Below are 94,013 nucleotides of genomic sequence, written 5' to 3' on the forward strand. Positions count from 1 at the left end.
CGACGTCGGCCAGGGCTTCAATGTCGATGATATTGCCCGCCGGGTTGCCGATGCTTTCGCAGTACACCAGCTTGGTGTTGTCGTCGATCAGTTCGGCGATGGCGGCGGCGGAGTCGTCCCGGGCGAAACGCACATCCACGCCAAAGCTCGGCAGCAGGTGGGCGAACAGGGTGTAGGTGCCGCCGTAGAGTTGCGGAGTGGTGACGATATTGTCGCCCGCACGGGTCAAGGTCTGGATGGCGTAGTGGATCGCGGCGCTGCCGGCCGAGACGGCCAGGGCGGCGATACCGCCTTCGAGTGCGGCGATGCGCTGCTCCAGCACATCGTTGGTGGGATTCATGATCCGCGTGTAGATATTGCCGGGTACGTCCAGGTTAAACAGGTCGGCGCCGTGTTGAGCGTTATCGAATTCGAAGGCAACGTTCTGGTAGATCGGCACGGCGACGGCCTTGGTGGTCGGGTCCGACTTGAAACCGTGGTGCAGCGCGATGGTGGCGTCTTTCATGATTGTTATTGACCTCCCTGGAGTAGTGGATGGCCACAATAAATCCGCCTCGCCGTCGACATTTAGATTTTTTTCAACGGGCTGCCTGCGTTTGCGGCATAAGCGCCGCCCGGCATGCGGCCCTGCACCTTTGCGCCCGTAGAAGGTAAACTTCGCCCCCTGCGCAGGAGCAACCATGAATTATCGTCACGCCTTTCACGCCGGCAACCATGCCGATGTCTTCAAACACCTGACCTTGACCCGCCTCATCGCCCTGATGTCGCGCAAGGAGCAGCCGTTTGCCTATCTCGACACTCACGCTGGGATTGGTCTGTACGACCTGCAAGGTGATCAGGCCAACCGCACGGGTGAGTACCTGGAAGGTATCGCGCGCTTGTGGGGCGCCGCCGACCTGCCGGCGCTGACCGCCGACTACATGCGCGTGCTGCATGAGATGAACCCCGATGGCGAGTTGCGCTACTACCCGGGCTCGCCGGAGCTTGCGCGCCGCCTCACGCGCCCGCAGGACCGCGTGTTGCTCAATGAGAAGCATCCGGAAGACGGCGTGCTGCTCAAGGACAACATGAAGGGTGATCGTCGGGTCAAGGTTCACCTGGGCGAAGGCTGGCATGTGCCGCGCGCGCTGTTACCGGTGCCGGAAAAGCGTGCGTTGATGCTGATCGACCCACCGTTTGAAAAGCTCGACGAGATGCAGCGCTGTGCGGCGTCACTCAAGGAAGCCGTCAGCCGCATGCGCCAGACCGTCGCGGCGATCTGGTACCCGGTGAAAGACCAACGCATGCTGCGCCGCTTCTACCAGGACCTGGCCGGCACCGGTGCGCCGAAGTTACTGCGCGTCGAGTTGCTGGTGCATCCGCTGGACACGCCCAACACCCTGACCGGCTCGGGCCTGGCGATTGCCAACCCGCCGTGGGGCCTGGAAGAGGAATTGCGGGACCTGCTGCCATGGCTGTCCAAGCAGCTTGGGCAGACCCAGGGTGGGTGGCAGATGGATTGGCTTATTGCCGAGTAACCAAGTCTGGTGCAAAACCAATGTGGGAGGGGGCTTGCCCACTCCCACATTTTGATTTGCGTCGGCTTTAGATCGGGCAAGTCACGCCGGTGCCGCCGATCCCACAGTAGCCCTGTGGATTCTTCGCCAGGTACTGCTGGTGATACGCCTCGGCGAAGTACACCGTTGGCGCCTCGTCGATCTCGGTGGTAATCACACCCAGGCCTGCTTTGGTCAGTTCAGCCTGATACGCCTCGGCGCTGGCCTGTGCCGCCGCCAGTTGCTCAGGCGTGGTGGCATAGATCACCGAGCGGTACTGGCTGCCGATGTCATTGCCCTGGCGCATGCCTTGGGTCGGGTTGTGCAGTTCCCAGAACATTTTCAGCAAGTCTTCGTATTTCACCTTGGCCTGGTCATACACCACCAGCACCACTTCGCTGTGGCCGGTCAGGCCCGAGCAGACTTCTTCATAAGTCGGGTTCGGCGTGAAACCGCCGGCGTAGCCAACCACGGTGCTGACCACGCCATCGCGCTGCCAGAACTTGCGCTCGGCGCCCCAGAAGCAGCCCAGGCCGAAGATCGCGAAGCCGACGTCGTCGACGAACGGGCCCAGCAGCGGGTTGCCGTTGACGAAGTGCGTCTCGGGCAGGTTCATCGGGGTTTCACGGCCAGGCAAAGCTTGTTCTGCAGTAGGAAGCACGTTTTTGTTCACCAGAATTTCCGAGCGCAAGACCATGATCAGTCCTCTCAGTCAGATTGAGTAAGGTAAGAAATCAGACCGCCAGTGTGCCCGAGTGTTACCGCGCTGTCAGGCGATTGGCCCGCGCGGGTAGCGTTTAAGCTTCTCAAGCAGCTCTGCGCCGGGGATCGGCCGGTCGAACAGGTAGCCCTGGCCAACATCGCAACGATGCCTGCGCAGGAACGCCAGTTGCTCGGAGGTCTCGATGCCTTCGGCAACCACCTTGAGCTTGAGGTTGTGGGCCATGGCGATTACTGCGGAGGTGATTTCCATGTCGTCCTGGTTGTCCGGGATTTCATGGATAAAGCTGCGATCGATCTTGATGATGTCGATGGGGAATTTTTTCAGGTAGCTCAGCGACGAGTAACCGGTGCCGAAGTCGTCCATGGCCAGGGTCAGGCCGAAGCTCTTCAGTTGGTCCAGTTGCAGGCGGGTGTCTTCGGTCGCTTCCAGCAGCAGGCCTTCGGTCAGCTCCAGTTCCAGCAGGTTGGCCGGCAGTTGTTCTTCCTTGAGGATCGTGGCGATCGAGGCGACCAGGTCCGGGTCGGAGAACTGCTTGGGCGACAGGTTGATCGCCACCTGCAGGTTGCCCATGCCGGCGGCGCTCAGTTGCTTGCTCATGCGGCAGGCCTGGCGCGCGATCCATTTGCCGATCGGGATGATCAAGCCGGTTTCTTCGGCGACGCTGATGAACTGATCAGGGCGGATCATGCCTTTTTCCGGATGGTTCCAGCGTAGCAGCGCTTCCATGCCCAGCAAGCGGCCGCTGCGCAGGCACAGCTTGGGCTGGTAGAACACATCCAGTTCGTTTTGGGTCAGTGCGCGGCGCAGGTTGTTCTCCACAAACAACTTGTAGCTGGCCTCGGCGTTCAAGGCTTCGGTAAACACTTGCACCTGGTGCTTGCCGTTGGCCTTGGCCTTGTGCAGGGCCAGGCCGGCGTTGCGCATCAAGGTCTGCGGGTCGCGGCCATGCAGCGGTGCACAGGCCAGGCCCACGGAGCCGGTGACGCTGATCAATTGGTTGTCGACGAACATCGGTTTGTCGAGCGTTGCCAGTAACTGACTGGCGACCTGCTGGCCGCTTTCCAGGTCGGTGTCGTCCAGCAGCACCGCGAATTCGTTACTGGCAAAGCGCGCCAGGCTGCCGCCGGCACTGAGGCTGTTGCGCAGGCGTCGGGCCAGGCTGATCAGCAGCTTGTCGCCGGTCTGATGGCCGAGGCTGTCGTTGATGCGCTTGAAGTTGTCGATGTCGACCAGCAACAGGCTGATCGGGCTGTCGCTGTCGCGGGCAAAGCGTTCGTCGAGATTGCGGATAAACGCCGGACGGTTGCCCAGGTTGGTCAGGTTGTCGGTGTAGGCCAGGCGCTCGATGCGCTGCTGGGCCAGCTTGGTCTGGGTGATGTCTTCGTAGATGCCGATGTAGTGGGTCAGCTCACGGTTGTCGCCATACACCTTGGAAATCGACAGCTGGCCCCAGTAGGGTTCGAGGTTTTTGCGCCGGCTCTTGAACTCGCCCTGCCAGCTGTTGCTCTTGGCCAGGCTCGACGGTGCGTCGAACAGCAATTCGCTGAGGTTTTCCAGCGCCGGCAATTGCGCCAGGCGGTGGCCGTGGACTTCTTCGGCGCTGTACTGGGTGATTGCAGTAAAGCTTGGGTTGACGTATTCCACGATGCCGTCGCAGTTGACCAGCAGAAAGGCGTTGGCGCTTTGCTCGACCGCGCGCTGGAACAGGTGCAGGGCGCTGGTGGCGGTACGGCGGTTGTGGTTGTTGATCACTTGCGCGAATTGGTCGGCCAGCTCGCCGGCAAAGGCAATTTCATCGGCCTGCCAGTCACGCGGGCTGCCGGCCTGTTCCAGGCACAGCACGCCGACCACTTGGCCGTCGACGCGAATGCTGGCGTCGAGCATGGCGTGGATGTCTTTGGCGCGCAGGTTTTCGGCCATTTCGCGGGTGCGCGGGTCGCGCAGGGCGTGGGTGGCGTCGATGGCGCGGCTGGTGTGCAAGGCTTCCAGGTAGTCCGGGAAGCAGCTGGCGTCGATCGGCTCGGGCAGATGGTGCTGTTGGTCGTCGCGGTGGTAGGCCGAGATCGGCACCAGGCGCTGGCCTTCGAGGTTCCAGATGCTGGCGCAGTCAATCTGGTAGATATCGCAAGCGCTGCGGGTAATCAGCTCAGCGGCTTCCTGCAGCGAATTGTTGGCGGTGTAGCGCTGGCGTGCCAGCAACAGGATCAGTTCCTGCTGGGCGCGTACCCTTTCCAGGTGCTGCAGTTGCTCCTGCTGGGCGCGCTGGTTCAGCTCCAGGGCGATTTGCAGGCGGCTGTTCTGGCTCTCCAGGTCCGCTGTGGGTGCGGTCATGGGGATTTCGCTGAACAGGCCGTCGACCACCATCAGGTAGCCACGCAGCAGATGACGATTGTGTTGTTTATAGGCCTCGCCCATTTCCAGCAGGCTCAGCGGGCCGTCGCTGGTGTGCAGGGTGTAGCGCACCAGGTAGTGAGGGGTCTGGGTCAGTTGTTGCTGGATGGTATCGTGTAATTCATAGCGCGCCTGGGGTTCCATCAGGCTGGCATAGGGGGTGCCGAGCAGGGCGCACAGTTCGACCGCCGACAGGCCGAATTGGCGTTCGCAGTTAGGGTCGAGGTACAGAAGTGCCCAGCTTGCCTCATTAAGCCGCTCGAAACGCAGCATACCGAGGCGCGAAGGCACCGGTAACTGCGTGACTACCTCGGCCGCCATACGGGCGACATCGGGTTGGCTTTTCATGGGGGGAACTCACTTCAAATAACGCGCACGGCGCCGGGCTCACGCCCTCTTTACTGTTGCCTGCGGCAAGGTTGCATCATGCGGCGCGGACTGACAAGAGAGGATGAAGGCTAAGTGCTATAAGGGGGTTATCGGCCGGGTGAGGGAATTCTTCAGTCCGGATGACAGAAGGTGTACAACCCTGTCCTGTCTGTAGAGAAAAGCAAAAAAAAGCCCCGCCAAATTGACGGGGTTGAGGTACGAGCGTGGCGCTCGGAAATCAGTGCAACCAAGCCTCCCCCGGTGCAGGGGAGGCTTGTACAGGGTTACAGCAAGATCGTGCGGATGTCGTTCAGCAGTTGGCTCAGACGCTGGGTAAAGCGTGCAGCCGCCGCGCCGTTGATCACACGGTGATCGTAGGACAGCGACAGTGGCAGCATCAGCTTCGGCTGGAACGCTTTACCGTCCCAGACTGGCTGGATGGTGGCCTTGGAAACACCCAGGATCGCCACTTCCGGCGCGTTGACGATTGGCGTGAAGCCCGTACCGCCAATGTGACCGAGGCTGGAGATGGTGAAGCAAGCGCCTTGCATGTCGTCTGCGGTGAGCTTCTTGTCGCGGGCCTTGGCAGCCAGCGCAGCCGCTTCGGCAGCGAGTTGCAGCAGGCTCTTCTGGTCGACGTTCTTGATGACCGGTACCAACAGGCCATCTGGGGTGTCGACAGCAAAACCGACGTGCACGTACTTCTTGCGAATGATCGCCTTGCCGCTTGGCGCCAGCGAACTGTTGAAGTCCGGCAGTTCCTTGAGCAGGTGTGCACAAGCCTTGAGCAGCAGTGGCAGCACGGTCAGTTTCACGCCGGCCTTCTCGGCCACGGCTTTCTGCGCAACGCGGAAAGCTTCCAGGTCGGTGATATCGGCCTGGTCGAACTGAGTGACGTGCGGGATGTTCAGCCAGCTGCGGTGCAGGCTCGACGCGCCGATCTGCATCAGGCGGGTCATCGGCACTTCTTCGGTCTCGCCGAAGCGGCTGAAGTCCACGACTGGAATCGGTGGAATCCCCGCGCCGCCAGTAGCAGCGCCGGCAGCCGGAGCTTCCTTGGCTTTCTGCATCATGGCTTTGACGTAGACCTGCACGTCTTCCTTCAGCACGCGACCGTGAGGGCCGCTGGCCGACACAGCGTTCAGCTCGACGCCGAATTCGCGCGCCAGTTGGCGAACTGCCGGGCCTGCATGAACCTTGGCACCGCTTGGCGCCGGTGCGGCAGCTGCCGGGGCCGGAGCGGCCTCGGCTTTTGCAGCAGGGGCAGGGGCGGCAGCGGCTGGAGCCGCTTCAGCCTTGGCCGCCGGAGCCGCCGCTGGTGCTGGAGCAGCAGCAGGCGCAGCGCCTTGTACTTTCAGCTTGAGGATGAAGTCGCCAGTGCCGACTTCGTCTTCCAGCTTGACCGCGATGCTTTCCACCACGCCGGCAGCCGGCGATGGGATTTCCATGGAGGCCTTGTCGGACTCCAGGGTGATCAGCGACTGGTCGGCTTCGACGGTGTCGCCGACCTTGACCAGCAACTCGATGATCTTGGCCTTGCCCGACGAACCGATGTCCGGAACATGAATGTCCTGGACGCTGGCAGCAGCAGGTGCAGCAGCCGGGGCCGCTGGGGCCTCGGCAGCAGCGGCAGGTTTTTCAGCAGCAGGCGCCGGTGCAGCAGCGGCAGCAGGAGCCGCCGCAGGGGCCGCATCAGCGGCACCTTCGATTTCCAGCTCCAGCAGTTCGTCGCCTTCTTTCAGGCGGTCGCCCAGCTTCACTTTCAGGCTCTTGACCACGCCGGCCTTGGGAGCAGGGATTTCCATGCTCGCCTTGTCCGACTCCAGGGTCAGGATGCTCTGGTCGGCTTCGACGGTGTCGCCGACCTTCACAAACAGCTCGATTACTTCACCTTCACCGCTGCCGATGTCAGGTACGCGAATGAGTTCGCTCACAAAAAGTCTCCTCAGCAGTCCAGTGGGTTGCGTTTTTCCGGGTTGATCCCGAACTTGACGATGGCGTCAGCCACCACCTTAGGTTCGATCTCACCACGGTCAGCCAAGGCTTCCAGGGCTGCCAACACCACGAAGTGACGGTCGACTTCGAAGAAGTGACGCAGCTTCTTGCGGCTGTCACTGCGGCCGAAACCGTCGGTGCCCAGGACTTTGAATTCCTTGGACGGGACCCACTGGCGAATTTGTTCAGCGAACAGTTTCATGTAGTCGGTAGAGGCGATGACTGGACCTTTACGGCCGGCCAGGCACTCTTCGACGTAGCTCTTGGCTGGCTTCTGGCCAGGGTGCAGGCGGTTGCTGCGCTCTACGGCCAGGCCGTCGCGACGCAGTTCGTTGAAGCTGGTAACGCTCCACACGTCGGCACCGACGTTGAACTCGTCACGCAGGATCTTCGCCGCTTCACGCACTTCACGCAGGATGGTGCCGGAGCCCATCAGCTGCACGTGGTGCGCTGCTTCCTTGGTGTCTTCTTCGAGCAGGTACATGCCCTTGATGATGCCTTCCTCGACACCGGCCGGCATGGCTGGCTGCTGGTAGGACTCGTTCATCACGGTGATGTAGTAGAAAACGTCCTGCTGCTCTTCGGTCATCTTCTTCATGCCGTCCTGGATGATCACCGCCAGCTCATAGCCGTAGGTTGGATCAAAGGTGCGGCAGTTCGGGATGGTGGCAGCCAGGATGTGGCTGTGACCGTCTTCGTGTTGCAGGCCTTCGCCGTTCAGCGTGGTCCGGCCGGCGGTACCGCCGATCAGGAAACCACGGGTACGGCTGTCGCCCGCTGCCCAAGCCAGGTCGCCGATACGCTGGAAACCGAACATCGAGTAGAAGATGTAGAACGGCAGCATCGGCTGGTTGTGGCTGGAGTACGAAGTACCGGCAGCGATGAAGGAGCTCATGGCGCCCGCTTCGTTGATGCCTTCTTCGAGGATCTGGCCCTTCTTGTCTTCCTTGTAGAACATCACCTGGTCTTTATCGACTGGCTCGTAGAGCTGGCCGACGGAGGAGTAGATGCCCAACTGGCGGAACATGCCTTCCATACCGAAGGTACGGGCTTCGTCCGGGATGATCGGCACGATGCGCGAGCCGATTTCCTTGTCCTTGACCAACTGCGCGAGGATCCGCACGAAGGCCATGGTGGTGGAGATTTCACGGTCGCCCGAGCCGTCCAGGATCGCCTTGAGGGTATCCAGTGGCGGGGTCGGAATGCTCACGCTCTTGGCGCGGCGCTGTGGCACGAAACCGCCCAGTGCAGTGCGGCGCTCGCTGAGGTAGCGGGCTTCGGCGCTGTTTGGCTCAGGCTTGAAGAACGGCAGGTTCTCCAGCTCTTCGTCCTTGACCGGAATGTCGAAGCGGTCGCGGAACAACTTCAGGCTGTCGACATCGACTTTCTTGGTGTTGTGCGCGGTGTTCTTCGCTTCGCCGGCACCGGTGCCATAACCCTTGATGGTCTTGGCCAGGATGACGGTGGGTTGTTCTTTGTGGTTGACCGCTTCGTGGTACGCCGCGTAGACCTTGTACGGGTCGTGGCCGCCACGGTTGAGCTTCCAGATCTCGTCGTCGGACAGGTCGGCAACCATGGCCTTGAGTTCAGGCGTGTTGAAGAAGTGTTCACGCACGAACGCGCCGTCTTTGGCCTTGTAGTTCTGGTACTCGCCGTCGATGACTTCGTCCATGCGACGTTGCAGGATGCCGTCGACGTCCTTGGCCAGCAGTGGGTCCCAGAAACGGCCCCAGATGACCTTGGTCACGTTCCACTGAGCACCGCGGAACACGCCTTCGAGTTCCTGGATGATCTTGCCGTTGCCGCGAACCGGGCCGTCGAGGCGCTGCAGGTTGCAGTTGATGACGAAGATCAGGTTGTCCAGCTTCTCGCGGCCGGCCAGGGAGATGGCGCCCAGGGATTCCGGCTCGTCGCACTCGCCGTCGCCCAGGAAGCACCAGACTTTCTGCTTGCCTTCCGGGATGAAGCCACGGGCTTCCAGGTACTTCATGAAACGTGCCTGGTAGATCGCCTGGATCGGGCCAAGGCCCATGGATACCGTCGGGAACTGCCAGAAATCAGGCATCAGCCAAGGGTGCGGGTAGGACGACAGGCCCTGACCGTCGACTTCCTGGCGGAAGTTGTTCATTTGTTCTTCGCTGATGCGACCTTCCATGAACGCACGGGCGTAGACGCCTGGCGAGGTGTGGCCCTGGAAGTAGATCAGGTCGCCACCGTGTTCGTCGGTCGGGGCCTGGAAGAAGTAGTTGAAACCGATGTCATACAGGGTTGCGCTGGAAGCGAAGCTGGAGATGTGACCGCCCAGGTCAGAATCTTTCAAGTTCGTGCGCATTACCATCGCCATGGCGTTCCAACGTACCAGCGAGCGAATGCGGCGTTCCATGAACAGGTCGCCAGGCATGCGTGCTTCGTGGGTAACGGGGATGGTGTTGCGGTATGGCGTGGTGATGGCGTAGGGCAGTTGCGAGCCGCTGCGGGTCGCGAGTTCGCCCATACGGGTCATCAGGTAGTGAGCACGGTCTTCGCCTTCTTTGTCGAGAACCGATTCCAGGGCGTCCAGCCATTCCTGGGTTTCGACGGGATCGAGGTCTTGCATGGCTTGCTCCAGGGCGGAAAGGCTACCAGAATCGGTTGCCTGAAGTTTGCGACTGGCCTTGTGGGCAGACGACATAAATTCTTGGATGGCCGAAGGTTGCTTCGGCGTCCTGTAGTTTTACTACAAATCGTCGGCCATTTCAGCCTTTCGAATGTATATACGAGTAGTAAAACTACACAAGACTGAGCGGATTGCTCGGTCTGGCTGGTGAGCATAATCGTTATTGTTGATCTTTTGCGAACAAGAAAAGGTAGAAGTTTAATGTTGCCTGCCAAAAATTATAATTTTTCAGCTATTTATCACCTTTGTTCGACAGTCCTTCATCGAGCGTGGTGCTTGCGCTCACAGCCACAAGCCATTTACGCGCCGATCAAGGATAGACCATGAGCCTTCCAATGCTGGTCGAACTGCCAGCCATTCTCCTGCCGATGGCCAAGCGGGCCGAGCAGTCATTTCGTGACGCCGTGGCCGCGCTGGACGACGATCATGGCCTTTCTGCGTGGACGCCGCAACGGTGGGCCGACTTCGCCCGTGTGTGCGCCGCCAGTGATTTCGTCATTGAACAGAGTGTTCGTGACCCTTTGATGTTGCTGGAACTGGCCGCCTGGGGCGAGTTGGACCGTGGTTTCGCGCCCGACGAGCTATGTGGGCAGATTGCCGGTGCCGTGCAGCAGGCCGAAACCGAAGATGAGCTCGGCCGTGTGCTGCGCCGCCAACGTACGCGCCAGCAAGTGCGCATCATCTGGCGCGACCTGACCCGCCAGGCCGACCTGGTGCAAACCTGCCGCGACCTCTCCGACATGGCCGACGCCAGCATCGACCAGGCCTATCAATGGCTGTACCAGCGCCACTGCGTGCAGTTCGGCACACCGACCGGCCGGCGCAGTGGCGAGCCGCAGCACATGGTCATCCTCGGCATGGGCAAGCTCGGTGCGGTGGAGCTGAACCTGTCGTCGGATATCGACCTGATCTTCGCCTACCCCGAGGGCGGCGAAACGCTGGGCGTAAAGCGCTCCCTGGATAATCAGGAATTCTTTATTCGCCTTGGGCAAAAATTGATCAAGGCCCTTGATCCAATGACCGTCGACGGCTTTGTGTTCCGAGTCGACATGCGCCTGCGCCCCTACGGTTCGGCCGGTGCGCTGGTGCTCAGCTTCAACGCGCTGGAGCAGTACTACCAGGACCAGGGCCGCGACTGGGAACGCTACGCCATGATCAAGGCGCGCGTGGTCGCCGGTGACCAGGTGGCCGGTGCGCAGTTGCTCGACATGCTCAGGCCATTCGTCTATCGCCGCTACCTGGACTTTTCCGCCATCGAAGCGCTGCGCACCATGAAGCAGCTGATCCAGCAGGAAGTCCGGCGCAAAGGCATGGCCGACAATATCAAGCTGGGCTCTGGCGGCATCCGCGAAGTGGAATTCATCGCCCAGGCGTTTCAACTGATCCATGGCGGCCGCGACCTCAGCCTGCAGCAACGGCCGCTGCTCAAGGTGCTGGGCACCCTGGAAGGCCAGGGCTATTTGCCGCCGGCGGTGATCGCCGAGTTGCGCAATGGCTATGAATTCCTGCGCTACACCGAACATGCGATCCAGGCGATTGCCGATCGCCAGACCCAAATGCTTCCGGACAGCCCTGAAGACCAGGCGCGCATTGCCTTTATGCTCGGGTTTGCCGACTGGGCGGCGTTCCACGAGCGCCTGATGTACTGGCGTGGTCGCGTGGACTGGCACTTCCGCCAGGTGATTGCTGACCCTGACGAGGAAGAAGGCGAAGAGAGCGAGTTGGTCGTAGGGGGCGAGTGGTTGCCCTTGTGGGAAGAGTCCCAAGATGAGGACGCAGCCTGCCGCCAACTGGGGGAGGGCGGTTTCACCGATGCGCCCAAGGCCCTCAAGGCCCTGGCCAGCTTGCGCAGCAGTCCGCAACTGCGCGCCATGCAGCGGCTGGGCCGCGAACGCCTGGATGCATTTATCCCGCGCTTGCTCGCCCAAGCCGTCGAGCACGCCAACCCGGACCTGGTGCTGGAGCGCGTACTGCCGCTGGTGGAGGCCGTTGCCCGGCGTTCCGCCTACCTGGTGCTGCTGACGGAAAACCCCGACGCCCTGCGCCGCTTGCTGACCCTGTGCGCCGCCAGCCCGTGGATCGCCGAACAGATCACGCGCTTCCCACTGCTGCTGGATGAGTTGCTCAACGAAGGCCGCCTGTTCAAGCCACCGCTGGCGCCGGAACTCGCCGCCGAGTTGCGTGAACGCCTCACGCGCATCCCCGAGGATGACCTGGAGCAGCAGATGGAAGCCCTGCGGCACTTCAAGCTGGCTCACCGCCTGCGCGTGGCCGCTTCCGAAATCGCCGGCAGCCTGCCGTTGATGAAAGTCAGCGACTACCTGACCTGGCTCGCCGAAGCCATCCTCGAACAAGTGCTGGCCCTGGCCTGGCGCCAGACGGTCGCGCGGCACGGCTCGCCGCAGCGGTTGGACGGCACCCTGTGCGATCCTGGGTTCATCATTGTCGGTTATGGGAAAGTCGGCGGCATCGAATTGGGGCATGGTTCTGACCTGGACCTGGTGTTTATCCACGATGGCGACCCGCAGGCCGAGACCGACGGGGCCAAGCCGATCGACGGCGCGCAGTTCTTCACGCGCCTGGGCCAGCGGATCATTCATCTGCTGACCACCCAGACCAACTCCGGCCAGTTGTATGAAGTGGACATGCGCCTGCGACCTTCCGGCGCGTCCGGGCTGTTGGTCAGTTCCCTCGGGGCGTTTGACCGCTATCAACAAAATGAAGCCTGGACCTGGGAACATCAGGCTCTGATCCGCGCGCGGGTGCTGGTGGGCAGCCAGGATGTAGGTCGTGCGTTTGAGCAGGTACGGGCTAAAGTGCTGGGGCGTGAACGGGACTTGGTGAAGCTGCGCCAGGAGGTCAGCGAGATGCGCGCGAAGATGCGTGACAACCTGGGCACCAAGGCCACGGTGGCCGGCACCGGCGCCAATGCCTTCGAAGCCACGGCGCTGTTCGACCTCAAGCAGGACGCCGGAGGTATCGTCGATATTGAATTTATGGTGCAATACGCGGCTTTGGCGTGGTCTGCGCAACATCCATCGTTGCTGCGCTATACCGACAATATCCGCATTCTGGAAGGCCTGGAGCAGGTGGGGTTGATGCCCGCCGCCGATGCCCATCTGCTGCGCGAGGTGTATAAGGCCTACCGTTCCGCCGCGCATCGCCAGGCCTTGCAAAACGAGGCCGGTACAGTGCCCGGTGATCAGTTCGCTGACGAACGGCGCCAGGTGATGCGAATCTGGCAGGCGCTGGGGTTGAGTTGAAACACTATTAGGGCGGGGAGGCATAAGCCTCCCCGCATCGTTTGTGGAAACTACATGAATATTCTGATCGTTGGGCCCAGTTGGGTCGGTGACATGGTGATGGCGCAGACACTGTTCCAGAGCCTGCGCGTGCGCTATCCGGACTGCCAGATCGATGTGCTCGCCCCTGAGTGGAGCCGGCCGATCCTTGAGCGCATGCCCGAAGTGCGCAAGGCCTTGAGCTTTCCGCTCGGCCACGGCGTCCTGGAACTGGCGACCCGCCGTCGCATCGGTAAATCCCTGGCGGGCCAGTACGACCAGGCGATCCTGTTGCCCAACTCGCTGAAGTCGGCGCTGGTGCCCTATTTTGCCGGCATCCCCAAGCGCACCGGCTGGCGCGGTGAGTTTCGCTACGTCTTGCTCAACGACGTGCGCACGCTGGACAAGGCGCGCTACCCGCTGATGATCGAGCGCTTCATGGCCCTGGCCTATGCGCCGGGCGCCGAGTTGCCCAAGCCGTACCCGCGCCCCAGCCTGCAAATCGACCCGGTGACCCGCGATGCGGCCCTGGCCAAGTTCGGCCTGAGCCTGGATCGGCCGGTATTGGCCCTGTGCCCCGGTGCGGAGTTCGGCGAGTCCAAGCGCTGGCCGTCGGAGCACTACGCCAAGGTGGCCGAAACCAAGATCCGTGAAGGCTGGCAGGTATGGTTGTTCGGCTCGAAGAAGGATCACCCCGTCGGTGAAGATATTCGCCAGCGTCTGATTCCCGGCCTGCGTGAAGAGGCGGTGAACCTCAGTGGCGACACGTCCCTGGCTGAGGCCATCGACCTGTTGTCCTGCGCCGATTCTGTGGTGTCCAACGACTCCGGCCTGATGCACGTCGCCGCAGCGCTGAACCGCCCGTTGGTGGCGGTGTACGGTTCCACCTCGCCGGGTTTTACCCCGCCGTTGGCCGACCAGGTCGAAGTGGTGCGCCTGGGGCTGGAGTGCAGCCCGTGTTTTGAGCGCACCTGCCGTTTCGGCCATTACAACTGCATGCGCCAATTGCTGCCGCAGCCGGTAACCGATGCCTTGCAGCGATTGCAGGGCGACGTGGTCGAGGTTCACTGAGTTGCGGGTACTGGTAATCAAGACCTCATCCCTGGGCGACGTCATCCACGCCTTGCCGGCACTGACCGACGCGGCCCGGGCGATCCCCGGCATTCGCTTTGACTGGGTGGTGGAAGAAGGCTTCGCCGAAATCCCCACCTGGCACCCGGCCGTCGACAAGGTAATCCCGGTGGCGATCCGCCGCTGGCGCAAGAACCTCTGGCAAACCGTCAAGAGCGGCGAGTGGCGGCGCTTCAAGCAGCAAGTCCAGTCGACCAAATACGACCTGGTGATCGATGCCCAGGGTCTGTTCAAAAGCGCCTGGCTGACCCGCTACGTGCGCGCTCCGGTGGCCGGATTCGACCAACACTCGGCCCGTGAGCCGATTGCCGCGCGCTTCTACTCGCGGCGCCTGGCCGTGGCCCGTGGGCAGCATGCGGTGGAGCGTTTACGCCAACTGTTCGCCGTGGCCCTCGGCTATGACTTACCCAAAGGCTTGGGCGACTACGGCCTGAGCACTGAAAAACTGCTCGGCCTGCCGCCGAAAAAGCCCTTCGTCCTGCTGCTGCACGGCACCACCTGGGACACCAAGCATTGGCCCGAAGCCTACTGGCGCGAGTTGGCCGAACGCATGGGCCGCCTGGGGGTGGACGTGAAGTTGCCTTGGGGCAACGCTGCCGAAAAGGCCCGGGCTGAACGCCTGGCCCAAGGCCTGAACAACGCCGAAGTGCTGCCCAAGCTGAACCTGGCCGGTGTGGCCCGTGTATTGGCCGGCGCCCGCGCCTGTGTGGCGGTGGACACGGGGCTGGGGCATTTGGCGGCAGCGCTGGATGTGCCGACCATTTCCCTGTTCGGCCCCACCAACCCCGGCCTGACCGGCGCGTACGGCAAGGGCCAGATTCACCTGGCCAGCGACTTTGCCTGTGCGCCGTGCCTGCAAAAACAATGTACCTATCAACCGACGGCCGACGACCAGCGTCGGTTCGACATCAAGCGCGAGTCGCCCCTGTGTTTCACGCGCCTGAACCCTGAGCGTGTGGCAACCCGGCTGAGCACGTTGTTATTGGCTGAGGAGCTGCACTGATGCAACTGGCTTTTGTTCTGTACAAATATTTCCCCTTCGGCGGCCTGCAGCGCGACTTCATGCGCATCGCCCTGGAGTGCCAGCAGCGCGGTCATCAGATTCGTGTCTACACGCTGATCTGGGAAGGTGACATTCCGCCCGGTTTCGAAGTGCTGGTGGCGCCGGTCAAGGCGTTCTTCAACCATCGGCGCAACGAGAAGCTCAGCGCCTGGATGGAGGCGGACCTGGCCAAGCGCCCGGTGGACCGCCTGATCGGCTTCAACAAGATGCCCGGCCTGGACGTGTACTACGCCGCCGACGGCTGCTTTGAAGACAAGGCACAAAACCTGCGCCATTCGCTGTACCGCAGTTTTGGCCGCTATCGCCACTTTGCCGAGTACGAGCGCGCGGTGTTTGCCAAGGACGCCAAGACCGAAGTCTTGATGATTTCCGAAGTGCAGCAGCCGCTGTTCATCAAGCATTACGACACGCCGCTGGAACGCTTCCACCTGCTGCCACCGGGCATTGCCCAGGACCGCCGCGCACCGCCGAATGCGGCCGAGATTCGTGAGGGTTTCCGCAAGGAATTCAACCTGGGCGATGACGACCTGCTGCTGGTGCAAATCGGCTCCGGCTTCAAGACCAAGGGCGTCGACCGCAGCCTGAAAGCGCTGGCCGCATTGCCGGCTGAGCTGAAAAAACGTACGCGGCTGTTTGTAATCGGCCAGGACGACCCCAAGGTATTCCAACTGCAAAGCGCCACCCTCGGGCTGGGCGATAACGTGCAGTTCCTCAAGGGGCGCAGCGATATCCCGCGTTTCCTGCTGGGCGCCGACCTGTTGATCCACCCGGCGTACAACGAAAACACCGGCACCGTGTTGCTCGAAGCCCTGGTGGCCGGGTTGCCGGTGCTGGTCTCGGCCGTGTGTGGTTATGCCCATTACATCGCCGAAGCCGACAGCGGCCTGGTGCTGGACGAGCCGTTTGAACAGGCTCAGTTGAACCAGTACCTGACGCAGATGTTGACCGATTCTGCACAGCGCGCGGCCTGGGGCCGCAATGGGTTGGCCTTCGCCGAGACGGCCGACCTCTACAGCATGCCGCAGCACGCTGCGGATGTGATTCTGGCGGAGCCAAAACGATGAAATTGATTCTTGCCGAACCGTTCAAGACGTTATGGGCCGGGCGTGATGCCTTTGCCGAAGTCGAGCAACTGCAAGGCCAGGTATTCCGTGAACTGGCGGCGCGACGCACGCTGCGCACCGAGGTGGATGGCCGCCCGTATTTCGTCAAAATCCACCGCGGCATCGGCTGGGCGGAAATCTTCAAGAACCTGATCACCGCCAAGCTGCCGGTGCTCGGCGCCGGCCTGGAATGGGATGCCATTCACCGCTTGCAGGAACTCGGTGTGCCGACCATGACCGGCGTGGCCTTCGGCGAAAAAGGCAGCAACCCGGCGGACCAGCACTCGTTCATCATCACCGAAGAGTTGGCGCCGACCATCAGCCTTGAAGACCTGAGCGTCAACTGGGTCGCCGAGCCGCCCGCGCCCGCGTTGCGCCATGCGCTCACGGCCGAGTTGGCGCGCATGGTTGGCGACATGCACCGTGGCGGCGTGAATCACCGCGACTGCTACCTGTGCCACTTCCTGCTGGACACGTCCAAACCGATCGACCCACGCAACATCAAGCTCTCGGTGATCGACCTGCACCGGGCGCAAATGCGTGCGCATCTGCCCCTGCGCTGGCGCGACAAGGACCTCTCCGCGCTGTACTACTCGGCGCTGGACATCGGCCTGACCCGTCGCGATACATTTCGCTTCCTCAAGGGCTACTTCCGCCAGCCGCTGCGCCAGATCCTGGGCGAGCAATCGGCGTCCCTGAGCCTGATGCAGCGCAAAGCCGACAAGCTGTATGCGCGCAAGCAACGTTACGGGGATGCGATCTGATGGCGGGTTGGAACCTGGAACCTGCCTACGCCGCCCTGGCGGATGATTTTGGAAGCCTCGAAGCGGTGTTTGCCCTGCAAGGCGAGCGGCTGACCCGCGATCCGTTGTCGGAGGTGATCCGGGTGGAGCGTGGCGGGGTCAACTATTACGTCAAGCGCTACACCGGCGCCGGCAAGGGCCTGCGGCGTTACCTGGGCAAGCCGCGGGTCAAGTCCGAATGGCAGAACCTCAAGCGTTTCGCCAAGTGGGGCATCCCCACTGCCGACGTGGTCGCCTGGGGCCTGGAGCGCAGCGGCCTGGCCTACGATCGTGGCGCGATGATCACCCGCGAGTTGCCGAGGACCGAAGACCTTTCGGTACTGGCTGAACGTAAAGATGCGCGCCTGCGCGATCCCAAGTGGGTCAGCGCGGTCAGCCGCCAGCTCGCCGAATACACACGCACCATGCACGATCATCGCTTTACCCATAACGACTTGAAGTGGCGCAACCTGCTGATCGACGACCAGGCCACCCTGTACCTGATCGATTGCCCCAACGGCGATTTCTGGCGCGGTTTCTGGCTCAAGTACCGCATTACCAAGGACCTGGCCTGCCTGGACAAGGTGGCCAAGTATCACTTGTCGGCCACCCAGCGCCTGCGCTTTTACATGCAGTACCGTGAGTGTCGACACCTGAGTGAGTCGGACAAACGGCGGATTCGCCACGTAGTGAAGTTTTTCGAGGGACGTGAATGAGTGATTTCCTGGCGGCTGAAGATCGCGCCCTGCTGGAGCGCCACGGCCTTGCGACCTTCGACGCCCTGTGGGCCAAGCAACTGGACGCGGTGGACGAGCCCAACACCAGCCGTGGCGGCTGGAGCAGCGTGTTTCGCCTGGAGCTCGACGGCCACGGTTATTACCTCAAGCGCCAGAGCAACTACCTTACGCGCAGCTTGCACCGGCCGTTGGGCGAGCCCAGTTTCTCCCGCGAGTTCCGCAACATCAGCCGTTACCGCAAGCTCGGGATCCCGGCGTTGCAGGCGGCGTTCTACGGCGAGCGCAAAGTCGCCGGTGAACACCGCGCGATGCTGCTGACCCGCGCGCTGGATGGCTGGAACGACCTGGATTCGTTGCTGGAACAATGGACGCAACTGAGCGACGCCCAGCACTCTGCGATCCTGTTGGCCTGCGGCCTGCTGGCGCGCCGGCTGCACAGCGTTGGCCAGGTGCATGGCTGCTTTTACCCCAAGCATATTTTCCTGCAGGCCACCGGTGACGGCTACGCCGCGCAGTTGATCGACCTGGAGAAAACCCGTCCGCTGCTGTTCGGCTGGCGGGACCGGGTCAAGGACCTGGAGCCGTTGTTGCGTCGTGCGCCGCAGTGGTCGGACGCACAGGTGCGTCAACTGCTGGCGGCTTACCTCGATCAGCCTGAAGACAGCGCACTGGTCGCCACCTGGCTGCAACGCCTGACAAAGCGGCGCAGCCATAAGGAGAACCGCTGATGCGTCTGTCCGAGTTGAAAAATGCCGGCCGCGCACCGCGCCTGCCCCTCACCATCGACCTGGCGGATGCCGCCGGCCCTGGCCAACTGCAACTGCTGAGCCTGTTGCGGGTGTTGCCGGGTGAGCGTTACGTGGGCGCGGCGGTATGGCGCGGGCGTCCGGTGCTGGCCAAATTATTGGTGGGTGGCAAGGCGGCGCGGCATTTCCAGCGTGAACTCAGCGGCGTACGCCTGCTGGCCGAGCAAGGCCTGACCACCCCGTTGTTGCTTGCCGATGGCTTGCAGGAAGGCGAGGGCGGCTGGCTGCTGTTCGAGTTTATCGAAGGTGCCGAGAGCCTGGCCGATGCCTGGCACGCCGTCGAAGCGCTGCCGCCCCTGGCCGACGAGCAAACCGCGGTGCTGGCCGAGGCGCTGGGCGCGATCGGGCAGATGCATACCAAGGGCCTGTGGCAGGAAGACCTGCACCTGGACAACCTGCTGCGCCAGGACGGCAAGCTGTACTTGATCGACGGTGCAGGCATTCGCGTGGAGGAGGCGGGCAAGCCACTGTCGCGTAACCGCGTGCTGGAAAACCTCGGGGTGTTTTTCGCCCAGTTGCCGAAAAATCTTGCGCCGTTTACCGAAGAATTACTGGTGTACTACCTGCTGAGCAACGGCGAGCACGCCTTGCCCCTCGAAGCCCTGGAAAAACAGGTGCGTAAGGTCAGTGCCTGGCGTTTGAAGGACTTGTTGAACAAGGTGGGCCGCGACTGCACGCTGTTCAGCGTGGTGCGTGGCGCGTTTGCCCTGCGCGCGATTCGTCGCGAGGAAGAACCCGCGATGCTGCCGGTGCTGGAACAGGCGGATGCGTTGCTCGACCAGGGCCACCTGTACAAGACTGGTGGTGCAGCCAGCGTGGCCAAGGTCGAAGTGGCCGGCCGTCCGCTGGTGATCAAACGCTACAACATCAAGGGCTTCGCCCACTGGCTCAAGCGCTTCTGGCGCCCGAGCCGCGCCTGGCATTCCTGGCGCGAAGGCAATCGCCTGGCCTTCCTCGGCATCGCCACGCCCAAGCCGCTGGCCGTCTTGGAAAAGCGTTTTTTCTGGCTGCGCAGCCGCGCGTACCTGGTCACCGAGTACCTGCCGGGCCCGGACATCATCGAGCGTTTCGCCCCCTATATCGAACACGGTGATGCGCCGGAAAACGAACTGCTGGCGCTGGACCATTTGTTCGCCGAGCTGATTCGCGAGCGCATCAGCCATGGCGATTTCAAGGGCCATAACCTGTTCTGGGATAAGGATCGCTGGTCGCTGATCGACCTCGACGCGATGTGCCAACACAGCTCTGCCGCCAGCTTCGCCCCGGCGTATGCCAGGGACCGTGCGCGGTTTATGCGGAACTGGCCTGAGACGAGTGCGTTGTATCAGATGATTGATCAGCGGCTGCCGAAAGGGGTTCAGACTGGTGGCCCTCTGTAGCAGAGCTTCGGGGCAATATGAATGTAGGTGGGCGACCTAGAAAGCACTTGAAACCCCAGGATTAAATATCCAATGGCAGATGAAAAACCAACCTCTGCGCAGTTTCTGCTTTTTGAAAGTGAAAGTGAGGCTGAGCGCGCTGCAGAAGTTGTAGCCGCGACGCCGCCAAAAGGGGAGTTCAGCGACTTCATCGTCTATGTGGACGAAAGTGGCGATCACGGGATGCAGACACTTGATGTCAACTACCCTATGTTTGTTTTAGCTTTCTGTGTTTTCCATAAGAGGCACTATTGCGAAAAGGTCATCCCCGCCCTTCAAAAGTTCAAGTTCAATCATATGGGGCATGACCTTGTTGGCTTGCATGAGCTGGAGATCCGTAAGGAAAAAGGGGCGTTCTCAAGTATGTTTGTCTCTCGCCAGCACAAGCATATTTTCCTGGAGGAGCTGACTGGCATCATTGAATCGAGCAATTTCGTCTTGATCAGTTGTGTGGTCGACAAAGCCACTCTGCGGGAGCAGCAAGGCCCAATACACAATCCCTACCATCTTGCTTTGGGCTTCTGTCTCGAAACCCTTCACGAATTTCTACATGAGAAAAATCAGCAAGGCGCGCTGACGCATGTGATTTTCGAGCGTCGAGGTCGTAAAGAGGATAACGAGCTTGAGTTGGAGTTTCGTCGGATGTGCGATGGAGCCAATCGTCTAGGTATCCGCTTGCCGTTTGATATCGTGTTTGCGACTAAGCAGGTCAACTCGACGGGGTTGCAGCTTGCGGATCTTGTTGCACGCCCCATCGGCATGAGCGTTTTACGACCGTGCCAGGAAAATCGTGCCTTTGACGTGCTCAAGCGCAAGTTTTATTGCAGTGGAGGGCGGAGCAAGGCCGGGGAGGGTTTTGAAAATTGGGGGCTGAAAATTTTCCCTGCTGCAGAAAGCGAAAAGCCCCGGTGAAACTCACCGAGGCTATAACGCCGACCGGGATCCCCCAGTCCATTTGTCGCAAATTCTATGCCCGCGATTTTAGAGTGTCAACGCGCAGCACCCGAGTAGCCGATGGTCGTGGTCGTTCCGAGCTTCCTGACGCGCTCAATAGTAAGAGCTGTTGCCTGAGCAACAGTTATCAGACAGTTGTTGACCCAGAACGACAGCCCGCCTTAACCCGAAAACGTTATCCCCTTGATTTGATGTGATAAAAATCCTGGCACGGGCTCTGCAATGCCTCCTGGTGAACCCTTTCACCGGTCGCAGCGGAGCCCTGTATGCCTTCCAGCCTTTCCTCGCTTTCCCGTTTGATCTGCCTTGGCGCCGTGCTGTTGCTGGGCCATGTCGTCAGTGTCCAGGCCGCCGAGGGCGATGAGGCCGTGCCGTCCCTGGCCGGCAAGCGCATTGCAGTGAGCATGACCGGCACCAGTCACTATTTTGATATCAAGGCGTTCCAGGCCCAGGTCGATGAGATCAAGCGCCTGGGCGGCACGCCGATCACCCTCGATGCCGGGCGTAATGACAAGAACTTGGTGACCCAGCTGCAAACCGTGGTCACCCAGAAACCCGACGCCGTGATCCAGACCCTGGGCACCCTCAGCGTGATCGATCCCTGGCTCAAGCGCATCAGCAAGGCTGGCATCCCGCTCTTCACCATCGATGCACCGTCCCAGTACAGCCTCAACAACACCACCTCCGACAACGTCGCCACCGGCAAGGCGTTGGCCGATCAATTGATCAAGGACGCTGGCGGCAAAGGCAAGATCCTGGTGTTCAACGGCTTCTACGGCGTGCCGGTGTGTGCCATCCGTTATGACCAGTTGAAGCTGGCACTCAAGGATTACCCGCAGCTGGAAATCATCCAGCCGGAGCTTCGCGACGTGATCCCCAACACCGTGCAGGATGCTTATTCCCAAGTGTCGGCGCTGCTCAACAAATACCCGGCGGGTAGCGTCTCGGCGATCTGGTCGGCGTGGGATATTCCGCAGTTGGGCGCGAGCAAGGCGCTGATCGATGCCAAGCGCACCGAGATCAAGACTTACGGCGTCGACGGTACGCCGGAAGTGCTGGCGCTGCTCGGCCAGGCGAATTCGCCGGTGGGGGCGGTCGTGGCGCAGCAACCGGCGTTGATCGGCAAGACCGCTGTGCAGAACGTGGCGCGCTACCTGGCCGGGCAACGTGACCTGCCCAAGGAAACCCATGTGGCCACCCTGCTGACCACTGCCGGCAACCTGGCGCAGGTTCAGCAACTGCGGGGTGACTGATGCCGGCATTGCACCTGCAACACCTGCATAAACGCTTTGGCGCCACCCTGGCGCTGGATGACGCAAGCCTTAAAGTCGAACGCGGCAGCATCCACGGCCTGGTCGGGGAGAACGGTGCGGGCAAGTCGACCTTGATCAAGATCCTGGCCGGTATCCACAAAGCGGACGCGGGGCAGGTGAGCATCGACGGCCAGTCGTACGGCGCTTTGTCACCGCGCCAGGTGGACGCGCTGGGTGTGCAGTTCATCCATCAGGAGCGTCTGTTGCCCGCCAGTTTTACCGTGGGCGAGGCGCTGTTTTTCGGGCATGAATTGCGGCGCGGGCCCTTTGTGGATCGACGCCGGCAGCAACGTGAAGCCGAGCGCTTGCTGGCGGAATATTTTGATCTGCGATTGCCCGCCGGCGCGCTGGTGAGTGAGCTGAGCAGTGCCGAGCGCCAGGTGCTGCAAATCACCCGTGCGTTGATTCGCCAGCCCAAGATCCTGGTGTTCGACGAACCCAGCGTGGCGTTGGTCAAGCGCGAGGTCGACCAGTTGCTGCGCATCGTCAAGCGCCTGCGCGACCAGGGTTTATCCATCTTGTACATCTCCCATTACCTGCAGGAAATCGACAGCCTCTGCGATGAAGTCACGGTGCTGCGCAATGGCCGGGACGTGGCGGTGGTGCAGCCCCGGCATACGTCCAGCGCCGAGATTGCGCGGCTGATGGTTAACCGCGAAGTGCAGGAGATGTACCCCAAGGCCAAGGTTGCACTGGGAGCGCCGCTGTTGCAGGTGCGCGGGTTGAGCCTGGCGCGGCGCTATCGGCAGATCGACCTGGACGTGCGGCGCGGAGAAATCGTCGGCCTGACCGGGCTGGTCGGCTCGGGAGCCAAGGAGTTGTTCAAGACACTTTTCGGTGTCGAGCGCGCCGACAGCGGCAGTGTGCATCTGGACGGGCGTTTACTGCGCCTGCGTTCGCCGGGCCAGGCGATTGCCGAGGGCCTTGCGCTGGTGCCGGAAGAGCGGCGCAGCCAGGGGATTTCGCCAGTGCTTTCGGTGCTGGAAAACCTGACGCTGGCGGGGCTCGGGCGCTTCAGTCGCTGGGGGTTGTTAAGCCGCCGCAAGGAGCAGGCGGAAAGCCTGCGGCTGATCGACGAATTGGCAATCAAGGCGCCGGGGCCCCAAGCGGCCGTCAGCCAGCTCAGTGGTGGCAACCAGCAGAAGGTCGCCCTGGGAAAATGGCTGAGCCGCCGCTCGGCGGTGTACCTGTTGGATGAGCCCTGCGTGGGGGTGGATGTGGGGGCCAAGGTGGAGATCTACCGCTTGATCGGGCGCTTGGTGGAAGAGGGCGCGGCGGTGCTGGTGTTGTCTTCGGATTTGCCGGAGTTGTTGGGGATCAGTGACCGAATCCTGGTGCTGCATCGGGGTGAGGTCGCCGGTGAGTTCCGCGCGGGGGAAGCGGACAGCGATCAGTTGCTGGCCTGTGCGACGGGGGCCGTGGTTGCGGCGGCTTTAAGCGCTCGAGAGGTGGAACATGCTTGAAGCGGCGGCGCCTGGGTTATCGCAACGGCTATGGGTGCTGGTGCTGCGCCGTGGTTCGGTGGGGGTGTTTGTGGCGATCCTGCTGGGGTTTGCCGTGGCTGCGCCGAACTTTCTGTCGGTGGGCAATCTGGCCAACGTGTTCAGCCAGTCGGCGATTCTCGGCGTGCTGGCCTTCGGGCTCACCTGCGTGATTATCGGCGGCGGTTCTAACGTGGTGGCTGGAGGACTGGACCTGTCGCTGGCGGCCAACCTGGGATTGTGCGCGGCGGTGTTCAGCCGCCTCAATAATACCGGCGTGGATCTCTGGTTGACCTTGCTGCTGACCCTGGGCTGCGGTTTGGCGGTCGGCTTGCTGAACGGGCTGGCCGTGGTGGTGCTGCGTTTGCCGCCGTTGCTGGCGACCCTGGCGAGCATGAATGTACTGGCCGGGCTGGAGTTGGTACTGACGGAAAACACGGTGGTCTCCACGGACTCGCCGTTACTGGACCTGCTCAGTGGTGGCACCTGGTTGGGCGTACCGGCCCTGGCCTGGGTGCTGCTGGTGATGGCGGGCGCGCTGACGCTGCTGATTCAGCACTCGGCCTATGGGCTACGTCTGCATGCGGTGGGCGAATACCCCCAGGCGGCTGAAGCGGCGGGCATTGGTGTGCCCGTCTACGTGTTGTCGAGCTATGTGCTGTCCGGTCTGTGCGCCGCCGTGGCAGCGCTGTGTTCGGCTGCGTTCTTCAGCGGCAGCACCACCGGCTCCGGCGACATGCTGCTGTCGGTGGTGGCGATCGCCTTTCTCGGCGTGGTGTTTTCCCGCCGGTTGGTGGCGAGCATTCCTGGGACGTTGCTGGCGGCGCTGTTGATTGGTTTTCTGATCAATGGCTTTCAACTGCTTAACCTCTCCAGCTTCTGGGTCAATGGTGTGCAGGGCGCGTTGATCTTGCTGGTCGTCGCGGCGTCCAGTGCATTGAACCGAGGGGCGACGGCATGAACGCACGGGCATTATTGCCGCTGACATTGCCACTGGTATTCACGTTGATTGTCGTGGTGTTTGCGCTGCAAGCGCCGGGCTTCCTCAGTGCAGGCAACCTGCAAAGCCTGGTGCTGAACAACTTCGTGTTGCTGGCGATTGTCGCTATCGGCATGACCTACGCGGTGGCGGCCGGTGGTATCGACCTGTCGGTGGGTACGGCGCTGGACTTCGCTAGTTTCAGCTTTGTGGTGCTGCTCAATGGCGGCCATGGCTGGGCGGTGGCGGCCACCGGCGCGCTGTCGGCGGCGCTGCTGGTGGGGCTGGTCAATGCCGGCCTGATTGCCGGGCTGCGGATCAGTCCGTTCCTGGCCACCCTGGGCACCTTGTTCATCGGCACCAGCGCCCAGCAACTGCTCTCGGACGGCGGCCAGCCGATCTATATCAGCCAAGGCTTGAAGCCTGAGCTCACGGGGCTGACACCGCTGCTGATCGTATTGGGGCTGGCGCTGTTCTACGGCCTGGCCTTGGCGCGCGGACGCCTGGGCCGCGAGTTGCTGGCCCAGGGCACCCAGCCGCTGCTGGCGTATTACTCGGGGTTGTCGGTGCGTCGCATCGTCACCGTCGTGGCCCTGGCTACCGCCCTGGCCTGTGGGGTGGCGGGCGTGTTGCTCAGCGCCACAGTCAGCGCCTATGTGCCGCTGTCGGGTAACGCGTTTTTGCTCAATGCGATTGGCGCGGTGTTTATCGGCACCACCTTGAGTCGACAGGGCCGGGCAAATATTCCCGGGACCCTGCTGGGCGTGTTGTTTATCAACGTGATCGCCAACGGGCTGCTGCTGATCGGCTGGAATTTCTACTGGCAGCAGGTGGCGACTGGAGTGCTGATCTTTATCGTGCTGAGCTTCAGTTTTGCCAGCCGGCGGATGCTGGAGCGCGTCTAGTGTTTCACCCCGAAAGCTGGACTCCATCCGATGCTTGGGGGCAAGCCCATTCGCCACAGGGGGGCCGGTTTGCTGCGCGACAGCGCTACGTCGAAGAGGTAGCGGGGCCTTCCACATTTAATGTGTGGTGCGTTCAGAATTGATACTCGGCACCCGCCCCGGCATACCAGGAGCGCCCGGGTGCCGCTTCGTAGTAGCGGCCATTGCCGTCGCCGACGATCACCGACCCGACGTAATGGCGATCCAGCAGATTATCCAGGCGCAGGGTCTGGTGGAAGGTCCAATGTTCGACCTTCTGCTCAAAACGTGCGCGCCAGTTGAACACGCTGTAGCCCGGTGCGGCGTGTTGGCTGTTGGTGTCTTCGACGTAGACCTTGCTGCGGTACATGCCTTCGATGGCGGTGCTGACCCAGTCCCGGGGTTTCCAGTTCAGCTCGGCGAACAGCGTAGTTTGCGGCACGCCGGGGAGATAGTTGCCTTTGTCGACGGGTTTTGCGCCGCCGACGAAGTCGCTGTCGTAGGTGGCTTGCAGGCGCGTGTAGGCGAGGTTGGTGCTCCACTGTTCGCTGAGTTGGCTTTCGATGCCCAGTTCGAAGCCCCGGCGCAGGGTGCGGCCGGCGTTTTGGTAGCTGGTGCGGCCGTCGAGTGACTGGTCGACCACCAGTTCATTCTCGGTGGTGATCTGGAACACAGCGGCGTTGATCCGGGTGTCGTTCACCTGGGCCTTCAAGCCCACTTCGTATTGGGTGCTTTCGGACGGTTTCAGGCCGAAATTGAAGCCCTCGACAGTGCCTGGCGCGTAGGCCAATTCAGCCTGGGTCGGGGTTTCGAAGCCTTTGCCTGCGCTGACGTAGCCGTGCAACTCGGGCGTGAATGCATACATCACGCTCATCGATGGGGTGTTTTTCTGATAGGTCTTGCTGCCGCTGGCGTCGCCGTTGCTCAGGAATTGATCATCGACATCCATCTGCATGGTGCTGTGACGTACGCCCGCTTGCAGGGTCCAGCGGTCGAGGGCCCAGTTGGCCTGGATGTAGGGGTCAAGGCTGCGCGCCGTGTCGATTTCATCGCGGCGTAGCTGGCCTTTTACGGCAAGGGTATTGCCGCTGTAGTTCTGATAGCCATGGCGGCTGTCTTCGCTCTGGTCGAAATCCAGCCCGGTGATGATCATCAAGTCGCCCGGTGCGCTTTCGACGGGCTGCATCCAGCGTACGCTGCCGCCGTAGAACTTGCGGTCAAATTGCACCACGCCACCGCCACGTTCGTTGGCGGGTGTGCCTTTGGGTATCGACAGATACTGAATCACACTCCGCCGCCCGGTATACCCGTTCACCTGCAGCGTCGCATCGCCGAAATATCGCTCATAATTCAGACCCAATTGCTGGTGATCGATACTTTTGCGCGTGTTGTACGTCAGCGCATTGCTGCTCACCGAACGCGGGTCGGCCTTGTACGCCGCCCAGGTCTGACCTAATGGATCCTGGGTGCCGTTCTGCTCCAGGCTGCTGTAGATCAGCGCCAGCTTGCTGTCGTCATCCGGTTGGAAGTTGAGCTTGGCGAAGGTCTGGTCGCGACGGGCGCTGCTGTGGTCGCGGTAGCCGTTGGTGTCCATGCGCGAGGCATCCAGTACGAAGCCTGCGCCATTGGCCGCGCCTTCGGCGCTCAGGTGGTTCTTGTTCAGGCCGTCGCTGCCCACCAGGGTCTCGGCGCCGATGCGCGGCGGGCCTTCGCCATCGCGGGAAAACATCTGGATCACGCCGCCGGCATTGCTGCCATACAGGGTGGCGGCCGGGCCGCGCAGGACTTCGATGCGTTCGGCGGTGTCGAGGTTGAAGGTGGCGGCCTGGCCCTGGCCATCCGGGGTGCTGGCGGGGATGCCGTCGGCGATCAGCTTGATGCCACGCACACCGAACGCCGAGCGGGCGCCGAAGCCGCGAGAGGAAATCTGCAGGTCCTGAGCATAGTTCTGGCGGTTCTGCACCACCAGGCCGGGTACGCGGGACAGGGCTTCGGAGGCGTTGATGCCCAATTGGCCGTCGCTGATCTGCGCGCGGCTGATGCCGTCCACCGAGTACGGCAGGTCGAATGTCGGGCTGGCGCTGCGCGAGCCGGTGACGACGCTGGGGTCGAGGGTCAGCGGCGAATTGTCGCCCAGTGCGGGGCTGCACAGGCCGAGCATGCCGGCGATCAGACTGAGTTGAGCGGGGACAGCGATCTTCATCAGGTAACCAGGTCAGGTGTGGCAAACGCCGGAGTCTAGCGATTCTGCCAGTGTTTAACGAATCCTCCGGCTGCCACTTTAGAACCCGCCGACCGCACTTCGGACCCATTCCCCTTGCCTGCGCCCATCACCTTGGCGCTCGCCGCTAACAGCTTCCCACTGCTTTTAAGCTATAATCCCGCCCTTTAGCTGTTTCCTGCCCAGTCGGGAAGCACACTTTTTTCAGGCGCAACCCGCCTGCATGCAGACTAAAAGAGGCTAGACCCCTGTGGCATTGACGATTCTTGGCCTGTCCGGCGCCCTTAGCCATGATCCTTCCGCAGCCTTGTATATCGACGGCAAGCTGATCGCGGCCGCCGAAGAAGAGCGCTTCGTGCGCGACAAACATGCAAAGAACCGCATGCCCTACGAGTCGGCGAAGTTCTGCCTGGAACAGGCCGGCATCAAGCCTTCCGACGTTGATGTGGTGGCGATCCCGTTCGCCCCGATCAGCCTGTTCGGCGAGGCGCGCTGGCACTACGCTAAGCGTTACTGGTACGCCCCGGACCGCGCACTCGACGCGATCCTGATGGGCAACCGTCGCTACAAGCGCTACCGCAACAAGATCGTCTGGTGCCTGGAACAGCTGGGCTTCGATCCGAAGAAAATCAAGATCGAACCGGTTGAACACCACCTGGCCCATGCTTCCAGCGCCTACCACTGCTCCGGCTTCCAAGAGAAGACCGCGATCCTCGGGATCGACGGCAAGGGTGAGTACGCCACCACGTTCTTCGGCTACGGCGAGAACGGCAAGATCCACAAGATCAAGGAATTCTACGATCCGGACTCCCTTGGCGGCCTGTACGGCGCGATCACCGAGTTCCTCGGTTTCGAGATGCTCGACGGTGAGTTCAAGGTCATGGGCATGGCGCCGTACGGCGATGCCAGCAAGTACGATTTCTCGCGCCTGGCCTCGTTTGAAAACGGCGAGCTGGTGATCAACACCGACTACGCCAACGTCATCGGCCTGCGCCGTTATAAAGAGAAGGGCAAGGGTTTCTACTTCTCGCCGAAACTGATCGAGTGGCTGGGTCCCAAGCGCGAAGGCGACATCGCCGACGAGCCCTACATCCACTACGCCGCCAGCATGCAGGCGCTGTTCGAAAAACTGGCCCTGCAGATGATCGACCACTACCTGGGCGACATCCTCAAGGACACCGGCAAGCTGGCCTTCGCCGGCGGCTGTGCACTGAACGTCAAGCTGAACCAGAAGATCATTGCCCGTGACGACGTGAAAGAGCTGTTCGTGCAGCCGGCGTCCGGCGATGCCGGTACCGCTGTCGGTGCTGCCGCTTACGTGTCCCACGCCCGTGGTGTACCGGTTGAGAAGATGGAACACGTCTACCTCGGCCCGTCCTACAGCAACGAAGACGTGATTGCCGCGTGCGCCAAGCACGAGAGCAAGCCGAACTGGCGCAAGATCGAGAACATGCCTGCGCGCATCGCCAAGATCATGGTCGACGGCAACCCGGTGGCCTGGTTCCAGGGCCGCATGGAGTTTGGCCCGCGCGCCCTGGGCGGTCGTTCGATCATCGGTTGCCCAAGTGCGACCGGCGTGGCTGACCGCATCAACCATCAGATCAAGTTCCGCGAGCGCTGGAGGCCTTTCTGCCCGTCGATGCTCGACACCGTGGCCCCGCAGATGATCAAGGTCGATCACCCGGCGCCGTTCATGACCTTCACTTTTGAAGTGTCGGAAGAGTGGAAGACCCGCGTGCCGGAAGTGGTCCATGAAGATGGCACCTCCCGCGCCCAGGTGCTCAAGCGCGAATACAACCCGCGCTATTACGACATGATGAAAGAGCTGGAAGTACTGACCGGCAACGGCGTGTCCCTGAACACCTCGCTCAACCGTCGTGGCGAAGCGATGATCTGCTCGCCGACCGACGCGCTGAACATGTTCTTCGGCTCCGACCTGCAGTACCTGATCATGGAAGACATCCTGGTCGTCAAAGACGGCGTGGACCCTTATGACGCGCTCGGCTGAACGCCACGTCCTGCAGTTCTGCCATGGCTATGACGGGCCGTTCCTGGACTGCGCGCGGCAGTACGCCAGTTTGTTCGCAGGCTCCGGCTACAAGGTGACCACGGTGTTTCTCACCGGGGTCGCCGACCCTGAGGTCGCCGCCGGTTGCGCGTCCGATGAAGTGTTGTTCATGGAGTTCAGCTCAAAGGCCATTCGTGGCCTGAAGCTGGGCGCCATCCGTGAGCTGCGCAAGATCGTCGCGTCGCGCAACTTCAATTTTTGTATCGCCCACCGTTTCAAACCGATCTATATCGCCTTGCTCGGCACACGGTTGCCGGTGATCGGCGTGCATCACGCCTTTGGTGATTACCAGCGCCGCAGCCGCAAGCTGTTTGCCGGGTTTTTCCGCAAACGCTTGAGCCTGCTGGGCGTTTCCGATGCGGTGCGCGATGACATGCGCCGCTGCCTGCCGGCCTGGCCCGCCGCCCGTATCCAGACGCTGTATAACCGCATCGACGTCGATGCCTTGCAACGCATTCAGGTGCCTGCACATGAGGCGCGCGATGCATTGGGTTTGTCGCCGGATGAATGGGTGGTCGGCAATGTCGGTCGCCTGCACCCGGACAAGGACCAGGCCACGCTGCTCAAGGGCTTTGCCCTGGCGCAGGCGCATCTGCCGGCCGAAAGCCGTCTGGCGATCCTCGGCAGCGGGCGCCTGGAGCAAGACCTCAAGGCACTCGCACGGGAGCTGGGCATTGCCGACAAGGTGCTGTTCCTCGGCCAGGTGCCGGATGCGCGCCGGTACTTCCAGGCATTCGATGTGTTTGCCCTGAGCTCCGATCACGAACCCTTTGGCATGGTGCTGCTGGAAGCCATGGCGGCCGGCGTACCGCTGCTGGCCACGGCCTGTGGCGGCGCGAAGGAAGTGGTCGAGGGCGTGGGGATCCTGTTTCCCTTCGGCGATGTCGAACACCTCGCCCAGGGGCTGCGGCACCTGGCAGCGATGGATCAACACCAGCAACGGCAGTGCGCCGAGATGATGCTGGCGCGCCTGCGCGAGCGTTTCTCGGATCAGGCGGTACGCGATACCTTCTGGCAATTGCCGCACGTTATTGAACTGACCGCGGGGGCTTGATGCTCAATCGATTCCAAGGCTGGCGCGAGCGTGGCTGGTCCGTCGTCGACGCGCCCGTCTACAGCGATGCCTGGCAGCGTTTTGGCGGCAGTGTCGCGACCCACCCGCAAGTGATCGAGCGTTTGGCCGGGCTGGCCGATATCCCGGTGCGCTACCTGGCCTGGGAGCAGGGCGGCGAGCTTCAGGCGTGCATCGCGACCTGGGGGCGGGACCTGGCCTTGTCCAAGGATGTGCTCAAGCAACGCGGCAAAAAAGGCCTGTTCGACCTGGGTAACGCCGAGTTGATCCTGCCCGCCGCGCCTCAAGCCCAAGCGCCCTTGCGGCACCGCGCCCGCTACCTGTCGGCCCTGAATGAAGGCCGTTTCAGCGGCCTAAAGCCCCAGGCCGAGCAATTGGCCATGGCCCGCACACCGGAAGAACTGTCGAAGAAGTTCCGCTACAACCAGCGTCGCGAACTGCGCTTGCTGGAAGAAGCCGGTGGTGTGGTGCGGCCGGTGAGCGAGTTTTCCAGCGAGGAATTGGCCGCGATCTACTGCGATCTGTTCCTGCGTCGCTGGGGCTTTGTCGCCACGGGCGCCGAGCGAATGGCCGAGGTGATCGAGCTGTTGCGCGAATGGCTGATCGGCTCGGTGATTTTCCTCAATGACGCGCCCATCGCTATCCAGTTGGTGTACCGGGTCGAGTCGCCGGAGTGGATCAGCGTGGAGTACGTCAACGGTGGTGTCGACCCTGAAACCCGTGCATTCAGTCCGGGCAGTGTCTTGAGTTTCCTCAATACCCAGAGCGCCTGGGAACAGGCGCGTGAAGTTGGCAAGCCGCTGCGGTTCTCCTTCGGGCGTGCCGACCGCGAGTACAAGGACCGTTGGTGCAACCCTGTGCCGGTGCTGACCGTATGAGCCGCAAACAGCAGTTACTCAAGCGCCATCGGCGCAATAAACGGGTCGGCTTGCTGATCGGCCTGCTGTTGCTGGTGGTGATTGGCATCTGGGTGGCCTGGTGGTTACCGTTGGTGCTCGGTGTGCTGGCCTGGGTCGCCCATGAGGCATGGTTTGCCGACCATCTGTTTTATGCGCCTAACGAAGATTATCAATACCGTTTTTCGGTGGATGCCGAGGTGGCCGGGGTTCGCTTCGACGGTGGCCGGCTGCGCATGGATACGCCGCTGCAAGCCAATGCGACGTTGGTGTTGGCTATCAAGGTCAAGAGCAATTGGCTGGGACGTTTTCTCGACCCTGTGGTGGAGATTTCGGCTGGCGACAACACAGACCGGCAGGCTTTCGAGCGCGGTGTAAATGGAGTCCGTTATCTGAACCTCAGTGGCTGGGCGTCGGCCCTGATGTCCGGTGAGCTGCGTTTGCGCGGGCGTTTTTGCAGCGTGCAGGGCGTCCCTCGGCTGTGGGCCTGGGGCACGCCGGATTATTCGGCGCAGCGGGTGATGGTGATCGCGCCGCACGCCGACGATGCCGAATTGGCTGCCTTCGGCCTTTACAGCGAGGCCGACAAGCCGTGGATCGTGACCCTCACCGCCGGTGAAATCGAAGCCGAGCACTATCAGCACATGGGCCTGGACCCGGTTGAAGCCTCGCGGATCAAAGGGCGCCTGCGCGCCTGGGACAGCATTGCCGTGCCGCTTTGGGCCGGGGTGCCACAGGCGCACTGTGTACAGCTGGGGTACTTCTGCCTGCAACTGCCGGCGATGCGGGCTGCGCCTGATCAGCCTGTGGCGTCACGCGAAGCTGAGCTGTCGGACATTCGCCTGTTTCGCCAATTCAACCCCTTCCCGTTGCCGGCCGACCACGATGGCCTGCCGACCTGGAACAACCTGCTCGCTGACTTGCGCCAAGTGCTGTTGACGGCACGCCCTGAAGTGATCGTGTTGCCTCATCCGATCCTGGATCCCCATCCAGACCATATCTGCGCGCAGCAAGCGGTGATCGAAGCCCTGCAAGGCTTGGAATGGCAACCGACCACCGTGCTCGGTTACGCCAACCACCTGCATGACAACGACCGCTGGCCCATGGGCGATGCGGGCGCCGGTATTGCCCTGCCGCCGCTGTTCGATGACACGTTGGAACTGTGGCCGTGCAGCCTGTCGCTGACGCTGGCCCAGCAGCGCGACAAGGCCATGGCGCTGGGCATGATGCATGACCTGCAACCTGCCCCTCCGTTCAAGCGCCGTGTGCGGCGCTGGCTGCAGCGGGTCTTGGCGGGTCGGGCGCGCTCGCCCTATGGTGAAAACGAATTTTTCCGCAAGGCCGTACGACGGCATGAGTTGTTCTGGCGCTTGTGACGGCATTTGTAAAAGGGAAGGTCATGAAAGTTTTGTTTCTGGTGCAAAAAGAACAACGCGCCATTCTGGATCGCTTGTACGAAGGCATTGCCCAGCACTGCGAGTGTGATACCCGCTGGCTGAGCAGTGCTGAGCAGCGCAACCTGCGCGCTTACTTCAGGCGCGAAGTCGACGTGAGCCGTTATGACCGCATCGTATTCTTCCTGCGGTTCAAACAGGAAATTCGCCAGGCCGGGTTTATCCGTACGATCCCGAACCTGGTGATCCTCGAGCACGACGCCTACCAGAATTACATTCCTTGCAAATACACCGGCAAGTTCAGCGCCCATTACCGCCGCTTGCCGTGGGCACGGGTGATCAGCTCGGGCCATATGGTGACCGAGCGACTGCGCGCGGAAGGTTTCGATGCGGTGTTCGTGCCCAAGGGCTACGATCAGGCGCTGTTGCAGGCCCAGGGCCTGGAGCGCGACATAGAGCTGGCGTTTGTCGGCAGCACCAACAGCGTGGCCTATAGCGGTCGCAAGGCGTTGCTCGATGAGTTGGCCCGCGTTGAGCCGCTGGTGGTCACGCGCACCAAATCGGGTGAGGAGTATTGCGCGACCCTCAACCGGATTCGCTTTTTCGTCAGTGCCGACGTGGGCATGGGCGAGTACATGATCAAGAACTTCGAAGCCATGGCCTGTGGTTGCGTGCTGCTGGCGTTTGACCAAGGCGCTGCGGAAAACCAAGCGCTTGGCTTCCAGGACATGGTCAATGTGGTGTTCTACAAAGACATTCCCCAGTTGCAGGAAAAACTCGCCTTGTTGCGATCCAACCCTCAGCTGGCAGCCGAGATTGCGCGCAACGGGCAAGACCTCGCGGTCAGCCAGTTCAGCTTTGCACGCATCGGCCAGCGCATTGTCGAGGTGCTCAAGCCGCCGCTGCGGCCTCGAGCACCGTTGAGTTTGCTGGAAAGGTTGCGCTTGAAACTGGGCGTGTGAGATCTGCCAGGTGGCCGCAAATAGTGGCCTTATGATATTGTTGAGGCTTGAATGCAATTCTCCGCTCTAAGCGATATAACGCTCGTGGTGACCAGTTGTGGTCGCTTCGATTTGTTGAAGCGCACGCTCGCGAGCTTCGATCTGTTCAATACGGCGGACATCCGCGAAGTCTTCATTACCGAGGACTCTGGCGATGACGCGGTGCGCCTGGCGATTCCTGAGCATTGGCTCAGTCATTGCACGTTCTTGATCAACCGCCCGAAGCTGGGGCAATTGGCATCCATCGATCTGGCCTATGGGTTGGTCAAAACCCCGTACATATTCCATTGCGAAGATGATTGGGCATTTTATCGACCCGGTTTTGTCGAAGACTCCAAGACGGTTCTGGAGCAGCGCCCCGATATTCTCCAAGTCTGGCTGCGTAATTACGTCTACGATTTGCAGGTGCACAGCCCTTATATCCATCTGGGGGCGCGTGAGGTAGTGGGTGGGGTGCCTTGTTATCCCTTGCTGTCCGATAAGCCTGAGTGGCAGGGGTTCTCACTGAACCCGGGCCTGCGGCGTATCAAGGAATATTGGTTATGTGCGCCCTATGCCGAGTTCGAGGGTGAGAAGGGGCTTTCCAGGCGTTACGCGCAGTTGAACCTGGCCGCCGTTACCCTCGAAGGCGATGCCGTTTTGCACACTGGCTTCGGCCTGCATGTGGCCACGGCAGAGGAGCGCTTGACCAAAGCGCGGCGCAAGCGGAGAGAACGGGTCAAACTGGCAGTCATGCTGATCCTGGGGGTCGGTATCGGTTGGTTGATCCATCGGTAAGTACGACGAGCCGCACCAACACCCATAAGGTTTTTTCGATGAGTATTCTCAACATCATGTGGGCTGGTGGCTCTGCATTCGCTTCGGTGCAGAAGGTTCATCAGCAAATATTGTCCCATGCCGACAGCGATGCAGCGGTTCACACCTGGTTGCTTCAAGGCAGCGTGGTCGGGAGCGATGGCCTGGTTGAACAGGCCGTCGAATGGAACCTCTCATCTGCCAGGCTCAAGGGGCGGCACCTGTGGAAGTGGCTGATGCCCTGGCTGCGTGCGCGTTTCAAGAAGGCCCTGCCTGAGGATGTGCAGGTTGTGCTGCTGGATGGCATCGGTGTTGCGCGGGTACTTTTACCGGTGCTCAAGCACCTGCCGCAGGTGCGGGCCGTGGTGATTTTTCATGGGGTCACGCGTTTGCGCAAAGCTGATCAGAAGCTTTTCGAGCAGTTCCCGGCGTCGCAATTGACGCTGACTGCGGTGTCGCAAACCCTCGCCAGCGGCCTTGAACGTTACCTGCAGCGGCCCGTGGCGGTGCTGCGCAGTGCCTTCGACCCTACGGTTTTTCGCGCCGCCGCGCTTTCCCGCGAGCAGGCCCGATCCCGTCTGGGATTGCCGTTGGAGGGCTCACCGGTGGTGGGTGCGGTAGGTCGACTGGTAGACGGCAAGGGGTTTGCCTGTTTGCTGGAGGCCTTTGCCGGTACCACGGCCGACCAGCCGGATGCGCGCCTGGTGATTCTCGGCGAAGGGCCCGCGAGGCCTGGGCTTGAAGCGCGCATCGAGGCGCTTGGCTTGCGTGGCAAGGTGTCCTTGCCGGGGCATCTTCCTGATGCGGCGACCCTGTATCGGGCATTTGACTGGGTGGCCATTCCGTCGACGGAAGAGGGCTTGGGGCTGATCCTGCAAGAGGCGGTGATGGCCGGTGTGCCCGTGCTGACCAGCGAGTTGGCGGTGTTTCGCGAACAGCTGGGGGATGCCGGCTGGTACGCGCCTGCCGACAGCACTGCGGCCTGGGGTGACCTCCTGACGCGCGCCTTCGTGAGCTCCGGCGCGCAGGTTGTCGAGGCTCAGTCGCAGGCGTTGGCGCCGGAGCAAGCCTGGAACGACTTCACTGAAACCACCCGGCGGCTGTTCTCATGCCGCTGACAACGCTTGTTCCAGTGCTTGCATTGGAAAGCGTTCGTTCAGCTTCTCGCGCGCAATATAACGCGCGAAGTGTTGCAGGTTGCGCCGCGCCAGTTCCGGGTTCAAGGGCGCGCGCAGGAAGCGCATGTCGGCTACGTCGATCAGGCCCATTTGATTGTCGGGTGTCACGACAATGTTGCCCAGGTGCAACGAACGGAAGTAGATACCCGCGCCATGCAGGCGGCGAATAAGGGCCACCAGCGGGTCGAGGTTGGTGTGCCAGTCGAACCCTTCGCGGTTGGAAATCTGGCGCAGCGTTTCGCCCGGCAGGGGGCGGTAGAGTACGGCGGTCATGCCGGGCGCTGTCAGTTGAAAGAACGCAAGCACGGTCATGGTCGGGATGCCACGCTGTTGCAACTGCGCCACGTTGTCGATGAAACGCTTGGAGTACGGACGAAACAACGCGGACGAGAACAGGCGCTTGCGGCGAAACAGTTTGAGGATATTCCCGTCGGTCAGCAGGTAGACTTTGGGGCCATAGCTGTCCTTTTCGAGGATTTTGGCACCTTCAATCATCGCGGTTAAATCGGCTTGGGAAAGCCTTGAACATTGCATCGTCGGAAAGCCTTGTGGGAGTCGCGGGCACAGTGATCGGTAATAATGCCGAAAGTTTTGGGTTTTAACCATGCCGGGTTGGCGGGTTGAACGTATTCAGGAGCGGGTGATGCAAGCAAGTCGTTGGGCGCAGGTATGGATGGTTTTCGGGTTACTTTGGTTTTTGTTGGCTATTGCCTTCGCGCCGACCAATAAGATCTATCAACAAGGCTTGACGCTGTTTCTGTGGTTGCCGGCAATGGTGTTTGCCTGGTCGGCGCGTGAGCGTCTCAAGGAGGTCTGGCGCGAACAGCGCTGGCTGTGCCTGATGGTCGCTGCGCTCGCTGTCTGGGGCTTGATTAGCCTGTTATGGACCAATGTCGAAGACCCGTCCCGCGAGGCCAAGCGCCTGCTGTATATCGGTGTTTTCCTGCTGTTTTTCCCGGTGTTTGCCTGTGGGCAGACTGAGCGCGTCATTCGTGTGATGCAGTGGGGCGGCCTTGGCCTGGCGCTGTCCTCGCTGGTGGCAATCATCAAGTTCTATGGCGTTGAGCATAATCTCTGGACCGCTCGCCTCGCTGGCCTGGGCCAATTGGGCCATCCGATCCTGGGCGCCTATGTGATTGGCCTCGCTGCTGTGTGGCTGCTGCACTGGGTTCCCCGTGGGCGCTGGATGCAAGTGGGTTGGGTGCTGGCCGTCGGGCTGCTCGGGCTCTTCGTGGTGTTGAGCCAAAGCCGTGGTGCCGCACTGGCCTTGTTGCTGACGGTGGTGGCCATGCCCGCCTGGTGCCGTGACCGCCGTAGCGCAGTGCTTGCGATTGGCGCGGTCATCGCGGCGCTGGCAGTGTTCTTCGCCATGCAATCGCTGATGCTGGCCCGTGGCGTGTCTTACCGCCCGCAGATTTTCATGGCCGCCCTGCAAATGATCAGCGAGCGCCCTTGGACTGGCCTGGGGCTGGGCGGGGATTACAAGGTATTTGCCGATAACCTCTTTTTTGATCACTCCCACAACCTGTTCACTCACGTGAGCATCGAGCTGGGCCTGCCGGGCCTGCTGCTGTGGTGCGGCCTGTGGTTCGGTGTGCTGTGGAAGGCCTGGAAGGCCCGCGACACCCTCTACGGCAAGGGCATCATCGGTATGTGGGTGTTTTCATTCCTGGCCATGCAGTTCGACGCCGCCAGCCTGACCGGCACGCCACGGGCCGAGTGGTTTATCTCCTGGCTGCCGATTGCGCTGGCCAGTGTTTTGGTCTGGGCTCGGGCCAAACCTGACGCGTGTGATAAAGTTCGCGTCCTACCCAATCAGTGAGCTCGACACATGAGTGACGCACCGCCCAAAGCGGACCAGGAATCCAGCCTGAAAATTTATCTCCGGCTGCTGGGCTATGTGAAACCGTACCTCGGCATGTTCCTGCTGAGTATCGTGGGCTTCGTGATCTTCGCTTCGACCCAGCCAATGCTCGCGGGGATTCTCAAGTACTTCGTGGATGGCTTGAGCAACCCCGATGTGGTGTTCCTGCCCAAGATCCCGTTATTCAAGGACCTGAAGTTGCTGATGGCCGTGCCGCTGCTGATCATCCTGATCGCCGCGTGGCAGGGCCTGGGCTCTTTCCTGGGCAACTACTACCTGGCCAAGGTTTCCCTGGGGCTGGTACACGACCTGCGGGTCCAGTTGTTCAACAAACTGTTGGTGTTGCCTAACCGCTATTTCGATACCCATAACTCCGGGCACCTGATTTCCCGTATCACCTTCAACGTGACCATGGTGACCGGTGCGGCCACGGATGCAATCAAGGTGGTGATCCGCGAAGGCCTGACGGTGGTGTTCCTGTTCGGCTACCTGCTGTGGATGAACTGGAAACTGACCCTGGTGATGCTGGCAATCCTGCCGCTGATCGCCATCATGGTCGGCAGCACCAGCAAGAAATTCCGCAAGCAGAGCAAGAAGATCCAGGTTGCAATGGGCGACGTGACCCACGTCGCCTCCGAGACCATCCAGGGCTACCGCGTAGTGCGCAGCTTTGGTGGCGAAGGCTACGAAGAGCGCCGCTTTGCCGCTGCCAGCCAGGGCAACACCGACAAGCAACTGCGTATGAACAAGACCGGCGCGGTCTACACGCCGATGCTGCAGTTGGTCATCTACACGGCCATGGCCGCGTTGATGTTTCTGGTGCTGCTGCTGCGCGGTGAAGCCACGGCAGGTGACCTGGTGGCCTACATTACTGCGGCGGGCCTGCTGCCCAAGCCGATTCGCCAACTGTCGGAAGTCAGCTCGACGATCCAGAAAGGCGTAGCCGGTGCCGAGAGCATCTTCGAACAGCTGGATGAAGAGCCCGAAGTCGACAGCGGCACTGTGGAGCGTGATCGCGTCAGCGGTCGCCTGGACGTACGCAACCTGAGCTTCACCTACCCAGGCGCGGAGCGTGAGGTGCTCAAGAACATCAGCTTCAGCGCAGCGCCTGGGCAGATGATCGCCCTGGTCGGGCGTTCGGGCAGCGGCAAGTCAACCCTGGCCAGCCTGATCCCGCGTTTCTACCATCACGAAACCGGGGAAATCCTGCTGGACGAAGTCGAGATCGAAGACTATCGCTTGCGTAACCTGCGTCGGCACGTGGCCCAGGTGACCCAGCATGTGACCTTGTTCAACGACACCGTGGCCAACAACATCGCCTACGGTGACCTGGCCGATGCGCCGCGTGCCGACATCGAGAAAGCTGCCGCTGACGCCTACGCCATGGACTTCATTTCCGAGCTGCCAAAAGGCCTGGACACCGAAGTCGGTGAAAACGGCGTGCTGCTTTCCGGTGGTCAACGTCAGCGCCTGGCAATCGCCCGGGCCCTGCTGAAAAATGCCCCGCTGCTGATCCTCGATGAGGCGACTTCGGCCCTGGATACCGAATCCGAGCGGCACATCCAGGCCGCACTGGACAAGGTCATGAAAGGCCGTACCACCCTGGTGATTGCGCACCGCTTGTCCACCATCGAGAAAGCCGACCTGATTCTGGTGATGGACCACGGTGAAATTGTCGAGCGTGGTACGCATGTCGAGCTGCTGGCCAAGGGCGGCTATTACTCGCGCCTGCACGCCATGGGGCTGGACGAGCCGGTGGCGAACAACATCACCTGATGCGCCGGGGCGTGCAATGCGCCCCGTGATTTGTATCGAGCCGCTTACACCCTTGACCAAAGCCAAATAATCCAGCGCCTGTCGTTTGTTATGTTGGCCTTCTCGATTCGAATGACGAACGAGAGGGCTAACCTTCTTGCGTGGGTATTGGAATGTTGCAACGTCTACTGTGGAAGCTGCTTCCCAAGCACCAGAGGGTGTTTCTGCTGGGGCGTTTGTCGGTGGTGGATCGCCAGGCGGTGAACAAGTCCCTGTCTGGGGTGGCAACGCTTAACCCGGCCTTCGAGCGACACCAGTGCATATTCATCCATGTGCCCAAATGCGCCGGCAGCAGCGTGTGCTCGGCACTGCTCGATGGGCGCTGGCCCGGGCACTTGCCGTATTACTGGTATGAGCAGCAATTTCCCCAACACTGCGAGCGCAGCTTCAAATTTGCTTTCGTACGCGACCCTCTGGAGCGCGCTTACTCGGCTTATACCTACTTGCGCGGCAACCATATGGGCGCTCGCGACCTGCAAGCCCAGTCGCTGGTTTCCAGCTACCGCGACTTCGACCATTTCGTCGCCGGCTGGCTGCACCCGGACAACCTGCGGCGGCAATTGCACTTTGCTCCCCAGACCGACTTCCTGGTCGATCACATGGGCCAAATGGCCATGGACTTTCTCGGGCGCCAGGAGTCTTTGCAGCAAGACTTCCAGCACCTGTGCGAACGCCTCGGCGTGGACTCATCCCTGCCACATCTGAATGTTTCACTGGGCCGTCGCAACGAGCCGGTCAGGGACTTTTGCTCCTCGCGCACGCGGCGTCTGGTCCGGCGTGCCTATCAACGTGACTACGAGGTATTGGGCTATGAATAGCCAGTTGCTCGCCGGCGGTTGCACCGCCATCCGTCCCTTTGCACTGTCGTTGTCGGTGGCCGCACGGGCGGCGCTCAAGCACCAGCAGCCGTGCTGTCTATGGCTGACGGGGCTGTCCGGGTCCGGCAAGTCGACCCTGGCCAACGCCCTGGAAGTGCAGCTCAACGAGCAGGGGCGGCACACCTACGTGCTCGATGGCGATAATCTGCGCGCGGGCCTGTGCAATGACCTGGGTATGGGTGATGCGGCGCGCAAGGAAAATATCCGGCGTATTGGCGAAGTGGCGCGGCTGATGGTGGACGCGGGCCTGATCGTCATTGTTTCGGCGATCTCGCCGTTCAGCGTCGACCGGGCGACCGCCAGGGCTCTGTTTGGGCCAGAGCAATTCTTTGAGATTTACGTCAGCACACCCTTTGACGTGTGTGCCCGGCGTGATCCCAAGGGCTTGTACCGCGCGGCACTGGACGGGCGCATCAAGTCCTTCACCGGACTGGACAGCCCCTATGAGGCACCGTTTGCGGCTGACTGCGAAATCAACACCGACGAGGTCGAGCTGGACGCCGCGGTTGAGCATATCCTGGCGGTTCTGTTTAAAAAGTGAGCAGTTTTCCCGGCTGATGCATCGCGGATAAAGCTCTGGAACTAGGCGGCGCTCACCCTGTGCTAATATCGCGCCCCTGTTCATTTTGTATGTGGGTTGCTCCATGAAGTTGTCCATGCCGCGATTCGATCAAGCCCCTGTCTTGGTGGTCGGCGATGTCATGCTCGACCGTTACTGGCATGGCGGTACCTCACGGATTTCCCCTGAGGCGCCGGTACCGGTAGTCAAGGTCGAGCAAATCGAAGACCGTCCAGGTGGCGCTGCCAACGTTGCCCTCAATATTGCCGCCCTCGGCGCCCCGGCCTCCCTGGTGGGTGTGACCGGCGACGACGAAGCCGCCGACAGCCTGTCCAACAGCCTGCGCGGTGCCGGCGTGCGTGCGTTGTTCCAGCGCATTGCCCACCAGCCGACCATCGTCAAGCTGCGGGTCATGAGCCGTCACCAGCAATTGCTGCGTATCGATTTTGAAGAACCCTTCGCCACCGACGCTTTGGCCCTCAGTGGCCAGGTCGACGAACTGCTCGAAGGTGTCAAGGTGCTGGTGTTGTCCGACTACGGCAAAGGCGCCCTGAAGAACCACCAGGAACTGATCCAGGCCGCCAAGGCGCGGAACATCCCGGTATTGGCCGATCCCAAGGGCAAGGACTTCTCGATTTATCGCGGAGCCAGCCTGATCACGCCTAACCTCAGCGAGTTCGAAGCCATCGTTGGCGGCTGCGCCGATGAGCACGAACTGGTGACCAAGGGCGCGGCGCTCATGGCCGACCTCGACCTGGGCGCCTTGCTGGTGACCCGTGGTGAGCACGGTATGACCCTGCTGCGTCCGGATCACCCGGCGATGCACCTGCCGGCACGTGCCCGTGAAGTGTTCGACGTGACCGGCGCCGGTGACACGGTGATTTCCACCCTGGCCGCCTCCATTGCGGCTGGCGAAGAGCTGCCCCACGCGGTAGCCCTGGCCAACCTGGCGGCGGGCATCGTGGTCGGCAAGCTGGGTACCGCTGCTATCAGCGCCCCTGAGCTGCGCCGGGCGATCCAGCGCTCCGAAGGTTCCGAGCGTGGGGTGCTGAGCATCGAACAATTGCTGCTGGCGATTGACGATGCCCGTGCTCACAACGAAAGCATCGTGTTTACCAATGGTTGCTTCGACATCCTGCATGCCGGTCATGTGACTTACCTGGAGCAGGCTCGTGCCCAGGGCGATCGCCTGATCGTCGCGGTCAACGATGATGCTTCGGTCAGCCGCCTGAAAGGCCCTGGCCGTCCGATCAACAGCGTCGACCGACGCATGGCGGTATTGGCTGGGTTGGGCGCGGTGGACTGGGTGATCAGCTTCCCTGAAGCGACCCCGGAAAACCTGCTGGCCCAGGTCAAGCCGGACGTGCTGGTCAAGGGCGGCGACTACTCCGTCGACCAAGTGGTCGGCGCCGAGATCGTCAGCGCCTACGGCGGCAAGGTCAAAGTGCTGGGCCTGGTTGAAAACAGCTCGACCACCGCCATCGTCGATAAGATTCGCAATAATGAGTAAGGCTCAAAAGTGGGTCTTGATCACGGGGGGCGCGGGCTTTATTGGCTCGCACCTGGTCGATGCGCTGCTTGCCAAGGGCTACGCGGTACGGGTGCTGGATAACCTGTCCACGGGTAAGCGCAGCAACCTGCCGTTGGACAATCCTCGTGTCGAACTGCTTGAAGGCGATGTTGCCGATGCGCAACTGGTAGCGCGTGCCGCCATGGGCGCTGCGGCAGTCGTGCATCTGGCGGCGGTGGCTTCCGTGCAGGCCTCGGTGGATGATCCGGTCAGCACGCACCAGAGCAACTTCGTCGGTACGCTGAACGTCTGCGAAGCGATGCGCCAGGCGGGCGTCAAGCGTGTGGTGTTCGCGTCCAGCGCTGCGGTGTATGGCAACAACGGCGAAGGCGCTTCGATTGACGAAGAGACCACCAAGGCGCCGTTGACGCCCTATGCGTCCGACAAGTTGGCCGGTGAGCATTACTTCGACTTCTACCGTCGCCAGCATGGCCTGGAACCGGTGATCTTCCGCTTCTTCAATATCTTCGGGCCGCGCCAGGATCCTTCCTCGCCGTACTCCGGGGTGATCAGTATCTTCTGCGAGCGTGCACAGCAGGGTGTGCCGATTGCCGTGTTCGGCGATGGCGAGCAAACCCGTGATTTCATGTACGTGGAAGACCTGGTGGATGTGCTGGTGCAGGCCATCGAAGCCCCGCAAGCACCGTTGGGTGCGATCAACGTGGGCTGGAATCGCACCACTACCCTCAAGCAGGTGCTGCAGGCGCTGGAAGAGGCAGTCGGGTCGTTGCCTGCCGTGACGTACGGGCCGGCGCGGTCAGGAGACATTCGGCATTCGCGGGCGAATAACCAGCGGTTGTTGGCCAGTTTCAAACTGCCTGAGCCTACTCCGTTGAAGGTGGGCCTGGCGCGGTTGCTCAAGGGCTGACTGTTCACCTGTAGGAGCGAGCTTGCTCGCGAAGTTCGTCAACGATAACGCGGGTATCCTGATTAAAAGCGGCGCCCTTGCGTTTTTCGCGAGCAAGCTCGCTCCTACCGTTATCGATGCCAGCCCTCAGCGGCTGGCTTTTTTCTTCGGCACGATCTTGCGCAGCATGCGTTGCGCCAGGCGTTTGAGTTTCGACTCTTTCTCAGGCTCCGCCAGGCCTTGCTGCCGGACCCAATCCTTCCAGCGAATGCGCTCATCGCGCACCAGCCAGCCTTCCTGCTGGGCGAAGCTTTCTGCCAGGTAGAGGCCGCGGGTGCTGGCTGGGTACAGTTGGTCCTTCTTGACCGTGTACAACTCGGCGAGCGGCTGGCCGTCTTTCAATGGCATCAGGTACAGGTCCGGACGCTGGCGGTCCAGGCGTGCCACCAGTTGGTCGCCTTCCAAGCGCTCGTCCACATGGAACAGGCTCAGGGATTTGGCTTCCTTCGGGACTTCCAGGCGCAGGTCATAAATCAGTTGCAGCGACGCGGTGGGTACATGCACATAGGCCCGTGGGCGCTCGATCAGTTGGGTGGTCGCGCAACGTACCGGGCGTGCGGCGCCAGACAAAGGGCTCAAGCGAAACGGCAAGGCTTCGCGGTAATGCAGCGCGGCGGAGTAGGGGGCCGGCAGCCACGTGTCGTTGAAGCGCCCGCCGAGCCAGCCTTCCGGGGTCTCCAGCAGGCATTCCTCGGCAATCTCCTGGATGGCGGTGTGCAGCGGCAGGTTCAGTTCGTGGGCGGGGACGTAGCCGGAGATCAGCTTGAGCACAACGTCGCCACGGTCCTGGCGACGTTGGCGCACCAGTACCCAGTAATCCTTATTTTGCCAATGCAGGGTCAGGCGCACCGACACGCCGAGGTTCGCCAGCTCCAGGGCGAAGCGTTCGGCATCCGGGACTTCTACCGGTTTGCGGCGCTGCAAGGTCTGGGCGAAGTTGAGCGGCATGCCCACGCTCTGGTAGCTCAGGCCTTCGGGGGTGGCTTCGACGTGCAGCGGCAGTGTTTTGAAGTTGCTGGGGTTTTTTCTTATGAGCGTTCGCGGCATGTCGGCTCCTTCTTGCGACGGGGTCGGCCGCGTCGGCGGCATCAGAGTTGACGAATGACTTGGGCAGCGGTCGCCACGTTATGGGCCAGGTGCAGCGGATTAATGGTCCCGACAATAGCACTGGCGACACCCGTTTGCGCAAACAACAACGTGAAACTGGCGCGAATTGGATCCATTCCAGGCTCCAGGCACACGTGGCCGCTGGCCAGGGCCTTTTTCACCAGGATCCCCTTGCCATGGGCCGCTGCATAATCAATGACGGCTTTCTCGGTCTGTTCGTTCAGATTGTAGGTGACCATCGCGCAATCACCTTGTTCCAGAGCCTTCACGCCGCCTTCGACGGTTTTGCCGGAGAAGCCGAAGCCGCGAATCTTGCCCTCTTGCTTCAACTGCGCCAGGGTCTGGTACACCTCGCAATCGTTGAGGATATGCAGGTCGTTGCCATCGGAGTGCACCAGTACCAGATCGATAAAATCCGTTTCAAGTCGTTTCAAGCTGCGCTCGATCGACATCCGGGTATGGGCCGCGCTGAAATCGTGATGGGACAGGCCCTCTTCGAACTCTTCGCCGACCTTGCTGACGATCACCCAATCCTTGCGCTGGCCGCGCAACAGCGGCCCCAGGCGTTCTTCGCTGCGTCCGTAGGCGGGCGCGGTATCGATCAGGTTGATGCCCAGCTGGCGGGCCTGGCGCAACAGCATCCGCGCTTCGTCATCATCGGGAATGGTGAAACCGCTGGGGTACTTCACGCCCTGGTCACGGCCGAGCTTGACGGTACCCAGGCCGAGTGGCGACACCAGCAGGCCGGTGCTGCCCAAGGGGCGGTGCAGGTCGTGCAAGGTCGGCAGGCTCATGGCAACAGTTGCTCCCAGGCGGGTACGCCGATGGCGGGTTTTGGCAGGTCGGGCAGGGGGGCTGAGGCGCTTGGGCGGATGCCGTCGCGTTCGAGGCTGTTGATCACTCGATCGGCGAAGTCCGGCGCTAAAGCCAGCTTGGTCGGCCAGCCCACCAGCAGGCGGCCTTCTTCGGCGACAAAGGCGTTGTCGGGGCGACTCAGGCCTGATTGCAGGGGCTCGGCACGCTCTACGCGCAACGTAGCCCACTGGGTCTGGCTCATATCGATCCAGGGCAGCAGTTGCGCCAGCTCTTTCTGGGCGGTGGCGATCTGTTCTTGTGGCGTACGTGCCACGCCATCGGCCTCGGCAATGTCGCCGCCCATGTACCACACCCAATTGCCATCGGCGGCGGGATGCGTGGTAACGGTGATGCGTGGCTTGGTGCCGCCGCCCAGGCAGTGGGCGTACAGCGGCTTCAGGCCGGGGCCTTTGGCGATGATCATATGCAGCGGGCGTTTTTGCATGGCCGGCTGGCTGAGGCCGAGGGCGGCCAGCAGATCAGCGGTACCACCGCCGGCGCTCAAGACAATGCGCTGGGCGCGGATCTCGCGGCCATCCACGTTCAAACCCACCAGATTGTTGCCTTCCAGCAGCGGTTCGATGTGTTGCCCGGCGAGCAAGCCATCGCCGGCCAGCTGCGCGAGACGTTCAATCAGGCTGGGTACGTCCACCACCAGTTCGGCGAGGCGATAGACCTTGCCCTTGAAGCGGCGGTCTTGCAGGGCGGGCGGCAGGTCGTCGCCCTTGACTTGGTCGACACGGCCGCGCACGGCCTTGCTGGCGAAAAAGCTGGTGAGGTTGCCGGCGAGCGTGCCAGGGGACCACAGGTAATGGGCTTGTGAGAGCAGGCGCACGCCGGACAGGTCCAGCTCACCGTCACCGGCCAGGGCTTCACGCCAGCGGCGCGGCATATCGGCAATCGCTTCGGAGGCGCCGGTGAGGGCGCCGTGCAGCGCGTACTTCGCACCGCCGTGAATGATCCCCTGGGACTTCACGCTTTGCCCGCCACCTAATGTGGCGTTTTCCACCAGCACCGTGGAAAAACCCTGGCGGCGCAGGCGCGCATTCAGCCAGAGGCCGGCAACCCCGGCGCCGACAATCAACACGTCGGTAGAAATAACGGATGGCATGGGCGACCTCATTTCTAAACAAGGCCGCAAGTATACATTCTCACGCCATGCACACCGTAGGCGCTGTCGAGCTTTGGCGAGGCGGCGAATGGTGGATTCAATTGAGGTTCAAGTGAGCACTCAATGCCCGGCGGTTTTCGAGAACAGCTGGATAACCACCACGCCCAGCACAATCAGGCCCATCCCCAGCATCGCCGGCACGTCGAGCTTCTGCCCGTAGATAAACAGCGCCGCAATACTGACCATCACGATGCCCATCCCGGCCCACACGGCATAGGCCACGCCCACCGGTACGGTACGCACCACCAGGGTCAGCATCCAGAACGCCACGCCGTAGCCGACGATCACCAGCAACAGCGGGATCGGTGTGCTCCAGCCCTTGATGGCTTTCATGGAAACGGTGGCGATCACTTCCGAGCAGATGGCAATGGCCAGGTAGCAGTAAGCGGCGTTCATGGGTGAGTCCTCGGTGTAGAGCAATCTGATAAGGCCGGCATTCTAGAGTTTTCTCAGATGGGGTAAAGTCATTACCTATCCGAAATAAAGATGGGTTGAGCCATGAGCGTGCAGTGGAATCTGGAGCAGATGCGCCTGTTTGTCAGCGTCGCCGAGCAGTGTTCGTTTTCGGCGGTGGCGCGCCAGCAGCGCAAGGCGCAGTCGGCGGTCAGCAACGGCATTGCCATGCTGGAGGCGGACCTCGGCGTGAGCCTGTTCGAGCGTAGCAGCGGCCGCCAGCCGCGCCTGACCGCAGCCGGCAGCGTGTTGCTGGAGGAGGCGCGGGAAGTGCTGCGCCAGTGTGAACGGCTCAATGGCCGGGCGCTGTCACTGACCCGCGGTGAAGAAGCCTGCCTGCGCCTGGCCCAGGACGAGGCCATGTTGTTCCAGCCGGTGCTCGACAGCCTTGAGGCGCTGGCCGGGCAATACCCGTTGCTGGAGGTGCAGTTGTCCAGCGCCGCCCAGGGCGATGTAGCGCGCAAGTTGGTGGAGCGCCAGGCCGACCTGGGCCTGCTGTTCTATCACGACCAGATCCCCGAGGCATTGGAGCGGCGGGTGGTGGGCAGCGTGGAGATGGTCACCGTGTGCGGCGTGAACCACCCGCTCGCCAAGGAAAAGTACGTGACGTGCCAGCACCTGGCCCAGTTTCGCCAGTTGCTGATGTCGACCCAGACCAGCGTCTACCCCGGCAGCGAAGCGGCCAGCCCGCTGGTGTGGCGTGCCGACAGTTTCTACGTGTTGGCCGAGTGGCTGATGAGCGGCCTGGGCTGGGCGTGGCTGCCACGGCATATCGTGCAGTACCCGACCTATCAACAACAGATGGTGGAGTTGGACAGCGAATGGACGCCGCCGGCCCTGGTGGTGGAGCTGGTCTGGCGGCGCGACGAGCACCTCGGCCCCGCCGCGCGCTTTCTGGCCAAACGTTTTGCCGAGTGCTTGCAGGCGATCGACTGAAAAAGCCGATAAACTCCGCCGCCATGAATAGAACTCTCTATAGCTGTCTGTTTTACCTGGCGCTGCCGTTGGTGGCCTTACGTCTATGGTTGCGCGCACGCAAGGCACCGGCCTATGCCCAGCGCGTCGGCGAGCGCTTTTCCTACGGCTTGCCGGTGATGCGGCCGGGCGGGATCTGGGTGCATGCCGTGTCGGTGGGCGAAAGCATTGCCGCGGCGCCGATGATTCGCGGCTTGCTGGCGCGTTATCCGCAACTGCCGATCACGGTCACCTGCATGACGCCCACCGGTTCCGAGCGTATCCAGGCGTTGTTTGCCAACGAGCCGCGCATCCAGCATTGCTACCTGCCCTACGATTTGCCCTGTGCGGCCAAGCGTTTTCTTGATCGTGTGCAGCCCAAGCTGGCGGTGATCATGGAAACCGAGTTATGGCCCAACCATATCCACGCCTGCGCCCGGCGCGGTATTCCGGTGGCCTTGGCCAATGCGCGGCTGTCGGCACGCTCGGCCAAGGGCTATGCACGTTTCGCCAAACTCACGGCGCCGATGCTGTCGCAGATGAGCCTGTTCGCGGTCCAGACCCAAACCGAGGCCCAGCGTTTCCTGAGCCTGGGCGCGCGCCCGGAAACCGTCGAGGTCACCGGCTCGATCAAGTTCGACCTGACCATCGACCCCGAGCTGCCGGTGCGCGCCGCCGCCCTGCGCGCGCAGTGGGGCGCGGCTGAGCGCCCGGTGTGGATCGCTGCCAGTACCCACGAAGGCGAAGATGAAGTGGTGCTCGCGGCCCACCGGCAACTGCTCGAAAGCTACCCCAACGCGCTGTTGATTCTGGTGCCGCGTCACCAGGAGCGCTTCGGCCCGATGTACGCGCTGTGCGGTCAACAAGGGTTTGCCACGGTGCGTCGCTCCAGCGGCGAGCCGGTGACCGCGCAAACCTCGGTATTGCTCGGCGATACCATGGGCGAACTGCTGTTTCTTTATGCGCTGGCCGACAGCGCCTTCGTCGGCGGTAGCCTGGTGGCGACTGGCGGGCACAATCCGTTGGAACCGGCAGCGCTGGCCCTGCCTGTGATCATGGGGCCGCACGTATTCAACTTCCTCGACATCACCGCGATGATGCGCGAAGCCGGTGCGTTGCGAGAGGTGGATGATGCGCAGGGGCTGGCCGAGGCCGTACGACAGCTGTTCGAACTGCCGCAGGATGCACGCAGGATGGCGCAGGCGGGGCTCAAGGTGATGCAGGCCAACCAGGGCGCGTTGAAGCGCTTGCTGGATGGGTTGGGCCGATTGATCTCTCGCTGACCCTGCGCCGATCCAAATGTGGGAGGGAGTAAGCCCCCTCCGACATTGGTCTTATGGTGTTTTCAATAACCCGGGCGGGCCTTGAGCTGCTCGGCGGCCGCCTTGGCCAGGTCCGGTGGCAGGAAGTCGCGGTCCGGGTTGTAGTCGGCCTTGAGGTAGCGCGTCAGGTCCTGCAGATCCCCTGGGCTCAAGGTGCCCGCCGCCTGCTTCAGGCGCAGGTTGTCGAGGATGTAGTCGTAGCGGCTGTTGTTGTAGTTGCGCACCGACGAATACAGCTGGCGCTGTGCATCCAGCACGTCGACGATATTGCGCGTACCCACCTGGTAACCGATTTCCGTGGCTTCCACCGCACTCTGGTTAGAGATGATCGACTGGCGGCGCGCTTGCACCTGTTCCACGTCGGTGTTCACGGCGCGGTGCAGGTTGCGGGTGTTTTCCACCACCTGGCGACGCAGGCCTTCGCGTTGCTGCTCGGTCTGGCTCAGGCGCGAGTAGGATTCACGCACTTGGGAGTTGGTGAGGCCGCCGCTGTACAGCGGAATGCGCAACTGCAAGCCGATGGTCCTGCGCGACGCATCACCGTGATAGATGTCCTGGCCAAAGGCATCGGGGTTGCTGGCGCCCAGGGCGTCGTTATCACCCTTCTGGTATTGCGCCACCGCATCCAGGGTCGGCGCATGGCCGGCCTTGCGTTGCTTGAGGGTTTCTTCGGCAGCGGTGACTGCGTAGTTGCTGGCCAGCAAGTTGAGGTTCTGGCGGCCGGCAGTTTCGACCCAGGCTTTGGCGTCATTCGGCGCCGGTGGTAATACCGGCAGTGTGTGAACGATGCCTTGGATCGAATTGTACTGGCGGTTGGTCAGGGTGATCAGCGCTTCAAAGGCGTCGTCCACCTGGCGCTGGGCCACGATCCGATTGGCGCGAGCCGTGTCGTAGCTGGCCTGGGATTGCAGCACGTCGGTCTTATCCGACAGGCCGACGTCGAAACGTTCATTGGCCTGGTCCAACTGACGCTTGAACGCCGCTTCTTCAGCCTTGGTGGTGGCCAGGTTGTCCTGGGCGCGCAGCACGCTGAAGTAGCTTTCGGCGCTTTTGAGAATCAGGTCCTGCTCGGTGGCCGAAAGTTGCAGGGCCGCCTGTTCGTTAACCGCTTGCGCCGCCTGCAACTGGAACCAGCGGTCGATGCGAAACAACGGCTGGCTCAAGGTGGCCTGCCAGGAATGCGCATCACGATTGATCGTGGTGGCTGGCTGGTCGAATTGGTTACGCACGTTGTTGGAATCGGCGCCGGCCGACAGGTTCGGGAGGAGTCCGGCGCGTGCCTGGGGCACTACTTCTTTCTGTGCGCCGTATTGGGCGCGCGCTGCGGCCAGGTCGGCGTTGTTATCTACAGCTTCCTGATAGACGCTGACCAGATCGGTTCTGGTCGACAAGGGCGCTTCAGCTGCCCAGACCATTCCGTTGGTTGCACAAGACACGGCGAGAGCCAGTGAAAGTTTGCGCAGCATGAGGCAATCCCTAGATTTAATATTACGGTTATAATTTGTGGCCCAAGGCTAAGACCAGTCATCCCTAGCGTCAAGTCTCGCGGCCGTTGCCGAGTGTAGTGGCGAGATCCGTGCGCAACAATCCCGCAATCACGCCATTCATCACGCTGAATGCACCGCTATTGGCAATTTGCCCACGGCATGGTCTAGACTGGCCGCGTTCTTGTCGGGGTGCCTTGTTGGAAGGCTGAGATCGGTAAATACCGGATCCCGTTGAACCTGATCAGGTTAACGCCTGCGTAGGGAACAAGATTTCTCGTCCCCCGGCGAGTCCTCTTGTGCTTCGTCCGGGATGTTGTTCGACCTTCGAACAGCCCTCGTGCACCAAGCACAGCACTGGTTTCAGTGCGTCCATCCGTCACAGGTTCGCTCCGACAAAAATCCACCGCCTGGATAGTTGGAGAGCCCGTGATGAGTACAAAATTAAAAAACACCGTGCACTTGAGTGAATCGGCCAAGGTCGACTCCGGCTCCGTGCAGCCCTTTACCCGCTCGCAAAAAATCTACGTGCAGGGCACCCGCCCGGACATTCGCGTGCCGATGCGTGAAATCAGCCTGGACGTAACCCCCACCGACTTCGGCGGTGAAATCAACGCCCCCGTGGTGGTCTACGACACCTCCGGCCCCTACACCGACCCCAACGTCATCATCGACGTACGCAAAGGCCTGGGCGATGTACGCTCGCCGTGGATCGAGTCCCGTGGGGACACCGAGCGTCTGAACGGCCTGAGCTCGCATTTCGGTCAGCAGCGCCTCAGCGATGCCGAACTGACCGCCCTGCGCTTTGCTCATGTGAAGAACCCGCGCCGCGCCAAGGCCGGGGCCAACGTCACCCAGATGCACTACGCGCGCAAAGGCATCATCACCGCCGAGATGGAATACGTCGCCATCCGCGAAAACATGAAGCTTGAAGAAGCCCGCGCCAGTGGCCTGCTCGACCAGCAACACGCCGGCCACAGCTTCGGCGCCAGCGTGCCGAAGATCATCACCCCCGAATTCGTCCGTGAAGAAATCGCCCGTGGCCGCGCGATCATCCCGGCCAACATCAACCACACCGAACTGGAACCGATGATCATCGGCCGTAACTTCCTGGTGAAGATCAACGGCAACATCGGCAACAGCGCCCTGGGTTCGTCCATCGAAGAAGAAGTGGCGAAACTGACCTGGGGCATTCGCTGGGGCTCGGATACGGTGATGGACCTGTCCACTGGCAAGCACATCCATGAAACCCGCGAGTGGATCATCCGCAACTCGCCGGTGCCGATCGGTACCGTGCCGATCTACCAGGCGCTGGAAAAAGTCGGCGGCGCCGCCGAAGACCTGACCTGGGAGCTGTTCCGCGACACCCTGATCGAACAGGCCGAGCAGGGTGTCGATTACTTCACCATCCACGCCGGTGTGCTGCTGCGCTACGTACCGCTGACCGCCAAGCGCGTCACCGGCATCGTGTCCCGTGGCGGTTCGATCATGGCCAAGTGGTGCCTGGCGCACCACAAAGAGAACTTCACCTACACGCATTTCGACGAAATCTGCGAAATCATGAAGGCCTATGACGTCAGCTTCTCCCTCGGCGACGGCCTGCGCCCGGGCTCGATTGCCGACGCCAACGACGCCGCGCAGTTTGGTGAGCTGGAAACCCTTGGCGAGCTGACCAAGATCGCCTGGAAGCACGACGTGCAAACCATGATCGAAGGCCCCGGCCACGTGCCGATGCAGTTGATCAAGGAGAACATGGACAAGCAGCTCGAATGCTGCGACGAAGCGCCGTTCTACACCCTCGGCCCGCTGACCACCGACATCGCGCCGGGCTACGACCACATCACCTCCGGCATCGGTGCGGCGATGATCGGCTGGTTCGGTTGCGCCATGCTTTGCTACGTCACGCCCAAGGAGCACCTGGGCCTGCCGAACAAGGATGACGTGAAGACCGGGATCATCACCTACAAAATCGCCGCCCACGCGGCGGACTTGGCCAAGGGGCATCCGGGGGCGCAGATTCGCGACAATGCCTTGAGCAAGGCGCGCTTCGAGTTCCGCTGGGAAGACCAGTTCAACCTCGGCCTGGATCCGGACACTGCGCGTTCATACCACGACGAAACCCTGCCGAAAGACTCGGCCAAGGTCGCGCACTTCTGTTCAATGTGCGGGCCGAAGTTCTGCTCGATGAAAATCACCCAGGAAGTGCGTGAGTACGCGGCCAACCAACGCATTGAAGCGGTGGATGTGGACGTGGCCAAGGGCTTGGCGGAGCAGGCGGAGCGGTTCAAGCAGGAAGGTAGTCAGCTGTACAAGAAGGTCTGATCCAGAGATGGCGGTGCCTGCACCGCCGTCATCGGGGCGGTGCGACGACTCGACAAGCCCCTTCCCACATTTTGACTGAGGTATGCACAGTTTTTGTGTTCACAGCAGATCCAATGTGGGAGGGGGCTTGCCCCGGTAGCAATCTTTCAAACAAAAAATGCCCCTCAGAGATAACACCCTTGAGCATTCAACCCAGCACCTACTCCCCCGACATCGCGGTGCCTGCTGAAAAGCGCGTCTTCGGCGCCCGCGACCTGTTCTCCCTGTGGTTCTCCCTCGGCATCGGCCTGATGGTCCTGCAGACCGGCGCATTGCTCGCGCCGGGGCTGGGCTTGTCCGGTTCATTGCTGGCGATTTTCCTCGGCACCCTGGTCGGCGTGCTGTTGCTGGCTGCCGTCGGTGTAATCGGCAGTGACACCGGGCTGTCCGCCATGGCCGCCCTCAAGCTCAGCCTCGGGGCCAAAGGTGCGAGCCTGCCGGCGTTGCTGAACCTGCTGCAACTGATCGGCTGGGGCTCGTTCGAAATCATCGTGATGCGCGATGCCGCCAGCCTGTTGGGCGCGCGGGCGTTCAGCGACGGCAGCCTATTGGCCAGTCCGTTGTTGTGGACACTGTTCTTCGGTGGTTTGGCGACCTTGCTGGCGGTCAGCGGGCCCTTGACGTTTGTACGGCAGATCCTGCGCAAATGGGGCATCTGGCTGCTGCTGGCGGCCTGCCTGTGGCTGACCTGGAACCTGTTCGCCAAGGCCGATCTCGCCGCACTCTGGGCCCAGGCCGGTGACGGTTCGATGCCCTTTGCCGTCGGCTTTGATATCGCCATCGCCATGCCGCTGTCGTGGTTGCCGCTGATTGCCGATTACTCACGCTTCGGCAAGCGCGCCAAGAGTGTGTTTGGCGGTACGGCGCTGGGCTTCTTTATTGGTAATTTCTGGCTGATGAGCCTGGGCGTGGCCTACACCCTGGCGTTTGCGCCCAGCGGTGAAGTGAATGCGCTGCTGCTGGCGCTGGCCGGGGCCGGCCTGGGGATTCCGCTGTTGCTGATCCTGTTGGACGAGTCGGAAAACGCCTTTGCCGATATTCACTCGGCGGCGGTGTCCAGCGGGATTCTATTGCGCTTGAAGGTCGAGCACCTGGCCCTGGCCATCGGTGTGATCTGCACCCTGATCGCCTGTTTTGCACCGTTGGCGCAATACCAGAACTTCCTGCTGCTGATCGGCTCAGTGTTTGCGCCGTTGTTCGGCGTGGTGCTGGTGGATCATTTCATCCTGCGCCGTCGTGGTCAGGGTGTGATTGCCAGCCTGCGTTGGCCGGCACTGTTGGCCTGGCTGGGCGGCATCTCTACGTATCACCTGTTGGCCAACCTGTACCCGGAGATCGGCGCGACCCTGCCGGCGCTGGTGCTGGCAGGGCTGTTGCAGTTCATCCTGGGACGTGCCTTCAGCGGCGCGCGGGCACCAGCTCGGGCTTGAGGATGCCTTCCAGGCGCGAGTAGGGAATCTGCAACTCGACATGGCCCAACGCATACGGCGCGATGGTGCTGGTGGGGTACTTGAGGATCACGCCACCATAGGTCAGCGCCACGTTCGGGGTTTTCTGGAACGGGTAGGTTTTCACGAACTCCGGTTCCAGGCTCAGGCGGGTGCTGATCAGCCAGCTGTTGTGCGCCACCTGGGCGGCTTTCCAAAACGCGTCTTCCTTGCCTGGCAGCAGCATATCGCTCAGCCACAGGGCCTTTTGCTGCTGGCGCGAATAGTTGATGAACGCGCGGCCAGGCTCGCCATGGGTGGCGCCCTGGTCCAGGTAGCTGGACAGCTCGATGATTACCAAACCGTCATGCTGCTCGCGTACCTTGGCCTGCAAGTACATGCTGTTGCGTGGGGCGGCGGTGCTGAGGAATTGCTCGCGATAAGACTCAAGGCTCGACGGCAGCGGGTCGCCCGCGTTGGTGCGCGTCATCTCCAGCAGGCGTTGCTCGATCAACGCGTCCAGCTTGGGTTCCTTGGCAAAATGAACGGTGTCGATATTCACCAGCGGGCAATCGCTGGCGGCGCAGCCCGGCTTGCTCTGCTCGCTGGCGTCGCGGGTGGCTTCCAGCGGAGTGCGGAAGCTGGGTTGAAACAGGCTTTGGCAGGCGCCGAGGGTCAAGGCGATGCAGGCCACGGAGGCGATTTTTAAAAGCGACATGGATGTCCTTCGTCTATCGATAAGAGCGAAATTGTGCAGCTTCGACTACCGGCGGGGCAGTCAGTTCGCCACTAAGCTGATTAGAGTGAGTTTGACGCCCGCCGTCTATCCCGGCAACTGGAAAGGGGCTGCATCCAAGGGCGCGAGCGCGTTAGGATGGCGCGAATTGCATGGGACATGATGAGGACGGATATGACGGACATTGCGAAATCGACGCCGAGCACGATCGAAATTGTTCAGCGCGACAATGCCTATAAGGGCTTCTACCAGCTTGATCGCGTGCAACTGCGCCACGAAAAATTCGCGGGTGGCATGAGCCGAGTGATCAATCGCGAAGTCTTCGTCCGTCACGATGCCGTGTGTGTACTGCCCTACGATCCGCAGCGCGATGAGGTGGTGCTGAACGAGCAGTTCCGCATTGGGGCCTTGGGCCGTACCGACAATCCCTGGCTGATCGAGATGGTCGCTGGCCTGATCGACAAGGACGAGCAGCCGGAGGAGGTTGCACACCGCGAAGCCGAGGAGGAAGCTGGCTTGACCTTCTCCGCACTCTGGCCGATCACCAAGTATTTCCCGTCGCCCGGCGGCAGTACTGAGTTCGTGCACTTGTATCTGGGGCGTTGCGACAGCACAGGCGTCGGTGGTGTGCATGGGCTGGAAGAAGAAGCAGAAGATATCCGCGTTACGGTCTGGGCATTTGAAGACGCCCTGCAAGCCGTTCGCGACGGTAAGATTTCCAACGCAGCCAGCATTATCGCCCTGCAATGGCTTGCGCTTAATCGCGCGGAAGTGAGGGGGTTATGGCAGTAAAGGCACGGGAACGTTATCGAGTCGACCTGATCGGGCTGCAAGCCGCCTGCGAGGCCAACTATGCGCGGCTGATGCGCCTTCTGCCCGATATGCGCCACGCCCCGGAGGCGCGGCGCATTGGTGTTACCCATGGCGACCAGATGCTGGGCGTGCTGGCTCTGGAGGTCATCGTCAATTGCCCGTACACCACCACCTTGCGCGTACGTCAGGAACACAGCCTGCCATGGCTGCCGGTGCCGCAGTTGGAAGTGCAGGTCTACCACGATGCACGAATGGCCGAAGTCATCAGCGCCGAACATGCGCGGCGCTTTCGCAGCATCTATCCTTACCCGAATGTGTTCATGCACCAGCCCGATGAGAAAGCACAGCTCAATGTGTTCCTCGGTGAATGGTTGAGCCACTGTCTGGCCCTGGGCCATGAGTTCGCAGTCGTGCGGTAGATGTGAACTGCGTCTGCTTCCTGGGTTTCCTCTTTGCGTCCTGCCCCAGCATAATCGCTCCAACTCTATATTCCTGTGATTGCCTTGGGAGAGCGCCTTGCCGAGCGTATCCACCTTGAACCCCGATGCTGCGCTGCTGGTGCAGCTGTCCGACAGCCACCTGTTTGCCGAGGCCGACGGTTCGCTGTTGGGCATGAACACCCGTGACAGCCTGCAACGCGTGATCGAACGGGTGCGTCAGCAACACCCGCACATCGACCTGATAGTGGCCACGGGGGACTTGTCCCAGGACGGTACGCTGGAGTCTTACCAGGCATTTCGTGACCTGACTCAGCAGATCGAAGCCCCGGCGCGCTGGATTCCCGGCAATCACGACGAACCGCAGATTATGGTGCACGCCGCTGCGCACAGTGACCTGCTGGAGCCCGTGGTGGATGTCGGCAACTGGCGCATCACCCTGCTCGACTCCGCCGTGCCGGGCTCGGTGCCGGGCTACCTGCAGGATTCACAGCTGCAATTGCTGGCTCAAGCCTTGAGCGAAGCCCCTGACCGCCATCACCTGGTGTGTTTCCACCATCACCCGGTGTCCATCGGCTGTGCCTGGATGGAACCCATCGGCCTACGCAATCCAGAGGCCTTGTTTGCAGTGCTCGACCGCTTTCCGCAGGTCAAGGCGCTGCTCTGGGGCCATGTGCACCAGGAAATAGACCGCGAGCGTAATGGCGTGCGCCTGCTGGCCTCGCCGTCCACCTGCATCCAGTTCGCGCCGGGCAGCGAAGATTTCAAGGTCAGCGAGCAGGCGCCGGGCTATCGCTGGTTGCGTCTGCATGCCGACGGACGGCTGGAAACCGGGGTAGAGCGCCTGGTCGGCTTTGCATTTACGGTGGATTACGGTAGCAACGGCTACTGAGATTTACCTGTAAACTGCGCCTCTTTGGCTGAAGCACGGAGAGCCCGGCATGTCCGCTTCGATCCTGTATATCCACGGTTTCAACAGCGCGCCTGCGTCCAACAAGGCCAGCCAATTGATCACCGTGATGGATGCCCTCGGCCTGGCCGATCAACTGCGCGTGCCGGCCCTGCATCACCATCCGCGTCAGGCAATTCCTCAATTGGAGGAAGCCATTGCCCAGCTGGGGCGGCCGCTGCTAGTCGGCAGCTCGCTCGGCGGCTACTATGCAACCCATCTTGCTGAGCACCATGGCCTCAAGGCGTTGCTGGTCAACCCGGCGGTCAGCCCCCATCGGATGTTCGACGGTTACCTGGGCACCCAGAAGAACCTCTACACCGATGAAACCTGGGAACTGACCCACGACCACGTCACGGCGCTGGCCGAGCTGGAAGTACCGGCTCCCCAGGATGCCGCGCGTTACCAGGTGTGGTTGCAGACGGGGGATGAAACCCTGGATTATCGCCTCGCCCAGCAGTATTACCGGGCCTGTGCCTTGCGCATCCAGGCCGGTGGCGACCATGGTTACCAGGGGTTCGCCCAGCAATTGCCGGCGCTGTTGAGTTTTGCCGGCATTGGCGCAGATCAGTATCAATCTTTCGATTTCTCGGCACTGTAATTGCCTTGAAAATCGCAGGTTACTTTTTAATCGAACGACTCACGACGAGACCCCATGGCCACTCCCAGCGCTAGCTCTTATAACGCCGACGCCATCGAAGTCCTCTCGGGCCTCGACCCGGTGCGCAAACGCCCCGGCATGTACACCGACACCAGTCGGCCGAACCACCTTGCCCAGGAAGTCATCGACAACAGTGTCGACGAAGCCTTGGCCGGGCACGCCAAGTCGGTGCACGTCATTCTTCACGCTGACCACTCCCTGGAAGTGTCCGACGATGGTCGTGGCATGCCCGTGGATATTCACCCGGAAGAGGGCGTGTCGGGCGTCGAGCTGATCCTCACCAAGCTGCACGCCGGCGGCAAGTTCTCCAACAAGAACTACCAGTTCTCCGGTGGCTTGCACGGTGTGGGTATTTCCGTGGTCAACGCCCTGTCGACCCTGGTGCGGGTCAAGGTCAAGCGCGACGGCAACGAGTACGAGATGACCTTCGCCGATGGCTACAAAGCCACCGACCTGCAGGTGATCGGCACCGTTGGCAAGCGCAACACCGGCACCAGCGTGTACTTTGCGCCTGACCCTAAGTACTTCGACTCGCCGAAATTCTCCATCAGCCGTCTCAAGCACGTGCTCAAGGCCAAGGCCGTACTGTGCCCGGGCCTGCTGGTGACCTTTGAAGACAAAGGCACCAATGAGAAGGTCGAGTGGCACTACGAAGACGGCCTGCGCTCCTACCTGGAAGATTCCGTCAGCGATTTTGAACGCCTGCCCAACGAGCCGTTCTGCGGCAGCCTGGCGGGTAATAAGGAAGCCGTCGATTGGGCGCTGCTGTGGTTGCCCGAAGGCGGCGACAGCGTGCAGGAAAGCTACGTCAACCTGATCCCTACCGCCCAGGGCGGCACCCACGTCAATGGTTTGCGCCAGGGCTTGCTGGATGCCATGCGCGAATTCTGCGAGTACCGCAGCCTGCTGCCGCGCGGCGTCAAGCTGGCGCCGGAAGACGTGTGGGAGCGCATTGCGTTCGTACTGTCGATGAAAATGCAGGAGCCGCAGTTCTCCGGCCAGACCAAAGAGCGCCTGTCGTCCCGCGAAGCGGCGGCGTTTGTCTCCGGTGTGGTCAAGGATGCCTTCAGCCTGTGGCTCAACGAGCACCCGGAACTGGGCCTGGCCCTGGCGGAACTGGCGATCAACAACGCCGGCCGTCGCCTCAAGGCCAGCAAGAAAGTCGAGCGCAAGCGCATCACCCAGGGCCCGGCATTGCCCGGCAAGCTGGCCGATTGCGCCGGGCAGGACCCGATGCGCTCCGAACTGTTCCTGGTCGAAGGTGACTCCGCCGGTGGTTCCGCCAAGCAAGCGCGGGACAAGGAATTCCAGGCGATCCTGCCGTTGCGCGGCAAGATCCTCAATACCTGGGAAGTCGATGGCAGCGAAGTCCTTGCCAGTCAGGAAGTGCACAACATCGCGGTGGCCATCGGCGTCGACCCTGGCGCGGCGGACATGAGCCAGTTGCGCTACGGCAAGATCTGCATCCTCGCCGACGCCGACTCCGACGGCCTGCACATCGCGACCCTGCTGTGCGCGTTGTTCGTGCAGCACTTCCGCCCGTTGGTGGATGCCGGTCACGTCTACGTCGCCATGCCGCCGCTGTACCGGATCGACCTGGGCAAGGAGATTTTCTACGCCCTGGACGAAGCCGAGCGCGATGGCATCCTCGACCGCCTGGTGGCCGAGAAGAAACGCGGCAAGCCACAGGTCACGCGATTCAAGGGCCTGGGTGAAATGAACCCGCCGCAACTGCGCGAAACCACCATGGACCCGAACACCCGGCGCCTGGTGCAGTTGACCTTGGAAGACTTCGCCGCCACCTCGGAAATGATGGACATGCTGCTGGCGAAGAAACGCGCACCGGACCGCAAGTCCTGGCTGGAATCCAAAGGCAACCTCGCCGAGGTTCTGGGCTGATGCGCACAGGTTTCGCCCTGGCGATCCTGATGTTGAGCGGGCTGGTAGCGACTCAGGTCGCCGCTGCGCCCGTGGCTGAGCTCACGCTGGTGTCCGAACATCCGGTGGACGGCATGCGCGGCGGGAACCTCTCGGGGCTGGCGCTGTGTGGCAAGGAGCTGTGGACGGTTTCCGATCGTGATGACGACCAGATCTATCGGCTTGATATCAGTGCGCCGACCTGGCAAGCCGAAACGGTAAAAATCGATGTACCGCCGGTGCCGGAGTCCGGGCTGCCCTGGGGGCTGCGTTCGCGCACCAAGGCCGCTTCGTTCATTCGTGGTGGCGACCTGGATTTTGAAGGCATCAGCTGCGATGCCGCGGGTAATCGCTACATTGTCAGTGAAGCCCATGCGGCGGTGCTGAGAGTGCCGGTGAACGGTGCGCCGGAATGGTTGAAGATCGCCCCGAGCATGGTGCGCGAAGCCAGGGCCAGTGGCATGTTGCTGCACTTCAACGCCTTGTTCGAGGGCTTGGCGATCAACCCCGAAGGTAATCAGATCTGGCTGGCTGCGGAGCGTGAGCGGCGCGGCCTCATCTCCATCAAGCGCCCGCAAAGCGTGTGGGATTGTGACGGCCCCTGCGTGTTGCTGAGCGAGGCTGGCCAGGAAATGCAGCCGGCCAAGTTCACTAATGCCAAGGCGGTGTCCAAGGATTTCGCCGACCTCGCGCTGTTCAACGGCAAACTGTTTACCCTGGAGCGCAATGCGTTTCAGATATGCCGGCGCGATGCGGTCACGGCCAAGGTCGAGTTGTGCTGGTCGTTCGCCGACGAAACCCTGACGCCCGAACGCCGTTATGCCCAACCTTACGGTCTGGCCGAAGCCCTGGTGATCGACGCCGAGGGTGCCTGGCTGGGCATCGACAACAATTTCGGCCCCCGCGCCGATGGTGAAAAACGCCCCGTGGTCTATCGTTTCGCCGCCCCTGCCGGTGGCTGGAGCGCCCAGCCATGAGCCGCTATTTTTTTGAATCGATCCGGCGCGGCGGCATTTCCGCTACGCCTTACCAAACAATGATGAGGCCCGCATGAGTGACATCCTCGCAGACAGCTTAGACGGCGTAGAACGCCGGTCGCTGGCTGACTTCACCGAAAATGCCTACCTCAACTACTCCATGTACGTGATCATGGACCGTGCCTTGCCGCATATCGGCGACGGCCTGAAGCCCGTACAGCGGCGCATCATCTACGCCATGAGTGAGTTGGGCCTGGACGCCGACTCCAAGCACAAGAAGTCGGCGCGAACCGTCGGTGACGTGCTCGGTAAATTCCACCCCCACGGCGATTCGGCGTGCTACGAAGCCATGGTGCTGATGGCCCAGCCGTTCAGCTACCGCTACACCCTCGTCGATGGCCAGGGCAACTGGGGTGCGCCGGATGATCCCAAGTCCTTCGCCGCCATGCGTTACACCGAAGCGCGCCTGTCGCGGTATTCGGAAGTACTGCTCAGCGAGTTGGGCCAAGGCACCGCCAACTGGGGGCCGAACTTTGACGGTACTCTCGACGAACCGCTGGTGTTGCCCGCACGTTTGCCGAATATCCTCCTCAATGGCACCACCGGTATCGCGGTCGGCATGGCCACCGACGTACCGCCGCACAACCTGCGCGAAGTCGCCAGCGCCTGTGTACGCTTGCTGGACGAGCCCAAAGCCACGGTCGAGCAGCTCTGCGAACATATCCAGGGCCCGGATTACCCGACCGAAGCGGAAATCATCACGCCGCGCGCCGACTTGCTGAAGATGTACGAAACCGGCAAGGGCTCGGTGCGCATGCGCGCTGTGTATCACATCGAAGACGGCGACATTATCGTCACCGCGCTGCCGCACCAGGTGTCCGGTGCCAAGGTGCTGGAGCAGATTGCTGCGCTGATGCAGGCCAAGCCGTCGAAATTGCCGCAGGTCGCTGACTTGCGTGACGAGTCCGACCACGAAAACCCATGCCGCATCGTGATCATCCCGACCAACAGCCGGGTCGACCACGAAGTGCTGATGCAGCATCTATTTGCCAGCACGGAGCTGGAGTCCAGCTACCGGGTCAACGTCAATATCATTGGCCTGGACGGCAAGCCGCAGCTGAAAAACCTGCGCAATCTGCTGGTCGAGTGGCTGGAGTTCCGGATACAAACCGTACGTCGGCGCCTGCAGTTCCGCCTCGACAAGGTCGAGCGCCGCCTGCACCTGTTGGACGGCTTGCTGATTGCCTACCTCAACCTGGATGAAGTGATCCACATCATCCGCACCGCTGAGCACCCGAAAGCCGAGTTGATCGCGCGTTTCGAGTTGAGCGAGATCCAGGCCGACTACATCCTCGACACCCGTCTGCGTCAGTTGGCACGCCTGGAAGAAATGAAGCTGCGCGATGAGCAAGACGCGCTGCTCAAGGAGCAAGCCAAGCTGCAAGCGCTGCTGGGCAGCGAAGCCAAGCTGAAAAAGCTGGTGCGCACCGAGTTGATCAAAGACGCCGAAACCTATGGCGACGACCGCCGTTCGCCAATCGTTCAGCGTGCCGAAGCCAAGGCCCTGACAGAAACCGAGCTGCTGCCTAACGAGAAAATTACCGTCGTTCTGTCGGAAAAGGGTTGGGTTCGCTCCGCCAAGGGGCATGATATTGACGCCACTGGCTTGTCGTACAAAGCCGGTGATGGCTTCAAGACTGCTGCGGCCGGACGTTCCAATCAGTTTGCGGTGTTTATCGACTCCACCGGGCGCAGTTACTCGGTTCCGGCCCACACCTTGCCGTCGGCGCGTGGCCAGGGCGAGCCGTTGACCGGTCGTCTGACGCCGCCACCTGGGGCGAATTTTGAATGTGTGCTGCTGCCGGATGATGACTCGTTGTATGTGATCGCTTCCGACGCGGGTTACGGGTTTGTGGTCAAGGGTGAAGACCTGCAGGCCAAGAACAAAGCCGGTAAGGCGCTGTTGAGCCTGCCGAACAACGCCAAGGTGATCCTGCCGCGTCCGGTGGATGATCGCGAGAGCAACTGGCTGGCGTCGGTGACCACCGAAGGGCGCTTGCTGGTGTTCAAGATCAGCGATTTGCCGCAGTTGGGCAAAGGCAAGGGCAACAAGATTATCGGGATTCCCGGCGAGCGGGTGGCCAGTCGCGAAGAGTATGTGACCGACATCGCCGTGATCCCGGAAGGCGCCACCCTGGTGCTCCAGGCCGGCAAGCGCACGTTGTCACTGCGCCCTGACGACTTGGAACATTACAAGGGCGAGCGTGGCCGTCGCGGTAATAAACTGCCTCGCGGCTTCCAGCGTGTGGATGCTTTGCTGGTGGAAACGCCGGTTTAAGGCGTATTAGAGCCCTCGATCTACGGTTTAAAGCGTAGATCGACGCTTTGGCGCTGGAGTCATGGCGCATATTCACGGATGATATGGCCTTTCCAGCGCCGGCGTGGCCGAGCGTGTTTAGGTTATTTTTAGTATTACATTGTGGTTCGCCTTGTGGCAGCCACCTGGATGGGATGATGACTGCTCCACGCCTTCCTCTATTTTTGATGCTCGCTGGCCTTCTGGGGTTGGCGGGTTGCAGCACACACCAGCCGGTGTCGCTGTACCAGCTGGACAGCGGAAGTCCAGCTCAGCCAGCCCAGAACGCTGGCATGGCCGTTTTGCTGGGCCCGGTGGTCGTCGCTGACTACCTGCAACGCGAAACCCTGCTGCAACGTCAGAACGATGGCAGCCTGCAAGGTTCCACCGATGGTCGTTGGGCGGGCAGTTTATCGTCTGACATCAACCAGTTGATGTTGCGTCAGGTGGCCGGCCAGTTGGACAGCCAACGCGTGGTCCTGGCGCCTGCGCCCACCGGCTTCAGCCCGGATGTGCAGGTCTTGCTGACCATTACCCGGCTCGACTCCGGTAAGTCGCAACCGGCGATCCTCGATGCGCAATGGCGCTTGATCGACCGTCGTGGCCAGGTGCGTGATAACCGCATCGTGCACCTGCAGGAAGAACACGCCGGCACCACCGCGTCCCAGGTTCAGGCCCAGGGCGTGCTGTTGCAGCAATTGGCGCAGCAATTGTCGGTGGCCCTCAAGCCTTTGGCCAACCAGCCGCCGATTGCCGAGGCACCGCGAAAGCAGGCTCCGGCCCAGGCCAAACCGGCAGAACCGCAAAAGCCGAAGATGCCGATGGCTACGCCGATCCGTACGGATATGGAAGTGTTCAGGTTCTGATCTGAAGCGCAGATAAGCAAAAAGGCCCGCTGATTCAGCGGGCCTTTTGCTTGTGTGCGATTTACTCGAGGCTTGTTGAGATCCAAATGTAGGAGGGGGCAAGCCCTAATGCTTTTTGTAGGAGCGAGCTTGCTCGCGAAAAACTCACAGGCGCCGCGTTCATTCAGGAACAACGCGTTATCGTTGACGTTTTTCGCGAGCAAGCTCGCTCCTACAGGAGACATTAGTCCGGCGGTGTTCTTCAGGGCTTTGCGCGGGTCTCGTGCATCCGCGCCAGCTGCCGCTCCAGCATCGAGGGATACGGCTCCATCAACCGCTCCACACAGCTTGCCCCTTCGGGGCTGGCAATCGGACGAATGCGCGCGCGTTGGCGGATCAGCGTGTCTTCACTGATCTTGCGCTCCACCAGCAGCAGGTTGCGGCTGTGTTGGGACAAGGCCAGTGCATCCTGGGCGTTTTCAGTCAGCAGCAGGTCGATCTGGCTCATGCCAAACAGATCATCCCCCACCGTCAGGCCCAGTTGCAGTTGCAGGGTGATGCCGCTGTCGGCGACTTCGATCTGCAATTCATGGCCCAGGGCGCGCAACAGCTCGCCGCAGCAGATTGCATTGGTCAGGTAGTCTTCGCCGCTGTCTTCGCTGTGGAACAGCATCAGCGTGCTGCCGTCGTTCAGGGTGTGCAGTTCGCTCTGGTACAGCGAGGCGGCCTGGTCGAGGCAGTCGCGGTAGCGTTCCAGCAGTTCGGTCAAGCGTGCGCGAGGCAGGCGACGCAATTGGTCCTGGGCACCCAGTTGCACGGCGAGCACAGCGCTGTACTGCGGCTCGCTGCTGCGTACCGGCGCTGCCTTGGGGGCGATTGCGCTGCTGTCGGCTGACGTATCGCGCAGGTCGGCGAAGGGGTCTTCATCGTCCAGCTCGTCTTCCTCGGCCTTGAATGCATGGCGCGGTGCCGGCTTGAGGCCCGCCACCGGAGGGCGCTCGTCGAAGCCCGGGTCGCGCAGGTTGCGCACTTCGAACTCTGGTTCGTCGTCGTAATCGGTGTCGTCGTATTCGGGCTCTGGCTCGACTTCGGGCACCACCGGTTCCGGGGCGAAGCTGGCGTGCAACTGACGGGCAAGGTCGCCGATTTCATCCTGGCGGTCGGTAGCCGGGGTGTGCTCGTCGATATCCCGCAGCCAGATGCGCAGTTGCATGAGCGGCGTGGAGATATGCCGCCCCAGGCGCAAGCTCAGGGCCAGGGCCAATGCCAGCAGGATGGCGCTGAGGATGCCCATGCTTTGCAGGCTGATGGTCATCGGCTGCTGGAACTGTTGCATGTCGAGGCTGATACGCAGTTGGCCGGCCTTCACATCCTGAAACGTGATATTGCTCTGGTACAGGCCTTCGGCTTCGCCCAGCAGGCCGTTTTTCGGGCGCTGCCCGGCTTCGGCCATGATGCGGTTGTCCACGCTGTAGATGGCCGCATGGGCCACCAGCGGGTTCTTGGTCAGGTTGTTGAGCAGCACGTTGAGGCTGAGGATGTCGTTGGACACCAGCAGCTCAGTCGCCGAAGTGGCGGTCTGAGTGGTCAGGCTCTCGCCCAGGGCGTCGGCTTGCTCGTGCATGGCCTGCTTGAATTGCAAACCCATCACGCAGGCGTAGATCACCAGGGCCAGGGCGACCAGGATCACGTTATGGCTGGCGATGCGTAATGCGATCGGTACACGGCGGTGGCGCAGTGCCCGGAAGATCAGCAGGAAGAAGTTGTCGGTTTTTACTGGCGTGGGCCGGTTCACTTGAGCTCGGCTCTTGGTCCGTGAAGTTGACGCGCAGTATAGCGACAGGCCCAAGACCGGCAAAGCGCTGGCTGTGCCCGATGGTCACTGAAAGTGGGTAGAATGCGGTTTTTTTCCAGCCTGGGGGTGCGCCTTGCGCGAAATTGTCCTGATTAACATCACTGGTGAAGACCGCCCAGGTCTTACCGCAGCCATTACCGGCGTTCTGGCCCAGGGTGGTGTGAACATTCTCGACATCGGCCAGGCAGTGATCCACGACACGCTGTCGTTCGGCATCCTGGTGGAAATCCCCAGCACCGAGCAGGCCTCGTCGGTGCTCAAGGACATCCTGTTTACGGCGTATAAGCTGGATCAGCAGGTGCGTTTCACCCCGGTATCCGAAGAGGATTACCAGCAGTGGGTGGCCGGCCAGGGCAAGAAGCGCCATATCGTGACGCTGCTGACCCGTAAGGTCACCGCCGAACAGCTGCAGCGCGTCAGCTCCATCACCGCGCAGTATGGTTTGAACATCGACCATATCGACCGTCTGTCGGGCCGCATGCCATTGGACACCCCCGCCGACAAGGGCAAGGGCTGCATCGAGTTCTCCGTGCGCGGCGAACCGGCCGACCCGCAGGCCCTGCGCGCCGAATTCCTCAGCGTGGCCCAGGAGCTGAATGTCGATATCGCCTTCCAGGAAGATTCGCTGTTCCGCCGCAATCGCCGCCTGGCGGTGTTCGATATGGACTCCACGCTGATCGAAGCCGAAGTTATCGACGAATTGGCCAAGGCGGCCGGCGTGGGTGAGCAGGTGTCCGCGATCACCGAGCGCGCCATGGCCGGCGAATTGGATTTTCGCGCCAGCTTCAAGGAGCGCCTGGCCTTGCTCAAGGGGCTGGACGTGAGCGTGCTGGACTCCATCGGCGCGTCGCTGCGCCTGACCGAAGGCGCCGAAACCTTGTTCGCCGAACTCAAGCGCCTGGGCTACAAGACTGCGATCCTGTCGGGCGGCTTTACCTACTTCGCCAAGCAATTGCAGGCCAAGCTGGGCATCGACTATGTGTTCGCCAACGAGCTGGAAGTGGTGGATGGCAAGGTGACCGGTGTGGCGGTTGAGCCGATTGTCGATGCACAGCGCAAGGCGGATCTGCTGAAGGAATTGGCCCACAAGGAAGGTTTGCGTCTGGAGCAGACCATTGCGGTCGGTGACGGCGCCAACGACTTGCCGATGCTGGCAATTGCTGGTTTGGGCGTGGCGTTCCGCGCCAAGCCATTGGTCAAGCAATCGGCCAAGCAGGCGATTTCGACCTTGGGGTTGGATGGCGTGCTGTATCTGCTGGGCTTTCGCGACCGCGACGGTCAGCTGTAACTGACTAACAAATGTGGGAGGGGGCTTGCCCCCGATGGCTGTGGTTCAGTCACTGATGTGTTGACTGATACCCCGCTATCGGGAGCAAGCCCCCTCTCACATGGGGTTCGGTGTCAGGCTTTAGGTAAAGCGATACCTTGGCCCATCTGCACCGGCGAACCCGCCACCAATTCTTCTGCCCACTTCACCTGATCCGGCCCGAACAGCACGATCGCAGTCGAGCCCAGCTTGAAACGACCCAACTCCGCACCCTTTTCCAGATGGATCGGCGCGCGTGCGGCTTCGTCATAGCGGAAGGTTTTCAGCTCGCGTTTCGGCGGGGTGACCAGTCCGGCCCATACCGTTTCAATCGACGCCACAATCATTGCGCCCACCAATACCACGGCCATCGGGCCGCGTTCGGTGTCGAACAGGCAGACAACACGCTCGTTACGCGCAAACAACTCTGGCACGTTTTCGGCGGTGGTCTGGTTCACCGAGAAAATCCGCCCAGGTACGTAGACCATTTCGCGCAGGGTACCGGCCAGAGGCATATGCACCCGGTGGTAGTCCTTCGGCGACAGGTAGATGGTGGCGAAGTCGCCGCCCATAAACGGCGCAGCGACCGCTGCATCACCGCCCAACAGTTCCAGCACGCTGAAGCTGTGGCCTTTGGCCTGGAACACACGGCCATGTTCGATAGGACCCAACTGGCTGACCGCGCCATCGGCTGGGCTCAATACAGCGCCAGGGGTCTGGTCCAGTGGGCGGGCGCCGTCTTTCAGGGCGCGGGTGAAGAAGGCGTTGAAGTGCTCGTAAGCGGTCACGTCTTCTACCAGGGCTTGGGACATGTCCACTTGATAGCGCTTGGCGAACCACGTGGTGAAGGCATTCTTGAACCAGCGCACGCGGCACTCGGCGACGCAACCGGCCAACCGCGACAGCAGGTGGTGCGGCAGCAGGTACTGGCTGAGGATAAACAACTGCTTTTTCATTTACTGTCCTTAAACCTTAAATCTCGACGGGGGTGTCGGGGTGGTTGCCCCATTCGCCCCAGGAACCGGCATAACCTTTGACTCGCGGATAACCGAGCGCCTTGGCCACCAGGTAGGTGAAGCCAGAGCGGTGATGAGTCTGGCAGTGGGTGATGATTTCTTTGTCTTTGGTCAGCCCGAGGTCTTCCAGGATCTGTGGCATGTCGCGGCGGATGCGCAGGTTGCGCGCCTTGTCCATGCCCGCAGTCCATTCGAAGTTCACCGCGCCGGGTATATGACCGCCTTTGGCCGCGAGCACTTTCTCGCCGGAATATTCCAGCGGCCCGCGCGCATCCCAGATACCCAGGTCGGCGGCGCCGAGACGGCTTTGCAGGTATTCGCGGGTAGCGGTGGGGCCATCGTGCAGCGTGAGACTGACCGGGCCGCCGGCCGGGGCGGGCACGTCGGTGGCGAGCGGATGTTTGCCCTCCAGCCACGCCAGCAGGCCGCCATCCAGGTAGTGGTATTTCTGGTGGTCGATCACGTCGAGTAGCCAGATGAAGCGCCCGGCCCAGCCACCGCCTTCGTCGTCATAGACCACGTAGGTAGCGTCGGGCGTGTGGCCCAGTTCGCCGAACAGTTTCTCAAGATCGGCCTTGCCGGGCAGCAGGCCGGGTGCCGGCGCCTGGCCCAGTTGGGTGCGCTTGGGGTCAACGAAATGCGCGCCGGGGATGTGCCCTTCGGCGTAGCGGGCGGCGCTGGTGAGGTCCACCAGAATCAGGTGTTCGGCATCCAGTTGACCGAGCAGGTCACTGGATTCGATCACCAGCGGCAAGCCAGAGAAGTCAGGCATGTGAGGTCTCCTGGGCACAAATGTCGGCGATTAAAGGACGGCGATTGTAGCGCAAGCATCAAGCGCTGCGGTTGGTAAAGCTGTGCAGGGCTTTCTCGATGCATTGGGCGGTTTTACCGAAGGCCTGCACGGTGGTTTCCGAGAATGGCCCGCCGCCCTGGTCGGCGACCATCACCATCACCACGCGACCATTGCAGCTCATCGAGCGCAACAACAGGTGCTCGCCAGTGAACAGGCGGCGCAGGATCGGCGGCAGCAGTGCCGAAAACTGCGCGTGGTTTTCCGGCGTTAAGCGCACCTGGGCGGACTTCTCCAGCAGGCGCTGCAGCAGCGTGCTGTTGACCACATCCAGGCTCAGGTTGGCGGCGTCCTTCGGCAGGCCGTCGGCCTGATGTACACGCAAGGTGCTCAGGGCGCGATCGGCCATAAACAGCAGCACGCGCTGCATACCGCTGGCCACCAAGGCCTCCTTGGCGCACGTGGTCAAATGCATGGCATTGGCAAAGCGGCTTGGCTCCAGCAGCAGTTCGGTGCAGCGCTTGCGCCAGACGGCCAGTGATTCGGCAGTGGGTGGCGGCGCCGGCAGCAGGCCGCGATGAATTTTTTGCACATGCCACGGCCAGATCAGCGACAGCGCCGGGTGCCAGAGATCGGGCATCAAGGTGTCGCGGGCACTGGTGACGGCTTGCTGGTGGGCCTGTTGCTGCACTTCGCTCAGGGGCTGTTGCAGGTACAGCGCGGTGAGGTATTGCCAGCGCTGGGTGTGCGGGCAGGTCCAGGACTCCTGGGCCGACATCGCCAAGCCGTTGGCCAGCAGCACCGTGTTGGCCGGCTGGTTCAGCCAGCGGCGCAGGTTGGGTTCGGCGTCGAGTAATTGCTGGTGACGCAGTGGGTCGTCTTCGCGGGCGATATGCAGTGCCTTGACCAGCAAGCGCTGCTCGTTCCGCAGCAGGGTATACCCCTGGGATACCCAGATCGGCAGGTGCCAGGTCTCTGTCAGGCCGAGGCACAGGTCCAGCAGGCGTACGCCGAACAATGCCTGCTCGACCTTGCGTGCCGACTCGCCTTTGTGGATGACCCGCAGTTCCCATTCTTCCAGGAGCTTGGGGTAGGCAACGGCCATCGGCCACAGCGGTGAAAGAAACAGCAGGCTGCCCCAATGAATGTCCTGCCACAGCCGCGCCAGGCGGCTGCCGAACAATCCGTTGGCTTGTTGCGAGGCGTGCTGGCTGACCAGCAACAGCTGGCGCAGCGCTACGGGAATTTCATGCGCCGGCACAGACGGCAGGCGTGCCAGCAGTTCCTCGGCGCGTTTGAGGCCCAGGCGGTTAAGCGCCACTTCGAGGTTTTCCGCCGGCGCCGCCAGGCTGCCATGGGTGTGGCTGTTGGCCTCGCGCATGACGCTCAGTACGAGCGCCGGGCTGTTTTGCATCAGTTCGGCAATATCTCGCAACGAACTGCGGCTATCGCGGATGGCTTTGCACACGCGGTCGTGGCTGGCCTGGGGGACGGGCAGCAGCACGTCGTCCAGGCGCTTGATCCAAGCGGCGAGAGAAGTAGGTTTTGCAGTTGGGACTGTCGTTTCATTAGCCATGATTGGGGCGCGATCATCACTTGCGGTCAACACGCCCGGAGCGGGCCGAACTGGCTTTTCGCCTTAACGGGCTATAGTCTGGCGCAGTTTTGCCGATAAGTAGAACAAGAGTTTTCCAGTTCCCCCAAATATGTCCATGAACCCGACGGCGCAAGTACTCATCTCCTATGGCTAAAATTATCGGCATTATCGTCGTCTTCGCGAGCGTGCTCGGCGGGTACGTCCTGTCCCACGGTAAAATTGCGGCACTGATCCAGCCTTTCGAGGTGATGATTATTGGTGGTGCGGCACTGGGCGCCTTTTTGCAGGCGAACCCCGGCTACATGACCATGCACGTGATCAAGAAGTCGCTTGGCATGTTCGGTTCGCGTTTCACCCACACCTTCTACCTGGAAGTGTTGGGCCTGGTTTACGAGATCCTCAACAAAAGCCGCCGCGAAGGCATGATGGCCATCGAGGCCGACATCGAAGACGCTGCGGCCAGCCCGATTTTCGCCAAGTACCCGGCGGTGCTCAAAGATGAGCGCATGACCGCGTACATCTGCGATTACCTGCGCATCATGTCCTCCGGCAACATGGCTCCCCATGAGCTGGAAGGCCTGTTCGACATGGAGTTGTTCAGCCTCAAGGAAGAATTGGAGCATCCTTCCCATGCCGTAACCGGTGTGGCCGACGGCATGCCCGGCTTCGGTATCGTCGCGGCGGTACTCGGTATCGTGGTGACCATGGCCTCCCTGGGCGAAGGTGACCAGGCGGCTATCGGTATGCACGTAGGTGCGGCGTTGGTAGGTACCTTCTTCGGTATTCTCGCGGCTTACGGCTTCTTCGGCCCGCTGGCGACCTCCCTGGCCCACGACGCCAAGGAAGAGATCAACCTGTACGAGTCGATCAAGGCCAGCCTGGTAGCCTCTGCTTCCGGCATGCCGCCTTCGTTGGCGGTGGAGTTCGGTCGCAAGGTGCTGTACCCGAAGCATCGCCCAAGCTTCGCCGAGCTGGAACAAGCGGTTCGCGGTCGCTAAGCCATGGAAAACAACCAGCCGATAATCATCAAGCGCGTCAAGCGCTTCGCTGCGGGGCACCATGGCGGCGCCTGGAAAATCGCCTTCGCCGACTTTGCGACGGCGATGATGGCGTTCTTCCTGGTGTTGTGGCTGATGTCCACGGCCACACCTGAACAGAAGATCGCCATCGCCGGCTATTTCAAGGACCCGATTGGTTTTTCGGAAAGCGGCACGCCCTTCGTGATCGACCTCGGCGGCTCGCCGCAGCTGGCGCCTGAGCGCACCATCAACCCGGAAGTCAAAACCGAGGCGCCGCAGGAGAAAATCCCGATCGAGCGCGATACTGTCGAGGCCATGGCCGAGCAGGTCGAGCAGGAGCGTCTTGAGCTGTTGCTGCAGGAATTGCAGACCAAGGTCGAGGAAAACCCGCAACTGCTGAAGTTCAAGGATCAGATTTCGTTCGAGATCACTCCCGATGGCTTGCGCATCCAGATCACCGATGCCGCCAACCGGCCGATGTTCGACTCTGGCAGCGCGCGCTTGAAGCCGTACTTTGAAGACATCCTGCTGGCCATGGCCGACACCATCAAGGCGGTGCCGAACAAGATCAGCATCAGCGGCCACACCGACGCCAAGCCGTATGCGGGCCAGGGTGACTTTGGCAACTGGGAGCTTTCCGCCAACCGCGCCAACGCGGCGCGTCGAGCGCTGGTGGCTGGCAGCTATCCGGATCCGCAAGTGGCACGCGTGGTGGGTTTTGCGTCTTCGCAACTGTTTGATGCGAAGGATCCGTTCAACCCGATCAACCGTCGCATCGACATCGTCGTGCTGACCAAAAAGGCCCAGCGTGCGATTGAAGGTGATCAGCCGCCACCACAACCGACCCCGGGAGCAGGTGCGCCGGGTGAAGTACCGGCCGATCCACATGCCATCCCGCCAGGGCAGGAGCCATTGCCGGCCCATGAGCTGCGGCAGAAGCTGAATCTGTTTGATGACGGCGGCGTGAAAGACCCGACGGTACCTGCGACGGGTTCATAAGCCATAAACAACAAGGCCGCGATCATCGCGGCCTTGTTGTTTGTTTAGTAACTGCTTTCCGGCAAGCTCGCAATAATCGACCGATAGCTGTTCATCCGCTGCTGCTGCACGCGGCCATCTTCCAGCGCCTTGAGCAGTGCACAGCCTGGCTCGCGATCGTGCTTGCAGTCACGGAAGCGGCAGGTGCCGATCAGGTCGTTGAATTCGATAAAGCCCGCTTCCACATCGCTGCGGCTGACGTGGCCGAGGCCGAATTCACGGATACCTGGGGAGTCGATCAACTCACCGCCGCCCGGGAAGTGGAACAGCCGCGCCGTGGTAGTGGTGTGGGTGCCCTGGCCGGACAGCTCCGACAGCGGGCCCACGCGGGTGTCGACTTCCGGCAGCAGGCTGTTGACCAGCGAGGATTTGCCCACGCCCGACTGGCCGACAAATACGCTGATGCGTCCGTCCAACTGCTGTTGCAGCTGTTCCATGCCGTTGCCGTGATGCGCCGAGACTTCCAGCACTGGGTAGCCCAGGGTGCGGTAGACCGCCAGCAGCGCGTTGAGCGCCGGGGCATTCTGCTCGTCGATCAGGTCGAATTTGTTCAGCAGCAACAGCGGGCGAATGCCGGCATGCTCGGCCGCCACCAGGTAGCGGTCGATCAGGTTGGCATGGGGCTCGGGCAACGGTGCAAAGACGATGACGATCATGTCGACGTTGGCCGCTACCGGCTTGAGCTGGCCGCGGCTGTCGGGGCGGCGCAGTTCGGTAGTACGCGGCAGCTGGGCGACGATCACGCCGATGCCCTGGTTGCCGGCACGCCAGACCACCTTGTCGCCGGTTACCAGCGCAGGCAGGTTGGCACGCAAGTGGCAGCGGAACACCTGGCCCGCGAGCTCGCCTTCCAGCGCCTCGACTTCGACCTGCACACCAAAGTGCGCGATCACCAGGCCCGTTTGTTCGGGCCCCAGGTCGCCGCCCTCGAGCGCGTCCACGGCGGAGGATTCGCGTTTGGCGGCGCGTGCGGCGCGCTCACCTTGAATCTTTTCGATGCGCCAGTTTTGGCGACGATTGAGCTGGCGTTTGGCCATTGGTGTTCCGTGTCGATAATGCAAAGGTTAGGTAAAACGGTCGCGAGTCTAGCACGGCCCCGCCTGCTAAACTGCGCAGCTACGCCAAGGTGCCAAGAGAATCAAGCCATGCAAAACCCACAGAACCTGATTTGGATCGATCTGGAAATGACCGGTCTGAACCCTGACACCGACGTCATCATCGAGATGGCGACCATTGTCACCGACAGCAACCTCAATACCTTGGCCGAAGGTCCGGTGATCGCGATCCACCACAGCGACGCCGTGCTCGCCACCATGGACGAGTGGAACACCCGCACCCACGGCAACTCCGGCCTGACCCAGCGTGTGCGCGACAGCCGCATCAGCATGGCCGAAGCCGAAGCCGAAACCATTGCCTTTCTGGAAAAGTGGGTGCCCAAGGGCAAGTCGCCGATCTGCGGCAACAGCATCTGCCAGGACCGCCGCTTCCTTTATACCCACATGAAGGCGCTGGAAAGCTACTTCCACTACCGCAACCTGGACGTGTCCACGCTCAAGGAACTGGCCGCGCGCTGGGCGCCGGAGGTCAAGGACAGCTTCCATAAAGGCAGTACCCATCTGGCGCTGGATGATATTCGCGAGTCGATCGCCGAGCTGCAGCATTACCGCAAGCATTTCATCAAGGCTTGAAACGGAGGCGGCTGACCGGGCGCCTTCGCAGGCAAGCCAGCTCCCACACTTGAATGTATTCCCAGGTCCAAGTGTGGGAGGGGGCTTGCTCCCGATGGCAGGCAACTCGGTTTATCACCAAACGCCCCCTTTTGGTGCCATCAGCAAATGATTAGACTGCCGGCCTCTTTGCAAGGATCGCCATCATGCTGCTGATGCTCTACCTCATCGCCATCACCGCCGAAGCCATGACCGGCGCCTTGTCCGCCGGTCGGCGCGGCATGGACTGGTTTGGCGTGGTGTTGATCGCCTGCGTGACGGCGTTGGGCGGCGGCTCGGTACGTGATGTATTGCTCGGCCATTACCCGCTGACGTGGGTCAAACATCCGGAATACCTGGTGCTGACCTCCGTCGCGGCGCTTGTGACGATCTTTATCGCGCCGTTGATGCGCCATCTGCGCTCGCTGTTCCTCGCGCTGGATGCCGTGGGCCTGGTCGCGTTCACGCTGATCGGTTGCATGACCGCCCTGGAAATGGGCCACGGCATGCTGGTGGCGTCGGTCAGCGGGGTGATCACCGGCGTCTTCGGCGGCATTCTGCGGGATATTTTCTGCAACGACATTCCGTTGATCTTCCGCCGTGAGCTGTACGCCAGCGTGTCATTCCTCGCCGCCTGGTTCTACCTGCTGTGCCTCTACCTGGAACTGCCCAGCGAGCAGGCGATTCTGCTGACCCTGTTCAGCGGCTTTCTATTGCGCCTGCTGGCGATTCGATTTCACTGGGAAATGCCCAAGTTCGTCTATAACGACGACGTGCACTAGCGTGCTGCGTGTTGGTTCAGCGCCCATTCCACATGTTCGCGCACCAACTCCGATGGGTAATCCCGACGCGCCTTCAAGGCTTCCAGCACCGGAATGCTCGACGGCGCGTTGCCCAGGCCCACCGCCAGGTTGCGCAACCAGCGCTCGTAACCGGCGCGGCGCAACGGTGAACCTTCGGTACTGCTGAGGAATTTATCCTCATCCCACATAAACAGTTCCGCAAGCTCTGCGTTGTCCAGGTTGTGCCGCGGCTTGAAATCGCTTTCGGCAGTGGGTCGCGCGAAACGATTCCAGGGACAAACGATCTGACAGTCATCGCAGCCGAATACCCGGTTGCCGATCAGCGGGCGCAGGTCTTCAGGGATCGCGCTCTTGAGTTCGATGGTCAGGTAGGAAATACAGCGCCGGGCGTCCAGTACATAAGGGCCGACAAACGCATTGGTCGGGCAGATATCCAGGCAGGCGGTGCAGCGGCCGCAGTGTTCGGTACTGTGCGGCGGATCGACCGGCAGCGGCAAATCCACAAATAGCTCGCTCAGGAAGAAATAACTGCCGGCCTTGCGATTGAGCACCAGGGTGTTTTTACCGATCCAGCCCAGTCCGGCTTGTTCGGCAATGGCTTTTTCCAGCACGGGCGCGCTGTCGACAAAGGCGCGAAAGCCGAAAGGGCCGATCTGCGCCTGGATACGGTCGGCCAACTGCTGCACGCGCTTGCGGATCAGCTTGTGGTAGTCGCGGCCCAGGGCATAACGGGAGATGTAGGCTTTTTCCGGTTTTGCCAGCAGTTGCGCCATCTGCGTGTCGCCGGGCAGGTAATCCATGCGCAGCGATACCACGCGCAGGGTGCCCGGTACCAGTTCGTCCGGGTGCGAGCGTTTGCTGCCATGGGCGCCCATGTATTCCATCTCGCCGTGGTAGCCCGCGTCGAGCCAGCGTTGCAGGTGCTGTTCATGCTCAGCCAGGTCCAGGCCGCTGATGCCGACTTGTTGAAAGCCCAGCTCGCGGCCCCAGTCTTTGATCGATTGGGCGAGGGCAGGCAGATCGGAAGTAATAGCGGGCATGAGACACGGGAAACCACAGGTTAGATGCGTATAATTCTGCCAGACATCGGAGCTTGAAGACGCATGCCGCAGACAAAACACGAAATAACCGACGTTCAGCCTTTGTTGCACGGCCATTTGCCGCAACTGGCTGCGCGTTCCCCGGACGCCCATAAAGGCCAGTTCGGTCATCTGCTGATGATTGGCGGCGACCGGGGCTTTGGCGGCGCCGCGCTGCTCGGCGCCGAAAGCGCCTTGCGCAGTGGTGCGGGCATGGTGTCCCTGGCCACTCGCCTTGAGCACGTGCCGGCCGCGTTGGCACGTTTGCCGGAAGTCATGACTGTCGGCGTGAGTTCGGCCAACCAGTTGATGGGCTTGCTGGAAAAAATCTCGGTGATCGTGATTGGTCCCGGCCTGGGCGAAGCCGCCTGGGGTAAAAGCCTATTGTCTGTCGCGGCCAATGCCCGGCTGCCGCAAGTCTGGGACGCCGATGCTCTCAATCAGCTGGCAGTTGGCAGCGTGAGCCTGCCGGCCCATTGCGTGATCACCCCGCATCCGGGGGAGGCCGCGCGCTTGCTGGGGATTTCGACAGCCGAGGTTCAGGCCGACCGTCTTAAGGTGGCGCGCGCGCTGAGCCAGAAATTCAATGCAGTGGCTATCCTCAAGGGGGCTGGCAGTTTGATTGCCAGTCCGGACGGGCGTGTTTCGCGCTGCGATCAAGGCCATCCGGCGATGGCGACGGCAGGCCTCGGTGACGTTTTGGCCGGCCTGGTGGGCGCGCTGCTGGCCCAGGGCATGCCGGCTTATGAAGCAAGCTGCCTGGCCGTCTGGCTGCACGCCACCGCCGGGGATCGCCAGGGCAGCTTTGGTCGCGGGCTGGCCGCCAGCGACCTGATACCCGCCATTCGTCAATTGCTGGAGGAACAGTCGCCGTGTCTGAAGTAATCCTTTTCCTGGCCGATGAAGAGGCCATGGTCGCGTTAGGTCAGCGTATTGCCCAGGTCACGACCGGGTCAGGCCTGATCTTTCTTGAAGGCGACCTGGGGGCGGGCAAGACCACGCTGTCCCGGGGCATCATTCGTGGGTTGGGTCATACGGGGGCGGTAAAGAGTCCCACGTTCACCCTGGTTGAGCCCTACGAGATCGGCGCAGTGCGGGCTTTCCACTTCGACCTCTACCGCCTGGTGGACCCCGAAGAACTCGAGTTCATGGGTATCCGGGATTACTTCGATGAAGAGGCGTTGTGTCTGATTGAGTGGCCAGATAAAGGCACAGGCTTTTTGCCAAAGCCGGACCTGACCATTACCATTACGCCGCATGATCACGGACGTCAGCTGAAGTTGTTGCCCCAGGGCGCGCGCGGTGAGTCGTGGTGTGCCGCTCTGGCTTTGGAATTCAAATAATTGGTGGGGTTAGGTATGCGCTTTCGCGCGTTGGTTGCTGTCGTAGGGGTGTTGCTTGCGGCAATGACTGTCAATGCTCTGGCTGCTTCACAGGTGAAGAGTGTTCGCCTGTGGCGAGCGCCGGATAACACGCGACTGGTGTTCGACCTGTCTGGCCCGGTCCAGCACAGTGTCTTTACCCTCACGGCGCCTGATCGCCTGGTGATCGACATCAATGGTGCGACCCTGGCCGCGCCGTTGAAAGTGTCCACCGCCAACACGCCGATTACCGCCATGCGCTCGGCGCAGCGCACGCCGACTGACCTGCGCGTGGTGATCGACTTGAAAAAGGTCGTGACTCCGAAAAGCTTCTCCCTGGCGCCAAACGCCCAATACGGCAACCGGCTGGTGGTCGATCTGTTCGACAATGCCGCCGATGCCGCGCCGCCGCCTGCGCCAACCCCGGCCGTGGCGACAGTGCCGGCCGTACCGGTCAACCCGTCGCAACCCCAGGTCAAGTTGCCACCGCCGCCGCCAGCCCCGGCCGGCAAACGCGACATTATCGTGGTGATCGACGCTGGCCACGGCGGTGAAGACCCGGGTGCGTCCGGTTCGCGCGGTCAGCATGAGAAAGACGTGGTGCTGGCCATCGCCCGCGAGCTGCAACGCCAGGTCAACGGCATGAAAGGCTACCGCGCCGAACTCACCCGTACCGGCGACTACTTCATTCCGTTGCGCGGCCGTACCGAAATCGCGCGCAAGAAGGGCGCCGACCTGTTCGTCTCGATCCACGCTGACGCCGCACCTTCGGCCGCCGCCTTCGGGGCTTCGGTGTTTGCCTTGTCGGATCGCGGCGCTACGTCCGAGACCGCCCGCTGGCTGGCCGACAGTGAAAACCGCTCCGACTTGATCGGCGGGGCCGGCAACGTGTCCCTCGATGACAAGGACAAGATGCTCGCTGGTGTACTGCTGGACCTGTCGATGACGGCTTCGCTGACCTCCAGCTTGAACGTCGGCCAGAAGGTGTTGAGCAATATCGGCCGCGTGACCTCGTTGCACAAGCAGCGTGTGGAGCAAGCCGGGTTTATGGTGCTGAAGTCGCCGGATATCCCATCGATCCTGGTGGAAACCGGATTCATCTCCAACGCCAATGAAGCCTCGAAGCTCGCCAGTGCCAGCCACCAGCAGGCATTGGCACGTTCCATCAGCGCCGGCGTGCGCCAGTTCTTCCAGCAGAATCCGCCACCGGGCACCTATATCGCCTGGCTGCGCGACTCCGGGAAAATCGCCCAGGGCCCGCGTGACCATCGCGTGCAGCCCGGCGACACAGTGGCCATGCTGGCCGTGCGTTTCCAAGTCTCGGCCGCGTCCTTGCGCAGCGCCAACAACCTGAAGACCGATGAGTTGAAAATCGGCCAGGTGTTGACCATCCCTGGCACTGAATTGGCGGCGCAGTAATGAGCGAATCAGTCTTGAACAGCGGGTCGCGCATTGAATTGCTCAGCCCGCGCCTTGCCAACCAGATTGCGGCGGGCGAGGTCGTTGAACGGCCGGCATCGGTGATCAAGGAGTTGCTGGAGAACAGCATCGACTCCGGCGCCAAGCGCATCGATGTCGATGTGGAGCAGGGCGGCGTCAAGCTGCTGCGCGTACGCGACGATGGCAGCGGGATCTCCTCCGATGACCTGCCGCTGGCCCTGGCCCGTCACGCCACCAGCAAGATCCGCGACCTGGAAGACCTTGAGCGCGTGATGAGCCTGGGCTTTCGGGGTGAGGCATTGGCCTCCATCAGCTCCGTGGCGCGCTTGACCCTGACGTCGCGTACCCGTGATGCCGAGCAGGCCTGGCAGGTGGAAACCGAAGGCCGCGACATGGCGCCTCGGGTCCAGCCCGCTGCGCACCCGGTGGGCACCTCGGTGGAAGTGCGCGACCTGTTCTTCAACACTCCGGCGCGGCGTAAATTCCTCAAGGCCGAAAAAACCGAATTCGATCACCTGCAAGAAGTCATCAAACGCCTGGCCCTGGCGCGTTTCGATGTGGCGTTTCACCTGCGCCACAACGGCAAGACCATCCTCAGCCTCCACGAAGCCAACGATGACGCCGCGCGTGCACGCCGGGTAGCGGCTGTGTGTGGTGCCGGCTTCCTGGAGCAGGCGCTGCCGATTGAAATCGAACGCAATGGCTTGCGCCTGTGGGGTTGGGTCGGTTTGCCGACCTTCTCCCGCAGCCAGGCGGACTTGCAGTATTTCTTTGTGAATGGCCGGGCGGTGCGCGACAAACTGGTGGCCCATGCGGTGCGCCAGGCTTATCGCGATGTGCTGTTCAACGGGCGGCATCCGACTTTTGTGTTGTTTTTCGAGGTCGACCCTTCGGTGGTCGACGTTAACGTGCACCCGACCAAACACGAAGTGCGCTTCCGTGACGGGCGCATGGTGCATGACTTCCTCTATGGCACCTTGCACCGTGCTCTGGGCGATGTGCGCCCGGATGACCAGCTGTCTGCGCCTATCGTGACCGCAGTAGTACGTCCGAGCGGTCCTGAAGCCGGTGAGTTCGGCCCCCAGGGCGAAATGAGCCTGGCGGCAAACCTGCTGCAATCGCCGCCACCGCAACCGAGCTACACGGCGCCGGGCTCTGGCTCAGGGGCGGGTTATCAGTACCAATACACACCGCGTCCGCAATCGGTCGTACCGGTGGCCGAGGCGCAGGCCGCCTACCGTGAATTCTTTGCGCCGTTGCCAGGTGCCGAGCCGGGCGCAGTGGCCTTGCCGGAAGGTGGTGGTGATATTCCACCGCTGGGCTACGCGTTGGCGCAGCTCAAGGGCATCTACATCCTTGCGGAAAACGCCCATGGCCTGGTGCTGGTGGACATGCACGCCGCTCACGAGCGGATCATGTACGAGCGCCTGAAAATCGCCATGGCCAGTGAAGGCCTGAGTGGCCAGCCGTTGCTGGTGCCGGAATCCCTGGCCGTCAGCCAGCGTGAGGCCGATTGCGCCGAAGAGCACCACAGCGTGTTCCAGAAATTGGGCTTCGAACTGCAACGCCTAGGCCCGGAAACCCTGGCGATTCGCCAGATTCCCGCGCTGCTCAAGCAGGCCGAAGCCAACCGGCTGGTGGCCGACGTGCTGGCCGATCTCATGGAGTACGGTACCAGCGACCGCATCCAGGCGCACATCAACGAACTGCTCGGGACTATGGCGTGTCACGGCGCTATCCGCGCCAATCGCCGCCTGGCCCTGCCGGAAATGAACGGCCTGCTGCGCGACATGGAAAACACTGAGCGCAGCGGCCAATGCAACCACGGCCGACCGACCTGGACCCAAATGGGCCTGGACGATCTGGACAAACTGTTCCTGCGCGGTCGTTGATGAGCGCCTTGCCCCCCGCAATCTTCCTGATGGGCCCCACGGCCGCCGGCAAGACCGACCTGGCCATCGAGCTGACCAAGGTGCTGCCCTGCGAGTTGATCAGTGTCGACTCTGCCCTGGTTTACCGGGACATGGACATTGGCACCGCCAAGCCCTCAAAAGAGCTGCTGGCACAGTATCCGCATCGGTTGATCGACATCATTGACCCGGCCGAGAGCTATTCGGCGGCAGATTTTCGCACCGACGCCCTGGCCGCGATGGCCGAGATCACGGCGCGCGGCAACATTCCGCTGCTGGTCGGCGGCACGATGCTTTACTACAAGGCTTTGCAGGAGGGGTTGGCCGATATGCCGCCCGCCGATGCGCAGGTGCGCGCCGAACTCGAAGAAGAGGCTGCGCGCCTTGGCTGGCAAGCCCTGCACGACCAGTTGGCAGTGGTCGATCCGGTATCTGCCGCGCGCATTCACCCCAATGATCCTCAGCGCCTCAGTCGCGCCCTGGAAGTCTGGCGTGTCAGCGGTCAGACCATGACTGAACTGCGGCTGAAACAAACTGCGCAAAGTGCTGACGCAGGCGCATCTGGACAGTCACAATTGCCCTATACTGTGGCGAATCTGGCCATCGCTCCGGCAAATCGCCAGGTGCTGCATGAACGAATTGCACAAAGATTCACAATTATGTTGGAACAGGGGTTTGTGGACGAGGTCGTAGCACTGCGTTCAAGAGGTGACCTGCATCCAGGGTTGCCTTCGATACGTGCTGTAGGCTACCGCCAAGTCTGGGATCATCTGGATGGCAAGCTGACGTCAGCTGAAATGCAGGAGCGCGGCATCATTGCCACGCGCCAATTGGCGAAGCGCCAGTTCACCTGGTTGCGCAGCTGGAGCGATTTGCACTGGTTGGACAGCCTGGACAGCGACAATCTGTCACGCGCCTTGAAATACTTGGGAACGGTCTCCATATTGAGCTGAGTCCTTGCAATTGCCGTCTATCCTTGGGGGTGTGACGGCCATGAGCTATTTATTTTCCGATTTTTTATTATTGATCCTTAAAGGAGTGCGGCACATGTCAAAAGGGCATTCGCTACAAGACCCTTACTTGAATACTTTACGTAAAGAGAAAGTGGGGGTTTCCATCTACCTGGTTAACGGTATCAAGCTGCAAGGCACGATCGAGTCGTTCGACCAGTTCGTGATCCTGCTGAAAAACACCGTCAGCCAGATGGTTTACAAGCACGCTATCTCGACAGTGGTTCCAGTTCGTCCAATCCGTCTGCCTAGCGCAGCAGGTGATGATGCAGCTGACGCTGAGCCAGGTAACGCCTGATAGGAGTCTCCTTTGTTCTTTGAGCGCCACGGTGGTGGTGAGCGAGTAATCCTCGTTCACTTGGATGGACAGGACCCTGAGGCGCGCGAAGATCCGCAGGAGTTTCAGGAGTTGGCAAATTCGGCCGGCGCCGAGACCGTTGCGTTTTTTAACGTGCCGCGTCATCGGCCAACCGCTAAATTCCTGATTGGCAGCGGCAAGGTCGAGGAGTTACGCGATCTGGTCTACGCCGAAGAAGCCGATCTGGTGATCTTCAACCATACCCTCACGCCCAGTCAGGAACGTAACCTCGAACGTGTTTTCGAGTGTCGCGTGATCGACCGCACCGGTCTGATTCTCGATATTTTCGCCCAACGCGCCCGTACCCATGAGGGCAAGCTCCAGGTAGAACTGGCCCAGCTTGATCACATGAGCACCCGGCTGGTTCGCGGTTGGACTCACCTTGAGCGTCAGGGTGGCGGTATCGGCATGCGGGGGCCGGGTGAAACCCAGTTGGAAACCGACCGACGCCTGCTGCGGGTTCGCCTGCGTCAGATCAAGGGTCGACTGGAGAAGGTGCGCAGCCAGCGCGAGCAATCGCGACGTGGCCGTTCGCGTGCCGATATCCCTACCGTATCGCTGGTGGGCTATACCAACGCCGGCAAGTCCACGCTGTTCAACAACGTGACGAAATCGGACGTGTATGCGGCTGACCAACTGTTCGCGACCCTCGACCCGACCTTGCGCCGTCTGGATATCGACGACCTGGGGCCGATTGTCCTGGCCGACACCGTGGGTTTCATTCGTCACTTGCCCCACAAGCTGGTCGAGGCCTTTCGGTCTACGCTCGAAGAGTCGAGCAACTCCGACCTGCTGTTGCACGTGATCGATGCGGCTGAACCGGATCGCATGTTGCAGATTGAACAGGTCATGGTCGTGCTGGGCGAGATTGGCGCCCAGGACTTGCCGATCCTTGAGGTCTATAACAAACTCGATTTGCTTGAAGGCGTCGAGCCACAAATCCAGCGCGACGAGAACGGCAAACCCCAGCGGGTCTGGCTGTCGGCGCGTGATGGCAGTGGTTTGGAGCTGCTTGAACAAGCCATTGCCGAATTGCTCGGCAGCGATTTGTTTGTCGGCACCTTGCGCTTGCCTCAGCGTTTTGCTCGACTGCGTGCACAGTTTTTCGAGCTGGGCGCGGTACAGAAAGAAGAACACGACGAAGAAGGTGTCAGTTTGCTGGCCGTTCGATTGCCGCGCTCGGAGCTCAATCGGCTGGTCAGCCGTGAAGGCGTAGTACCGACAGAGTTCATCGAACAACACACTTTGCAATAAAAGCCTCCGAAAGCGGTTGTGCCGCAGTAGCAGGCATTCTGTAGCATTGGTCGGCGCGCCGTGGGTGCGTCTTTGCTTTATCAGATGGAGAGCGCTATGGCTTGGAATGAGCCGGGTGGCAACTCGAATAATCAGGATCCTTGGGGTGGTAAGCGCCGCAATAATGGCGACCGCAAGGGGCCACCAGATCTCGACGAGGCCTTCCGAAAGCTGCAGGAAAGCCTGAATGGGTTGTTCGGTGGTGGAAAAAAACGTGGTGGTGACGAAGGTGGTCGCACAGGCAAGGGCGGCGGCTATGGCCTGCTGGGCCTGGGTCTTGTCGTGCTGGCGGCCGTATGGCTTTACAGCGCCGTATATGTCGTGGACGAGCAGGAGCAAGCCGTGGTGCTGCGCTTCGGCAAGTACTACGAGACTGTCGGTCCTGGCCTGAACATCTATTTCCCGCCGATCGACAAGAAGTACATGGAGAACGTCACGCGTGAGCGTGCCTACACCAAGCAGGGCCAGATGCTGACCGAAGACGAGAACATCGTCGAAGTGCCGTTGACCGTGCAGTACAAGATCACCAACCTGCAGGACTTCGTGCTGAACGTTGATCAGCCGGAAATCAGCCTGCAACACGCAACCGAAAGCGCCCTGCGCCACGTGGTGGGTTCCACCGCCATGGACCAGGTGCTGACCGAAGGTCGTGAGTTGATGGCCAGCGAAATCAAGGAGCGCCTGCAACGGTTCCTCGATACCTATCGCACCGGTATCACCGTCACCCAGGTGAACGTACAGAGCGCTGCGGCACCGCGTGAAGTGCAGGAAGCCTTCGACGATGTGATCCGCGCCCGTGAAGACGAGCAGCGTTCGCGCAACCAGGCTGAAACCTACGCCAACGGCGTCGTTCCGGAAGCGCGTGGCCAGGCCCAGCGCATCCTTGAAGATGCAAACGGCTACCGTGATGAAGTGGTCTCCCGCGCCAAGGGTGAGGCGGATCGCTTTACCAAGCTGGTCACCGAGTACCGCAAGGCACCTGAAGTGACTCGTGAGCGTCTGTACCTGGACACCATGCAGGAAGTCTTCAGCAATACCAGCAAGGTCCTCGTGACCGGCAGCAAGGGTGGGCAGAACAACCTGCTGTACCTGCCGCTGGACAAGATGATCGAAGGTGGTCGTAGCAGCTCCAGCGCACCGGCCACCGGTTCCAATGCCGCTGCCAACGAAGCGAGTGCCCGTGCGGCCGCTGACTTGCTGCAACAGCAAACACGTACCAGGGAGAGTCGTTGATGAGCAATAAATCGCTGACCGCCCTGATTGTGGGCGTCGTCGTGGTCATCGCTGCCTGGAACTGCTTCTACATCGTGGCTCAGACCGAGCGTGCGGTGCTGCTGCAATTCGGTCGCGTGGTCCAGGCGGATGTCCAGCCGGGCCTGCATGTGAAAGTCCCCTACGTCAACCAGGTACGCAAGTTCGACGCCCGCCTGATGACCCTGGATGCACCGACACAGCGCTTTCTGACCCTGGAAAAGAAAGCCGTGATGGTTGACGCCTACGCCAAGTGGCGCGTCAAGGATGCCGAGCGCTTCTACACCGCGACCTCCGGCCTCAAGCAGATTGCCGACGAGCGTTTGTCGCGCCGTCTGGAATCGGGCCTGCGTGACCAGTTTGGTAAGCGCACCCTGCACGAGGTGGTGTCCGGTGAGCGTGATGCGCTGATGGCGGATATCACGCGTTCGTTGAACACGATGGCGGAAAAAGAACTGGGCATCGAAGTTGTCGATGTTCGGGTCAAGGCCATCGATTTGCCGAAGGAAGTGAACCGCAGCGTGTTCGAGCGTATGAGCACCGAGCGTGAGCGTGAGGCCCGTGAGCACCGTGCCAAGGGTAACGAGTTGGCTGAAGGTATCCGTGCGGATGCCGACCGTCAGCGTCGTGTACTGCTGGCAGAAGCCTATCGCGAGTCTGAAGAGGCCCGTGGTGATGGTGATGCTCAAGCTGCGGCGATCTACGCCAAGGCTTACGGCCAGGACCAGGAGTTCTACGCGTTCTATCGTAGCCTGCGTGCCTACCGTGAAAGCTTCGCGAACAAAACCGACGTCATGGTGCTGGACCCAAGCAGCGACTTCTTCCGCTACCTGGAAAAGTCCAAGTAACCAGCTCGTGATTTTGTAGGGCACTCCGTCGGGCGGCTAAAACGCCTGGCGGGGTGATCCTTTCAGAAAACGGGTGTATGATGCGGCAGCCGGGAAATTCCCGGCTTTTTTGCGTCTGCATGTTTGATTCGGCAGGCGTGACAGGTTTTTCGAGGAAAGTGCCCGACGAGGCCGTTAACAGGTCGTTCGTCACGTCGCTCTTGCGCGTGGTTTATGCAGGGGGGGCGGGTATTTTCTGCTTCACTCAAGGCTCGGCCGAGGGCTGGCCGCCCGGATCATAGGGGAATGGCGTAATGGCAACGGTAGACCGCTGGCTGCTGCCAGATGGCATCGAAGAAGTACTGCCACCAGAAGCTGCGCGCATTGAAGTAGCGCGCCGCCAGGTGTTGGATCTGTTCCAGAGCTGGGGTTACGAGTTTGTCGTGACCCCCCATATCGAGTACCTGGAATCCCTGCTCACCGGCGCGGGCCAGGACCTGGATCTGCGCACCTTCAAGGTCATCGACCCGCAATCGGGCCGGCAAATGGGGTTCCGTGCCGACATCACGCCGCAAGTGGCGCGCATCGATGCGCACACCCTGCGCCGCGAAGGCCCGAGCCGCCTGTGCTACGCCGGCAGCGTGCTGCATGCTCAACCGCGTGCCTTGTCGTCTTCCCGTAGCCCAATCCAGTTGGGCGCGGAGTTGTACGGTGATGCCAGCCCGAGCAGTGACGTTGAAGTGATCAGCTTGATGCTGGCCATGCTGCAACTGGCTGATGTGCCAGATGTCCACATGGACCTCGGTCATGTTGGTATCTACCGTGGCCTGGCCCGTGCGGCCGGTTTGTCCGGTGAAGTCGAGCAACAGCTGTTCGATGCCCTGCAACGCAAGGCGATCGATGAAGTCATTGCCCTGACCGCTGGCGTACCTGCGGATCTGGCCGACATGCTGCGCGCACTGGTCAACCTGTGTGGCGGACGTGAAGTGCTGGTGGCTGCACGTGAACGCCTGGCCAAGGCGCCGGCGCCGGTATTGGCTGCACTGGATGACGTGCTGGCGATTGCTGAGCGGTTGTCGGCGCGCTTCCCGCAGTTGCCGCTGTATTTTGATCTGGGTGAGTTGCGCGGCTACCACTACCACACCGGTGTGGTGTTCGCGGTGTTTGTACCGGGTGTTGGCCAGGCCATCGCCCAAGGTGGTCGTTACGACGACATCGGCGCCGACTTCGGTCGTGCGCGTCCGGCCACCGGCTTTTCCACCGATTTGAAAACCCTGGTGACCCTGGGGCGTGCTGAGGTCGAGCTGCCGTCCGGTGGCATCTGGATGCCCGACAGTACGGACGCAGCACTCTGGCAGCAGGTTTGCCAGTTGCGCAGTGAGGGTCAGCGTGTCGTCCAGGCCTTGCCTGGGCAGCCATTGGCCGCCGCCCGTGAAGCGGACTGCGACCGGCAATTGATTCTGCAGAACGGGCTTTGGCAAGTATCGCCACTGGCTTCTTGAGTTTTCCTGCCGGCCATCGCCGGCACCAAGTTTGCGCGAATGAGGACAAGTGTTATGGGTAAGAATGTCGTAGTCCTGGGCACCCAATGGGGTGATGAGGGCAAAGGCAAGATCGTTGATCTGCTGACCGAACATGCTGCCGCCGTAGTGCGCTACCAAGGCGGCCACAACGCTGGCCATACCCTGGTCATCGATGGCGAAAAAACCGTCTTGCACCTGATCCCGTCGGGCGTCCTGCGCGAAGGCGTGCAGTGCCTGATCGGCAACGGCGTCGTGGTTGCACCGGATGCCTTGCTGCGCGAGATCACCAAGCTGGAAGAGAAAGGCGTACCGGTGCGCGAGCGCCTGCGTATCAGCCCGTCCTGCCCGCTGATCCTGTCCTTCCACGTTGCGCTGGACCAGGCCCGTGAAAAGGCCCGTGGCGAGCTGAAGATCGGTACCACCGGTCGCGGCATCGGCCCGGCCTACGAAGACAAGGTCGCGCGTCGTGGCTTGCGTGTGGGCGACCTGCTCAACATGCCACGCTTTGAAGACAAGCTGCGTGAGCTGGTGGATTACCACAACTTCATGCTGGTGGGTTACTACAAAGAGCCGGCCATCGAGTTCGACAAGACCCTGGCCGAGTGCAAGGAATACGCTGAGCTGCTCAAGCCGCTGATGCTGGACGTGACTGCCGAGCTGCACGACCTGCGTCGCGCTGGCAAAGACATCATGTTCGAAGGCGCCCAAGGCTCGCTGCTGGACATCGACCACGGTACCTACCCGTACGTGACCAGCTCCAACACCACCGCTGGCGGCGTTGCTACCGGTTCGGGCGTTGGTCCTATGTTCCTGGACTACATCCTCGGCATCACCAAGGCCTACACCACCCGTGTCGGTTCGGGCCCGTTCCCGACTGAGCTGTTCGACGAAGTCGGTGCGCACCTGGCCAAGCAAGGCCACGAATTCGGCGCGACCACCGGCCGTGCTCGTCGTTGTGGCTGGTTCGACGCCGTTATCCTGCGTCGCGCTATCGATGTGAACAGCATCTCGGGCATCTGCTTCACCAAGCTGGATGTACTCGACGGCCTGGAAACCATCAACATCTGCGTCGGCTACAAAGATGCAGAAGGTCAGGACGTCGCCCCGACGGACGCTGACAGCTACGTGGGCCTGCAGCCTGTGTACGAAGAAGTGCCGGGCTGGACCGAATCGACCGTGGGTGCCAAGACCCTGGAAGAGCTGCCGGCCAATGCCCGTGCCTACATCAAGCGTGTTGAAGAGCTGATCGGCGCGCCGATTGACATTATTTCGACGGGCCCGGACCGCAACGAAACCATCGTTCTGCGTCACCCGTTCGCTTAATAAGCTGTTGATGTAAAAAGCAAAGGGCTCCTTCGGGAGCCCTTTGTCGTTTCTGTTTGCCAGGCGGCACGACCCTTGCTGTGTTTCTCTCTTTCGCGGTGCTATCAAATTAATGGCACCCGTGGTGGAGGGATTCCCGATGTCTGCCGTTCTCTCATTGTTACAAAGCCGTCTGTTGCGGCCGGTGTTCGTTACCCTTGGTATCGCTCTTTTGGTGCAAGTGCTGGTGGCGGTCGCTCTAACCCGGAGCACGGTGACTGCGCTGGAAGCTGATTTGGGCAATCGCCTGGGTGTCGATAGCCAGAAGCTGTCTGGCGAGTTGGCGCAAGCCGGCAAGGAAGTCACGTCGAGCCTGGACAGCTTGTCCACCAGCACCCGTCAGCGCCTGACAACCGGGCTTTCCGAGCGCCTGCAGGCAGAGCAGAAGCAATTGCGTGCAACCCTGGAAAAAGACCTGCAGGATTCCGCCAATGATATGGCGCAGCTGCTGGCCTCGGTGGCGCCGCGCGCCATGTGGGACAGCGACGTGCCGACGCTGTCGGAGTTTGCCCGGCGTGCACAGCGCAATCCCAACGTATTGTTCGTGGTCTATGACGACGCTGCGGGCGAGCACCTGACCCGCTACTTGAACCGCGAAAATCCGATCAACCAGGCCTTGCTGGCAAAAGGCGCAGGGGATCGAGCCCTGGACAAAGTGCTGGATGCGGCCAAGACGGATCCTTCCGTGTATTACGTGGAGGCATCCATCAGCCCCAATGGCGTGGAAATCGGCAAGGTGCGCATGGGCGTGTCGACGGCTTCCGTCGAGGCGGACCTGCTGGCATTGGATAAGCGCTTTGCTGCACTGATCGCCAGTGGTGATCAGTTGGTGGGCGACAGCCTCAAAGGTGCGGCAGCTGACAGTGCCAGCGCCATGGGGGCCAGGCTGCAGTCAGCACAAGCGACGGCCACCCAGATGACCGCCAACACCACCAGCGCCGTGCAGGAAGCAGCCGGCACCCTGCGCTGGCGTATCGGCATGGGCCTGGCGTTGGTGGGGCTCGGCGTATTGCTGCTGATTGCCATCGTGCTGGGTCGTCGCGTAGTCAATCGCCTCAAGCTGCTCATCGCGGCCATGGATGACCTGGCTGCAGGCGAGGGCGACCTCACCAAGCGCGTGCAGATCAACAGCAAGGACGAAATCGGCGACATGGCCTCGGCGGTCAATCGCTTTGTGGATAAGTTGCAACCCATCGTGCGCGAGGCGGGCGATGTGGCGCAGCGTACCGGCGTGGAAATCGGCGCCATGACCTTGCGCAATGCCGGCGCCGATGCGGCAGCCGGCTTGCAGCGCGATGAGGTGGCGGAGAGTTTGCGCGCACTGTCGCAAATGGCCGACGAGGCCCAGGCCGAAAGCCATGCCATGCAGGCGGCGTTGCAGCAGGTGGTGGGTATTCGCCAGGCGACGGATGAGAACTCGCGCACTTCGGCGGAGGTTGGCAGTTTGATCGAGGCGCTGGCGGGGCAGGTGCAGGCCGGTTCCCAGGTTATCGAGCGTCTGGCCCAGCAAAGCGAGCAGATCGAAGTGGTGCTGACGGTTATCCACGGCATCGCCGAGCAGACCAACCTGCTGGCGCTCAACGCGGCCATTGAGGCGGCGCGTGCGGGCGAGACCGGGCGGGGCTTTGCGGTGGTGGCGGACGAAGTGCGTGCGTTGGCCAGCAAGACCCAAAGCTCCACCGGTGATATCCAGGCGCATATCGTCGCGTTGCAGCAGGGCGCGCGCGAAGCGGTCGAAACCATCGGCAAGGCCGGGCGCCAGGCCAATGAAGGCTTGCTGGTGCTGCGCGACAGCGTGCGTTTGCAGCAGACGGTGCAGGCCTCGGTGGAGCAGGTGCATGCGGCGATTGGCCTGGCTACCCGCGCCGCCGAGCATCAAGCCCAGGGCGCCCATGCGGTACGAGGCCGGGTCGAGGTGATCCATGCCCAGGCCGAACGTGCGGCACAGGCGGTGGTGGAGACTACCGCCAGTGGCAAGGTGCTGGATGGGTTGGCGGCGCAGTTGAAGGCGAGCTTGGGGCAGTTCCGGGCTTAGTGTCGTCTGTTCTGGCCTTATCGGGAGCTTGCTCCCGATAGCGAGCTCAGCGGCTCAAGTACATTCGAGTTGTCAGCAGATAGACCGGCAACCCCGACACCAATATCAACAACGCCGCATAAGGCGCCGCCGCCGCAAACTCCACATTCGAGGTGTGTGCCCACACGGCAGTCGCCAAGGTATTCAGGCCGGTCGGACTGAGCAGCAACGTCGCCGTCAATTCCTTCATGGCGTCCAGGAACACCAGCGCAAATGCCGCCCCCAATGCCGGGAAAATAATCGGCAGCGTCACCCGGCAAAACGCACTGAACGACGAAGCCCCCAGCGTGCGCGCGGCCTCTTCCAGTTGCGGTGCTGCCTTGTTCAAGGCCGTGCGGATCGGCGCCTGAGCCAATGGCAGAAACAACAACGCATAGGCGATCAGCAACAACGCCGACGTCTGGTACAGCGTCGGCACGTAATGCAGGGCGAAATACACCAGCGTCAACGCAATCACCAGGCCGGGCAGGGCGTGCAGCAGGTACGGCAGGCGCTCGGCCCAGATCGCCAGTTGTCCCTTGTAGCGCACCACGAGCAGTCCCACCGGTACTGCCAGCGCCAGGCACAGTGCCGCGCCACCCAGTGACAGTGCCAGTGAGGACAATAGTGCCTCGCTGATCTCGGCCACCGGAAATGCTGCCGACGAACCCACTGCCAACCAATAACCGAGCATCCCCAAGGGAATACCGCTGCCGATGATTGCCAGGGTCAGGCAATACACCTGGCCCAGTGCTGCCCACTTGCCCAGGCGAACCTGTTCTGCATGCCGCGCCGCGCCCTGGCCGATGCGTACATGTCGGCCCTTGCCGCGTACACGTAGCTCCAGCCACAGAAGGGCCAGGCACATCACCAGCAGCACCGCCGAGAGCATTGCCGCATTGGCGTTGCTGAATTCCAGTTCGAATTGCTGATAGATCGCAGTGGTAAAGGTTTGCAGGCCGATGATCGACAGCGCGCCGAATTCCACCAGCATATGCAGGGCAATCAGCAGTGCCCCGGCCAGCAGCGACGGCCACAGCAAGGGCAGGGTGATGCGAAAGAATACGCCCCAGCGATTCAGCCCCAGGGTGCGGGCCGATTCTTCCAGGGAGGGATCCAGATTGCGCAGCGTCGCCGCCACCGGCAAAAACACCAGCGGGTATTTGGACAGGGTCATGACCAGGATCGCCCCGCCGAGTCCTTCGAAGTTGGCGCTCAGCGAGACCCAGGTAAAACTGCTGACAAACGCCGGCACCGCGAACGGCAGGCACAGGACTACGCCCCAGATGCGGCGTCCCGGCAGATTGCTGCGTTCCAGCAGCCAGGCCAGGGACAGGCCGATCACGCCGCACGCCAGCGTCACGCCGACCATCAGCGCCAGGGTGTTGCGCAGCAGCCCGAACACATAGGGCCGCCAGAGCAGATGTACCGCCTGCGCCCAGCCCGCCTGCCAAGCCTTCAGCCCGACGTACACCAGCGGCAGCAGGCTCAGGCCCACCAGTAACAGGACGGGGAGCAGTAGCCAGATCGAAGGGCGCTTGCGGCGTGGGCTGAACCCTCCGCGCAGGGCGGGGGTGGGTAGCGATGGGTTCATCAGTTCAAGCCAACCTCACGTTCCAGGTCCAAGGCCTCTTCTGCGTTGCCCAGGTCGGCAGGGGTGATTTTCGGCGGCTGCAGTTCGCTGAAAGGCTTGAGGCCGCGGTTGGATTCCATGCCTTTGCGCAGCGGGTACTCGGCCGAGGTATTGGTAATCACGCGCTGGCCTTCTTCGCTGGCCATGAACGCCAGCAGTTGCTGGGCTTCTTTTGGATGCTTGCTGGATTTCAACGCGGCCGCCGACGACACGGTGATCAGGCCGCCGGCATCGCCATCGGTGAAGTAGTGCAGTTGGGAATCGAGGTTGGTTTTTTCTTTCTTCAGGGCAAACCAGTAGTAGTTGTTCACCAGTACGGTGGCGACTTCGCCGTTTTCCACAGCCTTCAGGGCGACCATATTGTTGCTGTAGACCTTGCCGAAGGCGCGCAGGCCGGTCAGCCATTCTTCGGCGGCTTCACGGCCGTGCAGCTTGATGATCGCCACGGCCTGTTCCTGGAAGGCACCGCTGGTCGGCACGAAGCCGACCTTGCCTTGCCACTCGGGGCCGGCGAAATCGAGTACCGACTTGGGCAGGTCTTTTTCGGCGATCAGTTTCGGGTTGAAGGCCACAACGCGGGTGCGCGCGGTCACGCCCATCCAGTCGCCGTTGCTGCCGACGTAGTCCTTGGGCAGCACGTCGAGGGTGCTGGCGTCGATCTTGGCCAGCAAGCCTTGCTCGCCGAGTTTGTTCAGGGGGGGCGATTCTTCGGTGTAGATCACGTCGGCAGGGGAGCGGTCGCCTTCTTCCACAACTTGGCTGGCCAGTTGGTTGCTGCTGCCTTTGCGCACGTTGACGTGGATGCCGGTCTTGGCTTCGAAGGCCTTGGCGAGTTCATCGCCGACTTCTTTGTGTTGGCCGTTGTACAGGGTCAGGGAGACCTTGTCGGCGGAATAGGTGGCGGGGGAGAGTAGGGTCAGGCCGAGCAGAGTGATGGTCAGGCCACGCAGAAGGGATGTCTTGAGACGGGTATCGCGGATCATCATCCGGAGGTTTCCTCGCTTGAGTGCAACAAATCATTGCAAGGATAAACGATAAAACTTCTCAAGTGCGCCGAAGGGGGAGAATTGCGGCCGGAGTTTTCAAACCCCTGAAACGA

At 61.6% G+C, this 94,013-nt stretch carries 77 protein-coding genes and 1 riboswitch (1 of these 78 cut by a window edge); of the genes, 56 read left to right on the forward strand and 21 right to left on the reverse strand.

Annotation, left to right across the window (positions count from 1 at the left end; translation table 11 throughout):
• Nucleotides 1–505, reverse strand: partial view of an O-acetylhomoserine aminocarboxypropyltransferase/cysteine synthase family protein gene (locus AD670_RS26310; protein ID WP_053139245.1) — the 5' end (the start) only. 773 nt of this gene lie to the left of the window's left edge; only the first 505 of its 1,278 coding nucleotides appear in the window; its start codon is at nucleotides 503–505; the stop codon falls past the left edge of the window.
• Nucleotides 506–680: 175 nt separating this feature from the next.
• Here AD670_RS26310 and AD670_RS26315 point away from each other — a divergent pair, with 175 nt between their 5' ends.
• Nucleotides 681–1,517 carry a 23S rRNA (adenine(2030)-N(6))-methyltransferase RlmJ gene (locus AD670_RS26315; RefSeq protein WP_053139247.1) on the forward strand — a complete coding sequence of 279 codons (837 nt, stop codon included), beginning with the start codon at nucleotides 681–683 and terminating at the stop codon, nucleotides 1,515–1,517.
• Nucleotides 1,518–1,584: 67 nt separating this feature from the next.
• On the opposite strand, the gene msrA is transcribed toward AD670_RS26315, so the two are convergent.
• From msrA to aceE, 4 genes are all read right to left on the reverse strand, one after another.
• On the reverse strand, nucleotides 1,585–2,232 hold the full coding sequence (gene msrA / locus AD670_RS26320; protein ID WP_053139250.1) for a peptide-methionine (S)-S-oxide reductase MsrA: 648 nt from the start codon (nucleotides 2,230–2,232) through the stop codon (nucleotides 1,585–1,587).
• Between the two features lie 72 nt (nucleotides 2,233–2,304).
• Nucleotides 2,305–4,998, reverse strand: a complete 2,694-nt coding sequence (locus AD670_RS26325; RefSeq protein ID WP_053139253.1) for a bifunctional diguanylate cyclase/phosphodiesterase — start codon at nucleotides 4,996–4,998, stop codon at nucleotides 2,305–2,307.
• A 305-nt stretch (nucleotides 4,999–5,303) separates the two neighbouring features.
• Nucleotides 5,304–6,953, reverse strand: a complete 1,650-nt coding sequence (aceF, locus tag AD670_RS26330; RefSeq protein ID WP_053139255.1) for a dihydrolipoyllysine-residue acetyltransferase — start codon at nucleotides 6,951–6,953, stop codon at nucleotides 5,304–5,306.
• A gap of 11 nt (nucleotides 6,954–6,964) precedes the next feature.
• A complete protein-coding gene (gene aceE, locus AD670_RS26335) occupies nucleotides 6,965–9,610 on the reverse strand; it encodes a pyruvate dehydrogenase (acetyl-transferring), homodimeric type (protein ID WP_053139257.1) in 2,646 nt (881 codons plus the stop codon).
• Between the two features lie 383 nt (nucleotides 9,611–9,993).
• On the opposite strand from aceE, the gene glnE reads away from it, so the two are divergent.
• The 13 genes from glnE to AD670_RS26400 all read left to right on the forward strand — a co-directional run bounded on the left by glnE (nucleotide 9,994) and on the right by AD670_RS26400 (nucleotide 25,623).
• Nucleotides 9,994–12,933 (forward strand): bifunctional [glutamate--ammonia ligase]-adenylyl-L-tyrosine phosphorylase/[glutamate--ammonia-ligase] adenylyltransferase, encoded by a 2,940-nt coding sequence (gene glnE, locus AD670_RS26340; protein WP_053139258.1) that lies wholly within the window; start codon nucleotides 9,994–9,996, stop codon nucleotides 12,931–12,933.
• Between the two features lie 54 nt (nucleotides 12,934–12,987).
• Nucleotides 12,988–14,022, forward strand: coding sequence for a lipopolysaccharide heptosyltransferase II (gene waaF / locus AD670_RS26345; protein WP_053139260.1), 1,035 nt, complete (start codon nucleotides 12,988–12,990; stop codon nucleotides 14,020–14,022).
• 1 nt (nucleotide 14,023) lies between these two features.
• Nucleotides 14,024–15,085: a lipopolysaccharide heptosyltransferase I gene (gene waaC, locus AD670_RS26350; RefSeq protein WP_053139262.1), complete on the forward strand. Its 1,062-nt coding sequence runs from the start codon at nucleotides 14,024–14,026 to the stop codon at nucleotides 15,083–15,085.
• Nucleotides 15,085–16,209 carry a glycosyltransferase family 4 protein gene (locus AD670_RS26355; protein ID WP_053139263.1) on the forward strand — a complete coding sequence of 375 codons (1,125 nt, stop codon included), beginning with the start codon at nucleotides 15,085–15,087 and terminating at the stop codon, nucleotides 16,207–16,209. The genes waaC and AD670_RS26355 overlap by 1 nt, the downstream gene beginning before the upstream one ends.
• Nucleotides 16,206–17,012, forward strand: coding sequence for a lipopolysaccharide core heptose(I) kinase RfaP (gene rfaP / locus AD670_RS26360; protein WP_053139265.1), 807 nt, complete (start codon nucleotides 16,206–16,208; stop codon nucleotides 17,010–17,012). Before AD670_RS26355 ends, rfaP begins: the two co-directional genes overlap by 4 nt.
• Complete coding sequence (locus tag AD670_RS26365; RefSeq protein WP_053139267.1) at nucleotides 17,012–17,746, forward strand: lipopolysaccharide kinase InaA family protein; 735 nt, start codon at nucleotides 17,012–17,014, stop codon at nucleotides 17,744–17,746. The genes rfaP and AD670_RS26365 overlap by 1 nt, the downstream gene beginning before the upstream one ends.
• Nucleotides 17,743–18,495 carry a lipopolysaccharide kinase InaA family protein gene (locus AD670_RS26370; RefSeq protein WP_053139269.1) on the forward strand — a complete coding sequence of 251 codons (753 nt, stop codon included), beginning with the start codon at nucleotides 17,743–17,745 and terminating at the stop codon, nucleotides 18,493–18,495. Before AD670_RS26365 ends, AD670_RS26370 begins: the two co-directional genes overlap by 4 nt.
• Complete coding sequence (locus tag AD670_RS26375) at nucleotides 18,495–19,952, forward strand: lipopolysaccharide kinase InaA family protein (protein ID WP_053139271.1); 1,458 nt, start codon at nucleotides 18,495–18,497, stop codon at nucleotides 19,950–19,952. The genes AD670_RS26370 and AD670_RS26375 overlap by 1 nt, the downstream gene beginning before the upstream one ends.
• A 72-nt stretch (nucleotides 19,953–20,024) precedes the next feature.
• On the forward strand, nucleotides 20,025–20,903 hold the full coding sequence (locus AD670_RS26380; RefSeq protein ID WP_053139273.1) for a DUF3800 domain-containing protein: 879 nt from the start codon (nucleotides 20,025–20,027) through the stop codon (nucleotides 20,901–20,903).
• Between the two features lie 308 nt (nucleotides 20,904–21,211).
• Nucleotides 21,212–22,198: a sugar ABC transporter substrate-binding protein gene (locus tag AD670_RS26385; protein ID WP_053139276.1), complete on the forward strand. Its 987-nt coding sequence runs from the start codon at nucleotides 21,212–21,214 to the stop codon at nucleotides 22,196–22,198.
• The gene (locus tag AD670_RS26390; RefSeq protein ID WP_053139278.1) at nucleotides 22,198–23,721 is read left to right on the forward strand and encodes a sugar ABC transporter ATP-binding protein; all 1,524 of its coding nucleotides are present in this window, start codon (nucleotides 22,198–22,200) and stop codon (nucleotides 23,719–23,721) included. The genes AD670_RS26385 and AD670_RS26390 overlap by 1 nt, the downstream gene beginning before the upstream one ends.
• Entirely contained in the window at nucleotides 23,714–24,700 is a 987-nt protein-coding gene (locus tag AD670_RS26395; protein ID WP_053139280.1) for an ABC transporter permease, read from the forward strand. The genes AD670_RS26390 and AD670_RS26395 overlap by 8 nt, the downstream gene beginning before the upstream one ends.
• Nucleotides 24,697–25,623: an ABC transporter permease gene (locus tag AD670_RS26400; protein WP_053139282.1), complete on the forward strand. Its 927-nt coding sequence runs from the start codon at nucleotides 24,697–24,699 to the stop codon at nucleotides 25,621–25,623. The genes AD670_RS26395 and AD670_RS26400 overlap by 4 nt, the downstream gene beginning before the upstream one ends.
• 133 nt (nucleotides 25,624–25,756) lie before the next feature.
• Here AD670_RS26400 and AD670_RS26405 read toward each other — a convergent pair whose 3' ends face one another.
• Nucleotides 25,757–27,844: a TonB-dependent receptor gene (locus AD670_RS26405; RefSeq protein ID WP_053139285.1), complete on the reverse strand. Its 2,088-nt coding sequence runs from the start codon at nucleotides 27,842–27,844 to the stop codon at nucleotides 25,757–25,759.
• Nucleotides 27,845–28,112: 268 nt separating this feature from the next.
• On the opposite strand from AD670_RS26405, the gene AD670_RS26410 reads away from it, so the two are divergent.
• Genes AD670_RS26410 through AD670_RS26440 form a run of 7 tightly spaced genes read left to right on the forward strand, consistent with a single transcriptional unit; the run spans nucleotide 28,113 to nucleotide 36,206 of the window.
• The gene (locus AD670_RS26410; RefSeq protein ID WP_053139287.1) at nucleotides 28,113–29,870 is read left to right on the forward strand and encodes a carbamoyltransferase; all 1,758 of its coding nucleotides are present in this window, start codon (nucleotides 28,113–28,115) and stop codon (nucleotides 29,868–29,870) included.
• Nucleotides 29,854–30,984 carry a glycosyltransferase gene (locus AD670_RS26415; protein WP_053139289.1) on the forward strand — a complete coding sequence of 377 codons (1,131 nt, stop codon included), beginning with the start codon at nucleotides 29,854–29,856 and terminating at the stop codon, nucleotides 30,982–30,984. Before AD670_RS26410 ends, AD670_RS26415 begins: the two co-directional genes overlap by 17 nt.
• On the forward strand, nucleotides 30,984–31,880 hold the full coding sequence (locus AD670_RS26420; protein ID WP_053139291.1) for an antimicrobial resistance protein Mig-14: 897 nt from the start codon (nucleotides 30,984–30,986) through the stop codon (nucleotides 31,878–31,880). The genes AD670_RS26415 and AD670_RS26420 overlap by 1 nt, the downstream gene beginning before the upstream one ends.
• Nucleotides 31,877–33,274 (forward strand): PIG-L deacetylase family protein, encoded by a 1,398-nt coding sequence (locus tag AD670_RS26425; protein ID WP_053139293.1) that lies wholly within the window; start codon nucleotides 31,877–31,879, stop codon nucleotides 33,272–33,274. Before AD670_RS26420 ends, AD670_RS26425 begins: the two co-directional genes overlap by 4 nt.
• 23 nt (nucleotides 33,275–33,297) lie before the next feature.
• Nucleotides 33,298–34,254, forward strand: a complete 957-nt coding sequence (locus AD670_RS26430; protein WP_053139299.1) for a glycosyltransferase — start codon at nucleotides 33,298–33,300, stop codon at nucleotides 34,252–34,254.
• A 51-nt stretch (nucleotides 34,255–34,305) separates the two neighbouring features.
• Entirely contained in the window at nucleotides 34,306–35,070 is a 765-nt protein-coding gene (locus tag AD670_RS26435; RefSeq protein ID WP_053139301.1) for a hypothetical protein, read from the forward strand.
• A 38-nt stretch (nucleotides 35,071–35,108) separates the two neighbouring features.
• Nucleotides 35,109–36,206 carry a glycosyltransferase gene (locus AD670_RS26440; RefSeq protein WP_053139303.1) on the forward strand — a complete coding sequence of 366 codons (1,098 nt, stop codon included), beginning with the start codon at nucleotides 35,109–35,111 and terminating at the stop codon, nucleotides 36,204–36,206.
• On the opposite strand, the gene AD670_RS26445 is transcribed toward AD670_RS26440, so the two are convergent.
• Nucleotides 36,195–36,761, reverse strand: coding sequence for a toluene tolerance protein (locus tag AD670_RS26445; RefSeq protein WP_172681529.1), 567 nt, complete (start codon nucleotides 36,759–36,761; stop codon nucleotides 36,195–36,197). The genes AD670_RS26440 and AD670_RS26445 overlap by 12 nt on opposite strands.
• 148 nt (nucleotides 36,762–36,909) lie before the next feature.
• Here AD670_RS26445 and AD670_RS26450 point away from each other — a divergent pair, with 148 nt between their 5' ends.
• From AD670_RS26450 to AD670_RS26475, 6 genes are all read left to right on the forward strand, one after another.
• On the forward strand, nucleotides 36,910–38,088 hold the full coding sequence (locus tag AD670_RS26450) for an O-antigen ligase (RefSeq protein WP_053139307.1): 1,179 nt from the start codon (nucleotides 36,910–36,912) through the stop codon (nucleotides 38,086–38,088).
• Between the two features lie 9 nt (nucleotides 38,089–38,097).
• Nucleotides 38,098–39,906 carry a lipid A export permease/ATP-binding protein MsbA gene (gene msbA, locus AD670_RS26455; RefSeq protein WP_053139309.1) on the forward strand — a complete coding sequence of 603 codons (1,809 nt, stop codon included), beginning with the start codon at nucleotides 38,098–38,100 and terminating at the stop codon, nucleotides 39,904–39,906.
• Between the two features lie 152 nt (nucleotides 39,907–40,058).
• A complete protein-coding gene (locus AD670_RS26460; RefSeq protein ID WP_053139311.1) occupies nucleotides 40,059–40,763 on the forward strand; it encodes a sulfotransferase family 2 domain-containing protein in 705 nt (234 codons plus the stop codon).
• Nucleotides 40,756–41,364: an adenylyl-sulfate kinase gene (cysC, locus tag AD670_RS26465; RefSeq protein WP_053139314.1), complete on the forward strand. Its 609-nt coding sequence runs from the start codon at nucleotides 40,756–40,758 to the stop codon at nucleotides 41,362–41,364. The genes AD670_RS26460 and cysC overlap by 8 nt, the downstream gene beginning before the upstream one ends.
• Before the next feature lie 103 nt (nucleotides 41,365–41,467).
• Nucleotides 41,468–42,892 carry a bifunctional D-glycero-beta-D-manno-heptose-7-phosphate kinase/D-glycero-beta-D-manno-heptose 1-phosphate adenylyltransferase HldE gene (gene hldE, locus AD670_RS26470; RefSeq protein ID WP_053139316.1) on the forward strand — a complete coding sequence of 475 codons (1,425 nt, stop codon included), beginning with the start codon at nucleotides 41,468–41,470 and terminating at the stop codon, nucleotides 42,890–42,892.
• Nucleotides 42,885–43,820: an NAD-dependent epimerase/dehydratase family protein gene (locus AD670_RS26475; RefSeq protein ID WP_053139318.1), complete on the forward strand. Its 936-nt coding sequence runs from the start codon at nucleotides 42,885–42,887 to the stop codon at nucleotides 43,818–43,820. The genes hldE and AD670_RS26475 overlap by 8 nt, the downstream gene beginning before the upstream one ends.
• 126 nt (nucleotides 43,821–43,946) lie before the next feature.
• Here AD670_RS26475 and AD670_RS26480 read toward each other — a convergent pair whose 3' ends face one another.
• From AD670_RS26480 to AD670_RS26495, 4 genes are all read right to left on the reverse strand, one after another.
• Entirely contained in the window at nucleotides 43,947–44,906 is a 960-nt protein-coding gene (locus AD670_RS26480; protein ID WP_053139320.1) for a hypothetical protein, read from the reverse strand.
• Between the two features lie 41 nt (nucleotides 44,907–44,947).
• Nucleotides 44,948–45,760, reverse strand: a complete 813-nt coding sequence (locus AD670_RS26485) for an aldo/keto reductase (protein WP_053139322.1) — start codon at nucleotides 45,758–45,760, stop codon at nucleotides 44,948–44,950.
• Entirely contained in the window at nucleotides 45,757–46,932 is a 1,176-nt protein-coding gene (locus AD670_RS26490; RefSeq protein WP_053139324.1) for an FAD-binding oxidoreductase, read from the reverse strand. The genes AD670_RS26485 and AD670_RS26490 overlap by 4 nt, the downstream gene beginning before the upstream one ends.
• A 120-nt stretch (nucleotides 46,933–47,052) precedes the next feature.
• The gene (locus AD670_RS26495) at nucleotides 47,053–47,388 is read right to left on the reverse strand and encodes a multidrug efflux SMR transporter (RefSeq protein ID WP_027604927.1); all 336 of its coding nucleotides are present in this window, start codon (nucleotides 47,386–47,388) and stop codon (nucleotides 47,053–47,055) included.
• 102 nt (nucleotides 47,389–47,490) lie between these two features.
• Between AD670_RS26495 and AD670_RS26500 the strand changes: the two genes are divergently transcribed.
• Both AD670_RS26500 and waaA read left to right on the forward strand, forming a co-directional pair.
• Nucleotides 47,491–48,381: a LysR family transcriptional regulator gene (locus AD670_RS26500; protein ID WP_053139326.1), complete on the forward strand. Its 891-nt coding sequence runs from the start codon at nucleotides 47,491–47,493 to the stop codon at nucleotides 48,379–48,381.
• A gap of 23 nt (nucleotides 48,382–48,404) precedes the next feature.
• The gene (gene waaA / locus AD670_RS26505) at nucleotides 48,405–49,682 is read left to right on the forward strand and encodes a lipid IV(A) 3-deoxy-D-manno-octulosonic acid transferase (RefSeq protein ID WP_053139328.1); all 1,278 of its coding nucleotides are present in this window, start codon (nucleotides 48,405–48,407) and stop codon (nucleotides 49,680–49,682) included.
• Nucleotides 49,683–49,744: 62 nt separating this feature from the next.
• Here the strand turns inward: waaA and AD670_RS26510 are convergent, their stop codons facing one another.
• Nucleotides 49,745–51,187: a TolC family outer membrane protein gene (locus tag AD670_RS26510; RefSeq protein WP_053139330.1), complete on the reverse strand. Its 1,443-nt coding sequence runs from the start codon at nucleotides 51,185–51,187 to the stop codon at nucleotides 49,745–49,747.
• 196 nt (nucleotides 51,188–51,383) lie between these two features.
• Nucleotides 51,384–51,489, forward strand: a riboswitch (TPP riboswitch).
• 148 nt (nucleotides 51,490–51,637) lie between these two features.
• On the opposite strand from AD670_RS26510, the gene thiC reads away from it, so the two are divergent.
• Nucleotides 51,638–53,527, forward strand: coding sequence for a phosphomethylpyrimidine synthase ThiC (gene thiC / locus AD670_RS26515; RefSeq protein WP_053139332.1), 1,890 nt, complete (start codon nucleotides 51,638–51,640; stop codon nucleotides 53,525–53,527).
• 179 nt (nucleotides 53,528–53,706) lie between these two features.
• Nucleotides 53,707–54,996 carry a putative hydroxymethylpyrimidine transporter CytX gene (gene cytX / locus AD670_RS26520; RefSeq protein ID WP_053139334.1) on the forward strand — a complete coding sequence of 430 codons (1,290 nt, stop codon included), beginning with the start codon at nucleotides 53,707–53,709 and terminating at the stop codon, nucleotides 54,994–54,996.
• Here the strand turns inward: cytX and AD670_RS26525 are convergent.
• On the reverse strand, nucleotides 54,965–55,711 hold the full coding sequence (locus tag AD670_RS26525; protein ID WP_053139336.1) for an RsiV family protein: 747 nt from the start codon (nucleotides 55,709–55,711) through the stop codon (nucleotides 54,965–54,967). The two genes, cytX and AD670_RS26525, sit on opposite strands and share 32 nt — an antisense overlap.
• A gap of 192 nt (nucleotides 55,712–55,903) precedes the next feature.
• Here AD670_RS26525 and AD670_RS26530 point away from each other — a divergent pair, with 192 nt between their 5' ends.
• The 8 genes from AD670_RS26530 (at nucleotide 55,904) to AD670_RS26565 (ending at nucleotide 64,705) form a co-directional block, all read left to right on the forward strand.
• Complete coding sequence (locus AD670_RS26530; protein WP_053139338.1) at nucleotides 55,904–56,521, forward strand: NUDIX domain-containing protein; 618 nt, start codon at nucleotides 55,904–55,906, stop codon at nucleotides 56,519–56,521.
• The gene (locus tag AD670_RS26535; RefSeq protein ID WP_053139340.1) at nucleotides 56,512–56,961 is read left to right on the forward strand and encodes a DUF1249 domain-containing protein; all 450 of its coding nucleotides are present in this window, start codon (nucleotides 56,512–56,514) and stop codon (nucleotides 56,959–56,961) included. Before AD670_RS26530 ends, AD670_RS26535 begins: the two co-directional genes overlap by 10 nt.
• Nucleotides 56,962–57,058: 97 nt before the next feature.
• The gene (cpdA, locus tag AD670_RS26540) at nucleotides 57,059–57,871 is read left to right on the forward strand and encodes a 3',5'-cyclic-AMP phosphodiesterase (RefSeq protein WP_053139342.1); all 813 of its coding nucleotides are present in this window, start codon (nucleotides 57,059–57,061) and stop codon (nucleotides 57,869–57,871) included.
• A 49-nt stretch (nucleotides 57,872–57,920) separates the two neighbouring features.
• The gene (locus tag AD670_RS26545) at nucleotides 57,921–58,529 is read left to right on the forward strand and encodes a YqiA/YcfP family alpha/beta fold hydrolase (RefSeq protein ID WP_053139344.1); all 609 of its coding nucleotides are present in this window, start codon (nucleotides 57,921–57,923) and stop codon (nucleotides 58,527–58,529) included.
• Between the two features lie 54 nt (nucleotides 58,530–58,583).
• Nucleotides 58,584–60,488, forward strand: a complete 1,905-nt coding sequence (parE, locus tag AD670_RS26550) for a DNA topoisomerase IV subunit B (protein WP_053139346.1) — start codon at nucleotides 58,584–58,586, stop codon at nucleotides 60,486–60,488.
• A complete protein-coding gene (locus tag AD670_RS26555; RefSeq protein ID WP_053139348.1) occupies nucleotides 60,488–61,483 on the forward strand; it encodes an esterase-like activity of phytase family protein in 996 nt (331 codons plus the stop codon). Before parE ends, AD670_RS26555 begins: the two co-directional genes overlap by 1 nt.
• A 73-nt stretch (nucleotides 61,484–61,556) precedes the next feature.
• Nucleotides 61,557–63,821 (forward strand): DNA topoisomerase IV subunit A, encoded by a 2,265-nt coding sequence (gene parC, locus AD670_RS26560; RefSeq protein WP_053139350.1) that lies wholly within the window; start codon nucleotides 61,557–61,559, stop codon nucleotides 63,819–63,821.
• Between the two features lie 173 nt (nucleotides 63,822–63,994).
• Nucleotides 63,995–64,705, forward strand: coding sequence for a membrane integrity-associated transporter subunit PqiC (locus AD670_RS26565; protein ID WP_053139352.1), 711 nt, complete (start codon nucleotides 63,995–63,997; stop codon nucleotides 64,703–64,705).
• Nucleotides 64,706–64,946: 241 nt separating this feature from the next.
• Here the strand turns inward: AD670_RS26565 and AD670_RS26570 are convergent, their stop codons facing one another.
• On the reverse strand, nucleotides 64,947–66,479 hold the full coding sequence (locus tag AD670_RS26570) for an AhpA/YtjB family protein (RefSeq protein ID WP_053139354.1): 1,533 nt from the start codon (nucleotides 66,477–66,479) through the stop codon (nucleotides 64,947–64,949).
• A 133-nt stretch (nucleotides 66,480–66,612) separates the two neighbouring features.
• Here AD670_RS26570 and serB point away from each other — a divergent pair, with 133 nt between their 5' ends.
• A complete protein-coding gene (serB, locus tag AD670_RS26575; RefSeq protein ID WP_053139356.1) occupies nucleotides 66,613–67,827 on the forward strand; it encodes a phosphoserine phosphatase SerB in 1,215 nt (404 codons plus the stop codon).
• A gap of 113 nt (nucleotides 67,828–67,940) precedes the next feature.
• Here serB and asd read toward each other — a convergent pair whose 3' ends face one another.
• Genes asd through AD670_RS26590 form a run of 3 tightly spaced genes read right to left on the reverse strand, consistent with a single transcriptional unit; the run spans nucleotide 67,941 to nucleotide 71,227 of the window.
• Nucleotides 67,941–68,801, reverse strand: a complete 861-nt coding sequence (asd, locus tag AD670_RS26580; RefSeq protein WP_053139358.1) for an archaetidylserine decarboxylase — start codon at nucleotides 68,799–68,801, stop codon at nucleotides 67,941–67,943.
• A gap of 16 nt (nucleotides 68,802–68,817) precedes the next feature.
• Nucleotides 68,818–69,633 (reverse strand): rhodanese-like domain-containing protein, encoded by an 816-nt coding sequence (locus AD670_RS26585; protein ID WP_053139360.1) that lies wholly within the window; start codon nucleotides 69,631–69,633, stop codon nucleotides 68,818–68,820.
• Between the two features lie 58 nt (nucleotides 69,634–69,691).
• Nucleotides 69,692–71,227: an HDOD domain-containing protein gene (locus AD670_RS26590; RefSeq protein ID WP_053139362.1), complete on the reverse strand. Its 1,536-nt coding sequence runs from the start codon at nucleotides 71,225–71,227 to the stop codon at nucleotides 69,692–69,694.
• Between the two features lie 167 nt (nucleotides 71,228–71,394).
• On the opposite strand from AD670_RS26590, the gene motA reads away from it, so the two are divergent.
• Entirely contained in the window at nucleotides 71,395–72,246 is an 852-nt protein-coding gene (motA, locus tag AD670_RS26595; protein ID WP_053139364.1) for a flagellar motor stator protein MotA, read from the forward strand.
• A 3-nt stretch (nucleotides 72,247–72,249) separates the two neighbouring features.
• Nucleotides 72,250–73,266, forward strand: coding sequence for a flagellar motor protein MotB (gene motB, locus AD670_RS26600; protein WP_053139366.1), 1,017 nt, complete (start codon nucleotides 72,250–72,252; stop codon nucleotides 73,264–73,266).
• A 44-nt stretch (nucleotides 73,267–73,310) separates the two neighbouring features.
• On the opposite strand, the gene rsgA is transcribed toward motB, so the two are convergent.
• Nucleotides 73,311–74,342, reverse strand: a complete 1,032-nt coding sequence (gene rsgA, locus AD670_RS26605) for a small ribosomal subunit biogenesis GTPase RsgA (protein WP_053139368.1) — start codon at nucleotides 74,340–74,342, stop codon at nucleotides 73,311–73,313.
• A 108-nt stretch (nucleotides 74,343–74,450) separates the two neighbouring features.
• On the opposite strand from rsgA, the gene orn reads away from it, so the two are divergent.
• Nucleotides 74,451–74,993 carry an oligoribonuclease gene (gene orn / locus AD670_RS26610; RefSeq protein ID WP_010213620.1) on the forward strand — a complete coding sequence of 181 codons (543 nt, stop codon included), beginning with the start codon at nucleotides 74,451–74,453 and terminating at the stop codon, nucleotides 74,991–74,993.
• A gap of 182 nt (nucleotides 74,994–75,175) precedes the next feature.
• Entirely contained in the window at nucleotides 75,176–75,793 is a 618-nt protein-coding gene (locus AD670_RS26615) for a trimeric intracellular cation channel family protein (RefSeq protein WP_172681530.1), read from the forward strand.
• On the opposite strand, the gene queG is transcribed toward AD670_RS26615, so the two are convergent.
• A complete protein-coding gene (gene queG / locus AD670_RS26620; protein ID WP_053139370.1) occupies nucleotides 75,790–76,854 on the reverse strand; it encodes a tRNA epoxyqueuosine(34) reductase QueG in 1,065 nt (354 codons plus the stop codon). The two genes, AD670_RS26615 and queG, sit on opposite strands and share 4 nt — an antisense overlap.
• Nucleotides 76,855–76,917: 63 nt before the next feature.
• On the opposite strand from queG, the gene AD670_RS26625 reads away from it, so the two are divergent.
• The 12 genes from AD670_RS26625 (at nucleotide 76,918) to AD670_RS26680 (ending at nucleotide 91,263) form a co-directional block, all read left to right on the forward strand.
• On the forward strand, nucleotides 76,918–77,778 hold the full coding sequence (locus AD670_RS26625) for an NAD(P)H-hydrate dehydratase (RefSeq protein WP_053139372.1): 861 nt from the start codon (nucleotides 76,918–76,920) through the stop codon (nucleotides 77,776–77,778).
• Nucleotides 77,766–78,236, forward strand: a complete 471-nt coding sequence (tsaE, locus tag AD670_RS26630) for a tRNA (adenosine(37)-N6)-threonylcarbamoyltransferase complex ATPase subunit type 1 TsaE (RefSeq protein WP_053139374.1) — start codon at nucleotides 77,766–77,768, stop codon at nucleotides 78,234–78,236. The genes AD670_RS26625 and tsaE overlap by 13 nt, the downstream gene beginning before the upstream one ends.
• A 15-nt stretch (nucleotides 78,237–78,251) precedes the next feature.
• Entirely contained in the window at nucleotides 78,252–79,673 is a 1,422-nt protein-coding gene (locus AD670_RS26635) for an N-acetylmuramoyl-L-alanine amidase (RefSeq protein ID WP_053139376.1), read from the forward strand.
• On the forward strand, nucleotides 79,673–81,586 hold the full coding sequence (mutL, locus tag AD670_RS26640) for a DNA mismatch repair endonuclease MutL (protein WP_053139378.1): 1,914 nt from the start codon (nucleotides 79,673–79,675) through the stop codon (nucleotides 81,584–81,586). Before AD670_RS26635 ends, mutL begins: the two co-directional genes overlap by 1 nt.
• Nucleotides 81,586–82,557, forward strand: a complete 972-nt coding sequence (miaA, locus tag AD670_RS26645) for a tRNA (adenosine(37)-N6)-dimethylallyltransferase MiaA (RefSeq protein ID WP_053139381.1) — start codon at nucleotides 81,586–81,588, stop codon at nucleotides 82,555–82,557. The genes mutL and miaA overlap by 1 nt, the downstream gene beginning before the upstream one ends.
• Nucleotides 82,558–82,651: 94 nt before the next feature.
• Complete coding sequence (gene hfq, locus AD670_RS26650; protein ID WP_003171355.1) at nucleotides 82,652–82,912, forward strand: RNA chaperone Hfq; 261 nt, start codon at nucleotides 82,652–82,654, stop codon at nucleotides 82,910–82,912.
• Between the two features lie 12 nt (nucleotides 82,913–82,924).
• A complete protein-coding gene (hflX, locus tag AD670_RS26655; protein WP_053139383.1) occupies nucleotides 82,925–84,226 on the forward strand; it encodes a ribosome rescue GTPase HflX in 1,302 nt (433 codons plus the stop codon).
• A 96-nt stretch (nucleotides 84,227–84,322) separates the two neighbouring features.
• Complete coding sequence (gene hflK / locus AD670_RS26660; protein ID WP_053139385.1) at nucleotides 84,323–85,498, forward strand: FtsH protease activity modulator HflK; 1,176 nt, start codon at nucleotides 84,323–84,325, stop codon at nucleotides 85,496–85,498.
• The gene (gene hflC / locus AD670_RS26665) at nucleotides 85,498–86,364 is read left to right on the forward strand and encodes a protease modulator HflC (protein ID WP_010213607.1); all 867 of its coding nucleotides are present in this window, start codon (nucleotides 85,498–85,500) and stop codon (nucleotides 86,362–86,364) included. The genes hflK and hflC overlap by 1 nt, the downstream gene beginning before the upstream one ends.
• 293 nt (nucleotides 86,365–86,657) lie before the next feature.
• On the forward strand, nucleotides 86,658–87,845 hold the full coding sequence (locus AD670_RS26670) for an ATP phosphoribosyltransferase regulatory subunit (RefSeq protein WP_053139387.1): 1,188 nt from the start codon (nucleotides 86,658–86,660) through the stop codon (nucleotides 87,843–87,845).
• A 54-nt stretch (nucleotides 87,846–87,899) separates the two neighbouring features.
• Nucleotides 87,900–89,189: an adenylosuccinate synthase gene (locus AD670_RS26675; RefSeq protein ID WP_053139389.1), complete on the forward strand. Its 1,290-nt coding sequence runs from the start codon at nucleotides 87,900–87,902 to the stop codon at nucleotides 89,187–89,189.
• Nucleotides 89,190–89,328: 139 nt separating this feature from the next.
• Complete coding sequence (locus AD670_RS26680) at nucleotides 89,329–91,263, forward strand: methyl-accepting chemotaxis protein (protein WP_053139391.1); 1,935 nt, start codon at nucleotides 89,329–89,331, stop codon at nucleotides 91,261–91,263.
• A 46-nt stretch (nucleotides 91,264–91,309) separates the two neighbouring features.
• On the opposite strand, the gene AD670_RS26685 is transcribed toward AD670_RS26680, so the two are convergent.
• Both AD670_RS26685 and AD670_RS26690 read right to left on the reverse strand, forming a co-directional pair.
• Nucleotides 91,310–92,875 (reverse strand): iron ABC transporter permease, encoded by a 1,566-nt coding sequence (locus AD670_RS26685; RefSeq protein WP_053139393.1) that lies wholly within the window; start codon nucleotides 92,873–92,875, stop codon nucleotides 91,310–91,312.
• A complete protein-coding gene (locus tag AD670_RS26690) occupies nucleotides 92,875–93,900 on the reverse strand; it encodes an iron ABC transporter substrate-binding protein (protein WP_053139395.1) in 1,026 nt (341 codons plus the stop codon). The genes AD670_RS26685 and AD670_RS26690 overlap by 1 nt, the downstream gene beginning before the upstream one ends.
• Between the last annotated feature and the right edge of the window lie 113 nt (nucleotides 93,901–94,013).

This window comes from Pseudomonas sp. MIACH, assembly GCF_001269925.1.
In the GTDB taxonomy this organism is placed as follows: domain Bacteria; phylum Pseudomonadota; class Gammaproteobacteria; order Pseudomonadales; family Pseudomonadaceae; genus Aquipseudomonas.

Excerpts from the sequence above, each read along its gene's own strand:
- thiC (WP_053139332.1), top strand. The coding sequence starts at position 51,638 with ATGAGTACAAAATTAAAAAACACCGTGCACTTGAGTGAATCGGCCAAG.
- mutL (WP_053139378.1), top strand. The coding sequence starts at position 79,673 with ATGAGCGAATCAGTCTTGAACAGCGGGTCGCGCATTGAATTGCTCAGC.
- AD670_RS26405 (WP_053139285.1), bottom strand. The coding sequence starts at position 27,844 with ATGAAGATCGCTGTCCCCGCTCAACTCAGTCTGATCGCCGGCATGCTC.
- AD670_RS26400 (WP_053139282.1), top strand. The coding sequence starts at position 24,697 with ATGAACGCACGGGCATTATTGCCGCTGACATTGCCACTGGTATTCACG.
- AD670_RS26500 (WP_053139326.1), top strand. The coding sequence starts at position 47,491 with ATGAGCGTGCAGTGGAATCTGGAGCAGATGCGCCTGTTTGTCAGCGTC.
- orn (WP_010213620.1), top strand. The coding sequence starts at position 74,451 with ATGCAAAACCCACAGAACCTGATTTGGATCGATCTGGAAATGACCGGT.
- AD670_RS26685 (WP_053139393.1), bottom strand. The coding sequence starts at position 92,875 with ATGAACCCATCGCTACCCACCCCCGCCCTGCGCGGAGGGTTCAGCCCA.
- AD670_RS26370 (WP_053139269.1), top strand. The coding sequence starts at position 17,743 with ATGAGTGATTTCCTGGCGGCTGAAGATCGCGCCCTGCTGGAGCGCCAC.
- AD670_RS26625 (WP_053139372.1), top strand. The coding sequence starts at position 76,918 with ATGCCGCAGACAAAACACGAAATAACCGACGTTCAGCCTTTGTTGCAC.
- hflC (WP_010213607.1), top strand. The coding sequence starts at position 85,498 with ATGAGCAATAAATCGCTGACCGCCCTGATTGTGGGCGTCGTCGTGGTC.
- msbA (WP_053139309.1), top strand. The coding sequence starts at position 38,098 with ATGAGTGACGCACCGCCCAAAGCGGACCAGGAATCCAGCCTGAAAATT.
- AD670_RS26495 (WP_027604927.1), bottom strand. The coding sequence starts at position 47,388 with ATGAACGCCGCTTACTGCTACCTGGCCATTGCCATCTGCTCGGAAGTG.
- AD670_RS26430 (WP_053139299.1), top strand. The coding sequence starts at position 33,298 with ATGAAAGTTTTGTTTCTGGTGCAAAAAGAACAACGCGCCATTCTGGAT.
- AD670_RS26390 (WP_053139278.1), top strand. The coding sequence starts at position 22,198 with ATGCCGGCATTGCACCTGCAACACCTGCATAAACGCTTTGGCGCCACC.
- AD670_RS26450 (WP_053139307.1), top strand. The coding sequence starts at position 36,910 with ATGCAAGCAAGTCGTTGGGCGCAGGTATGGATGGTTTTCGGGTTACTT.
- AD670_RS26545 (WP_053139344.1), top strand. The coding sequence starts at position 57,921 with ATGTCCGCTTCGATCCTGTATATCCACGGTTTCAACAGCGCGCCTGCG.
- AD670_RS26590 (WP_053139362.1), bottom strand. The coding sequence starts at position 71,227 with ATGGCTAATGAAACGACAGTCCCAACTGCAAAACCTACTTCTCTCGCC.
- aceE (WP_053139257.1), bottom strand. The coding sequence starts at position 9,610 with ATGCAAGACCTCGATCCCGTCGAAACCCAGGAATGGCTGGACGCCCTG.
- AD670_RS26365 (WP_053139267.1), top strand. The coding sequence starts at position 17,012 with ATGGCGGGTTGGAACCTGGAACCTGCCTACGCCGCCCTGGCGGATGAT.
- glnE (WP_053139258.1), top strand. The coding sequence starts at position 9,994 with ATGAGCCTTCCAATGCTGGTCGAACTGCCAGCCATTCTCCTGCCGATG.
- AD670_RS26535 (WP_053139340.1), top strand. The coding sequence starts at position 56,512 with ATGGCAGTAAAGGCACGGGAACGTTATCGAGTCGACCTGATCGGGCTG.
- hflK (WP_053139385.1), top strand. The coding sequence starts at position 84,323 with ATGGCTTGGAATGAGCCGGGTGGCAACTCGAATAATCAGGATCCTTGG.
- AD670_RS26355 (WP_053139263.1), top strand. The coding sequence starts at position 15,085 with ATGCAACTGGCTTTTGTTCTGTACAAATATTTCCCCTTCGGCGGCCTG.
- AD670_RS26675 (WP_053139389.1), top strand. The coding sequence starts at position 87,900 with ATGGGTAAGAATGTCGTAGTCCTGGGCACCCAATGGGGTGATGAGGGC.
- AD670_RS26380 (WP_053139273.1), top strand. The coding sequence starts at position 20,025 with ATGGCAGATGAAAAACCAACCTCTGCGCAGTTTCTGCTTTTTGAAAGT.
- AD670_RS26325 (WP_053139253.1), bottom strand. The coding sequence starts at position 4,998 with ATGAAAAGCCAACCCGATGTCGCCCGTATGGCGGCCGAGGTAGTCACG.
- waaF (WP_053139260.1), top strand. The coding sequence starts at position 12,988 with ATGAATATTCTGATCGTTGGGCCCAGTTGGGTCGGTGACATGGTGATG.
- AD670_RS26435 (WP_053139301.1), top strand. The coding sequence starts at position 34,306 with ATGCAATTCTCCGCTCTAAGCGATATAACGCTCGTGGTGACCAGTTGT.
- AD670_RS26460 (WP_053139311.1), top strand. The coding sequence starts at position 40,059 with ATGTTGCAACGTCTACTGTGGAAGCTGCTTCCCAAGCACCAGAGGGTG.
- cysC (WP_053139314.1), top strand. The coding sequence starts at position 40,756 with ATGAATAGCCAGTTGCTCGCCGGCGGTTGCACCGCCATCCGTCCCTTT.
- rsgA (WP_053139368.1), bottom strand. The coding sequence starts at position 74,342 with ATGGCCAAACGCCAGCTCAATCGTCGCCAAAACTGGCGCATCGAAAAG.
- AD670_RS26490 (WP_053139324.1), bottom strand. The coding sequence starts at position 46,932 with ATGCCATCCGTTATTTCTACCGACGTGTTGATTGTCGGCGCCGGGGTT.
- AD670_RS26530 (WP_053139338.1), top strand. The coding sequence starts at position 55,904 with ATGACGGACATTGCGAAATCGACGCCGAGCACGATCGAAATTGTTCAG.
- AD670_RS26480 (WP_053139320.1), bottom strand. The coding sequence starts at position 44,906 with ATGCCGCGAACGCTCATAAGAAAAAACCCCAGCAACTTCAAAACACTG.
- motA (WP_053139364.1), top strand. The coding sequence starts at position 71,395 with ATGGCTAAAATTATCGGCATTATCGTCGTCTTCGCGAGCGTGCTCGGC.
- AD670_RS26315 (WP_053139247.1), top strand. The coding sequence starts at position 681 with ATGAATTATCGTCACGCCTTTCACGCCGGCAACCATGCCGATGTCTTC.
- AD670_RS26475 (WP_053139318.1), top strand. The coding sequence starts at position 42,885 with ATGAGTAAGGCTCAAAAGTGGGTCTTGATCACGGGGGGCGCGGGCTTT.
- AD670_RS26635 (WP_053139376.1), top strand. The coding sequence starts at position 78,252 with ATGCGCTTTCGCGCGTTGGTTGCTGTCGTAGGGGTGTTGCTTGCGGCA.
- AD670_RS26680 (WP_053139391.1), top strand. The coding sequence starts at position 89,329 with ATGTCTGCCGTTCTCTCATTGTTACAAAGCCGTCTGTTGCGGCCGGTG.
- AD670_RS26440 (WP_053139303.1), top strand. The coding sequence starts at position 35,109 with ATGAGTATTCTCAACATCATGTGGGCTGGTGGCTCTGCATTCGCTTCG.
- AD670_RS26690 (WP_053139395.1), bottom strand. The coding sequence starts at position 93,900 with ATGATGATCCGCGATACCCGTCTCAAGACATCCCTTCTGCGTGGCCTG.
- hldE (WP_053139316.1), top strand. The coding sequence starts at position 41,468 with ATGAAGTTGTCCATGCCGCGATTCGATCAAGCCCCTGTCTTGGTGGTC.
- queG (WP_053139370.1), bottom strand. The coding sequence starts at position 76,854 with ATGCCCGCTATTACTTCCGATCTGCCTGCCCTCGCCCAATCGATCAAA.
- rfaP (WP_053139265.1), top strand. The coding sequence starts at position 16,206 with ATGAAATTGATTCTTGCCGAACCGTTCAAGACGTTATGGGCCGGGCGT.
- parC (WP_053139350.1), top strand. The coding sequence starts at position 61,557 with ATGAGTGACATCCTCGCAGACAGCTTAGACGGCGTAGAACGCCGGTCG.
- AD670_RS26485 (WP_053139322.1), bottom strand. The coding sequence starts at position 45,760 with ATGAGCCTGCCGACCTTGCACGACCTGCACCGCCCCTTGGGCAGCACC.
- AD670_RS26585 (WP_053139360.1), bottom strand. The coding sequence starts at position 69,633 with ATGCCTGACTTCTCTGGCTTGCCGCTGGTGATCGAATCCAGTGACCTG.
- motB (WP_053139366.1), top strand. The coding sequence starts at position 72,250 with ATGGAAAACAACCAGCCGATAATCATCAAGCGCGTCAAGCGCTTCGCT.
- parE (WP_053139346.1), top strand. The coding sequence starts at position 58,584 with ATGGCCACTCCCAGCGCTAGCTCTTATAACGCCGACGCCATCGAAGTC.
- AD670_RS26670 (WP_053139387.1), top strand. The coding sequence starts at position 86,658 with ATGGCAACGGTAGACCGCTGGCTGCTGCCAGATGGCATCGAAGAAGTA.
- AD670_RS26565 (WP_053139352.1), top strand. The coding sequence starts at position 63,995 with ATGATGACTGCTCCACGCCTTCCTCTATTTTTGATGCTCGCTGGCCTT.
- AD670_RS26525 (WP_053139336.1), bottom strand. The coding sequence starts at position 55,711 with ATGTCGCTTTTAAAAATCGCCTCCGTGGCCTGCATCGCCTTGACCCTC.
- hfq (WP_003171355.1), top strand. The coding sequence starts at position 82,652 with ATGTCAAAAGGGCATTCGCTACAAGACCCTTACTTGAATACTTTACGT.
- AD670_RS26555 (WP_053139348.1), top strand. The coding sequence starts at position 60,488 with ATGCGCACAGGTTTCGCCCTGGCGATCCTGATGTTGAGCGGGCTGGTA.
- AD670_RS26385 (WP_053139276.1), top strand. The coding sequence starts at position 21,212 with ATGCCTTCCAGCCTTTCCTCGCTTTCCCGTTTGATCTGCCTTGGCGCC.
- AD670_RS26510 (WP_053139330.1), bottom strand. The coding sequence starts at position 51,187 with ATGCTGCGCAAACTTTCACTGGCTCTCGCCGTGTCTTGTGCAACCAAC.
- AD670_RS26395 (WP_053139280.1), top strand. The coding sequence starts at position 23,714 with ATGCTTGAAGCGGCGGCGCCTGGGTTATCGCAACGGCTATGGGTGCTG.
- AD670_RS26375 (WP_053139271.1), top strand. The coding sequence starts at position 18,495 with ATGCGTCTGTCCGAGTTGAAAAATGCCGGCCGCGCACCGCGCCTGCCC.
- AD670_RS26425 (WP_053139293.1), top strand. The coding sequence starts at position 31,877 with ATGAGCCGCAAACAGCAGTTACTCAAGCGCCATCGGCGCAATAAACGG.
- msrA (WP_053139250.1), bottom strand. The coding sequence starts at position 2,232 with ATGGTCTTGCGCTCGGAAATTCTGGTGAACAAAAACGTGCTTCCTACT.
- miaA (WP_053139381.1), top strand. The coding sequence starts at position 81,586 with ATGAGCGCCTTGCCCCCCGCAATCTTCCTGATGGGCCCCACGGCCGCC.
- AD670_RS26420 (WP_053139291.1), top strand. The coding sequence starts at position 30,984 with ATGCTCAATCGATTCCAAGGCTGGCGCGAGCGTGGCTGGTCCGTCGTC.
- AD670_RS26445 (WP_172681529.1), bottom strand. The coding sequence starts at position 36,761 with ATGATTGAAGGTGCCAAAATCCTCGAAAAGGACAGCTATGGCCCCAAA.
- AD670_RS26415 (WP_053139289.1), top strand. The coding sequence starts at position 29,854 with ATGACGCGCTCGGCTGAACGCCACGTCCTGCAGTTCTGCCATGGCTAT.
- waaA (WP_053139328.1), top strand. The coding sequence starts at position 48,405 with ATGAATAGAACTCTCTATAGCTGTCTGTTTTACCTGGCGCTGCCGTTG.
- asd (WP_053139358.1), bottom strand. The coding sequence starts at position 68,801 with ATGAAAAAGCAGTTGTTTATCCTCAGCCAGTACCTGCTGCCGCACCAC.